At 49.0% G+C, this 115,343-nt stretch carries 108 protein-coding genes and 2 riboswitches (2 of these 110 cut by a window edge); of the genes, 37 read left to right on the forward strand and 71 right to left on the reverse strand.

The annotated features are described in order from the left end of the window. Both ASG16_RS08315 and ASG16_RS08320 read right to left on the reverse strand, forming a co-directional pair. Positions 1 to 403, reverse strand: partial view of an anti-sigma factor gene (locus ASG16_RS08315; RefSeq protein WP_056491990.1) — the 5' portion only. The gene continues 773 nt to the left of window position 1, outside the view; the window shows 403 of its 1,176 coding nt (coding positions 1–403); the start codon lies at positions 401 to 403; the stop codon falls past the left edge of the window. Further along, positions 403 to 879 carry a sigma-70 family RNA polymerase sigma factor gene (locus ASG16_RS08320; RefSeq protein ID WP_056491992.1) on the reverse strand — a complete coding sequence of 159 codons (477 nt, stop codon included), beginning with the start codon at positions 877 to 879 and terminating at the stop codon, positions 403 to 405. The genes ASG16_RS08315 and ASG16_RS08320 overlap by 1 nt, the downstream gene beginning before the upstream one ends. Before the next feature lie 172 nt (positions 880 to 1,051). Beyond that, a riboswitch (SAM riboswitch) is annotated at positions 1,052 to 1,228 on the forward strand. A gap of 81 nt (positions 1,229 to 1,309) precedes the next feature. Between ASG16_RS08320 and ASG16_RS08325 the strand changes: the two genes are divergently transcribed. Genes ASG16_RS08325 through mtnD form a run of 4 tightly spaced genes read left to right on the forward strand, consistent with a single transcriptional unit; the run spans position 1,310 to position 4,375 of the window. Beyond that, on the forward strand, positions 1,310 to 2,524 hold the full coding sequence (locus ASG16_RS08325; protein ID WP_056491994.1) for a 2,3-diketo-5-methylthiopentyl-1-phosphate enolase: 1,215 nt from the start codon (positions 1,310 to 1,312) through the stop codon (positions 2,522 to 2,524). After that, positions 2,521 to 3,189, forward strand: a complete 669-nt coding sequence (locus ASG16_RS08330; protein WP_056491997.1) for a 2-hydroxy-3-keto-5-methylthiopentenyl-1-phosphate phosphatase — start codon at positions 2,521 to 2,523, stop codon at positions 3,187 to 3,189. The genes ASG16_RS08325 and ASG16_RS08330 overlap by 4 nt, the downstream gene beginning before the upstream one ends. Before the next feature lie 3 nt (positions 3,190 to 3,192). After that, on the forward strand, positions 3,193 to 3,849 hold the full coding sequence (locus ASG16_RS08335; protein WP_056492000.1) for a methylthioribulose 1-phosphate dehydratase: 657 nt from the start codon (positions 3,193 to 3,195) through the stop codon (positions 3,847 to 3,849). Positions 3,850 to 3,862: 13 nt separating this feature from the next. Next, positions 3,863 to 4,375 (forward strand): acireductone dioxygenase, encoded by a 513-nt coding sequence (gene mtnD / locus ASG16_RS08340; protein ID WP_015893125.1) that lies wholly within the window; start codon positions 3,863 to 3,865, stop codon positions 4,373 to 4,375. A gap of 52 nt (positions 4,376 to 4,427) precedes the next feature. Here mtnD and ASG16_RS08345 read toward each other — a convergent pair whose 3' ends face one another. From ASG16_RS08345 to ASG16_RS08355, 3 genes are read right to left on the reverse strand one after another with little or no spacing between them, the layout of a single operon-like run. Beyond that, positions 4,428 to 5,546 (reverse strand): Ger(x)C family spore germination protein, encoded by a 1,119-nt coding sequence (locus tag ASG16_RS08345; protein ID WP_056492003.1) that lies wholly within the window; start codon positions 5,544 to 5,546, stop codon positions 4,428 to 4,430. Then, positions 5,543 to 6,643 carry a GerAB/ArcD/ProY family transporter gene (locus ASG16_RS08350; RefSeq protein ID WP_056492006.1) on the reverse strand — a complete coding sequence of 367 codons (1,101 nt, stop codon included), beginning with the start codon at positions 6,641 to 6,643 and terminating at the stop codon, positions 5,543 to 5,545. The genes ASG16_RS08345 and ASG16_RS08350 overlap by 4 nt, the downstream gene beginning before the upstream one ends. Beyond that, the gene (locus ASG16_RS08355; protein WP_056492009.1) at positions 6,643 to 8,187 is read right to left on the reverse strand and encodes a spore germination protein; all 1,545 of its coding nucleotides are present in this window, start codon (positions 8,185 to 8,187) and stop codon (positions 6,643 to 6,645) included. The genes ASG16_RS08350 and ASG16_RS08355 overlap by 1 nt, the downstream gene beginning before the upstream one ends. Before the next feature lie 65 nt (positions 8,188 to 8,252). On the opposite strand from ASG16_RS08355, the gene ASG16_RS08360 reads away from it, so the two are divergent. Genes ASG16_RS08360 through ASG16_RS08370 form a run of 3 tightly spaced genes read left to right on the forward strand, consistent with a single transcriptional unit; the run spans position 8,253 to position 12,085 of the window. After that, positions 8,253 to 9,437: an endospore germination permease gene (locus ASG16_RS08360; protein ID WP_082517263.1), complete on the forward strand. Its 1,185-nt coding sequence runs from the start codon at positions 8,253 to 8,255 to the stop codon at positions 9,435 to 9,437. Then, complete coding sequence (locus ASG16_RS08365; protein ID WP_056492012.1) at positions 9,424 to 10,932, forward strand: spore germination protein; 1,509 nt, start codon at positions 9,424 to 9,426, stop codon at positions 10,930 to 10,932. Before ASG16_RS08360 ends, ASG16_RS08365 begins: the two co-directional genes overlap by 14 nt. Position 10,933: 1 nt before the next feature. After that, positions 10,934 to 12,085 carry a Ger(x)C family spore germination protein gene (locus tag ASG16_RS08370; RefSeq protein WP_056492015.1) on the forward strand — a complete coding sequence of 384 codons (1,152 nt, stop codon included), beginning with the start codon at positions 10,934 to 10,936 and terminating at the stop codon, positions 12,083 to 12,085. 55 nt (positions 12,086 to 12,140) lie between these two features. On the opposite strand, the gene ASG16_RS08375 is transcribed toward ASG16_RS08370, so the two are convergent. The 5 genes from ASG16_RS08375 to ASG16_RS08400 form a co-directional block, all read right to left on the reverse strand. Beyond that, the gene (locus ASG16_RS08375) at positions 12,141 to 13,919 is read right to left on the reverse strand and encodes an acyl-CoA dehydrogenase FadE (RefSeq protein WP_056492018.1); all 1,779 of its coding nucleotides are present in this window, start codon (positions 13,917 to 13,919) and stop codon (positions 12,141 to 12,143) included. Positions 13,920 to 13,944: 25 nt separating this feature from the next. Beyond that, positions 13,945 to 15,123: an acetyl-CoA C-acetyltransferase gene (locus ASG16_RS08380; protein ID WP_048034625.1), complete on the reverse strand. Its 1,179-nt coding sequence runs from the start codon at positions 15,121 to 15,123 to the stop codon at positions 13,945 to 13,947. Positions 15,124 to 15,141: 18 nt separating this feature from the next. Continuing rightward, complete coding sequence (locus ASG16_RS08385) at positions 15,142 to 17,550, reverse strand: 3-hydroxyacyl-CoA dehydrogenase/enoyl-CoA hydratase family protein (protein WP_056492021.1); 2,409 nt, start codon at positions 17,548 to 17,550, stop codon at positions 15,142 to 15,144. Positions 17,551 to 17,909: 359 nt separating this feature from the next. Beyond that, entirely contained in the window at positions 17,910 to 19,031 is a 1,122-nt protein-coding gene (locus ASG16_RS08390) for an S-layer homology domain-containing protein (protein ID WP_056492024.1), read from the reverse strand. 454 nt (positions 19,032 to 19,485) lie between these two features. Continuing rightward, positions 19,486 to 19,902: a hypothetical protein gene (locus ASG16_RS08400; protein WP_056492027.1), complete on the reverse strand. Its 417-nt coding sequence runs from the start codon at positions 19,900 to 19,902 to the stop codon at positions 19,486 to 19,488. A 152-nt stretch (positions 19,903 to 20,054) separates the two neighbouring features. Here ASG16_RS08400 and ASG16_RS08405 point away from each other — a divergent pair, with 152 nt between their 5' ends. The 7 genes from ASG16_RS08405 to ASG16_RS08435 all read left to right on the forward strand — a co-directional run bounded on the left by ASG16_RS08405 (position 20,055) and on the right by ASG16_RS08435 (position 25,951). Next, positions 20,055 to 20,672 carry a hypothetical protein gene (locus ASG16_RS08405; protein WP_056492030.1) on the forward strand — a complete coding sequence of 206 codons (618 nt, stop codon included), beginning with the start codon at positions 20,055 to 20,057 and terminating at the stop codon, positions 20,670 to 20,672. Positions 20,673 to 21,023: 351 nt separating this feature from the next. Next, a complete protein-coding gene (gene proB, locus ASG16_RS08410; RefSeq protein ID WP_056492033.1) occupies positions 21,024 to 22,124 on the forward strand; it encodes a glutamate 5-kinase in 1,101 nt (366 codons plus the stop codon). Positions 22,125 to 22,163: 39 nt separating this feature from the next. Beyond that, a complete protein-coding gene (locus ASG16_RS08415) occupies positions 22,164 to 23,432 on the forward strand; it encodes a glutamate-5-semialdehyde dehydrogenase (protein ID WP_056492036.1) in 1,269 nt (422 codons plus the stop codon). 20 nt (positions 23,433 to 23,452) lie between these two features. Beyond that, positions 23,453 to 24,295: a pyrroline-5-carboxylate reductase gene (proC, locus tag ASG16_RS08420; protein ID WP_056492039.1), complete on the forward strand. Its 843-nt coding sequence runs from the start codon at positions 23,453 to 23,455 to the stop codon at positions 24,293 to 24,295. Positions 24,296 to 24,372: 77 nt separating this feature from the next. After that, complete coding sequence (locus ASG16_RS08425) at positions 24,373 to 25,179, forward strand: hypothetical protein (RefSeq protein ID WP_056492041.1); 807 nt, start codon at positions 24,373 to 24,375, stop codon at positions 25,177 to 25,179. 102 nt (positions 25,180 to 25,281) lie between these two features. Next, on the forward strand, positions 25,282 to 25,605 hold the full coding sequence (locus ASG16_RS08430; protein ID WP_056492042.1) for a ferritin-like domain-containing protein: 324 nt from the start codon (positions 25,282 to 25,284) through the stop codon (positions 25,603 to 25,605). A gap of 13 nt (positions 25,606 to 25,618) precedes the next feature. After that, entirely contained in the window at positions 25,619 to 25,951 is a 333-nt protein-coding gene (locus ASG16_RS08435) for a spore coat protein (protein WP_056492045.1), read from the forward strand. 42 nt (positions 25,952 to 25,993) lie between these two features. On the opposite strand, the gene ASG16_RS08440 is transcribed toward ASG16_RS08435, so the two are convergent. Beyond that, positions 25,994 to 27,442: an aminotransferase-like domain-containing protein gene (locus tag ASG16_RS08440; protein ID WP_056492047.1), complete on the reverse strand. Its 1,449-nt coding sequence runs from the start codon at positions 27,440 to 27,442 to the stop codon at positions 25,994 to 25,996. Positions 27,443 to 27,589: 147 nt separating this feature from the next. On the opposite strand from ASG16_RS08440, the gene ASG16_RS08445 reads away from it, so the two are divergent. The 3 genes from ASG16_RS08445 (at position 27,590) to ASG16_RS08455 (ending at position 29,930) form a co-directional block, all read left to right on the forward strand. After that, the gene (locus tag ASG16_RS08445) at positions 27,590 to 28,204 is read left to right on the forward strand and encodes a LysE/ArgO family amino acid transporter (RefSeq protein ID WP_056492050.1); all 615 of its coding nucleotides are present in this window, start codon (positions 27,590 to 27,592) and stop codon (positions 28,202 to 28,204) included. An 81-nt stretch (positions 28,205 to 28,285) separates the two neighbouring features. Further along, on the forward strand, positions 28,286 to 28,903 hold the full coding sequence (locus ASG16_RS08450) for a DUF47 domain-containing protein (RefSeq protein ID WP_056492054.1): 618 nt from the start codon (positions 28,286 to 28,288) through the stop codon (positions 28,901 to 28,903). Positions 28,904 to 28,922: 19 nt separating this feature from the next. Continuing rightward, positions 28,923 to 29,930, forward strand: a complete 1,008-nt coding sequence (locus ASG16_RS08455) for an inorganic phosphate transporter (protein ID WP_056492057.1) — start codon at positions 28,923 to 28,925, stop codon at positions 29,928 to 29,930. Positions 29,931 to 29,967: 37 nt separating this feature from the next. On the opposite strand, the gene ASG16_RS08460 is transcribed toward ASG16_RS08455, so the two are convergent. From ASG16_RS08460 to ASG16_RS08495, 8 genes are all read right to left on the reverse strand, one after another. After that, complete coding sequence (locus tag ASG16_RS08460) at positions 29,968 to 30,747, reverse strand: phosphotransferase enzyme family protein (protein ID WP_056492061.1); 780 nt, start codon at positions 30,745 to 30,747, stop codon at positions 29,968 to 29,970. A 38-nt stretch (positions 30,748 to 30,785) separates the two neighbouring features. Beyond that, positions 30,786 to 31,283, reverse strand: a complete 498-nt coding sequence (locus ASG16_RS08465; RefSeq protein ID WP_241970719.1) for a DUF4825 domain-containing protein — start codon at positions 31,281 to 31,283, stop codon at positions 30,786 to 30,788. Between the two features lie 40 nt (positions 31,284 to 31,323). Then, complete coding sequence (locus ASG16_RS08470) at positions 31,324 to 32,013, reverse strand: permease prefix domain 1-containing protein (protein ID WP_056492067.1); 690 nt, start codon at positions 32,011 to 32,013, stop codon at positions 31,324 to 31,326. After that, entirely contained in the window at positions 32,013 to 32,360 is a 348-nt protein-coding gene (locus tag ASG16_RS08475) for a PadR family transcriptional regulator (protein ID WP_017251491.1), read from the reverse strand. The genes ASG16_RS08470 and ASG16_RS08475 overlap by 1 nt, the downstream gene beginning before the upstream one ends. Before the next feature lie 139 nt (positions 32,361 to 32,499). After that, positions 32,500 to 33,957 (reverse strand): hypothetical protein, encoded by a 1,458-nt coding sequence (locus ASG16_RS08480; RefSeq protein WP_056492070.1) that lies wholly within the window; start codon positions 33,955 to 33,957, stop codon positions 32,500 to 32,502. Continuing rightward, positions 33,938 to 34,480, reverse strand: a complete 543-nt coding sequence (locus tag ASG16_RS08485) for an RNA polymerase sigma factor (protein WP_015893149.1) — start codon at positions 34,478 to 34,480, stop codon at positions 33,938 to 33,940. The genes ASG16_RS08480 and ASG16_RS08485 overlap by 20 nt, the downstream gene beginning before the upstream one ends. A gap of 26 nt (positions 34,481 to 34,506) precedes the next feature. Next, the gene (locus ASG16_RS08490; RefSeq protein WP_056492073.1) at positions 34,507 to 36,135 is read right to left on the reverse strand and encodes a YcdB/YcdC domain-containing protein; all 1,629 of its coding nucleotides are present in this window, start codon (positions 36,133 to 36,135) and stop codon (positions 34,507 to 34,509) included. A 120-nt stretch (positions 36,136 to 36,255) separates the two neighbouring features. Further along, on the reverse strand, positions 36,256 to 36,771 hold the full coding sequence (locus tag ASG16_RS08495) for a DUF3574 domain-containing protein (protein ID WP_241970720.1): 516 nt from the start codon (positions 36,769 to 36,771) through the stop codon (positions 36,256 to 36,258). Positions 36,772 to 37,032: 261 nt separating this feature from the next. Here ASG16_RS08495 and ASG16_RS08500 point away from each other — a divergent pair, with 261 nt between their 5' ends. Continuing rightward, complete coding sequence (locus ASG16_RS08500; RefSeq protein ID WP_048034644.1) at positions 37,033 to 37,422, forward strand: cupredoxin domain-containing protein; 390 nt, start codon at positions 37,033 to 37,035, stop codon at positions 37,420 to 37,422. Here ASG16_RS08500 and ASG16_RS08505 read toward each other — a convergent pair. The 3 genes from ASG16_RS08505 to ASG16_RS08515 form a co-directional block, all read right to left on the reverse strand. Beyond that, the gene (locus tag ASG16_RS08505) at positions 37,412 to 38,632 is read right to left on the reverse strand and encodes an MFS transporter (RefSeq protein ID WP_056492077.1); all 1,221 of its coding nucleotides are present in this window, start codon (positions 38,630 to 38,632) and stop codon (positions 37,412 to 37,414) included. The genes ASG16_RS08500 and ASG16_RS08505 overlap by 11 nt on opposite strands. Positions 38,633 to 38,700: 68 nt before the next feature. After that, positions 38,701 to 39,636 carry a 4-hydroxy-3-methylbut-2-enyl diphosphate reductase gene (locus tag ASG16_RS08510; RefSeq protein ID WP_048034646.1) on the reverse strand — a complete coding sequence of 312 codons (936 nt, stop codon included), beginning with the start codon at positions 39,634 to 39,636 and terminating at the stop codon, positions 38,701 to 38,703. A gap of 60 nt (positions 39,637 to 39,696) precedes the next feature. Then, entirely contained in the window at positions 39,697 to 40,626 is a 930-nt protein-coding gene (locus ASG16_RS08515; protein WP_056492080.1) for a ketopantoate reductase family protein, read from the reverse strand. Positions 40,627 to 40,851: 225 nt separating this feature from the next. Here ASG16_RS08515 and glnA point away from each other — a divergent pair, with 225 nt between their 5' ends. Then, positions 40,852 to 42,270: a type I glutamate--ammonia ligase gene (glnA, locus tag ASG16_RS08520; protein WP_056492418.1), complete on the forward strand. Its 1,419-nt coding sequence runs from the start codon at positions 40,852 to 40,854 to the stop codon at positions 42,268 to 42,270. A 121-nt stretch (positions 42,271 to 42,391) separates the two neighbouring features. Further along, on the forward strand, positions 42,392 to 43,105 hold the full coding sequence (locus ASG16_RS08525) for a L,D-transpeptidase family protein (protein ID WP_056492083.1): 714 nt from the start codon (positions 42,392 to 42,394) through the stop codon (positions 43,103 to 43,105). 23 nt (positions 43,106 to 43,128) lie between these two features. On the opposite strand, the gene ASG16_RS08530 is transcribed toward ASG16_RS08525, so the two are convergent. The 11 genes from ASG16_RS08530 to ASG16_RS08575 form a co-directional block, all read right to left on the reverse strand. Further along, positions 43,129 to 43,413, reverse strand: coding sequence for a hypothetical protein (locus ASG16_RS08530; RefSeq protein ID WP_056492086.1), 285 nt, complete (start codon positions 43,411 to 43,413; stop codon positions 43,129 to 43,131). 83 nt (positions 43,414 to 43,496) lie between these two features. Further along, positions 43,497 to 43,676, reverse strand: a complete 180-nt coding sequence (yjcZ, locus tag ASG16_RS31610; RefSeq protein ID WP_082195998.1) for a sporulation protein YjcZ — start codon at positions 43,674 to 43,676, stop codon at positions 43,497 to 43,499. 21 nt (positions 43,677 to 43,697) lie between these two features. Continuing rightward, complete coding sequence (locus ASG16_RS08540) at positions 43,698 to 44,126, reverse strand: hypothetical protein (RefSeq protein ID WP_241970723.1); 429 nt, start codon at positions 44,124 to 44,126, stop codon at positions 43,698 to 43,700. A gap of 167 nt (positions 44,127 to 44,293) precedes the next feature. Next, on the reverse strand, positions 44,294 to 44,848 hold the full coding sequence (locus tag ASG16_RS08545; protein ID WP_048034650.1) for a hypothetical protein: 555 nt from the start codon (positions 44,846 to 44,848) through the stop codon (positions 44,294 to 44,296). A 218-nt stretch (positions 44,849 to 45,066) separates the two neighbouring features. After that, a complete protein-coding gene (locus ASG16_RS08550) occupies positions 45,067 to 45,561 on the reverse strand; it encodes a hypothetical protein (protein WP_048034651.1) in 495 nt (164 codons plus the stop codon). Between the two features lie 187 nt (positions 45,562 to 45,748). Further along, positions 45,749 to 45,913: a hypothetical protein gene (locus ASG16_RS30850; RefSeq protein WP_198674198.1), complete on the reverse strand. Its 165-nt coding sequence runs from the start codon at positions 45,911 to 45,913 to the stop codon at positions 45,749 to 45,751. A gap of 55 nt (positions 45,914 to 45,968) precedes the next feature. Continuing rightward, positions 45,969 to 46,817 (reverse strand): energy-coupling factor ABC transporter ATP-binding protein, encoded by an 849-nt coding sequence (locus ASG16_RS08555; RefSeq protein ID WP_056492091.1) that lies wholly within the window; start codon positions 46,815 to 46,817, stop codon positions 45,969 to 45,971. Continuing rightward, positions 46,814 to 47,611 (reverse strand): cobalt ECF transporter T component CbiQ, encoded by a 798-nt coding sequence (cbiQ, locus tag ASG16_RS08560; protein WP_056492095.1) that lies wholly within the window; start codon positions 47,609 to 47,611, stop codon positions 46,814 to 46,816. Before cbiQ ends, ASG16_RS08555 begins: the two co-directional genes overlap by 4 nt. After that, positions 47,608 to 47,892, reverse strand: coding sequence for an energy-coupling factor ABC transporter substrate-binding protein (locus tag ASG16_RS08565; RefSeq protein WP_007718520.1), 285 nt, complete (start codon positions 47,890 to 47,892; stop codon positions 47,608 to 47,610). The genes cbiQ and ASG16_RS08565 overlap by 4 nt, the downstream gene beginning before the upstream one ends. After that, positions 47,889 to 48,653 (reverse strand): energy-coupling factor ABC transporter permease, encoded by a 765-nt coding sequence (locus tag ASG16_RS08570; RefSeq protein WP_056492098.1) that lies wholly within the window; start codon positions 48,651 to 48,653, stop codon positions 47,889 to 47,891. Before ASG16_RS08570 ends, ASG16_RS08565 begins: the two co-directional genes overlap by 4 nt. A gap of 143 nt (positions 48,654 to 48,796) precedes the next feature. Further along, positions 48,797 to 48,990: riboswitch (cobalamin riboswitch) on the reverse strand. Positions 48,991 to 49,123: 133 nt separating this feature from the next. Continuing rightward, on the reverse strand, positions 49,124 to 50,215 hold the full coding sequence (locus tag ASG16_RS08575; protein WP_048034656.1) for a quinone-dependent dihydroorotate dehydrogenase: 1,092 nt from the start codon (positions 50,213 to 50,215) through the stop codon (positions 49,124 to 49,126). Positions 50,216 to 50,366: 151 nt separating this feature from the next. Here ASG16_RS08575 and ASG16_RS08580 point away from each other — a divergent pair, with 151 nt between their 5' ends. From ASG16_RS08580 to ASG16_RS08590, 3 genes are read left to right on the forward strand one after another with little or no spacing between them, the layout of a single operon-like run. Beyond that, positions 50,367 to 51,467, forward strand: a complete 1,101-nt coding sequence (locus tag ASG16_RS08580) for a GerAB/ArcD/ProY family transporter (protein WP_056492104.1) — start codon at positions 50,367 to 50,369, stop codon at positions 51,465 to 51,467. Continuing rightward, complete coding sequence (locus tag ASG16_RS08585) at positions 51,457 to 52,839, forward strand: spore germination protein (protein WP_056492107.1); 1,383 nt, start codon at positions 51,457 to 51,459, stop codon at positions 52,837 to 52,839. Before ASG16_RS08580 ends, ASG16_RS08585 begins: the two co-directional genes overlap by 11 nt. After that, the gene (locus ASG16_RS08590; protein ID WP_056492110.1) at positions 52,836 to 54,014 is read left to right on the forward strand and encodes a Ger(x)C family spore germination protein; all 1,179 of its coding nucleotides are present in this window, start codon (positions 52,836 to 52,838) and stop codon (positions 54,012 to 54,014) included. The genes ASG16_RS08585 and ASG16_RS08590 overlap by 4 nt, the downstream gene beginning before the upstream one ends. A gap of 57 nt (positions 54,015 to 54,071) precedes the next feature. Here ASG16_RS08590 and ald read toward each other — a convergent pair whose 3' ends face one another. The 3 genes from ald to ASG16_RS08605 all read right to left on the reverse strand — a co-directional run bounded on the left by ald (position 54,072) and on the right by ASG16_RS08605 (position 57,217). Beyond that, positions 54,072 to 55,196 carry an alanine dehydrogenase gene (gene ald, locus ASG16_RS08595; RefSeq protein ID WP_047073211.1) on the reverse strand — a complete coding sequence of 375 codons (1,125 nt, stop codon included), beginning with the start codon at positions 55,194 to 55,196 and terminating at the stop codon, positions 54,072 to 54,074. A 131-nt stretch (positions 55,197 to 55,327) separates the two neighbouring features. Next, the gene (locus ASG16_RS08600; protein WP_056492113.1) at positions 55,328 to 56,566 is read right to left on the reverse strand and encodes a PucR family transcriptional regulator; all 1,239 of its coding nucleotides are present in this window, start codon (positions 56,564 to 56,566) and stop codon (positions 55,328 to 55,330) included. Positions 56,567 to 56,647: 81 nt separating this feature from the next. Beyond that, complete coding sequence (locus tag ASG16_RS08605) at positions 56,648 to 57,217, reverse strand: helix-turn-helix domain-containing protein (RefSeq protein WP_056492116.1); 570 nt, start codon at positions 57,215 to 57,217, stop codon at positions 56,648 to 56,650. A gap of 225 nt (positions 57,218 to 57,442) precedes the next feature. Between ASG16_RS08605 and ASG16_RS08610 the strand changes: the two genes are divergently transcribed. After that, positions 57,443 to 58,738, forward strand: coding sequence for an MFS transporter (locus ASG16_RS08610; RefSeq protein ID WP_056492118.1), 1,296 nt, complete (start codon positions 57,443 to 57,445; stop codon positions 58,736 to 58,738). 17 nt (positions 58,739 to 58,755) lie between these two features. After that, the gene (locus ASG16_RS08615; RefSeq protein WP_056492122.1) at positions 58,756 to 59,742 is read left to right on the forward strand and encodes an ornithine cyclodeaminase family protein; all 987 of its coding nucleotides are present in this window, start codon (positions 58,756 to 58,758) and stop codon (positions 59,740 to 59,742) included. A 66-nt stretch (positions 59,743 to 59,808) separates the two neighbouring features. Here ASG16_RS08615 and ASG16_RS08620 read toward each other — a convergent pair whose 3' ends face one another. Together ASG16_RS08620 and ASG16_RS08625 are read right to left on the reverse strand one after the other, a co-directional pair. Continuing rightward, entirely contained in the window at positions 59,809 to 60,162 is a 354-nt protein-coding gene (locus tag ASG16_RS08620) for a response regulator (RefSeq protein ID WP_048034664.1), read from the reverse strand. Between the two features lie 119 nt (positions 60,163 to 60,281). After that, entirely contained in the window at positions 60,282 to 60,473 is a 192-nt protein-coding gene (locus ASG16_RS08625) for a hypothetical protein (protein WP_056492125.1), read from the reverse strand. Between the two features lie 167 nt (positions 60,474 to 60,640). Here ASG16_RS08625 and ASG16_RS08630 point away from each other — a divergent pair, with 167 nt between their 5' ends. Both ASG16_RS08630 and ASG16_RS08635 read left to right on the forward strand, forming a co-directional pair. After that, entirely contained in the window at positions 60,641 to 61,651 is a 1,011-nt protein-coding gene (locus ASG16_RS08630; RefSeq protein ID WP_056492128.1) for a BMP family ABC transporter substrate-binding protein, read from the forward strand. Positions 61,652 to 61,656: 5 nt separating this feature from the next. Then, a complete protein-coding gene (locus ASG16_RS08635; protein ID WP_056492131.1) occupies positions 61,657 to 63,477 on the forward strand; it encodes a sensor histidine kinase in 1,821 nt (606 codons plus the stop codon). Here the strand turns inward: ASG16_RS08635 and ASG16_RS08640 are convergent. Then, complete coding sequence (locus tag ASG16_RS08640) at positions 63,474 to 64,274, reverse strand: alpha/beta hydrolase family protein (protein ID WP_056492133.1); 801 nt, start codon at positions 64,272 to 64,274, stop codon at positions 63,474 to 63,476. The genes ASG16_RS08635 and ASG16_RS08640 overlap by 4 nt on opposite strands. A 5-nt stretch (positions 64,275 to 64,279) precedes the next feature. Further along, positions 64,280 to 65,167, reverse strand: a complete 888-nt coding sequence (locus tag ASG16_RS08645; RefSeq protein WP_056492135.1) for a LysR family transcriptional regulator — start codon at positions 65,165 to 65,167, stop codon at positions 64,280 to 64,282. 119 nt (positions 65,168 to 65,286) lie between these two features. On the opposite strand from ASG16_RS08645, the gene ASG16_RS08650 reads away from it, so the two are divergent. Beyond that, positions 65,287 to 65,673 (forward strand): rhodanese-like domain-containing protein, encoded by a 387-nt coding sequence (locus tag ASG16_RS08650; RefSeq protein ID WP_056492138.1) that lies wholly within the window; start codon positions 65,287 to 65,289, stop codon positions 65,671 to 65,673. Positions 65,674 to 65,727: 54 nt separating this feature from the next. On the opposite strand, the gene ASG16_RS08655 is transcribed toward ASG16_RS08650, so the two are convergent. The 5 genes from ASG16_RS08655 to ASG16_RS08675 form a co-directional block, all read right to left on the reverse strand. Continuing rightward, the gene (locus ASG16_RS08655) at positions 65,728 to 66,141 is read right to left on the reverse strand and encodes a S1 RNA-binding domain-containing protein (protein WP_048034671.1); all 414 of its coding nucleotides are present in this window, start codon (positions 66,139 to 66,141) and stop codon (positions 65,728 to 65,730) included. A 127-nt stretch (positions 66,142 to 66,268) separates the two neighbouring features. Then, a complete protein-coding gene (locus ASG16_RS08660; RefSeq protein WP_056492141.1) occupies positions 66,269 to 67,387 on the reverse strand; it encodes an acetate/propionate family kinase in 1,119 nt (372 codons plus the stop codon). Positions 67,388 to 67,450: 63 nt separating this feature from the next. Continuing rightward, positions 67,451 to 67,954, reverse strand: coding sequence for a VanZ family protein (locus tag ASG16_RS08665; protein WP_048034673.1), 504 nt, complete (start codon positions 67,952 to 67,954; stop codon positions 67,451 to 67,453). A gap of 110 nt (positions 67,955 to 68,064) precedes the next feature. Next, a complete protein-coding gene (locus tag ASG16_RS08670; RefSeq protein WP_056492144.1) occupies positions 68,065 to 71,313 on the reverse strand; it encodes an efflux RND transporter permease subunit in 3,249 nt (1,082 codons plus the stop codon). After that, positions 71,306 to 72,553 carry an efflux RND transporter periplasmic adaptor subunit gene (locus ASG16_RS08675; protein ID WP_056492147.1) on the reverse strand — a complete coding sequence of 416 codons (1,248 nt, stop codon included), beginning with the start codon at positions 72,551 to 72,553 and terminating at the stop codon, positions 71,306 to 71,308. The genes ASG16_RS08670 and ASG16_RS08675 overlap by 8 nt, the downstream gene beginning before the upstream one ends. A 267-nt stretch (positions 72,554 to 72,820) precedes the next feature. Here ASG16_RS08675 and ASG16_RS08680 point away from each other — a divergent pair, with 267 nt between their 5' ends. From ASG16_RS08680 to ASG16_RS08690, 3 genes are all read left to right on the forward strand, one after another. Next, positions 72,821 to 73,513: a CoA transferase subunit A gene (locus ASG16_RS08680; protein WP_015893185.1), complete on the forward strand. Its 693-nt coding sequence runs from the start codon at positions 72,821 to 72,823 to the stop codon at positions 73,511 to 73,513. A 46-nt stretch (positions 73,514 to 73,559) separates the two neighbouring features. Continuing rightward, complete coding sequence (locus tag ASG16_RS08685) at positions 73,560 to 74,216, forward strand: CoA transferase subunit B (protein WP_056492150.1); 657 nt, start codon at positions 73,560 to 73,562, stop codon at positions 74,214 to 74,216. A 100-nt stretch (positions 74,217 to 74,316) separates the two neighbouring features. Beyond that, positions 74,317 to 75,081 carry an alpha/beta hydrolase gene (locus ASG16_RS08690; protein WP_082517264.1) on the forward strand — a complete coding sequence of 255 codons (765 nt, stop codon included), beginning with the start codon at positions 74,317 to 74,319 and terminating at the stop codon, positions 75,079 to 75,081. Here ASG16_RS08690 and ASG16_RS08695 read toward each other — a convergent pair. Beyond that, complete coding sequence (locus tag ASG16_RS08695) at positions 75,059 to 76,273, reverse strand: MFS transporter (protein ID WP_056492158.1); 1,215 nt, start codon at positions 76,271 to 76,273, stop codon at positions 75,059 to 75,061. The genes ASG16_RS08690 and ASG16_RS08695 overlap by 23 nt on opposite strands. 125 nt (positions 76,274 to 76,398) lie before the next feature. On the opposite strand from ASG16_RS08695, the gene ASG16_RS08700 reads away from it, so the two are divergent. Next, the gene (locus tag ASG16_RS08700; protein ID WP_056492161.1) at positions 76,399 to 77,292 is read left to right on the forward strand and encodes a LysR family transcriptional regulator; all 894 of its coding nucleotides are present in this window, start codon (positions 76,399 to 76,401) and stop codon (positions 77,290 to 77,292) included. 70 nt (positions 77,293 to 77,362) lie between these two features. Here ASG16_RS08700 and purU read toward each other — a convergent pair whose 3' ends face one another. From purU to ASG16_RS08725, 5 genes are all read right to left on the reverse strand, one after another. Beyond that, positions 77,363 to 78,259, reverse strand: a complete 897-nt coding sequence (gene purU / locus ASG16_RS08705; RefSeq protein ID WP_056492164.1) for a formyltetrahydrofolate deformylase — start codon at positions 78,257 to 78,259, stop codon at positions 77,363 to 77,365. Positions 78,260 to 78,375: 116 nt separating this feature from the next. Next, positions 78,376 to 79,056 carry a TetR/AcrR family transcriptional regulator gene (locus tag ASG16_RS08710; RefSeq protein WP_056492167.1) on the reverse strand — a complete coding sequence of 227 codons (681 nt, stop codon included), beginning with the start codon at positions 79,054 to 79,056 and terminating at the stop codon, positions 78,376 to 78,378. Positions 79,057 to 79,073: 17 nt separating this feature from the next. After that, positions 79,074 to 80,213: an ABC transporter permease gene (locus ASG16_RS08715; protein ID WP_056492170.1), complete on the reverse strand. Its 1,140-nt coding sequence runs from the start codon at positions 80,211 to 80,213 to the stop codon at positions 79,074 to 79,076. Further along, a complete protein-coding gene (locus tag ASG16_RS08720; protein WP_056492174.1) occupies positions 80,210 to 80,968 on the reverse strand; it encodes an ABC transporter ATP-binding protein in 759 nt (252 codons plus the stop codon). Before ASG16_RS08720 ends, ASG16_RS08715 begins: the two co-directional genes overlap by 4 nt. Continuing rightward, positions 80,965 to 82,155: an HlyD family secretion protein gene (locus tag ASG16_RS08725; RefSeq protein WP_056492177.1), complete on the reverse strand. Its 1,191-nt coding sequence runs from the start codon at positions 82,153 to 82,155 to the stop codon at positions 80,965 to 80,967. The genes ASG16_RS08720 and ASG16_RS08725 overlap by 4 nt, the downstream gene beginning before the upstream one ends. A gap of 326 nt (positions 82,156 to 82,481) precedes the next feature. Here ASG16_RS08725 and ASG16_RS08730 point away from each other — a divergent pair, with 326 nt between their 5' ends. Further along, on the forward strand, positions 82,482 to 82,859 hold the full coding sequence (locus ASG16_RS08730) for a VOC family protein (protein ID WP_173629214.1): 378 nt from the start codon (positions 82,482 to 82,484) through the stop codon (positions 82,857 to 82,859). A 52-nt stretch (positions 82,860 to 82,911) separates the two neighbouring features. Here ASG16_RS08730 and ASG16_RS08735 read toward each other — a convergent pair whose 3' ends face one another. Beyond that, positions 82,912 to 85,110, reverse strand: coding sequence for a DNA topoisomerase III (locus ASG16_RS08735; protein WP_056492179.1), 2,199 nt, complete (start codon positions 85,108 to 85,110; stop codon positions 82,912 to 82,914). 240 nt (positions 85,111 to 85,350) lie between these two features. Here ASG16_RS08735 and ASG16_RS08740 point away from each other — a divergent pair, with 240 nt between their 5' ends. From ASG16_RS08740 to ASG16_RS08750, 3 genes are read left to right on the forward strand one after another with little or no spacing between them, the layout of a single operon-like run. After that, positions 85,351 to 85,860: a MerR family transcriptional regulator gene (locus ASG16_RS08740; protein WP_056492182.1), complete on the forward strand. Its 510-nt coding sequence runs from the start codon at positions 85,351 to 85,353 to the stop codon at positions 85,858 to 85,860. Continuing rightward, positions 85,853 to 86,293 carry an SRPBCC family protein gene (locus tag ASG16_RS08745; protein ID WP_056492185.1) on the forward strand — a complete coding sequence of 147 codons (441 nt, stop codon included), beginning with the start codon at positions 85,853 to 85,855 and terminating at the stop codon, positions 86,291 to 86,293. Before ASG16_RS08740 ends, ASG16_RS08745 begins: the two co-directional genes overlap by 8 nt. Continuing rightward, positions 86,290 to 87,837 (forward strand): MFS transporter, encoded by a 1,548-nt coding sequence (locus ASG16_RS08750; RefSeq protein WP_056492188.1) that lies wholly within the window; start codon positions 86,290 to 86,292, stop codon positions 87,835 to 87,837. Before ASG16_RS08745 ends, ASG16_RS08750 begins: the two co-directional genes overlap by 4 nt. A 255-nt stretch (positions 87,838 to 88,092) precedes the next feature. Here ASG16_RS08750 and ASG16_RS08755 read toward each other — a convergent pair whose 3' ends face one another. The 8 genes from ASG16_RS08755 to ASG16_RS08790 form a co-directional block, all read right to left on the reverse strand. Next, positions 88,093 to 88,995 carry an Ig-like domain-containing domain gene (locus ASG16_RS08755; RefSeq protein ID WP_056492191.1) on the reverse strand — a complete coding sequence of 301 codons (903 nt, stop codon included), beginning with the start codon at positions 88,993 to 88,995 and terminating at the stop codon, positions 88,093 to 88,095. 198 nt (positions 88,996 to 89,193) lie between these two features. Further along, complete coding sequence (locus ASG16_RS08760) at positions 89,194 to 89,712, reverse strand: ribonuclease FAU-1 family protein (RefSeq protein WP_056492194.1); 519 nt, start codon at positions 89,710 to 89,712, stop codon at positions 89,194 to 89,196. A 118-nt stretch (positions 89,713 to 89,830) separates the two neighbouring features. Then, positions 89,831 to 91,252: a branched-chain amino acid transporter BcaP gene (gene bcaP, locus ASG16_RS08765; RefSeq protein WP_056492196.1), complete on the reverse strand. Its 1,422-nt coding sequence runs from the start codon at positions 91,250 to 91,252 to the stop codon at positions 89,831 to 89,833. A gap of 117 nt (positions 91,253 to 91,369) precedes the next feature. Next, positions 91,370 to 91,837 carry a DinB family protein gene (locus ASG16_RS08770; protein WP_056492199.1) on the reverse strand — a complete coding sequence of 156 codons (468 nt, stop codon included), beginning with the start codon at positions 91,835 to 91,837 and terminating at the stop codon, positions 91,370 to 91,372. A 357-nt stretch (positions 91,838 to 92,194) separates the two neighbouring features. Further along, on the reverse strand, positions 92,195 to 96,022 hold the full coding sequence (gene addA, locus ASG16_RS08775) for a helicase-exonuclease AddAB subunit AddA (RefSeq protein WP_056492202.1): 3,828 nt from the start codon (positions 96,020 to 96,022) through the stop codon (positions 92,195 to 92,197). Further along, positions 95,991 to 99,488 carry a helicase-exonuclease AddAB subunit AddB gene (addB, locus tag ASG16_RS08780; RefSeq protein WP_056492205.1) on the reverse strand — a complete coding sequence of 1,166 codons (3,498 nt, stop codon included), beginning with the start codon at positions 99,486 to 99,488 and terminating at the stop codon, positions 95,991 to 95,993. The genes addA and addB overlap by 32 nt, the downstream gene beginning before the upstream one ends. 15 nt (positions 99,489 to 99,503) lie before the next feature. Further along, positions 99,504 to 103,154 carry an AAA family ATPase gene (locus ASG16_RS08785; RefSeq protein ID WP_056492208.1) on the reverse strand — a complete coding sequence of 1,217 codons (3,651 nt, stop codon included), beginning with the start codon at positions 103,152 to 103,154 and terminating at the stop codon, positions 99,504 to 99,506. After that, positions 103,151 to 104,392 (reverse strand): exonuclease SbcCD subunit D, encoded by a 1,242-nt coding sequence (locus tag ASG16_RS08790; RefSeq protein ID WP_056492211.1) that lies wholly within the window; start codon positions 104,390 to 104,392, stop codon positions 103,151 to 103,153. The genes ASG16_RS08785 and ASG16_RS08790 overlap by 4 nt, the downstream gene beginning before the upstream one ends. Positions 104,393 to 104,565: 173 nt before the next feature. On the opposite strand from ASG16_RS08790, the gene ASG16_RS08795 reads away from it, so the two are divergent. Then, positions 104,566 to 105,315: a hypothetical protein gene (locus tag ASG16_RS08795; RefSeq protein WP_056492214.1), complete on the forward strand. Its 750-nt coding sequence runs from the start codon at positions 104,566 to 104,568 to the stop codon at positions 105,313 to 105,315. Between the two features lie 497 nt (positions 105,316 to 105,812). Here the strand turns inward: ASG16_RS08795 and ASG16_RS08800 are convergent, their stop codons facing one another. From ASG16_RS08800 to ASG16_RS08855, 11 genes are all read right to left on the reverse strand, one after another. Next, positions 105,813 to 106,727, reverse strand: a complete 915-nt coding sequence (locus ASG16_RS08800; protein WP_056492217.1) for a COX15/CtaA family protein — start codon at positions 106,725 to 106,727, stop codon at positions 105,813 to 105,815. A gap of 122 nt (positions 106,728 to 106,849) precedes the next feature. Further along, positions 106,850 to 107,785 carry a heme o synthase gene (cyoE, locus tag ASG16_RS08805; protein ID WP_056492220.1) on the reverse strand — a complete coding sequence of 312 codons (936 nt, stop codon included), beginning with the start codon at positions 107,783 to 107,785 and terminating at the stop codon, positions 106,850 to 106,852. Between the two features lie 96 nt (positions 107,786 to 107,881). Continuing rightward, on the reverse strand, positions 107,882 to 108,340 hold the full coding sequence (locus ASG16_RS08810; RefSeq protein WP_048034700.1) for a DUF420 domain-containing protein: 459 nt from the start codon (positions 108,338 to 108,340) through the stop codon (positions 107,882 to 107,884). A 43-nt stretch (positions 108,341 to 108,383) separates the two neighbouring features. Beyond that, positions 108,384 to 109,256: a cytochrome c oxidase assembly protein gene (locus tag ASG16_RS08815; RefSeq protein ID WP_056492223.1), complete on the reverse strand. Its 873-nt coding sequence runs from the start codon at positions 109,254 to 109,256 to the stop codon at positions 108,384 to 108,386. Between the two features lie 561 nt (positions 109,257 to 109,817). Next, positions 109,818 to 111,260 carry an NAD-dependent succinate-semialdehyde dehydrogenase gene (locus ASG16_RS08825; RefSeq protein WP_056492229.1) on the reverse strand — a complete coding sequence of 481 codons (1,443 nt, stop codon included), beginning with the start codon at positions 111,258 to 111,260 and terminating at the stop codon, positions 109,818 to 109,820. Between the two features lie 24 nt (positions 111,261 to 111,284). Then, complete coding sequence (paaD, locus tag ASG16_RS08830; protein ID WP_056492232.1) at positions 111,285 to 111,788, reverse strand: 1,2-phenylacetyl-CoA epoxidase subunit PaaD; 504 nt, start codon at positions 111,786 to 111,788, stop codon at positions 111,285 to 111,287. Positions 111,789 to 111,805: 17 nt separating this feature from the next. Continuing rightward, positions 111,806 to 112,639 carry a 1,2-phenylacetyl-CoA epoxidase subunit PaaC gene (gene paaC / locus ASG16_RS08835; protein WP_056492235.1) on the reverse strand — a complete coding sequence of 278 codons (834 nt, stop codon included), beginning with the start codon at positions 112,637 to 112,639 and terminating at the stop codon, positions 111,806 to 111,808. Positions 112,640 to 112,656: 17 nt separating this feature from the next. Continuing rightward, positions 112,657 to 112,989 carry a 1,2-phenylacetyl-CoA epoxidase subunit PaaB gene (gene paaB / locus ASG16_RS08840; protein ID WP_015893218.1) on the reverse strand — a complete coding sequence of 111 codons (333 nt, stop codon included), beginning with the start codon at positions 112,987 to 112,989 and terminating at the stop codon, positions 112,657 to 112,659. Between the two features lie 10 nt (positions 112,990 to 112,999). Then, the gene (paaA, locus tag ASG16_RS08845; protein ID WP_056492238.1) at positions 113,000 to 113,968 is read right to left on the reverse strand and encodes a 1,2-phenylacetyl-CoA epoxidase subunit PaaA; all 969 of its coding nucleotides are present in this window, start codon (positions 113,966 to 113,968) and stop codon (positions 113,000 to 113,002) included. 115 nt (positions 113,969 to 114,083) lie between these two features. After that, the gene (locus ASG16_RS08850; RefSeq protein WP_056492241.1) at positions 114,084 to 114,911 is read right to left on the reverse strand and encodes a methyl-accepting chemotaxis protein; all 828 of its coding nucleotides are present in this window, start codon (positions 114,909 to 114,911) and stop codon (positions 114,084 to 114,086) included. Positions 114,912 to 114,995: 84 nt separating this feature from the next. Beyond that, positions 114,996 to 115,343, reverse strand: the end of a protein-coding gene (locus ASG16_RS08855) for an ABC transporter substrate-binding protein (RefSeq protein ID WP_056492244.1). 840 nt of this gene lie beyond the right edge of the window; the window shows 348 of its 1,188 coding nt (coding positions 841–1,188); the start codon falls outside the window, past its right edge — the gene reads right to left on this strand; it ends in the stop codon at positions 114,996 to 114,998.

A 115,343-nucleotide genomic window follows, 5' to 3' on the forward strand; every position in this document is an offset into this window, starting at 1 on the left:
GTGAACCACTACTCCCCACTCTCACACCTGGTTGAGTAAAATTGACCATCGACTTCGCAACGCGGAACAGATCTTCATGCATCAGTGACCCAACCCAGCCATTCAGAATCAGCAACACAACTCCGGCCAAAAAGGGAAGCCCTATGGTGAATCCTGCGTTGGACAACCGATTTTTCCATTTCCCCCGTCGAACAATCGCACGCTGTTTTTCAGCCGACAGTGTTTCAGGCTGTTTTGTTTTCACGTTGTCCTCTCTCGTTTCTTCCCCCAACAAAAGCCTCTCCAACCGCTGTGCGTATTCCTCGTCAGCGGCTATTTCCTCCTCGAATTGTTTTGAATCTTCTCCCGCCATTTCCCCACGCAAATAAGCAAGCAGTCTTTGCTCGCGATCATCCTTGTTCATCACCGGTTTTCCTCCCTCCACAACTGCCGCATCTTTTGTCGCCCCCGAAACAAGGAACGCTTGACGTCTGCCAGCTCGATTCCGAGTACCTCTGCCATTTCCGCGTAGGAAAACTGCATGGCAAACAACAAAATGACCTGTCTCTGCTTTTCCGGAAGTTGCTCCAAATAGTCATGGGCCACTTCCCACAGCTCTTTGTTCACGACATGCTCTGCCGGATCAACCACCGAATGATCACGTCGCTCTGGCAAGGCTTCCACAAAGGCGAATCGTTGTTTCGTCTTCTTGCGATAACCGTCCACGAAAGCGTGATAGGCCACCTTGAACAGCCAGGGCCGTACTTTTTCCCCACGGTAGTCGTCCAAGGAAGAGAAGGCGCGACAAAAGGTTTCCTGTGTCAAATCCTCTGCCAGTCTCTCATCTCGTGTCAGCCGGAAAAGATAGCGGTAAATATCGTTTACATGCAGCTGGTACACATCCTCCAGACCTACTTTCCCAAGCCGTTCACACCCCTTCCTCCCTTACCACGAAAGAATTGCCAAAAAGTTTCACCTTCGTCTTATTTTTCTAATAATCCGCTGCACATTCTCTGCAAAAACAAAGATTGACTCCTGACAATGAACGTCATATCATGGGGGAAACGAATAACTCTTATCGCGAGCTGGCTGAGGGACTGGCCCTATGATGCCCGGCAACCGGCGCTATACCATGAATCGTACGCTGATGATGCGTACCTTGGATAGCGAAACGGTGCTAATTCCAACGGATAAGAGTCGAGATCGAGCTTTTTTGGCTCCTCTCGGCTACTGACCCGAGAGATGAGACGAGACGCTTTCCTAGTCGACAACCGCCTCCCCGCTCAATGGGGAGGCTTTTTTAATTTATACAAGGAGGATTAGACGTACCATGAGTGAACAACGTATCCTCGTCACCTATCTCACACAAGCAAAAGACTTGAACAAGAAAGCGCAGGCCATTGCTGTCGGCATGACAGTCGGTTCCTGGACGGACCTGCCGCTTGCCAAGCAAGCTGAGTTAGCGCCGTATCTTGGTGAAGCCGTGAGCGCGACACCACTTGAGACACTGGAAAACGGAGAAACACGCGGTTTGATTACCGTCAGCTATCCGACTCGTAATTTTACAGCAGACATTCCATCCTTGTTGACCGGAATATTCGGCAAACTATCGATGGACGGCAAGATCAAGCTCGTCGACATCGCTTTTCCTGACTCGTTCCTTCAGGCTTTTCCTGGACCGAAGTTCGGCATTGACGGTCTGCGCGAACGTTTAGCAGCACATAACCGACCGCTCTTGATGAGCATTTTCAAATCGTGCCTGGGCCTTCCTTTCGACGACCTGAAAACGCAATTCCGGGCACAAGCCTTGGGCGGAGTCGATCTGGTGAAAGATGACGAAATCTTCTTTGCAGATGACCGTGCTCCTTTTATCGAAAGGATCAAAGCGTTCAAGCAGATCGCTCAGGAGACCGAAGCCGAAACAGGCAAGCCCGTCCTCTATGCAGCCAACCTGACTGGACCTGTACATGAGCTGAACGAAAAAGCGAAACGTGCGGTAGATGCGGGTGCTGACTGCCTCTTGTTCAATGTGCTGGCCTTTGGCTTCGATGCCCTGCACCGTTTGGCAGCCGATCCTGATGTACACGTACCGATCATGGCGCATCCAGCATTGGCAGGCGCTTACTATCCATCACCCGACTACGGTATCGCCACCCCGCTTCTGCTCGGAACGTTGATGCGTGTAGCTGGGGCAGATTTGGTGCTCTTCCCATCTCCATATGGCAATGTCGCCTTGGACAAAACAGAAGCGTTGCAGCTCGCCAAGCATTTGACTGACCCGCTGAATGGTGTACGCCGTTCCTTCCCGGTTCCATCTGCCGGTATTCATCCGGGACTGGTTCCACAGCTTTATAAAGACTTCGGTCTGGATCAAATCGTCAATGCAGGAGGCGGAATCCACGGTCATCCCGGTGGAGCAACCGCAGGAGCAAAAGCATTCGTTGCTGCGATTGAGGCAGTCACCGCTAACCGAACACTGGAAGAAGCCGCCGCTGATTCACAAGAACTGGCGATCGCCCTAGAAAAGTGGGGTGGCGCACGATGAGCAAGAAGCTCGTCCTGTTCTGCGATTTCGACGGAACGATTACCGAAAAAGACAACATTGTAGCGATTGTCCGCAAGTTTGCTCCCCCTGAGTGGGAAGCCTTGACGGAGCAAATCCTTTCGCAAAAAATAAGCGTTCAGGAAGGAGTTGGCAAGCTGTTCCAACTCTTGCCCTCTTCCTTGCGCCAGGACATTATCGATTTTATTGTCCATGAAGCGACGATTCGCCTGGGATTTGCTGAATTCGTGAGCTATTGTCGCGAAGAAGGCATCGAGCTGTTGATCACGAGTGGCGGCATCGACTTTTTCCTGGAGCCTATCCTGGCACCTTTTGATCTCTCCGATGTACCGATTTACTGCAATGGAAGTGATTTCAGCGGAGAGCGCATCACCATTACGTGGCCAAACGCTTGCGATGAACATTGCACGAACGGCTGCGGCATGTGCAAGACGACAATCATCCGCCGTTACGATCCAGCAACCCATTTCCGCATCGTCATCGGCGACTCTATCACGGATTTGGCTGGAGCCAAAATCGCTGACTATGTGATTGCCCGTTCCTTCCTCGCTGAAAAGGCGGAAGAGCTGCAATTGCCGCATAGCAAGTTTGCCACATTCCACGACGTGATTCGCATTTTACAGCAAGTCCAACAGGAGGTTGTCTAATTCATGACCGCAACACTCGAACAACGTCTGGATGCCTTTCGCCGTCTGGATGACGCCAAGCTGACATTTGCCCGCCGGGACTGGTTTCCCGGCACCAGTGGCAATCTCTCGATTAAGATACAAAACGATCCCTTGCAATTTGCCGTAACGGCAAGCGGTAAAGACAAAACCAAGCTGTCCCCTGAAGATTATCTGGTCGTGGATCAAGACTCGCGTCCGGTGGATGAAACTACGCTCAAGCCTTCCGCGGAAACGCTCATCCACGCCGTCGTCTACAAATCGTTCCCGAAGGCCGGTGCTTGCTTCCACGTCCATACCGTATGGAACAACCTCATTTCCGAGCTGTACTTTGGACAACGCGCTTTCTCCATTCAAGGACAAGAGCTGATCAAGGGACTCGGAATCTGGGAAGAAAACGCACGCATTACTGTTCCGATTGTTGAGAACTTTGCCGATATTCCGACCTTATCCGCCGAAATTGAAAAAGTGATCACACCAGAGGTTCCCGGCGTACTCATCCGTAACCACGGTATCTACACATGGGGCGGCAATGACTTCGAGGCCAAGCGCCACCTGGAGGCTTTTGAATTCCTATTCGAGTATCACGCCCGCTGGCTGCAATTGCGCCAAGCAGTCGTGTCCACTACAACCACCAATTAAGGAGGAATAAACGATGGCACAAATTCGTTTTCACGACAACAATGAGTACATCTCAGCACCCGAGGAAGTTGTCTCCTTCCTGGACACTCAAGAGATCATTTACGAAAAATGGGGCGTGGATCGCCTTGATCCGAAGCACCGTGATAACTACAGCCCGACTGACGAGGAAAAACAAGAGATTCTCGACACCTTCAAGCCGGAAATCGATGCGATCAGCCAACGTCGCGGTTATTTGACAGCGGACATTATCGTCCTCTCTGACAAAACGCCTAACCTCGACGAGCTGCTGGTGAAATTCAAGGGCGAGCATCACCACACCGACGATGAGTGCCGCTTTTGCGTTGATGGTCACGGCATTTTCGCCATCAAAGGCAAAGATGGTCGCTACTTCGACGTCGAGCTGGAGCCAGGCGATCTGATCTCCGTACCACCGAACTACCGCCACTACTTCACTCTGATGGACGACCGCAAAATCAAGGCGATTCGCCTGTTCGTCACTCCTGCAGGCTGGGAAGCGATCTATTAATAACGAACCCCTTGGCATTTACTGATTGCCAGGGGGTTTTGTCTTTCTGCCTTCACTTTACGACACCATTTCCCTTAATCGATACATCAGACTTGATTTCAAATGTGGCATTGGAAAAAGCCTTCGTCCAATCATCCTCTACCTTTTTGTATTCCTTATATTCATAAGCACGCGCATAGAGACCAAACCCAAACGGGTCTGTACCGGTTTCCTGGCATTTCTTGATTAACTTCATGTAATCCTTCTGCAACTCGTCACTGATCATTCGCTCCATCTTTTTGTAGTCCTTTTCCATGTCGTACGGAAACATGCGCTCCGATATGGAAATTCGCAACCTGAAATGAACGTCAAAATGAAACCGACCGTTTTGATAGGATGTTTTTACTTTTTTTTGAACCCCCTTGATAAAAAAGCTGATCCTGTCTTTCGTAATTTGTTTTTGATCGTTCGGCTCTTTAATCGGGATGGTGATAGACAATTCCCCTTGTTTTTCATGGATCAGCGTTTGCAAAAGAATCGTATCCCGCGGTTCTATCGAGCCTACATACGTTCCATTTTTTTTTAACAAAGCTGTCCCCACTACCTTGACCGCCCGCTTTTCTTTCTTCAACTCAGTCAAGCTAGGTGTCATCCCTTTTTCATACATTTGTCGATGGAGCTCCTGGGCCCTCGTCTTTACTGTCAGATTTCTTTTATTGGCTGTGTCAATCAGCGTTGTTACATGAATGGCTAGACGAGGCTTGTCCTTTGGTTTAAAATCAAACAACTCATGCAACGGACCATCAAGCATAGCCACGCGGGCGTTGACACTGAATTTTGCATCCCGAAAAACGACATCCAGCAGCCGAAACCAGTCCGGGTGAGCCAGCAGCTTTTTCCCCATCACAAGCACCTGAATTTTGCCTGCTTGGGTCAAGCCTGTCACTCGCTCATCAAAACCCATTCTCGACTCTCTAATGGTAGATGACCGGATACCGTATTCCTCAGATTTTTCCTTCGCCTCCCGATTGAACACCGGGCTTGAGATATAAAAGAGAAGCTCATTTTTTTCGTTCAAATCAATTCCGACCATCAGTGATAAAGTGGTATCCTCCAAATTGATCTGATCCCTGCAACCTGTCAACATCGTTACCAGCAAGCTCAATAACAGAATCTGAGCAAATGCCCTCATGCTTTTTCCCCCCTTTCTGCTCGTTTCGATAGCCTGATCGGCCCCCAAGCCAGTAGAGGAAGCGCATAAGCAAAGCCTAAGCCTGCATAGCTCCAAATTTGTATCGATTTCTTCAGATCAATAAAGGATGGCGTATAAAACAATAGCACCACTGGAACCAGAAGAAGGAACAGGCGCAAATGCTTGCGGTGATCCTTCATGCCGAATAACTGACTGGATGAAAAGACACAGAAATAGATGTACGGCAATGCAGTCGTTGACAATATAAACATATAAGTAGAGAGAAAAAGAATATCGACACGTTCTAAAAAGCGGAACTCAATGGCTTTCCATAAATTGAGCGTAGGCCATGTATACTGCGTGATTTCATCGGGGCTAAAGTATGCAAAGCAAACGACAACGACAGACAGATACACGAACAACGTCAATGTATTCGCAATGACAATGCCAAGAGGCGCATATTGCTTTTTTTGAAGAAAAGGGTAGGCAAAATAACCAAACTCAAATCCAAGAAAGGAGAGTACGGTGGATTTGCTCGCTTCCCATATCGGGTGCCAGCCCTCCTTGATCACTGGCAGCAAGTTTAACCAATGAACCTCTCGATAAGCCGTCGTGAGAACAAAAGGTATCCAAAGCGTAAGATAGAATACGAGCTCGGCGTACCTTCCTATGGCGCGAACCCCTCCCTGGAGAACAAAATAAGTCGGCAGCGTAAAAAGGAACACGACGACATAGGCGGGTGTTTGAGACAGGAGCCAAACATTAATGATTCCCGTGGCATTTATCAGCAAAACGAACGCTGCAACCCCGCAATAAATGAACATGAAAACAATAGCGATACGACCGAGCCACTTGCCCAGGATCAATGGGAAGATATCGATGATCGTCTTCTCCGGGTACTGCTTCATCATGTTCGTGATGACGAGACTGACTAGCGTTGCCGCAAGCCATCCGATCAAAAGCGATATCCAACCATCGGTACTCGCCTTCTCCGCCAATTCTCTGGGGATCGTCAATACGCCGATCCCTACTTGTGCCCCATGAATGAGGAGAATGTACTGGAGGATGCTCAATTGGTTGTACGTATACTTTTTCATCACCCGTCCTCCCTTGGCCGATTATCGCCTTGTCTTTCCTCTTCAATCGTATGGGCTGACAGGGGACGCTCTTTCATTTTCCATAGTGGCAGGCGGATAAACAAATCTTTCCAATCACCGAAGCGCACAGGAGCAAGAGGGCCTCCATAAGGAACGCCTAATGATTCCAGCGTAATCAAATGGCCAATCAGTGCCATTAATCCCACAATAATTCCAACGAACCCAAACATCGCAGCGAGGATCATCATTAAAAAACGAATAAGCCTGACTGCCGAGGCCATATCGTAGTTCGGAATAATAAAGGATGAGATCGCTGTAAATGCAACGACGATCACCATAATATTGCTCACAATCCCTGCTTGCACAACCGCTTGACCAATCACGATACCTCCCACGATACCCACAGTTTGTCCAATAGGAGCCGGCAAGCGAATACCCGATTCCCGGAGCATTTCCAGTGTGAGCTCCATAATAAATGCCTCTAACAAGGGTGGGAATGGAACCCTTTCGCGGGACTCTCCGACTGACAAAATCAAATCGAGTGGGATCACCTCATAATTGAAAGAAATCAACGCAATATAAATCGCAGGTAAAAAAGTAGCAATCAAAAAAGCTAAATATCGAAGCAAGCGAATAAACGTGGCGACAGGCCAGCGAGTACCATAATCATCCACACTTTGAAAAAAGGAAGCGAAAGTAGCCGGTCCGATTAATACGCTTGGAGAGCGATCGACAACGACAGCAATCTTCCCTTGCAAGATGTGAGAGGCAACTGTGTCGGGCCGCTCTGAGGTCAAAAACTGCGGAAACAGCGAGTAAGGATTATCCTCGATATACTCCTCCAGTTCAGACGCATTGAGAATCGAGTCAACCTTGATCATCTTGAGCCGATCTTCCATCTCCTGTAATACTTCCGGATTCGCCACATCAGCCAAGTACATGATTGATAGCTTTGTAAGGCCTCGTTCTCCCAACCACATTTCTTTTATTTTTAATTCACGGTTGGGGATATAGCGGCGAATGAGGGCAATGTTCTGCGCGTCCGTTTCGACAAAACCTTGGTGTCCTCCCTTAAGCGCAGCCTCCAACTGCGGATCTTCTATCGCCCGTTGCGGCCATCCATTCGTTTCGATCACAAGAACTTCTTTTCGACCCTCGATAAATAAAAGACTGCTCCCAAGCAAAATCTCGGTTTCTACTTTCCGAAAGTCGTAGGCAACGGATACCTTCCCGACAGATAACAGGTCAAAAAGAGTCGATTTCTCACCCTCTGGGTGTGACAAAAGTGGACGAAGCACATTATTATTAATCGAATTTTTGTCAACCAAGCCATTCAAGTAGACGAGTGTAACCATGCCCTCTATATGCTGGCACGCAAACGTTCGAATGACCAAATCGGGAGTCAGCGTAAAAATCGCATTCAGCTCCGCAAGGTTATCACTTAATCGCTCACTGATTTCCCGGACACGGATAGGCTCACTCGAGTAGCTCATCCTGTCTTTGACAGATGTCTTTTTTCTTCTCAGCCACCCTCTCATCGCCATCTCCTACAGCTCCCGCCCTTTTACGAAGTATGTTTCCATTAGCGTTCGTGAGAGCTTCCCAAAATATGCATGCGACTTGGCACATTCTGCCGCTGAATCGAATAAATCCCAACACCCTGCAAATACTGTTGGGAGTACGAGATTACTTTGGCGGGGAAATCATGAAAAACGGATTATCTTTTACACAAATCGTCGTCATGCTGCTTTTAACCAACGGATTGATGAACCATGTCATCGTCATTCCGATGATGCTAGATTCGGCCAAAAGAGACTCCTGGATCTCGGTTTTGTTAGCTGGGCTGCTTTACTTGTTGTGGACTGGTTTACTCTATTCGGTCTATAAAAAAACAGAGAATGAGCATCTGTTCCAGTGGATGAAACAGACTTATGGCTTCCCTCTGTATTTTGTTTTGGCACTACTGACATGTATCTACTGCTTCGCAATCGCCACCATGACGATGACCGATACAATTACCTGGATCAATTTATCGTTTGCTCCAGAAACACCTCTGGGGGTAAATACGATTTTGTTTGCAGTCCTGTGTCTCGTAAATGCCCTGTTTGGAATCCGCTCTATCGCCATTACCTCATCTGTCCTTTTGCCATTCGTCGTGCTTTTAGGATTTTTCGTCATGTCTACCAACTTTCCAAACAAGGATTACAGTCTTCTCCTCCCCATCATGGAAAATGGGATGCCCCCTGTTTTAAAAGGAATGATGTATGCGGGCACTGGCTTTGTCGAGCTGCTCCTCTTTTTATTTTTGAAACACCATCTACAATCCAAAGTGCCGTACTATCAACTATTCATCCTGGCGTTTGTCATGATTGGCCTTACATTCGGGCCAACCCTAGGGGCAATCGTAGAATTCGGTCCTGATAAAGCCGGAAAATTGCGCTATCCTGCCTATGAAGAATGGCGACTCGCCAATATCGGCCTGTATATCGAGCATCTCGATTTCCTGAGTATATACCAATGGTTTAGCGGTGCCTTTACGCGAATTTCTCTATCGCTTTTGCTCATTGTAGAGATCCTGATGATTCCTTATGGCAAGAAACGGATTTGGTGGTTGATCGGGCTCTTTTTCTTCTCTTCTGCCCTCTCCCTCTATCCGATGAGTGCGATTCAATATTACAGCCTTTTATCGAAACAGATTATGCCTAGTCTTTTGGTATTGGCCCTGTCTCTTTCCGTCGTTTTCGCTCTCTTGACAGCCTTCGCCCCTAGGAGGAAACAACATGAAGAATCGTAGGTTTGCCAAGGTCAAAGGGTATACGCCAGCATCAGATGTTAAAGAATTGCCCTCGATTTCTGTACAGGCGTTTCAAGATTTGTTTGAAGACTGTAATGACGTATGCATAGATACACACACGCTGGTCCCAGGACGCTCTCCCACTCGTGTGCATTTTATCTACGCCGACTGCATTTGCGATTTAGATCACATCAGTGAGTACTTGATGCCGCAGCTCATTCAGCTTTTTGTCAACGAAGACATTCTCCATGCAGAAGAGTTATTTGAGAAACGGCTCTTTTTCATGAATGAGCTGGCGCAGCCGACGAATGTCGATTGGATATGCAGGCACGTTTTTTCCGGAAATTTATTGCTGGTGTTTGAAGACTTTCAAGCAGTCTATTATGTGGAGACTGGCAATCCTCCCAGGCGCGAACCCGAGGAAACGAATACGGACGCCTCGATTAGCGGCCCCCGAGATGGCTTTACAGAAGAAATAAATACGAATCTGGGACTCATCCGCAAAAGGCTGCGGACGCATCAATTGAAATTCGTCCCGTATATCATCGGCAGCCACACGCATACGCGTGTTGGTTTGTTATATTTGCAGGACCAAATCGATCCGCCGTTGTTGAAAGAAATTCAAGACAGAATGAACGCTCTTGATAGCAAAGGCATCATTAGCGGTATGCAAGTAGAAGAAAGATTATCTCGATCACCCTTTACTCTTTTGCCTGAGTTTCAATACACGGGAAGACCCGATTATGTGGTGAATGCCCTGTTAAAGGGACGATTTGCTGTTTTGGTCGATGGCTCTCCCATTTCGCTTATTGGTCCTGTAAACTTTTTCATGCTGCTAAACGCTGCTGAAGATAACAGCTCCTCTGTTTTTTCCGTCGTATTTGTTCGGATTCTACGACTCGCCTGTGTCATCATCGCCCTTTTTTTACCCGGCTTTTGGGTAGGACTCATTACATATCATCAGGAACAGCTTCCCTATACACTCATTGCTACCATCGTCAAATCAAGACAAGGTGTTCCATTGCCGGCTGCCTTGGAGGTTTTGCTCATGGTGCTCTTGTTTGATCTATTCAAAGAGGCTGGTTTGCGCCTTCCTCTGTCCATCGGTCAAACACTATCTGTTGTAGGAGGCCTGATCGTCGGACAGGCAGCGATATCGGCTGGATTAACCTCCACAGGGAGTCTTGTCATTGTCGCGCTTTCCGTAATGGCTACCTTTACGTTATCCAATCAGCATATCGTCTCGTCGGTCACACTGTTTCGGTTCGGGATATTGCTCTTATGCTCGCTTCTTGGGATGTTTGGCTTCATGATGTCGCTTCTCGCAATGGTTCTGTTCTTTTCCAACATGCGCTCTTTTGGCGTGTACTATTTGTCTCCACTTGCCCCGACCTCTTGGCCTGACTTGTATAAAACGCTGTTCCGCACACCATGGCGTAAAGTGGAGAAAAGTCCTGAGTTTCTGCATAATCATAAAAAAAGGAAGGGCTCCTGACATGGCTCACATCCGCGCAATAGCTGTCCTCCTCCTCCTTCCGCTCCTGCTAAGTGGCTGCTGGAACGCGCGTGAAATTGAGAATCTGCTTTATGTCAATGCACTTGGGGTCGATTATGTGGACAATAAGTTCGAGGTATATGCCCAAATATTGAGCTTCTCTACCATCGCCAAACAAGAAGCGGGAGGAGAGCGGTCTGCCAGTGGGGTCGCCATTGCAAAAGGAAGCGGCGATTCTTTTGTGAGCGCCCTCTTTAGTCTCTATCCCACAAATCAGGAGCAAATGACTTGGAGTCATATTCGCTCTCTGGTTCTCAGTGAACAAGTACTGAAACACCAGCATCTCGATCAGGTCATCGATGAGCTTGATCGGTTTTACGAATTTCGTTACACAATCTGGACGTATGCGACCAAAGATCCACTGATGGATATTCTTACGCCCAAGCAAGTATTCAACCAGCCTGTCATTTACTCGCAATTGTCCAATCCACAGGATCTTCACAAGCAAAACTCCGTGATATACCCGATGAAGCTGTTTCAATTTGTCAGTAAAAGAGATGAGCCCAACAAGGTCGTCTATTTGCCAATGCTCTCTATCAACAGAAAGACCTGGACAGAGGACAACAAACCTTTACCCCAGCTTAAAACAACGGGTGCCTGCATGCTGCAAAACAAGGAGGTCAAGGGATGCTGGCCGCGCTCTGAACTGCTCGGATTGCGCTGGTTAGACGAACATACCAACCGATCGTTACTGACCGTAAAAAAAGGCAAGCAACCTCTCGCAAACCTCGTCCTGCAAAAACCAAAAGTAAAGATACAGCCGCTGTTGCGAGACAATCAAGTCACGTTTCAGATTGATGTGGAGCTGCTAGGTTTCATGCCACAATACCAGCACATAAGCCCCGTTCGGGAAATCGAAAAAGAAGCCGCGAAAAAAATTGAAGAGGAGATTCGAGGGCTGTACGAAAAAGGTCGGGAGCAGCAGATGGACACGCTTCAGCTCGGTCACACCCTTTATCGGAAATATCCGCAAGAATGGAAACGAATGCAGCAAAATGGAGCACTACCGCTTCAGCATTCTTCTCTGGGAGCGGTGAACGTCAAAGTGACAATTCACGATGGCGGGATTTCGAAGGTGAAGCAAGTGCGTTAAATACGAAAGGAGCAAAGCGTTGAGCTTTGCTCCTTTTTCCGTTTACTATTTCGAACTACACCACATACGCTCCCGCTTCGATTACGCGGTCTGCAATTGAACGTTTCAGTGCTACCGTGTTGATCGGCGTGCGGCGGGTCAGCTTTTTCAGGATCGAGAGGCGCAGACGAAGCTCGTCGCCCTCTTCCATTGCCGCCAATGCTTCTTTTGCCCAGCCTTCGATACGGTCGAATGCCTCATGCACATAGACAGCGGTCATTTCCAGCTTTTGCTGCTCGGCTTCGAGGCCATTTGCCGCCATTGCTTTCTCTGTCCGCTTCACGATGCTGTCCATTGCATACAGCTCGATTAGCATGTCAGCCGCGAATGCCAAGAGTTCCTGTTCTTTTGACATCGCTTGTTGGTATTTCATCATCGCAGAACCAGCCACCATCAAAATGATTTTGCGCGTGATGTTGATCAGATGCTTCTCCATAGCCAAAGGTGCATCTTCAATTTCTTCTGGATAATAGCTCATCAACTCTGCTTGCAGGCTGCTTGCTGCTTGCAGGAGCGGCAGTTCGCCTTTCATCGCCTTTTTCACGAGCGTATCCGGGATGAGCATGCGGTTGATTTCGTTCGTTCCTTCGAAAATGCGGTTAATCCGCGAGTCACGGTACATGTTTTCGATCTCATACTCGGACATAAAGCCATATCCACCATGGATTTGCACGCCTTCGTCCACGCAGTAATCCAGAACCTCAGTGGCAAATACTTTATTGATCGAGCATTCGATTGCATAATCAGCAATCGCTTTCGCAACTTCCGCGCCATCGTCTGCTTTTTCACCCAAGCGAGTCAGCGCTGTATCGAACAGACCCACTGTCCGATAGACGGAGCTTTCAGCCGCATACGTTTTCACTGCCATGTTCGCCAGTTTGTTTTTGATTAACGTAAAGTTGGCAATTGGCGTTTTGAACTGCTTACGCTCTTTTGCGTAGTTCGTCGCGATTTCCACCGCTTTTTTCGAGGAGCCGACTGCGCCTACCGCGAGCTTGTAACGACCTACGTTCAAGATGTTGAACGCGATCACGTGACCTCTTCCAGGCTCACCGAGCAAATTGTCTACCGGCACAGGTACATCTTGCAAAATGACCGTGCGTGTCGAGGAGCATTTGATCCCCATCTTCTTCTCTTCCGGTCCAAACGAAACACCTGGGAATGTGCGCTCGACGATAAAGGCAGTAAATTTCTCGCCATCAATTTTCGCGTATACGATAAATACATCAGCAAAGCCAGCGTTAGTGATCCATTGCTTCTCTCCGTTGAGAATATAGTGCGTGCCATCTGCGGAGAGAGTCGCTGTCGTTTTCGCACCCAGCGCATCCGAGCCAGAGCCTGGCTCTGTCAGGCAGTAGGCAGCGATTCGTTTTCCAGACGCCAGATCAGGCAGGTAGCGCTGTTTTTGCTCCTCGTTTCCAAAGTACACAATCGGCAGTGAACCGATACCGACATGGGCGCCGTAGCTGAGCGCAAAGCCACGAGCCAGCGAGAACTTCTCTGTTACGAGTGCCGTGCTGACTTTATCCAGCCCCAGCCCCTCGTATTTCTCCGGAACGTCTCCAGCCAACAGACCGAGCTCCCCTGCTTCCTTCAGCAGACGAACTGAAATATCAAATTGGTGGCTTTCAAGCTCTTCCAGATGAGGACGAACTTCATTGTTGACGAAATCCTCCGTCGTTTTGGCAATCATCTTTTGCTCTTCCGTGTATTCTTCTGGCACGAATACATCATCAACTGAACCTGCATCGATCAAAAAGCTTCCACCGCGGATCAAATCTTTTGTTTCTGCCATTACTATCCCTCTCCTTATATGAAAATTAGATCATTTCAAAAACGCCAGCGGCTCCCATTCCACCACCGATACACATCGTAACGACTCCGTATTTGCCGCCTCTGCGCTTCATTTCATTCAAAAGCTGGACGGTCAGCTTGGCACCACTGCAACCGAGTGGATGCCCTAATGCGATTGCCCCACCATTTACATTGACCTTTTCAGGATCGAGTCCCAGCTCGCGAATGACAGCAATCGATTGAGACGCGAACGCTTCGTTTAACTCAAACAGATCGACATCCTCCAAGCTGATTCCCGCTAGCTTCAATGCTTTTGGAATCGCGACAACCGGACCAATCCCCATGACATCAGGGTCTACGCCGCCAACCGTAAAGGAACGGAACTTGGCAATCGGCTCGACACCCAGCTCGGCTGCTTTTTCGGCAGACATCACGAGAACTGCTGCCGCGCCATCGCTCGTTTGTGAGGAGTTTCCTGCTGTTACGCTACCTTGCACATGAAAGACCGGCCTGAGCTTGGCGAGTGCCTCCATCGTCGTGTCCGAGCGCGCTCCTTCATCCTTATCGAAAACACGTTCCTGAACGTGAACCTTGCCAGCTTCATCGACAAAATGCTGCTTGACTGTCAATGGTACGATTTCATCCTGGAATTTCCCTGAAGCAATCGCAGCCGTCGCACGCTGATGGCTTTGCAGGGCAAAAGCATCCTGATCCTCACGAGAAATGTTGTACCTCTTCGCTACCTCTTCAGCCGTATGGCCCATGCTCATGTACGCTTCCGGCTTCGTTTCTACCAGAGTCGGATTGAGTGCGATTTTGTGACCAAGCATTGGTACCAGACTCATGCTCTCCACCCCGCCAGCAACAACCACATCGGAGCTGCCGACCATGATCTGCTGAGCAGCGTAAGCAATCGTCTGCAAACCGGAGGAGCAAAAGCGATTGATCGTGATTCCCGATACATTTGTTGGCAATCCGGCACGCAGTCCGATCAGGCGAGCCATATTCATTCCTTGCTCAGCTTCCGGTACAGCCGTCCCCATGATGATATCCTCGATATCAGCCGGATCGAGCTGTGGCACGCGGCGCAACAGGTCGCTGACAACTGCGGCTCCCATATCGACTGGGTGAAAATCCTTGAGACTTCCTTTTTTCGATTTACCGATAGCGGTGCGGGCGCCCGCGACAATAACTGCTTCTCTCATCGTTATCCCTCCCTCTCCCTAGTTACGCAAAGGCTTGTTTTTGGTCAGCATGTGCTGCATCCGTTGCTGGCTTTTCGGCGTCTTGATGAGTTCGAGGAACGCTTGCTTTTCCAGCTCCAGAATGTAGCTTTCTGTCACTTCTGTACCCGCTGGCACGTTACCACCGGACATGACATAGGCAACTTTGCTTGCGATCAGCTCATCATGCTCGGAAATATATCCACTCTTCTTCATAGCGTAAATATTTTGGCGCAGGTTCGCATAACCCGTTTCTCCGATGACGCGAATTTTGCGTGGCGCTGGCGGCGTGTAGCCCTCTTTATCCATCGTGAGCACCAGTTGCTTCGCATCGTTCAACAAATGATCAGCATTCACGCTGATGCGGTCGGTCGGTCGCAGGTACCCCAGATTGATGGCTTCCTGACCGCTCGTAGATACCTTTGCCATGGCAATGGCTTCAAACGCCTTCGCAACAAATGGGAACGGATCAACTGGCATGCTGCCTCCCTCTGGAACGTTTTCCATTGCTCGGAACAGCATCTCCTTCGTTCCTCCGCCACCTGGCAGAAGTCCTACTCCCACCTCAACCAGTCCAAGGTACGTCTCTGCCGAAACCTGTACGCGATCCGCGAGATAGACCACCTCGACACCGCCGCCCAACGTCATGCCGAACGGTGCTGCGACGACTGGACGATGCATGTAGCGCAGTGCCCGTGCTGTTTTGTGGAAGTTCGTGACGAGCATGTCGAGCTCCAGCCAATTCTCATCCTGTGCTTCCATCAACGCCATTGCGAGATTCATCCCGACGCAGAAGTTTTTGCCTTGATTACCGATAACCAGCCCGGCGAAATTCTTCTGCACTTCCTCTGCGGCCTGATTTGCCATCTGCAAGACATCCATCCCAAGTGCATTGTGCGGGGAGGTAAATTCCAGACATGCAACTCCATCGCCCAAATCGATCAAGGCGGCACCCGCATTTTTCTTGATCAGCTTGCCTTGTTCCTTAAGCGCAGCCAAGTTGATGTTTTCCTTGCTCTCTTCGACGTCCTTGTAGGTACCTCCGATGGAAAACACGCTGCGCTTCCCTTGCTCTTTTTGATAAAAGGAGGTTTTCCCACTCGCGAGCAGTTCCTCGACAAGTGCCGGAATCTTCTCGTTTTCCTCACGCATTTTTGCCACTGACTTTTCGAGACCGATGGCATCCCATGTTTCGAACGGCCCCATCTCCCAGCCGAAGCCCCACTTCATGGCCTGATCAACAGAGACGATATCGTCTGCGATCTCATGAGCTTTTTCAGCAGAGTACAGCAGTACCTTTTTGAAGACACTCCAGACAAACTCACTGCCCTTGTCCTTGCCGTATGCGAGCGTTCTCAACTTCTCAGGCAATGTCTTTGCTGTTTTGGCTGTTTCGAGGGAAGCGAACTTCGGCCTCACACTTGGACGATATTCTAGCGTGTCAACCGACAGTGCCATAATCTCTTTGCCTTTCTCTGTCTTCACCTGCTTGAAAAAGCCTTGACCAGCCTTTTGCCCGATCCATCTTTTCTCCACCATTTGCAGAACGAACTCCGGTACTTCGAAAACCGAGCGCTCCTGCTCATCCGTGCTTTTGTTCCTGACGTTACCGGCCACATGCACGTACGTATCCAGTCCGACGACATCGAGTGTGCGGAACGTAGCGCTTTTCGGACGGCCGATGACCGGACCTGTCAACGCATCTACCTCATCTACCCCAAGCCCCAGTCGCACCATTTCGTGGATCGAAACCTGCAATCCATATGTACCGATGCGATTGGCAATGAAGTTAGGTGTATCCTTGCAAACAACCATTCCTTTTCCGAGCACATGCTCACCAAAATGCTTCATGAAAGAAATGACTTGTGTGTCTGTATCTAGACCTGGGATTAGCTCCAACAGCTTCAAGTAGCGCGGTGGGTTAAAAAAGTGTGTGCCGAGGAAATGCTTGCGGAAGTCATCAGAGCGTCCCTCTGCCATTTCGTTGATGGAAACCCCAGACGTATTGGAAGACACGATTGTCCCTGGCTTGCGATGAGCTTCTACCATAGCGAAGACGCTTTTCTTCACCTCGATGTTCTCGACAACGACCTCAATAATCCAATCGACCTCGCTCAAGCAAGAGAGATGGTCTTCGAAGTTACCAACTGTAATCAGGTCGATGTTCTTTTTATCGTAGAGCGGCGCCGGCTTCTCCTTCAAAAGTCGGTCACGGCCCGCTTGTGCGATCCGGTTTTTCACCACGCTATCAGATAAAGAAAGCCCTTTTGCACTCTCATCTGCTGTCAATTCACGCGGCACGATGTCCAGTAAATAAGTGGGAATACCGACGTTGGCTAAATGTGCTGCGATCCCGGCGCCCATAACGCCTGAACCGAGAACTGCCGCCTTGCGAATTTTGCGTTCCATCTCCAAATCCTCCTTTTAAAAAACCTAGTCATGGCTTATTCATGGTCAAAAGAATGGCCTCGCAACAGTGAATACCTAATTTTCAGACTAGAAGATCATTTTTAAAACTTCTACTTTCTCTATAGATATTCCTGTGTACATCAGCACATGTCTTAAGTTGAATGAATGCTCATTCAGTATGTGGGTTAAAAAATGACATCCCACGTTTTGGCTGTCTTACATGCCCTGGAGATGTTACGCTCCCACCAACTGAATCACCGTTCAGTTTTTATTGTAATCGAAAATTCTGTCAGTTGCAATCGTCACTTCGCGAAAGAAAAGAAAAGGGGCAGCAATGGTCCAGTGCCCCTTTTTCTGTGCTATTTTTGCAAGTAAATCAGCGTGGTGATCTTGCGCCCATAAGCGTTGGATGCGTCTTCTTCCAATCGGTATTCAATCTGGAAGTCTCCGTTTTTCGGGTCTACATAATGAGCAATCACCCAGAGGGTTTTCGAATTGTTTTCGTCAGCCTTGACTGATACTTTTACCGGTCCGTTGTACGTGGGCACTTGCTCCAGCTTTGCCATACTTTTGAGCGCATCGTCTGTAAAGAGCGCAGACAACTGCTTTTGATTTTTGGTTTCGTACGCCAAATTCGCTGCTCGTAAAAACACCTGCGCGATGTGCTGCTGATTCGCAGATGAACCACGGAACTGTGAAGCTACATCCATCCGGTAATAATCAATCAGTCGATCCATCACAACGACGTATTCTGCACGCGTCAGAATTTTGTTCGGAGAAAAGGTCTTGTCCGTGAGAAACAGATTGAATTCCCGGATCGCCAGTGGGTACGGTGAATATGTATCCCGATAGAAGCGGTCGCGCTTCCATTCGTAATGGCTGTTAAAGAAAGAGACTGTATCTTGTGGTTTAATATTAGCTGTACGGTATTTTTGTGGTGCCAGCATATGGAATAGCATCAAGCTGGCTTCTTCTCTCGTCAATGGCCACTGCATCCCGGCACTAGACATCCACCAGTCCGGATTTTCCTTCTCTTGCTTTTTCATCAGGTGCCCGGTTTCAGCCAAATATAGATAGTACAGCATCCGGTCTCCCGGATCAAACTTACCCAAATCGTCCGTTTCGATTTTCATCATGGTCTTTAGATTGCTTAGCAGTTGATCTACTTCCCCCCGGAGTAGATAGCGGTGATCCAGGTTTGGCTTGCGTTCTGGCTTTTCAATCGGTCCGTATATCGTCTCAAAAACGCGATTCAGCATAGCCAAAGCTTCGCCTCGAGTAACTGGCTTGTTTGGGTAAAAAGGCTGATATCCCTTCCTCTTTACGATGCCCAGATCCGCCATTTCGTTGATTTGCTCACGCGCCCAATGTCCCTGTATGTCTGTATACATGCCAGGTGCAGCCGCATTCGCACTCCCTGAAAAAACGCTTTGCACCACTAGCAGTGCCAAGAGAAAAACGATAGCAAAACGCTTTACCATGACTTACGATAACTCCTTTCTTTCCATGATCGTTGCCTTACTCCCTTTTTTTTGGAATTCGTCCCCAGTAGCATCCATTCCTGCCATATTGGTCTATTTTCCTGGGTCTGATCTCTCTCTTTCTTGTATCGGGATGAAAACGGAACTTTGTTATACTTTTTCAAAACAAATGAAAAAGAACCGCACTTTGTATGAGCGGCCCAATTATATCCTTTTTCTCTATACGCTGACTATCCTTCAATCTGCTCTAACCAGCCTGCTCCCTTGGTCACAAGCAGCCGATATAAGAAAATGTTGATGAGAGTGAACAGGACGAAAATCCCAAGAGCGGTTCTTAATACGGATATACTAGCGAAAAACTGGCGAGGACGACTAAGCCTCCTGCCATAAGACCTATGTCCAACGGGAAAAGAAAAAGAGCCGTCGGTTATCCCAACGGCCCTCGTTATTAATCTTAGTCTTGTGGTACAAAGCTACCATCACGCAGCATAGTCAATTCGCCCATGAGGAACGCTAAATCTTCGTTTTCGCCGAACTTTCCACTCTCTTCCAAAGCTTCCAAACGACGCAGAAGCATGTTGGCAAAATCTTGAATCTGTATCGGATGTGCCTCCATATCCGCCTCATCCAAAATTTCAAAACCAGTCAAGGCTTCCAAGTGGGTCACGATACGGAAACCGCCGATTTCCCCTAGGAACTCTTGCTTGTTCATTTTTGATTTCTCCAATTTTTGCAGCATGGACAAAATATCATTCGCTACCACACTCGGAAAAGCAACCTGATAAAAGTTGCGGTTTTTCGCTTCATCGGTTTTGATAATCAAAACATCAATACCGTCCGGCTTTTTTGCTTTTTTGCCAAACCCAAACATATATTCCACCTCAATCGTTCGATCTGTCCAACTCTCTCCATGATAGACATAATCCGAGAGTCAGACAACCCCTATCCATATATTAACTGGGCTATTTGTCTTTTTTCACACACACGCTAACGTAAAACGACTGCTCCCAAGTGAGGTGCACCATGAAAGTCAATTGGAAAAACTGGATGTTTATTCTCGTTCTCTCTTTGCTCGTTACAGGATGCCTGACGCAAGTAAAGCAGGAGCAGCCAAAAACTAAGGCCAAAACACAGAGTAAGCCTGCCAAGCAGTCTGCCATCCAAAAGCTTGGCGATAACAAAATGGACGTCGTCCTCTTTTTGAAGCAAGCCGAGCATCAGCTAGAAAATGTATATTACGCTGCTGCGGACAATGCGAAGGGCAAATCTGTGATTGAGGATGGTCTCGTCTTTCGTGAGTTGCCTAAGCGCTTCGACAGTAAAGACAAGATAACGGGGTACTTCGGGCGTTTTTGGAGCCGTCCACTGGCAGAAGCCATGTACGACAACATGACAACCAAGCTGGTGAAGGAAAAAGTATACGTAGCAATCCCCCGTGTCGACTATCCGACTTTGATCTCGGTACGAAACACGACTGTCCAAAAAAACAATGGAGAACTCAGTGTGACTGTGGAAGATGTAACTGATTCTTCTTTTGCTTCTGACCGCACGCTGCGCTACCGACTCGTGCGCGATCAAAAGACCAAGCGCTTCGAAATCAAATCACGGCTGGGCGCTTATGGGAATGAACAATTTCAATAAGCCTCTTGACATTTCTTACGGATCAAGCGAATAATAGTGAATTAATAAGCACATAGTGAGCGGCAATGACGGGGAATAGTAAAACCGCCCTTCAGGTCCAGAGAGCGAAATCCACCGGCTGAGAGGTTTCGTCCTTGAATCGGTTTGAACCCACCCCAGAGCATCCAGGGAAGACCTGGACAGGTTTCTTTCACCTGTTATCAAAGAAAGAGAGCCGGGCGTTTCTTGGTTGAAGTATGCCTTCAGTCCAAAACGTCAAATAAGGTGGTACCGCGTGAGGTTATCAAGCCCTTTCGTCCTTATCAAAGAGACGAGAGGGCTTTTTTGTATGCAAGAAGGGGGTTTTTACGCATGAAAAAGGGTAAGTTGCGTTTGGTAGTAAAGGTGGGGAGCAGTTCAATTGCAGCAGCTACTGGCGGTGTTGATCCGGCGAAAATGTCGCTGCTCGTCTCGGCTATCAGCCAATTGCGGGAAGCGGGGCATCAGGTTGTCTTAGTCTCCTCGGGAGCTGTCGCCAGCGGCTATCAAAGTCTCGGCTATCAGCAGCGACCGCGATCCTTGGCAGCCAAGCAAGCAGCCGCGGCTATTGGGCAAAGCTTGTTGATGCAAACCTATACGCAGATGTTCGGCGCCCATAACTTCAGCGTGGCGCAAATCTTACTGACACGCGGTGACTTTTCTCACAAGGAACGGTATCAGCACGCATTTTCCACGTTGTCACTGCTTTTGGATAAAAACATTTTGCCAATCATCAATGAAAATGACACGGTATCCGTAGCGGAATTGACCTTCGGAGACAATGATATGCTTGGTGCTCTCGTCGCTGGTCTCATCCATGCCGATTTGTACATGATCCTGACTGATACGAATGGCTTGTACGACAAAGACCCACGTTATCATGCTGATGCCAAACACATGGGCTGGCTCGAATGTGTGACAGACGAAATCGAGGCACTTGCAGGCGGAGCTTCCCAACTAGGTACTGGAGGTATGCGCTCCAAGCTGATTGCAGCAAAAACCGCCCAATCATTAGGAATTCCCGGCTTTATCGGAAAATTGACGAATCCCACTGATTTGCTGGATGTCCTTACTGGCAACGGGAATGGCACCTACGTCAACTATCATCCAGAAGCGCCTGCAACGAACGGCGTTCCTACACGCAAGCAATGGATTGCGCTTCACTCCCCTACCCGCGGTAAAATCACGGTTGATAGCGGTGCAGCGGAAGCGATTTTGGAAAACAGCAAAAGCTTGCTCTTGGCAGGTGTCCGCGATGTATCCGGCATGTTCGAGCAAGGTGAAGTTATCGAGGTTTACTGTGAAGGTACGCTGATCGGTCGCGGTATCAGCAGATTTACTGCAACACAGTTAAGTGATTTTCTTTCCCCTGATAACGTAACGCGACACAGCGGTACTGTTATACATCGGGATGAATGGACGCCTGTCATTTAAACGAATCCATGTAAATAGAAAGAAGGAGTTGGAGAAACCATGGAAAGCTTGAAAGAAAAAGTGCATACACAAGTAAGCCTGGCCAAACAGGCTTCACGAAAAATGGCCATACTCTCTCGCAAAGAAAAAGACCAGGTGCTCGTCGCAATCGGCAACCAGCTACTGGCAGATGAGGCTGTCATTCTCTCAGAAAACGCCAAGGACATCGCCCTCGCGGAAGCAGACGGTCAGCCTCCTTCCTATCTGGATCGTCTCTTGCTGACGCCAGAGCGAATTGCCCAGCTCGTGGATAGCCTGGCGCAGTTGGTATCCCTCGATGATCCGGTCGGGGAACGAATCGACTCGTGGACACGACCAAACGGACTTTTGATCGAACAAATCCGCGTCCCACTCGGTGTTATTGGAATGGTGTACGAAGCCAGACCGAACGTCACCGTTGACGCTGCAGCTATCGCCATCAAAACGGGCAATGCAATCGTCTTGCGCGGCAGCCACAGCGCTGTTCACAGCAACCTCGCGTTGGTGACTAGCATTCGTCAAGCGCTCACTGCAACCGGACTTGACGCAGAAGCGGTACAGTACTTGCCTTTTGCCGAACATGCCTCTGTCGATTACTTGTGCACCGCCAATGGTCTCGTCGATGTCATCATCCCTCGGGGTGGCGCAGGACTGATCCAGCGGGTTCTGCAAATCGCAAGCGTTCCTGTACTCGAAACAGGCGTCGGCAATTGCCACATTTATGTAGATGAAGCCGCTCAGTATGACATGGCTGTAAGCATCGTGATTAATGCCAAAACAAGTCGACCTGCCGTTTGCAATGCTGCCGAAACACTGCTCATGCATCGCAATTGGCCACAAGAAAATCAACGAGCCTTGCTCCAAAAGCTACTGGCGAAGGGTGTCGAGCTCCGTGCTTGTGAGCGTACGATAAAGCTGCATTCCGACCTCGCCGCTCAACTGCACCATGCAACAGCAGAAGACTGGGATACGGAATACTCTGCGCTGATTCTGGCGGTTCGTACTGTCGATAGCCTAGGCGAGGCCATTGACCATATTACAGCACATACTTCCGGCCATTCCGAGGCAATCGTAACGGAAGATGAAGTCGCTGCCCGTCAGTTTTTGACTGCAATCGATGCTACCGCGGTTTATCATAATGCCTCTACCCGGTTTACAGATGGTGGAGAATTCGGCTTCGGTGCCGAGATCGGCATCAGCACGCAAAAGCTCCACGCTCGTGGGCCAATGGGCTTGCCAGCGCTCACTTCTTACAAGTATGTCGTACGCGGAAACGGCCAAATCCGATAGTCCAAAGGGAGGGAATCACCATGAGTAACCAAGCAACAGCGATTACAGAAGGGCGGATCGGTTTTCTCGGTGCAGGCTCGATTGTGGAGGCCATGCTTTCCGGTATCGTAAAGAAAGGCTTACTCCCTTCTGAGCGTATTTCCGTCACGAACCGCAACAATATGGAGCGCTTGGAAGAGTTGGCAAATGACTACGGGGTAACTGCTACTCAGGACAAATTTGAGGTTGTCCGTTCTTCCGATATTTTGATTTTGGCCATCAAGCCGAAGGATGCCGCAGAGGCTTTGCAGGATTTGCGTGGGGTCGTTCGTTCCGACCAATTAATCATTTCGGTGATTGCTGGCGTCTCTACCAGCCTGATCGGAGAGTGGCTCGGTGCAGAATGCCCGATCATCCGCACGATGCCCAATACTTCGTCTGCCGTTGGTTTGTCTGCTACAGGACTGTGCGCGAATCCTTTTGTCCAGGAAGAGCACCGCGAACTGGCTACCAAACTTTTCGAAGCAATTGGCACCGTATATGAAGTCGCCGAAGAAGAGCTGGACATCATTACTGGATTGTCTGGAAGTGGTCCTGCTTATATTTACTATTTGGTAGAAGCCATGATGGGGGCAGGTGCCACCGCGGGGCTGGATCGGGAAATGGCACGCCAACTAACACTGCAAACCGTAATCGGCGCAGCACATATGCTGCTCGACACACGCGAAGAGCCTTCGATTCTCCGCCAAAAAGTAACGAGTCCGGGTGGAACGACACAGGCTGGACTGGAAGTATTGGAAGCCTATCAATTCCAGGAGGCCGTCACTGCAGCCATTCTGCGTGCTGCGGAAAGATCGCGGGAGATGGGGGCACAATACCAGTAAAGTCGTTTTGTCCCCCCTCCTTGTCATGTATAATAAAAAAGATCAAGCATAGTCGAGAAAAATGACGAGGAGGTCCCATGGAAATTTACGCCTTGTACGGCACCAGTGGAACAGGAAAAAGCACCAGTGCATTAGAACTTGCTCACCGAATGAATATCGACGCCATTATTGATGATGGCATCCTGATTTACCAGGGACGCAAGGTGGCCGGAACCTCTGCCAAATATGAGAAGACAAAAATTCAGGCGGTAAAACGAGCTATTTTTCATTATAAGGAGCATGCGGAAGAAGTACGGCGCAGTCTTGGCGAGATTCAACCAAACCGACTACTCGTGTTAGGAACTTCGCAGCGGATGATTGGTCGTATCGTCGAAGCGCTGCATTTGCCTTTTCAAGTGGACTTCATCCCGATTGAATCCATCAAGCCGCCGCAAGAAATCGAGGCTGCCCGCTACGTGCGGGAGACAATGGGCAAGCACACGATACCGATTCCGCGTGTGGAGGTAGAAAAAGATTTCCTCCAGCGCCTCATCTCCTCTGCCCAACAAATTTTCAGCTCAAAAAAAGAAGTCATCGGGGAAACAACCGTGGTTCATCCTCCGTTTTCCGGTGGACGCATCATGATTCATCCTCAGGTGTTGCGAAAAATCGTGGAAGCGACCTGCGACCAGTTTGACGAGGTCCATCATGTGGTCAAAATCGTCTCCAGCTTTGAGGATTTGCCTCGTTTCCAGGTTTCGATTGCTCTTCAACTGCCTTACATGACAAATATTCCAGCACTTATCCATGCACTTCAAACTACGTTGTACAAAGAAGCTCAATATTGTCTCAATATCGCTCCCGCCAGCATCGACATCGTCGTTTCTTCGCTGGAGCTAACCTGATCCGGTCCTTTGTGACCGGATTTTTTTGGTTGTAATCCTCAGGGGTTACATCCTGGCTTGTTGCTCATCCTATACATGATTCCATCTGAAAGGAGCAACCCGATGCCATCCATCCTGTCTTCCAAGCCCTTTACACAAGCTCCGATTCCCGAACCGCCCAAGGTCATTACGACAAAGGATTTGAGCTATCTCAAGGATGCTTTGTCATGGGAACTGATCGCTTTCAAAAAGCTGCATGCTTTCGCACAGCAAGCAACTGATCCCCAGGTCAAGCAATGTCTGGAACAGCAAGGACAAATGCACCAGCGTCACTACCAAAAACTGCTGAGTCACCTGCAAAACAACAACACCGCAGTGATGGCGACCATTCCGCAGACACAGTCCCAGCAACAACAGCAATCCCAACCACAACATCAAATGCAATAAGGGAGGAATCGGGATGCCAAACCAAAACCAGATCGCCAATCCGCAATCCGGTCAGATGCCACAAGTAAAAGGTCCGCAAATGAACGATCGTGACTACCTCAACGACTGTCTGGCTACGTGCAAGTATTTAACGGATAACTTTAACATCGCCGTTCGTGAAGCCAGCCACCAGCAGCTTTATGATGACATGGTACAAATTTTGAACGAAACCCATCAGTCAGCACGCGATGCTTTCAATCTCATGTTCCAAAAGGGATGGTACAAGCTGGAAGCTGCCGAACAGCAACAACTACAGCAAGCTTATCAGCAGTTTAGCGGGTACTCCACGCAGTTCCCTTATCATTGATATAGCAGAAGACACCTGAGCCAAGCAGGTGTCTTCTTTCCATTACCCTCTGCCACGCAGGAGCTGCGATAAGATAAATAACGCCTTTTCCATGTCGGCTTCCTCTGCGTACACGTAGGACAAGCGAAGATGATGACTATCCGTCTGATCATATACAAAGCCGGGATTTAACAGTACACCTTTTGCCAATGCTTCCGTAAAAAGCTTGCGCATAGAAACAGCCTGATGCAGACGCAGCCAAATATAAAAACCGCCATGTGGCATACGCCAATCTGCCAGATCGTCAAACCAGCGACTTAGCCATTCACACATCCTGTCCCTTCGGTGTCGCAGTGCCGCTCTTAGCTGATCCAAATGCCGGGAATATCTCTCGCTTGTGAGCCATTCTGTCGCCACCCATTGGGAAATAGCACTCGCTCCGTAGTCCGTCTGCATTTTCACATCTGCGAGGCGTTCAATGACAGGCTCAGGCCCTACAATCCAGCCAATACGCAGTCCCGGACTAAGGGTTTTGGACAAGCTGCCCAAATACAAGACCAGCCCGCTCTGATCCCTCGCCTTCAACGGTAATGGCCCCGGTTCGTCTAACCACAATTCTCCATAAACATCGTCCTCCAACACAGGCAGTCTCTCCCGCTCGCATGCAGCCAGCACTTGCTCCCTTCGATTCTCTGATAGGCTAATCCCCGTCGGATTGTGGTAAGCCGAAATCGTATAGAGTAGTGCCGCGTTATGCGCCTGTTTTTGTCTCGTTAGCACTTGGGGAGAAATTCCTTCTGCATCCATCGGTACACCAACCAGACGCATTCCCGATGATTGAAACAAAGGCAGCGAGAATAAATACGAAGGCTGTTCGAGCAAGATGGCAGATCCACGGTGAAGGATGCCAATCGATATCAACTGCAAGGCTTGAAGGGCCCCCGAAACGACCAAAATAGACGCCGGAGAAGCTTCGATACCCCTGCCCCGCAAATGATTGCTGATCGCCTGACGCAAAGGCAATAACCCTTTTGGCTCCGAATATCCGAGATGAGTCATTTTGCCCTGCAAGCTAGCCATGACTTCTTCCATCTCTGCAACAGGAATCAAGCCAGGCGACAGCTCACCTGTCCCCAAACGAATGTACCTCGGGTCTGGCTCATAACGATTGATATCCTGAATCGTTGGCGAGTTAGGGAGATGCGCTCCTGCCTGAACGTAACCCAGCCAATTGGGTGGAGGTGTGGTCGTCAGCAAGGACCACGTGTTGTTGCTAACGACGGAGCCACTGCCTACAGTTGCTTCAATGAAGCCATCCGCTTTTAGCTCTTCCAGCGCCGTCACCACCGTGCTGCGGTTTACATCAAAGGCTTGCGCCAACGCTCTTTGTGTAGGCAATTTACTATTGATCGGCCACTCTCCGCCCGCAATTTTCCCCTTTATATAAGCCACGATCTGTGCGTAGATCGGTATGTCAGATGATTTGTCAGGCTTCCAGTCTATGGTCAGCACAGGCACATTCCTCCTCGTCTTATCATTGTACAAATTGGTTGGTTTGGATGTAAACCAATTGGCTGGAGACAACAGGTACTCAAGCGTGAATAATGACAGTAATGCAAGTAGCCTTTGCATCCAGAGAGAAACGGGGAGGAAATGATCATGCTGGAAGCGATTTTGCACGGTTTTGTGCTTGCTTTTGGACTTATTTTACCGCTCGGCGCACAAAATGTTTTCGTTTTTAATCAAGGGGCTCTACAACCTACATTACTTCGCGCCATGCCCGTCGTACTGACTGCGGCACTCTGCGATACCCTGCTCATTTTATTGGCGGTATTCGGAGTCTCTTTGGTCGTATTGACAGTCACATGGCTGAAAACAGTTCTGTATGTCGTCGGCTTCTTCTTTTTGGTGTATATGGGATATTTAACGTGGCGTAGCCGTCCCAATACGGAGGATGGAGAGAAAGAACGCTTTTCGGCCAAAAAACAAATCATGTTTGCTGCCTCTGTCTCTTTGTTGAACCCGCATGCGATTCTCGATACGATCGGCGTGATCGGCACCAGCTCACTCAGCTATGCCGGAACAGAGAAATGGGGCTTTACGATAGCCAGCATCCTCGTATCCTGCCTCTGGTTTTTTGGCCTTTCTGTAGCTGGTCGTACGGCAGGACGATTGGATCGGTCTGGAAAATTGCAGCGTGGCCTGAATATGGTTTCAGCGGTGATTATGTGGGGAGTGGCCGTCTATATGGCAGCCCAATTACTCACGACGTAAAGAGTTAGTGATAAAGTGCATAATCCCTACCTCCTCCACTCAAAATACTTCTATTCGGGTTTTTGAAGTGGAGGTTTGTTTATGCTTTTTACCAAATCGGACGCACTCTTGGATGACTTGTATGAGATTGCGAAAAATGTGCATCAAACAGCGATCTATTTTAATGAATACAAGATTACTTCATTGGAGACTGTCAAAACCTTTTCTACAGAAATGAAAGAGTACGAAACAAAAGGCGACAAGCTCATCCATGAAATCATCGTGCAAATCAACAAGACATTTATTACCGCCATCGAGCGAGAAGACGTCCTGGACCTTGCCGTCAAGCTGGATGATGTGCTCGACGGATTGGAGTTTTGCGCTTCGAGGCTCTATATGTATGACATTATGGAACCAGATGAAACGATGGTGCGATTCGGACAACTCATTGAAGACGCTACCAAGCAAATTCTTCTCGCCATCGAGCTGCTCCAAAAGCAAAAGCTGTCCGATATGAAGGAGTACATCATCCGCATTAACGATTTGGAAAGCGAAGGGGATGAATTAGTCAGGGGGAGCATCCGGCAATTGTTCAAAACCTCGAGCGATCCGATTCACATTATGCAGCTCAAAGAGATTTACGAAGTGCTCGAAGATGTCATGGATCATTGCGAGGATGTCGCCGATGCGATGGAATCTGTGATCATGGGCAACTCTTAAACCAAGGAGACCTACTTTCATGTATACGAGCCTTCCTCTTGTTATTGCAGTAATCATCCTGGCTGTTTCCTTTGACTTTATCAACGGATTTCATGATACAGCCAATGCTATCGCAACCACCGTATCCACCAAAGCTCTCCCGCCAAAGATTGCCATTGGCCTGGCGGCTATCATGAATTTTATCGGTGCCCTGACGTTTACCGGGGTCGCCAAAACAATCGGTGGAGATATCGCCGATCCAGCCAAGCTGGAATTCGGAGTGCTTGTGGTCATGGCTGCTCTCTTGTCTGCGATCCTTTGGAATTTGATTACGTGGTGGTACGGTATCCCGAGCAGTTCGTCTCACGCCCTCATCGGCTCACTCGTAGGTGCAGTCCTCGCTTCCGCCGGGAGCGCGCAAATCAACTGGGCTGGTTTTTTGAAAATCTTCCAGGCGCTTATTGTGTCACCGGTTATCGCACTGGTTGCCGCTTACCTCATGATGAATCTGGTTTATTTCATTTTCAGTCGGATCATGATTCCCCCTACCAAGGTCAATCGGGGATTTCGCCTCTTTCAGATTTTCACGGCGGCCCTGCAATCCTTTACACATGGAACGAATGACGCACAAAAAGCGATGGGCATTATCGTGTTCGCTCTCGTAGCCGCAGACCTGCATGCAGATACGAGTACGATTCCTTTCTGGGTGCAGTTTATTTGTGCGCTCGCGATGGGCTTGGGAACCTCTGTCGGAGGCTGGAAAATCATCAAGACGGTCGGGGGCAAAATCACCAAGATTGAACCAATCAATGGAGCCACGGCCGACCTCACCTCGTCTTCAATCATTTTTACCTTTACGCAGCTAGGATTGCCTGTCAGCTCTACCCATGTCATCTCTTCCGGGATCATGGGGGTAGGTGCTGCCAAACGGCTGAAGAGTGTCAATTGGGGCGTCGCCAAACGAATCGTGATCACCTGGTTTATTACGCTGCCGATTTCTGCCTTGCTCGCTGCTGCTACGTATTTGTTGCTACATGTATTTATCTAAAAGAAAAAGGGACGAGTAACAGGCTCGCCCCTTTTTTCTATGATCTTAATTGAAAGCCTAAGTAAGACTCTCCATTCTGTAAAGATAATCGCATATCGTCCAAATACTTGTGCTGTTGGTCCGTTAATTGGCTCATGTCTGCATGAACACTGTGATAGGCATAGGAAAAGAGATGGCGGTAATCTATGAAGAAATCGATCTGGGACAGAGACACCGTAGAGGGATTACCACGTGAATAGCCTTCCATAAACGATTGGAAAAAGGAGTGGACAAACTCTTTCCTCGCTGGTCCCTTTAGTACTGTCTGGGCTGTATGATAGACGGCAATCGCTATATCATAAGCAAACCAATGGTATTCGCTGTCTCCAAAATCGAGAAGGGTCAACGCTGTGGCCGCTGATGAACAGGTTGAAACGTTTTGGCGAGGGTGTGCATCTTGCCCCATCGTCTCTCCCCATCGCTCGAACAAATCGTGGTTCCACACGTCCTTGTCTTGCGGACTGACGTGAGCCCCCTCAACCTTTTCATAGACAACAAAAAAGCATCCCTCTGAAATTCGGTTAAGATAGGTATCCGCGGCAATCTGTAATGGTCTTATCACACCCAGCCCGTGTTCATGCGTATAAGACAACCATTCACATTCAGATAAGACATCTTGCTCGGAGGCTGCTGAGCCCTCTTCTATTTTGACCACAAGCTTTTCGCCACCACGGTTCACCTCAAATACGTGCTGGTTATAACCTCCAAGGAGTTTGGCTTCCGATGACTGACAACCGAGTTGGGTAAATACCTGGCTTTTCACACTCTCTGTTATCATCGCTCATTTCCCCTCTTCTGCTTTGCATGGCTATTCTCTTACTTTTTAATTAGCTTTTTCATACCCTCTTCAACAAATTGGTCATCCCGCAACTTGTCCTGCACACCTGTCCGCCACTTTTCTTTTATCAACAGCGCTCCCAAATCCTCACCGAAGAGACCTTGAATAACAACTCGTGTGGCAACAATCGTAGTATCCGAAAAACGATATTCGATTGTTTGCAAATTGTCTACCAGCGCAAAGGCTGCCACGGAGTTATATAGCATTGCTTGTTTAAATAATTTCGCCTCGACATCGGTCGTCTTATCCTCGTAATGGATCTCAATCGTAAACTTCTCCGGACGAAGCTGAAAGGTTCGCTTGAGCTGATCCAGCGGCAGATGATTGAACATGACCAGATTCGAAGTAGCGCCCATATACTTGTTTTTGTATGGCAAAATGGATTCCAAATCGTGAGTCAGCGGGCTTTGCTGAGCCAATTGATATTGCTCGGATTGCGCTTCGTTCTCCGGAAGAATCACGATCTGAATGACCATGAACAGGACAACCCCTATGAGAACCAAAGCAAGTATGATTTTATTTCGCAATGACGTCACCTTCCCCTGCATCGTATTTCAAAATAAGCCGCGGAATGGCGTGGAGCCACAATGGTATAAGGATAGAGAGAACAGGTAGCGCATATGATACGGCAACGTTAGCGAATTGATACGGTCCTGTAAGATTCACCGGCCTTGAAAACCATAGATTGCTGCCAAAGTGAAGCGCAGTCGTAAAAACGAGTGTCCCGACAATATAAAGCGCCCACAGCATCCAGCCTGTTTTTCGCAGCATAAAAGCAGACCGTACATTCATGCTGGTCAAATGATGTGAGGAACCCGGTCGGTTGATCCCTAACAAGATCAAATAGACGATTCCGATAAGGATGCTAATCGCAAACATACTATAATTCAAAAAGATACCCATACCCCATATTCGCAGAGGCATTGTCACAATCCAGGCCATAAGTCCGTACAGCAATCCGAGCTGCAACAATTCTTGGAGGAGTGGACGTATGTAGACTTTGCGGTGTTCCCCGACAATCGAGTCAATCGAAGGGAGATTGGCCTTTGCTTTTTTCACGGCTTCATCCAGTGATAGCCCATCTCCAACCAGGTCGGCCACCTTTGCCTCCAAATTGCTCAATACTTCCCATTTGAGCTCCTCGATTTGTTTACTTCCTCTATATTTTTGAAACAATTGATCGACATAGTGCTGCAAACTCTCCATCACACTTCCTCCCGCCTTTCGATGAGCTGGTCAATCAATTCTTTGGCGACCTTCCAAGATGCCAGCGCTTTTTCGTACGCCTCTCTCCCTGCTTCTGTCACCTGATAATATTTGCGTCTGCCCCCCTGGCTCTCATCTCCCCAGTACGAAGCGATCAGCTTGTGTGACTCTAATCTTTTCAGACTGGTATACAAGGAAGGCTCTTTCAGTTCGTAACGCCCGCCGCTATTTTTGAAAATGGCTTTAATGATTTCATATCCATAGTTATCGCCGTCACACAGGACACGGAGAATAATCGTATCGATATGACCGCGGATAATGTCACTGCTGATACTGCTGTCACTCATCTCGTTCACCTCGCAACTATAACATAACACACATTACTATGTATGACAAAGTAATATGTATTAAATTGCATCTACACACAAAAAACAAGACCACTCAAAAAGTTGAGATGGTCTTGAACAAATAGGCAACCCGGTGGTTTTATTGTTTCACCTGGTACACCAGATAGGGTGCTGGCGTCCGTTTTCCGTTTAATTCCGGCCAAACATAAAGCAGTTCCAGTGAGGGACTATTCCCCTTGTTAGACTCTGTAGATGACTCGCCTATCTCTGAAAAATTCCCTTCCATGCCTACTACCTGTCTGCTGGTGCTATCCACCCAAACCTTATACTTGTGACTCTCCGCTCTTGCTCCTTGTGTAATGGCAATGAAGTCTAGCCTGATTGCTGAGTCTTCCACCGCCGCGCCCTCCATTGCAAGCTGTGTGATTTGTCTTGGCAAATAGTACGCCAGTTTTTTTGCACCGATTTGGGCTGCTTCTGCTTGGGACAGCTCAGGGGAAGTATGTGACTCCGTATTTGTTTTCATCCGATACGCCAGCAGTTGACCAGATTTCTTGGCAAACCTCGCAGTGAGATAAGTAGCATCTGTCATTTTCCACGTATATTCCATGTACGATTCGTGTTCTTCTGTTGATAATGGACGGTTATCGCCTCCGATACGTACACCGAACTCTTTCTGGATCAGAGTGGCTATCTCCTCATCTGAGTTGGCCATGAGCAGCTTACCTTGTGCCTGAATCGGGATGAGGCTATAGCTACCAGTTGCTGCCACGCTCTGAAAACGATGATCGAGGACTTCCCCGTTCAATGCGTTGATATAGCCTGCAAAAGTCGCTACTTCTTCTTGCTTCAAACTGGCTGTCAGCCTTTGTACTGCTTCCTCTTTGGAAATTGCTTTTTCTGGATTGGGAAATAGCGAGAGATCCGCTTCTGCATCGAGATTCTCTTCCATGACCATACCCGCTGGTGTTCCATCTGACTCCAAGTGAACCTTCACGACACTGTCGGCGAACGGTATACCGTTAATGACGCGTTGAAAAACAGCCGTATCTTTTTCCAGATGGTTAGAAGCGAGTTGATATTGCTTACTCTTATCGCCTAATTTCTGCTTCATATATTGCTCGACAGACAGCGTTGGCGTATTGCTTGCCGTGGTTGCCGTTTTTGGCAGTGCTTGGCTTTTTGGGAGCGATTGTGGTTGCGTAATGACACTCTGTTCTTTCTGTTTGGGCTGTTCTTTCACCTGGCTTATTTTCCGCTGCTCGGCAACAGGAGGAATTTTCCTTTGCTCCGGTATGTCCTTCTCTTTTGCCAGTGAAGGCGCATTCTCTGCACGCTGCTCTATACGTACACTACTGGTCCCATCTTGTGCTTCTTTTCCGTCAGGCACAGCTACCAAGAGAGCCAGTACGAAAGTTGCAGCTGCACCTCCTGCCATCGACAAGATACGGCCCACTTTTTTCCTCTGCTTCATCTGCCTTGCCTGTTTAACCAGCGTCTGATCCAAATAGGTGACAAATTCCTGACGAGGGGGTGGGTCTTTCCTTCTTAACCCTCGTAGTTGGACCGTCAGCTTCTCATCCTCTAGCCCACTCATTTAGAAAGCCCCCTTCCTCCGTATCATCCATCATTTCTTTGACCAGCTTTAATGCCCGATGGGTGTTTACTTTCACCTTGGATTCCGATACACCCAGGATTTCTGCCGTCTCCTTGACGCTGTATTCCTCGATGCAGCGCAAAATCAGAACCAGACGATAATGGGGCGCTAGCTTTTGGATCGCTTGCTTCAGCTCACGAACGTTTTCCCTCTTGGTCAGGACGTTTTCCGGACTCCCTTCCTTGGTCGCCAGCTTCATCAGCCAGTTTTCTGAGAAAAAGGACTTGACCTTCTGCTTCCGATGCTGGTCGATCGCCGCATGCTTGGCAATGGAGAAGAGCCATGTTTTCAGAGTGACTCTGCCATCAAATCCGGCGAGCCCTTTTAACACTCTCGTAAAAACCTCTTGCGTCAAATCCTCGGCATCATTCTGGTTGCCGGTAAAATGGAGCAGAAAGTAGTAAACGTCCTGATAGTGAGCATGATAGATCGCGCTGATCCTCTGCTCGATATCCTCCTGCACGGGTTAGCCTCCTGTCTTAGTACGGATTAATGAAATTCACCTGTAGTAGTAAATTTGCCGGTTAGGGCATCAATTTCTCGGTGGTCTAGGGATATGGCTGTTCTGTACGCCAGAATGGGTTGATAACTTGGGTTATCCGACAAAATATCGGCTTCCGGTGTGAGATATTGCAGCTCCAGTGGACGCACTTTCAAGTATTCCTTTAGCGCCTGCTCATGTGATACAGCCTTTTTGGGGTCAGGCAGAATGAGTGGTTCCCAAGATACATCCGTCATACGCAGACTTATCACCTCTCCCGTGATACGGTCTATTCTGATATAAATCTCATCATCCAGAACGGGAATCCCTTCGTGCACATTTACAAACCTGAAGCCCTGCTCAGCGCCTCTCTGTCGAAACTCTGCTGTCCCAATCGGCATCACTTCTTTTAAATGCTTTGGTCCGTACTTTTCCAGCGCAGCAATAGCTAGTTTCATCGATTCTTCTGGCGTTATCCATTTATTTCCATTCGGATCTTCTTCAGGGTATTCTCTTTCTTTCTTTTTCTTGTCAACCTTACCGTAGCTCATAAATCGTCCTGTTTCTTCCTCCGTTATAATGATAGCCTCAAAGTCTTTATTGATTTCATGTGTATATTCCTTACCTTTCGTATCTTCAGAAATGCCTTCTTTTATTTTTTCAGCTTTGCTCTCGATTCCAAAAGCAGCGAACAAAGCTGCTGCTTCCTCTGTCGTCTTTACGGTTACTTCCTTACCGACAGGATTCACTCTGACAATGGGGTTATATGCACTCCCCGAACCTTCATAAGCACTCCCCGAACCTTCATCATCAGGAACTTCCATGCCTGTTTTGGCATCGATAAATTCCGAGAATTCCGATTTGTAGCGTAAGGTAGGAGAGCCATACAAGTATTCCTTCGTTTTCTCGTTCCATCCCTCTACTGGCTGTTTCAAATAAAAGAGCTTCAGGTGTTTGGCGAAGGCTTTTTCAGCCTGATCCTTGGATATGGCTTCCTTAGGATCAGCAAACTTCAAATCTTCGAGGGCTGGTGCATCATCGCCCCCGAGATCATATAAGCCTGACCCTTTCGATATGACTTCCCCCTTGCTGTTTACGGTTAGATTAACATTCACATTCAAATATGGAAGACCGTTTACCTGTTTCGTAAACAAAGCATTATTTTTATTCGAATAATTAGGGTTATATTTGAAGCCACCCATATCTGCTCCGTACCATTGCTTCATAAAATCTGTTGCTTTGCTGACTACCTTATCATGCTCAATCTTCGGCCTTCCTTCTTCGGGAAATTCTTCGTCGTAGCTAAACCAATCGGGATTCCCTTGTTTATCCAAACCGAATTCAAAAGACGGTTTCTTCTTCTCCTTGGACGTTTGCAAGATGATGGTTATACGATTCGTTCCATCCTTTTTTTCTAAAATCTCTAGCGTACTGTAAGAAAAATCGGCTAAATATGGTAGCCTTTCCTTTACCTTTTGGATTGCAAGCTCTACCTTCACTTTCCATTCAGGTGTAAGCTCCTTTGCCTTGCTCTCCTCCGCCAGCACTTGACCATTATTCGTCAGATAGATTGGCGTAGTAGCAAGTAGAGTTGCAGTTGTTACCGAAAAAATCACTTTATTCAGCTTTTTCATCATGTACATCCTCCCGTATTTTTTTCAACGTTAATTAATCGTAAGAAATAGCAAAAGGTTACAAAAAATGCAAAATAAAAAAGACTGTTGAATCAATCATCAACAGTCTTTCAGCATGTAGCCTTATTCTATGAAATACATTTTGCCGTCCACTTCAAGAGAAATAGCGGATTGCGTCATGTCCTTCTTCAATTGCTTGGCGTAGGCTACGACTTCATCCAGTGCCTTGTTGTCGAGTTTTTCGGCAAAGCTGTAAACGATCGTGACTTTTTCCTTGATCAGCTTCTTGTCATCGTCCACCCACGCCCCCGTTCCACTAATGGCAGTTGCTCCACCAAATAGATTTGAAAATTCAGTCAACGATTGATCTACGTATTTTGCATGAATCTCATCTGTAACCGGCGTGCTTCCATTCATTGTGGACGGCACATAGATTTTGACCACGTGACCCAGATGGAATTGGCTTTGCAAGGCGCTTTCGGTATTTTTCGGGGCTCCCTCTGTAGTTGTTGCTGCATTCGTAGTCGTTACGGCATTCGTTGAGGCAAAAGCTTGTGACGGATTTGTTGTGGATTGCAGGGAAAGTACAAGAAGTGCGGCCATACAGATACTGATCATACTCGAAACAATTTTTTTCATACGTTTTTCCATCCCTTCTTCAAATTGGATATAAAAACCAACTCCCATTGTAATTTAGCGCAACTATGAAAGGAATCCATCAATAGACATGGGCCTGCTCATCGGGATTAGTAAGGTAGCCCTACACAAGTCGTTCCTCTTGCAAGTAGGTCGCGTGATTGACTTCAATCGAGTAGGGAAAAAGGTGTTTATCCCCCTCACTCCGGGGACAGGATAATAGTAACTTCCCATGCTATGGTCCTCAAAGGAGTTGAAAGCACAATGTCTCGTCACTGGTATCGGCAGCTTCGTTATCCAATCATCGCTCTGGCTGTGACATTAACGCTACTTTGGACACATCATCACCATCGCCTGCCCGCTTCGTACGCTGTTGCGACGCGGACACATACCGTTACGATTTCTAGCGCTGGCTTTTTGCCCAATCAATTGACTGCACACGAAGGAGAGCGAGTCTCGTTGATGATCGTCAACACCGATACGCGCCCTCACAATTTATCCATTCGTGATCTAAACCTTACATCCACAGAGCTGAAGCCGACCCAATCGACATTTTTACAGTTTTCAGCAGCCAAACGCGGTCGGTATCATTTCGTATCAGACGCACCTGGCTATCCAGAAACAGGCTTCCAAGGCATGCTCGTCATTGACTAGCTTGCACTTCTTCATCTGGTGAGATTTGCTTCCACCGTCCGAATTTTATCATGAGCAGAGGAATGATCCCGATCGTGGTGATGATTCCAAAAAACAAATAAATGGCTAGCACCGAAAACGAATCTTTGATCCACCCTGCTACCAAATTGCAAAACATTGCACCAAGCCCGCCTCCCACTGAAAAGAAGATGGCCAACGCCGTCACCTGAAGGGATGCGGGCGTATTTTCGCGCACAAATTGGGCTGCTGTTGCCAAATAAAAGCCTACTGAGACCCCCTGCACAAAGAACATGGCAATTACCGCAGTGGTACTCGGAGCAGAGCTATACCAGAACCAGCGCATCGCGCAAAAAATCGCCGACAACAACAACGTCAGCTCCAGTCCCCACCTGCGGACAATATAACCCGCTAGCTTCATAAAAGGAGCCTCGCTGCCTGCAAACAACAAGAAGGCAAGGCCGATTCCGGCAACGGTCCCTCCGATATTCTGATAAAACAGGGAAAACCAAATATTATTGGCGTTTACAGAGCCCATCATGCAGAACGATGAAATCAAAAACAGCGCAAATCGCGGAATCCGCGCCAAATCCCTGATCCCTGCAAGCATACTGACACGAAACCGCGAAGCCTCTGTCACCTCTTCCGGAACCTTCTGAAGAAACAGAATGGCAATCAGAAACGCCAAGCAAAACGAGTAAAAAAGTACATGTGGCCCCCACTGCTCGACGAGAAGACCTGTGATGAATGCCGCTAGTGCAAAGCCGATCGCTCCCCACAAGCGAATATCGCCGAACTGCATGCCATGCCCCTTGGCATAACCAAGAGCCAAGCTATCTGAGATGGGAACGACGGCACTTTGAAAAAATGAAAGGAGTATGTAGAGCAAAAATACGTAAACAAAGGTGGAGACACCCGTAAAGAGAAGTCCGACTAAGCCGGTGACGATCAATGTCAGAATCAGCACAGTTTTGCGAATTTGATAACGATCACAAATCATACCCCACATCGGCTGCGCCACAATGGAAACAATCGGCGCAACTGCACTGATGAGACCGATTTGAGTCCCCGTTAAATGAATGGATTCGTAATATTGCGTAATGAGCGGGGCAAAAGCACCAAACCCGTAGTAAATAAAAAGATAAAGGGCGCAAAGACTTACGTATCTGCCTTTTGCGCCCCCCAGCCCTAAACCGGAAAGTGATTCTGGCATAGTACTCTCCTATTTTTGAGGTTCATTAACCGTGTAAGAAAACATAACGCAGAGCATGCCTTCCTTATTTATTTTACCGTTGGCAATATTTTCGCCATGTTGACGGTGCGTTTTTTCTCCCATGTAGCCGGGTTGAACTCATCGAACTGCTCCAGGAAGGAAATAACTTCCTTCGTCAATGGTGTCGGCGTCGAAGCACCAGAAGTAACCGCCACATTTTTCTTTCCTCGCAGCCATTCAATGTCCAGCTCAGACAAATCAGCGATTCGATACGATGGTACATTCGCGATTTCTTCTGAGACTTGCGCCAAACGATTGGAGTTGTTGCTACGCGGATCGCCTACGACGAGGCACAAATCTGCCTCTCCAACTTGCTCCGCTACAGCTTCCTGACGAACCTGTGTAGCGAGACAAATTTCATTATGCACTTCCACGCCTGGAAAACGCTGAAGAATGGCGTCCATCAGATGTTTGACATCCCATTGGCTCATGGTCGTCTGGTTCGTTACGATCAGCTTGTCTGTCGGCAGATCGAGCGCGTCCAGCTCCTCCAGCTTTTGAACCAGATGCACGTGATCCGGCGCGATCCCCATCGCACCCTCTGGCTCTGGATGTCCTTTTTTGCCGATGTAGAGCACATGGTAGCCTTCTGCGACTTTTTCACGGATCAAATCATGTGTCTTTGTTACATCCGGGCAAGTCGCATCGACGACGGTCAAGCCTTTATCGCGCGCTTTTTTGCGCACCTCAGGAGACACGCCATGGGCAGTGAAGATTACCGTTCCTTCGTGGACCTGATCCAAAAGAGCCAGTCGATCCTCTCCATCCAATGTTTTTATCCCTTGTTTTTCAAACGCCTCGACGACGTGAGCATTGTGTACGATCATGCCCAAGATATGAATTGGGCGGGGCAAGTCAAAGTTTTGCGCTGTTCGCAGTGCCAACACCATGGCATCCACTACACCGTAACAATATCCACGGGGGGAAATCTTGATGACTTCCATCTTTACCCCTCCTACTTTTTATAATGCGTGAGCAAAAGACATTTCACCCCGTATTATACCTTATTTGTCTCCTGCACGCTTCTGTTCGTAAACCTTCAGATTATTGTAGACAACTTTTAAAAGGGGAGTAGACAAGCCTTTTTGTTCCGCTCTCTCCAAAAGATAGCCTTGAAGATGATCCGCTTCCACCGGAAGACCTTTTTCCATATCACGCAGCATCGAAGATTTCGTTTGAGGACGCTGATTTTGGAAAGTCTCCATCTGCTTGTCGACGATATCCGGCTTGATTGGCGCCTCCAAGGCGATCATGACAGATGCGATTTCTTCTGCGAGCTGACGTGTCAGCTCTACGCCCCAAGCCGAATCCCGGATTGGACCAACAGCGGAATTCATCAGCGTGGTAATACCGGAAAACGTCGCAATAAACAAGTATTTGTGCCAGGCTTCCCGTTGAATATTTGCACTTGCACGCATCGTTCCCTTTATCTTGGAAAAGGCTTGCTCGATTCGCTCTACTCGCTCGCTTTTTCCGCCATCCCACTCACCGAAAACGGTATCATGGATCGGACTTGTCTGCACGACATCTCCGTCAGCATTCAGCGTCGTCTCAATGAAACAAAGACCTCCGAGCACGCGCTCCCGACCAAACCGATCCCACAGCAATTCCATATGTGCAATTCCGTTCAACAGCGGAATGACGACCGTGTTCTCGCCTACGTACGGAACGATGGCATCGACGCTATCTTCCAGCGTGTAAGCTTTGTTGGACAAAAGCACAGCATCAAAAGGTCCTGCTTCCTCCCCTGCTTGAATCAGTTGCGGCTGTTCCAAAAGCAAATCCCCATGAATGCTCTGTATGCGCAAGCCTCGCTCCTGCAACTGTTTGTATCTACGTGCGCGCACAAGAAACGTTACATCTACCCCCGATTCAACCAGCCTGCCACCAAAATAACCGCCAATGCCCCCCGCTCCCAGTACGAGAACCTTCATCTATACCGCCTCCGCGTTTATAAGTCATGGTTTGTCTTCATTTTATTAAAAAGTAACCATTTTCTAAACCCCACAATATAATGTTAGAAATTCTAACATTCAACGTAAGAAAACCTCTTGACGAACAATAATAATTGTCGATATAATTCGGAATATAGAAATCAAGTAAAAACCGAACGTTGATAATGAATTCATAACTTTAATTCGTGAATGGAGTGAATCATGTTGGATATGAAAACAGTCTTGTCCACAATTGACGCAGAAAAAGTGGAATATGTCGATTTTCGCATCGTTGACCTCCTCGGCCGCCAACACCATGTCACAGTTCCTGCCTACGCGGTAGATGAAGGAACATTCCGGAATGGCGTTGCATTTGACGGCTCCAGTCTAATCGGGTACAAGTCCATTGAAGAAAGCGACATGGTAGCTATGCCCGATCCGGCAACTGCCTTCATCGATCCATTCGTAGAAGCCAAAACCATGAATATCATCTGCAACATCGTCAATCCAGACAACACCGTCTATACACGCGACCCCCGCGGCATTGCCCTCAAGGCCGAAGCCTATTTGCAACAATCCGGCCTCGCTACCGCTGCATACTTTGGTCCAGAATCCGAGTTCTTCCTCTTTGACAGCGTGCGCTATGCCTCCGGTCCGTCTGGCTCCTTCTTCCACATCGATTCAGAAGAAGCTTTCTGGAACACAGGAAAAGAAGGACAAAACCTCGGCTACAAAGTACGCAACAAGGGCGGATACTTCCCTGTTCAACCAACCGACTCCCAAATGGATATCCGCAATGAAATGTGCACGTTGATGACGAAATGCGGCATGCATGTAGAGCGTCATCACCATGAGGTGGCGACAGCCGGTCAAGGTGAGATTAATTTCCGCTTCGATACACTGACTCGTACAGCAGACAATTTATTGCTGTTCAAATACATCGTGCGCAATGTAGCTGCCAAACACGGCAAAACGGCTACCTTCATGCCAAAACCAATCGTTGGAGACAACGGATCTGGCATGCACGTTCACCAAAGCTTGTTTAACGGCGATACCCCGTTGTTCTATGAGCAAGGTGGTTACGCAAATCTAAGTGAAACTGCGCTGCACTACATTGGCGGTATTTTGCAACACGCCCCTGCACTGATCGCCTTGACGAACCCAAGCACCAACTCGTTCAAGCGTCTGGTTCCCGGCTACGAAGCACCCGTGAATTTGGTCTTCTCCAAAGGCAATCGCTCTGCTGCCGTTCGGATTCCGATTGCTGCCGTTACCCCAAAAGCGTCCCGCATTGAGTTCCGCACCCCGGACTCTACTGCTAACCCGTACTTGGCTTTTGCTGCCATGCTGATGGCTGGCCTCGATGGCATCAAGCGCAAGCTCGACCCGCGTGAACTCGGCTTCGGCCCAATGGATAAAAACATCTACGACTTGTCCGATGCGGAAAAACATGAAATCAAGAGCGCTCCCGCCTCTCTCGCAGAAGCACTTGTCGCACTTGAACAAGACCATGACTTCTTGCTCGAAGGGGATGTCTTCACAAAAGAAGTAATTGAAGGCTGGATTGCACAAAAACGCGGTGAGATCGAGCAAGTTGAGCGGACTGTGAATCCGAAAGAATATGAGCTGTATTACGACCTATAAGCAAAGAAACAGCCCTTCTCTGATGAGTAGGGCTTTCACTTGCTCCCGAATAAAATGCTGTTTCCATTCACAAATTAAAATTGTACTGCGAAAAAAACAGATGATCGGATGAACATTTACAATGGTGAATCGAACGATATCTCGCTTGCTCATTTGTTTTGCTGCAATCCTTCTCCTAACCGTAAGCTTTCCTGTAGAAATCAAAATCGGTCAAAAAACCGTTTACGCCGAGCATTCGTTACCAATCATAAGCGACCAAGGGATTATTACGATTGAGGTTTATCCCAGAAAACACAAGTTAATTGTCAAAAAGCATGGAAAAACAATAAAAACTTATCCGGTCGCAGTTGGTAATCCTTCTACACCTACACCAGTTGGAGAATACAAAATCATATCCAAAGGAAAAGATTGGGGACCCTCATTCGGTCCACGATGGTTAGGTTTAAACGTCCCTTGGGGAATTTATGGCATCCACGGCACAAACAAGCCACACTCCATCGGACAGCATTTGAGCCATGGTTGTATCCGTATGCGAAACAACGATGTCATCGAACTGTTCAAGATGATTCCACTCGGAACAAAAGTAACGATTTATGGTCATGTATTGGGGGACCCGAGCCACGATCCTAGAGATTTAGCCGAAGGCGATGTTGGTGGAGATGTACAGCTCATCCAATCTCGATTGAAGAGCGCTGGTTATTATCATGGGGTATGCGATGGCAAGTTTCGATCCTCGACTACTGCAGCTCTAAAGAAATTTCAACATGATCGAAAATTAATACCAAACGGTGTCGTGTCCAAGAAGGTATACGAAGAGCTGGGATTGCTGGAATAACGCCCAACAAGATTCGTGATCCACTACATGAACCTTCTAAACATGCTTCCTATCCCATTTGTTCCTTGGAACGTTCTGAACACCTCGTTTGCTATGCGTACACCATTTAAAATGGTATCCATATCAAGGTTTAAATTGGAAACCCTTGGCGCTCGAGGCTCTTTTCTCGTCCTACGGCTTGTTTTTGCCCACTCTTGATAATACTGACCAAGGGATTCAGGATTTTTTTGCAACTTTCTGACCGAGACCTTATTCGACTTGAGCCAGTCAGAAAACTCAGGGGTAAAACCATGGATTTTTCTAGCCACTTTTCACCCTCCCCTCCATTCATAAATGAATAATGCAAAGGGATTGTATGTCCCTTTGCATTACTCTTTGCTAAACCCGTTTCCTAATCACAATCACATCCGACAATGACAAGCAAAACAAACAGAACCAGGATCAGAGCAAAGTCATCAAAGCCATTAAAGAAACCCATTCTGCCTCCTCCTTTCCTTAGACACAGTACTGTATGCGTTTCGCGGAAGTTTTGCCTGTACCATGACCTACTAAGCAAAAAGGACGCAAGCATTTGCCTGCGCCCTTTTTCATCCTATTGCAGTCCGATTTGCGATTTTACTTGCAGAATCCCGCCTCGGAAAGAAAAATTTGCATTTGCTCCAATCGTCCCTTCTCCCTCATACATGTAGACGATCGTGTGTCCTTCCTCTCCTGCTTTACCAACCTCAGCGAGCAGTTCGCCTTCCCCGCCCACTATTTTTTTTACTTCCTCAAAGCTCATCCCATTTTCAATCTGTTCAAATTCACTCTTCGTGATCGTCGCTTTTTCTGTCGCCGCAGGAGCAGTCGCTTCAGGTGTTGATGTAGCTGGGGTAGTTGCTGCTGGTGTTGCTGGCGCGGTTGCCTCAGGTGTTGGAGCCTTGCCAGTTGGCGTTGTTGGCACAGGTGCTGGCGTATCCGTTGATTGCCCAGAGCTACATCCAGCCAACATTATAACGAGAGCCACTATGAAAAAAGCCATTTTTTTCAAGGGAAATACCTCCTCTATTGAAGTGAATCTCTCCTACCATAATCCAAAATATGACTGCCAACAAGAATAACAACCTGACAATTCTCGACAAAGATGTATGATAACTCGGGCAGAAGAATGCAAAAAGAGCCTCATACAAGGCTCCCTTTGCGTTGCAATTACTCTTTTACATAAAGCTGATACATCTCAGTTTCTTCATCCGTTGCTTTTGCGATTCGAAAAGCTTCTTCCACGCTTTTCTTGTTTTGAATTACCTCGTAGAAAAAGCGCAGTGCGAACATCAACGCAGAATTTCCATCCGGGTAATCATCTGGCCCGATATACGTGTGGCAACCACTGTCCAGAAAGGCCTTCGCTAATTCGGGATCACCAAGCGAGCATCCGTTACCTAACACGATTTTTCCATCCAGCTTGGCAAACCGTCTAACCTCGTCAGGACCAAAATCACCCTTTGGTTCTCCTTCCTCGTAAACGTCCTCGCCCAGTTCTGGCATGATGAGGCTTCCCTCATCGCCATGGAAATTCAGAACAATCATGTCGGTATTTGGGTAAAGGTCGGTGCCATTCAATACATCAATTAAATCGCTTGGTCGACCAATCCAGTACGTAAAGACTCGGGCTCCAAAATACTCAAGTGTATTTCGGATTGCTTGGCTATCCAGGTCCGTATCCGGACCAACTACTAGGGCAACATTCATTTCAGGTTTACTCATCGTGATATTCCTCCATTTTGTTGTAAGTGGATTTTATTTGTGGGTAAACAAAACCATTTACATGGAGGGGGGCGGGCCAACTGGTGAATGGCAAGACGTTACTTCTTGGTCATCATGAATAGGTAAACTCCTCTTCAATTGGAATTTTTTAAAATTTAAAGCAGTATATCACTCAAAATCCGGAATGTAAAGCTTTTCCACCTCTCGTTTTGCAGTAATTACGCAAACCCTTTTTTGATTTTGGACTTCATGTCACGATACAGCTCTCCGTATGTAATCGCATGTTCGATATGCGAATAGGAAAGCACGGAATCGCCATCCTTGCTCTCACAGCACGCAAAGAACAAGCTTTCCATCAGATTGTGATTTTCGATGGAATTGGTAATATGGACGCAATCCTCAATCGAATCATGAGCGTCATGCTTGTACAAAAGAAATGTCCCTTCTTTGAACGCCCCTTTTTTGTTGGCATCTTTCCAAATGAGCATGCCCAAGGTAATAAAGTACCCTTCCTGGAAGCGGATGACGCCTGTAATGACAGAATTAATCGTGGTCGGAATGATCGCAATCGAGTCATTGAGCTGATTGACGTATTCATACAACGCTTTATTGGATTCTCGAAGATCAGCGATTGGTACATGAAGAAGCTGCTTGTCTCTTAATTTTTCTACGAGTTGCTGAACGCATAGCGTCTTATTCAAAGTTGAAATCACAACCTCATCACTTCTCCCATTGTAAGTAAGTGCCTTCTTTACGTTATTCGTGATGAATGGACATATCCCTACAAAATTCGCACAAATCTTCTTACCTTTTCAGCGAGAATCAAATCCCTCGCTTACCTAAGACGCCAAAAAAGCCCTTCACGCCTTTATGTGGCGAGAAGGGCTTTTTGGCGCAAATTTACGCCTTTCCTTTTAAATAATCATCTTTTAGCTTTTTTTCCTGCTCGACGGTAGTCATATCTTTCTCCAAAACTTGATACAACAGTTCATCCTTCACGTGGCGAGAGATTCCTTTTTCCTGATGATTCGGGACAGATGAACTCACGACAGAGTCTTGTTCCATACTGCGTACCTCCATGGCTTTTTGGGGTTAGCTTGCCCGAAAGCGGCCACCCCATTCACCACACTTGCTGAACACTGAGCATTTTTCGCAGCTCGTCGACCGAACGTGGAATATTTCCGCCAAGTTCCCGCTTCCACTGCTCAGGGAGTGCCTCCCACACATCAACGAGCAACGGCATACCCAGATGAAGACTCTCCAGCATCGTTCTATTTTCCAATGCCTCCTGCGGATCTCCCGCAAACACAAGCCTGCCTTCATCCATGATGCAAATCCACTCTGCCCATTCAAACGCAATATCCATATCATGTGTCGCCATCAAAACAGTCGTTCCTTGCCGATGAATGGCATCGAGCTCGCGTAGCAAATTTTTTGTCTGATAGCGATCCAGATACGCAGTAGGCTCGTCCAACAGCAATAGCTCGGGCTCCATGACCATGACCCCTGCGAGTGCGAGACGCCTTTTTTGTCCCAGGCTCAAATGATGAATCGGAGCTTCTGCCAGCTCTCTCAACCCGAATGCATCCAGCACCTTTTCTACCTTCTCCCGGATTACGTCCAGAGGCAGCTTTTGATTGCATAAACCGTAGGATATATCTTCCGCGACCGTGCTTGCGATTAGCTGATGCTCGGGATCTTGAAAGACCAAGCCTACCTTTTGCGTCATTTCTTGCAGGGCGGCTCGTTTGTAGACCAGCGGTTTCCCCCTCCACAGCACCTGTCCCTGCTGTGGCTCGATGATCCCGTTTCCATGCAAGAACAAGGTCGATTTCCCACAGCCATTTCGTCCCAAAAGGACACATTTCTTCCCCTCTGGAATCCATAAGGACAACCCAGACAGGACGGGTCCCCGCCCTCCCGGATACGTGTACTGCAAATCGATGAACTCCAACAACCGTGATGTCATAACCGCCAACCTCCTGTCCACCACTCAAGCAGTACCAGCAGCATACAGCCTGCGATTGACTCCCACTCATAGCGTCGCGAACGAGCGTGGGTATGAAACGCGAGCACCTGCATGCTCTCCCCGAAGCCTCTAGCCGCCATCCCTTTGTGCAAGGCTTCATATTTGCGCATCGCTCTGACAAACAATTGCGCAACGAGAACTCCTGCATCTCGAAGCGTCGCGCGGAAGCCGCGATGACCTCCACGAGAACGTTGGGCAATCCAGAGCTGGTGAGAAATCGTTATCAACACAAAAATAAACCGATACATGATCATTAATAAGTCAGTCACAATGACAGGCATACGAAGCCGGCGAAGCACCTGCAAGATTTCAGCAAACGGCACAGTAAACAAAATGAAGGCAAAGCAAGATAAGCTCGCCATGGTACGCCAAAATAAGATCCAAACTTTACTGAAGGAGGACATCGGTACATAGAGCACATACGAACCCAGTTCCCATACTGCCGCGACCTGGACCTGTACTTCACCTGCCCTCGCTCCTTCTACCAATAGGGCAGGGAGCCCCGCCATGAAAAACGAGAGCGACACGATCATAAAGGCACAGTAGATACGTACAGGAATACGGGCATACACCACTATCCATACCGACATCCAGACAACGACAGCCATCTGCATCCATACATGTCCCACCAGGACGAGCAGTAACAATGCACTCGCCAGCAATAGCTTATGTGCTGTAGGCAGACGTTTCAGCCTGTTTTGATAAGAGAGAGAATCAAGTTGGAGCCCGTTCATTTTTTCCGCTTATCCAACCGACCTTTGTACAAGCCCACAGCGTAGCCAACCACTCCCGCTCCCAACGCCGCCTGCACCGCAAACAATAGACTCTCCGTCTCTCCTCCTGGCGGTTCTATCAGCGGCTGGAACCACGGTTCGTAGTTCGGGGCAATTTCCTTGATCGCTTCCTCCGCCACGCCGTCTGCGCCGCCAAATTCCGAATCCTGCACCAGCAACAACGGGACAATCGCCAGTACGATTACCCCCAAGAGTAATAGCCAGTTCCATCCTTTTTTCACAGCGATTCCTCCCGTTTGAGCAAACGAAGCTGTGTAAGCTCTTTTGCGTTGTAAGATAACAACCAGTTCCAAACAAGAACGGTCAACAGACCTTCACTGATTGCGAGCGGTACTTGCGTGAATGCAAAAATTCCTGCAAATTTGGCAAACGAGGCCAACACTCCACCAGATTCAGCCGGGAATGCGAGCGCCAGTTGAATGGAAGTCACCACATACGTAGCGAGGTCAGCCAAAGCAGCCGCCGCAAAAACAGCCAGACGCTGGCTTCCGCCCACTTTCATGATCATCTGATAGATTCCGTATGCCACCAGTGGTCCTACTACAGCCATGGATACAGCATTTGCACCTAGCGTAGTCAAGCCTCCATGTGCCAAAAGCAAGGCTTGAAACAAGAGCACCATGCTCCCTAATACAGACATCGCAAAAGGCCCAAACATAATGGCGCCAAGGCCCGTTCCAGTCGGGTGAGAGCTGCTGCCTGTAACCGAAGGGATTTTCAGTGCAGATAAAACAAACGTAAACGCTCCAGCAACGCCAATAAGGAGCTTCATTTCGGGATGTTCTTTTACAATTTTGTTAATCGAGCGAATTCCAAGGATAAAAAACGGCAAGAAGACAGCCCACCAAAATAAGGCCCAGGATAATGGCAAATACCCCTCCATGATGTGCATTGCATGTCCTGTCTCTGGTTCATTGAGCAAAAAATACAGGACAAAGCCCGCGATCATCAGACCAGTAGATACCAGACGAGATCGATTCATGTTCATTCCTCCTTCACTGACTTTCGTTCTATTCCTACAAACAAAAAAATCCCATCCATCACTGGACGAGATGTGCACACAAAACAACAGACTGACTATACAGCCTCATTGCCCGTATTCACCGCTCCTTTCCGCGAAGGTTCTGTGGGTGTGGCTTATAGGTAGGTCTCCTGGCTTCCAGATCCATGCGCTCTTTGTCCTTCCCCATACGAAAATGAGTGGTTTCCTTCTCAAAGAGAGCTCCCTGGTTACAGTGGCGGGACCGCTCGGGACTTTCACCCGATTCCCTGTTACCCTTTATGCTTCACATAAAGGCACCTAACGCCGACAATATACAATTGACAGATAATTCATGTTTGTCCCACATCATTATACCGGATCACTACATAAATCGGAAGAATATAAGCGAAAACGCATAAGCCGATGACCCACTACAAACGGAGCCATCGACCTATGCGCACTTGTTCTCTCTATTCTTTTGCGTCTACGCCAATTACTTCACTAATATGTTTAAAACCATCCCGCTGCATGAGCTTGAGCAGCTTTTTGTTGATTTGCTTGGCAATACCTGGGCCCTGATAAATCATCCCTGTATACACCTGAATGAGACTGGCTCCTGCTCGGATTTTCGCGTAGGCATCTTCGCCGTTATAAATGCCCCCGACACCGATGATTGGTACCTTGTCTCCTACTTCTTGATAAATCTCCTTCACCCAAGCAGTGGAACGCTCCGTAAGAGGCCTTCCGCTCAAGCCGCCTGCTTCCTCGGCAAATCGATGTCCGGAAACCGCCTCGCGTGACAAGGTCGTATTGGTAGCGATAATTCCGGAAATGCCTTCTTCAACAGCAGCGTGAACAACATCACGCATGTGCTCATCCGACATGTCTGGTGCTACTTTCAGCAATATCGGTTTTTTCTTGATGGAACGTGCTTCCATTTCGGATGCCTTTTCCCTTACTGCACGCACCAAATGACGCAAGCTCTCTGTTTCCTGCAAGTCACGCAGATTCGGGGTATTCGGAGAGCTGATGTTAATGACGAAGTAGTGACCGTATGCATAGAGCATGTCCATACATTTGCTATAGTCGATGGCCGCCTCTTCATTCGGCGTTACTTTGTTTTTTCCGATGTTAATCCCAATCGGAACATCTGAGTATGCGTAATCGACCAAATGCTGGGAGGCCAAATACGCACCGTGATTGTTGAAGCCCATCCGGTTAATGACAGCTTGATGTTCCGGCAATCGGAACAAACGCGGCTTCGGATTGCCTGGCTGCCCCTGCGGCGTCAACGTCCCGATTTCCACAAACCCAAAACCAAGAGCACCTAACGCATGATAGACTTCTGCATTTTTATCAAAACCGGCTGCAAGTCCGACTGGATTCGGAAACGTCATTCCCCACAGCTTATTCTCCAACCGCTGGTCTTTTACCTGATAGATCATCTTCAGGATGCTTTTGCCTGGAGCAGAATCCTCCACCAGCCTTAAGGCACCAATTGTCTTTTCATGAATCTCTTCCGCATCTTGCTGGAACAGATATTTTCTTATGAGCTGATACATCGGCTGCACTCCTTACTCCGTTTCTACCTTTTTACCTCATAGTAGAATACCATACTTTTTCGGACGGATGTAACCTTTATACGTGATACATATTTCCAAGCAAGCAGGCAAATCCTAACAGCACCACCACGCACAGGGGGATAAGTCTTTCATGAAAGTGGACGGAAAAATCGGGATTGGTCAAGCCATTATGGTGATGATGCTGACGATCGGCATTACGAACCACGTAACCGTCATCCCCCTCTTATTGAGTAAAGCCGGAAGAGATGCTTGGTTGAGCGTGTTGCTTGCTGGTATCCCTTTTTCCTTCTGGGCGTACTTGCTGTTTGTGGTTAATCGAAGTTTGAATCAAAAGTCTTTGTATGAATGGATTTCACAACGGTCAGGAAAAATCGTCAGCAATCTCTTGCTCGTTCCAATCATGATCTGCTTGTACCTAATGGCGCTGACGAATCTGATCGATACGCAAACTTGGACAACCGTAAACTACTTGCCTCGTACACCCGAGTGGGTGACCGCTTTAGCCTTGGTCGGGCTATGTGTACTCGCTTCTATTGGAGGTATGACCTCCGTTGGAATCACAGCAGGCGTCTTGCTCCCCGTAGTCGTGTTGCTCGGATTTTTCGTTGCTTTTGGCAATATTCCCAAAAAGGATTATAGTTTTTTGCTCCCGCTTTTCCAAAACGGTTTTCGTCCGCTGCTACATGGGATGCTTTACGTTGGCGGCGGTTTCACCGAGCTGTTTCTGCTCCTTTTGCTCCAGCATCACGTACGAAAGCCGTTTCGACTCGTACACTTTTTTGTCATGCTCGGTATCACGCTGCTGTTGACACTCAGCCCACTGACAGGAGCAATTGCAGAATTTGGACCTGTGGAGTCCGCTCGTCAACGTTTTCCTGCATTTGAACAATGGCGGCTGCTCACGATCGGAAAAGACATCGAGAACATGGAGTTTTTCTCGATTTTTCAATGGCTTTCTGGTGCTTTTATTCGAATAACGCTTTGCCTGATTCTTTTAGGAGATTTGATCACGATACGAACCCGAAAGCAACGCAAATTCATGATGCTGTTTTTCGGCGGAAGCATGATCGCCTTCACCGGCCTCCCTTACAGCGACATGCAATTCGTAGCCTTCTTATCGCGTGTATACTACCCACTTTACTTCGTCACCATGATTGTTGTCTCACTCGCGCTCATCCTGCTATCCCTGCGCAAATCATCCAGACAGGAGGGGGCCCCTTATGACCCTTGAAGAGGAACTGCGGGAAAAACTCGCGCATTGTGCGGACGTCGTTTTTTTGCGCACGGTCACATCCGAGGACCAGCCTGTATTGATGCTTTATTGCGAAGGACTTGCGGACGTTCGTCAATTACAAGATACGGCGTTGCCTCAATTGGAGCGATTCCTGGCTATTGGTGATTTGCGCTCCCTGCCTCTTTTCCCACTCTTCACGAACCCAGAGTTGTGGGTGGAGCGACTGTTTGCAGGAGATTTGCTGATTTTCATTGGAGACTCCCCGCCATTCGCTTGGGACATCTCCAATCGGCCGGAGCGTGGCCCTGAGGAAGCCAATACAGAGATATCGATCAAAGGTCCTCGCGACGGCTTCGTCGAGGATCTCTCCACAAACGTGGCTCTCATCCGCAAGCGTATGAGAACAATTACCTTGGCCTACGAGCCTTTTATTCTCGGAACGCGCTCGCGTACAAGAGTTGCGATGATGTATATCACAGATGGGGTATCTTCGGATCTCGTGGAGATGATGCGCGAGAGGCTCCTCAATTGTAGGTCCAAAAAAATCTTGAATAGCGCTATCCTGGAAAAATTACTCAGCGACAATACTCGTTCGCTGTTTCCGTTAGTTGATTATACAGGACGTCCTGACTTTGCGATTTACATGCTCCTGCAAGGTAAAGTGATCGTGTTGATAGACGGCTCACCCTTGGCAATCGTGGCACCTGTTACCTTGCTCGAACTAATTAAATCTCCCGAAGATGATCAGTATCCTGTTACTTATGTATGGCTGGAACGCATGCTGCGCCTGGGTGGATTTTGGATCGCGATCTTTCTGCCTGGCTTTTGGATTGCCCTGTCCGCCTATAATGTAGAGCAATATCCTTTTCAATTACTCGCTACCGTTACACAAGGCCGAAAAGGACTGCCGTTTTCCGCGCCGATGGAGCTATTTATTATCTTGTTTATCTTTGAATTTCTACGCGAGGCAGGTGCCCGTTTGCCCAAAAACGTCGGGCAGACACTAGCATTAGTCGGCGCACTGATTATCGGGGATGCTTCTATTCGCGCAGGACTGACATCGCCCTCCATGCTGTTTATCGGCTCGCTTACAGTCGTTGCCTCCTTTACACTGGTCAACCAGGCATTAAGCGGAGCCGTTACCGTGGCTCGTTTTGCTGTTTTCTTCCTTTCCGCAACCATCGGCATGTACGGCTTTATCCTCGGGAATATTGCCATCGTATACTATTTGTCTACCTTGACCTCCTTTGGCAGATCGTATATTTTGATGGGTTCATCCAACTCCTTGTCCACACTGCTCATCGTCTTGTTCAAATCCATGACCAGTTTTTTACGGACGAGATCGGCTAAGGGTGGCGATCAGAAATGAAGGGCATGCGGATTGCTTCTGCTATGCTGCTGTTAGCAACGACTCTTCTTAGCGGCTGCTGGGACCAGAAATCGATTCAGGACCTTCGCTATTTATCTGCAATTGGCATTGATTACGTCAACAATGAATATGTTTTATACGCCCAATCCACCGATCTGTCTACCGTCGCCAAGCAGGAGTCATCAACCACCCTTCAAGCACCACCAGCGACCATATCGATCGGAAAAGGGAAAACGCTTCAGTCTGCCTTTGATAACCTGCAAAAAAATGCGCAGGTTCCCGTATTTCTAGGCTTTGTATCCTCCCTCGTATTTCATGAGCGCATCTTGCAAAAGGGAGTGATCTCCACCCACGATATTATGAATCGATACGGTCTGATTCGTTACACCAAATGGGTATTCGGAACGCGGGAGCCGATTGACAGAGTATTAAGCTCTCATTCTTTGGTCGGATTTTCTCCATTGGACTCTCTCTTGCATCAGCCAAAGGATGTTTACGAGCAGCGGTCGTTTATCGAGCCGATCCAATTTTATCGGTTTATCTCGAACTTTTGGGAGCCGTCAAATACCGTGTTATTACCAAACATCACACTGTACGAGCGTTCCTGGAAAGAAAATAACCGTTTCATTTCTCGTCTCTCCATCGATGGCATCCACGCCATTCATCGTGGAAATTGGCAGGGGTATTTCCCCAATCGTGATTTAATGGGGATTCGGTGGATGAATAGTAACACGAAATTTGCTGGGCTCATTGTGAGACAAAACAACACTCCCAAAGCAACAATGCGCATTGAGCACGTCCAATTGGACATCACTCCGATTACCACCGGAGAGCATCCTCGTTATCAGGTCAATGTCCGACTTAATGGGTTCGTTCGCGAAATGATGAGTCCTGTTACGCCTGCTTTCGTACGGAAAAACTCCGAAGAACAGATAGCCGAGCAAATTCGCGGGACGTTTCTAAAAGGAGTCAAAGCAGGGGTTGATCTGTATAGCTTGGAGGAAAGTTTGTTTAAAAAAGACTACCAAGCATGGCGAAAATACGAAATTCGCAAGCACAATAAGCTCACACCTGATTCCCTGACCCAAATTCAAGTCCACATGTTCTTAAGTGATTCTGGAAAAATGAAGATGGATTCGGTCAAATACCCTGACCCGCTTGGGCCGAATAAATAAAAAAACTGCTTGCCGAAGCTCGGACAAGCAGTTTCTTCTTTCTATTTACCGTTGAAGCTAGTTTTTCACCAGCAAAACTTCTTCGATAGAAGCATACGGCAGGTTATGCGCATCAGCGACAGCTTTGTAAGCGACTTTGCCGTCGATGACGTTTACGCCTTTTGCCAATGCTTTGTTGTCGCGAATTGCTTGTGCGTAGCCTTTGTTCGCCAATTGTACCGCATAAGGAACGGTTACGTTGGTCAGGGCCAATGTAGATGTACGAGCGACTGCGCCAGGCATGTTGGCTACAGCGTAGTGAATCACACCGTGCTTCTCATAGGTTGGCTTGTCATGAGTAGTGATGCGGTCAACGGTTTCAATCGATCCACCTTGGTCAATCGCAACGTCTACGATCACAGAACCAGGTGACATCTCTTTTACCATGTCTTCTGTTACCAGACGTGGAGCACGAGCACCTGGAATGAGTACAGCGCCTACCAGCAAATCTGCTTTTTTCACAGCGTTTGCGATGTTGAAGGAATTGGACATCAGCGTCTGAACGCGGCCTTGGAACAAGTCATCCAGTTGGCGCAGACGGTCTGCGTTTACATCGATGATCGTCACATTTGCACCCAGTCCGAGCGCCATTTTCGCTGCGTTCGTCCCTACGATCCCGCCGCCGATTACGACTACCTCGCCTTTTGGTACGCCTGGTACGCCACCAAGCAGAACACCTTTTCCACCGTATTGCTTTTCCAAGAATTGTGCGCCGATTTGAACGGACATGCGGCCTGCTACTTCAGACATCGGCATCAACAGAGGCAGAGCGCCATTGTCGAGCTGAATGGTTTCGTAAGCGATTGCAATCACTTTTTTATCGATCAATTCACGAGTCAATTCAGGCTCTGGTGCGAGATGCAAATACGTGAACAGAATCAGACCCTCGCGGAAATATCCGTATTCAGCAGGGAGCGGTTCTTTTACTTTCATTACCATGTCAGACGCCCATGCCTCTGCTGCTGTTTCGACGATCTCAGCGCCTACTGCCTTGTAATCTTCATTCGTAAAACCACTGCCTTGCCCTGCACTTGTTTCTACACGAACGGAATGTCCGTTTTGTACCAGAGCAGCTACACCTGCTGGGGTAATGGCTACGCGGTTCTCATTATTTTTAATTTCTTTTGGAATTCCAACGATCATGATAAGTATGTCCTCCTTGGAAACGCCAATTTCTTTGCGGTTACTATTATTGTACAGCGTATCTTCGGGCATACTCCTTGGAGATTCCTTTAATTTTAGCGTCTTTTCATTTGTGAAAATTCACAAACAAACTACTGTTCCCCATCTAATTTGGCTATTTTCAACTCTAAATATAAGGCAGCCCGCTGGTTCATATTGTCGAGATCGACACGCATGATCTCCTCAATTCGTCTCAGTCGGTAGCTCAACGTATTAATGTGGATATGCAGGCGCTCTGCTGTCTTGTTGACCTTGCCAGCGGCATCCAAAAAAGTCTCTAATGTCGTCAAGAGCGTGGTCTGGTTGTCGCGATCGTACTGTCTGAGCTTTTCCAGCCGTTCATTCTGGTAGCCCTGCTCCTCTTCCCACTGCTTCAGTTGTAGTAGATATCGATAAATCCCTAGCTCGTGGTACCCGTGAATCCCCTCATTTTCCTGCGGAAACAGCTTTTTGATCTTGAGCGCATGCAGCGCTTCCCTGTAGCTTTTCACAATATCCGTATAAGACTTGTAATCTCTCCCGTACCCGGCAATTACCTGGCGTCCTTCCGTGACATGTGCTTCGAGCTTGCCGAGCGAGTCGGAGAGGAACTGTTCCACCTTGCGAATGAGCACGTCACTCTTGTCTTTTTTCGCATCGGACAAACCGATCAATAAGATAATTTGCGAGCCGTCGACAACCCAGAGCAGCTTGTCACGCATTAACAACGGATACAAGTACTGGTCCAAACGGGCTCCTGCCGCTTCAATAATACAAATTAAATAAGAGGTCGGAAGCTGCATCTGCAAGGTGTCCGCTTTTTGGCGAATAGCAGCCTCACTACTGTGATTCCCCAGCAACAGCTCCCACAGAAATTCCTTGCGTCGCTGCTCCTCCGCCTTGCGTTTTCCCTGCCGTTGGATGAGACGCGAGACGGCTACGCGTGCTGCCTGACGAAGAATTTCATCATCGTCCCGGGTAATCGGTCGATTCACCTCTTGTGCCCAAATGTAACCGAGCACGTCGCTCCCTCTGCGAATGGCTATCGCCACACGCTTACCCAAACCGATTTCGTCCTTGGCCGGGATGTGTACGGGGTCGTCTTGCGTTAACAGCTCCTGAAATACGCCGTCCTTCCAAAGGCGCGTCAGCACTTTTTCCGGTACCCGTCGCCCCATGATGGTAGACCAGCGCGCTTCATCTGTGCTTTCTCCGTGTGAGCTGTAAGCAATCAGTTTATGATCGGCATCTTCAACCGTTATCGGATTTTGCAAAAGTTCTCCAATGACATCAGCTAATTCTTCGATATCAGCATGCTGATACTGTTGAAAATAGTTAGGCTCTACGGGCACACTTTCACCTCTTTACCGCTCTTTTCTACGCGTTCCTCTATTATAGTAGAAAACATGACTTCGCTAAATGCTCTCGGTCAATTAATAAGAAGCGGTCGGAATCATGTCGCTGTCATGCGAATTAACACAAAGGAATCTGGTGACCTCTCCTGTACGGTTCACCCAGTTGTGCGGAACGGATGAATCCATGTGAATGCTGTCGCCAGGGAACAAATCATGCTCCTCTTCCCCCAGCAAAAGAGTCAGCACACCTTCAAGGACGTAAATAAACTCTTGCCCCTTATGTACAAAAGGCGTGCCTTTTTCTCCATGTGGTGAAAGCGTGACAAGAATCGGTACGAGCGACGGATTCTCCAATTCACCGGACAGGTCCTCATACACAAAAGGCGCATGCAAAAGCCCAGACCGCTCTTTGCTCGCTCTGCGTACCTGCCCATTCCCTCCACTCGACTCACCCGAAAAGAAATAGCCTGGGCTCACTCCCAAGGCTTCCGAAATTTTTTTCAATGACTCTAGCGTAATGGAAGACTTCCCACGCTCTACTTGGGACAAAAAGCTGATCGACAACTGTGTTTTTTCCGCAATTTGTTTGAGTGTCTTCTTTTTGCCGACACGAAGCGATTTGATTAATACACCAATGGTAGGTTCCATTTGCATACCTCGCCGTAAAAAGGATAGGTCTATCATACTCTTTCCCGAAAAAAGTTGTAAAGTTAGCATAAGTATCAATTTTTACTATTGCTACAAATTGTGTTGCATTTTATAATCTTTATTATTATCAGATTTGTAATCGTTTTATTTGCAAAAATTGAAGTGATACTTCACTCTAAAATTGAAGTGATACTTCAATATCTACTGACAAAGGAGGAATACCCGATGGCATTACAAACACAAGCCGGCGTTTCCAAAAAGGTTCAAAACAAAGCGTTGGTCGCGAGCCTGATTGGCAGCTCCATTGAATGGTTTGACTTTTTTCTGTATGGAACCATGGCATCGCTCGTATTCAACAAGCTATTTTTTCCTTCTTCTGATCCAACTGTAGGCTTACTGCTCTCTTATCTCTCATTTGGTCTTCCCTTTTTCATCCGGCCTTTGGGTGGCGTGATCTTCAGTCATATCGGGGACAAAATCGGTCGTAAAAAGACGCTGGTCTTGACGTTGTCGCTGATGGGAGGCGCTACCGTCTTGATCGGCTTGCTGCCTGATTACAATGCTATTGGCATCTGGGCTCCGATTCTTCTCGTCCTGATGCGTTTGATTCAGGGCTTGGGGATTGGCGGCGAATGGGGAGGCGCATTGCTTCTCGCCGTAGAGTACTCCGGCAAAGGCAGACGCGGCTTTTTTGGGAGTATCCCGCAAATGGGTGTAACGATTGGTATGCTGCTCGGTACGTTAGCCATTTCTTTAATGAGTGCGCTTCCCGATGATCAATTCATGTCTTGGGGCTGGCGAATTCCGTTTCTATTGAGTGCAGCACTTGTCTTTTTAGGACTCTGGATTCGCAATGGCATCGATGAAACGCCAGCTTTTCAAGAAGCAAAAAAGACGGGGAACATTGCGAAAGTTCCCATCGTAGATACATTTCGCTATCACTGGAAAGCTGTTCTGATTGCCGTCGGAGCCAAAGTGGTAGAAACAGCACCGTTCTATATTTTCTCGACGTTTATTATTGCCTATGCGACGAACTACTTGGGCTACGACCGAATAACGGTACTCAATGCCGTGACGATCGCCACATTAGTGACAACCATCGCGATTCCGTACATGGGCATGCTGTCAGATAAAGTAGGAAGAAAGCCTTTGTATATCGTGGGAACGATAGCGATGATGCTGTTTGCATTTCCTTACTTTTATATGCTGTCATTGAAATCAGCCCTCTGGCTTACCGTCGCTACAGTCATCGGACTCGGGATTCTCTGGGCTCCGGTCACAGCAGTATTGGGTACGATGTTCTCGGAGATTTTCAGTACAAATGTACGCTATACTGGGGTAACGGTTGGCTACCAGCTCGGTGCTGCTTTGGCAGGCGGTACTGCTCCACTGATCGCTACTGCCTTGTTAAGCTCCTTTAACTCGTGGGTGCCAATCGCTTTGTACATTGTCATTTCCGGGGTTATTTCTCTCATTGCGGTTTCTGCTACGAAGGAAACAAAGGATTTGGACGAATCCTGATGGAAAGGAAGAATGAGATGCTAGTATTAAGCCGTGAAAACATTGAACAAATCTATACGATGAAAGATTGCTTGGAAGATGTGGAACACGTCTTCCGTGAGCATATGCTCGGAAACGTTACCACCCCTGTTCGTACTGCCATTGACCATCCGAAATACGGAGCAACCAGTCTATACATGCCGTCCTATTTGGAAACGGACGATTACGTAGCGGTAAAAATCATCAGCATTTTCCCGGAGAATCACAAGCACGATATCAAAGCACTCCAAAGTGTAATCGTGTTGACCGAAGCTAAAACGGGACAGCATGTGGCGATGATGGACGCGAGCCTGTTGACGATTATGCGCACAGGTGCAAGCAGTGGCGTTGCAACCAAATACTTGGCAAAAGAACATGCGCAAAGCTGCGCTGTATTGGGATGCGGGGCTCAATCGATCGGACAGATTCAAGCCGTCATGGAAGTCCGTCCGCTGACAACCATTTATCTCTATAACCGCACACGCGAGAAAGCGGACGAAATGAAGCAAACACTGCTCTCGCTCTACCCCGAGTGGCATGGCGAAATCACGGTTATGGATGATGCCAATGAAGCGGTTGCCAATGCCGAAATTGTGATCTGCAGCACCAAGGCTACCAGCCCGTTGTTTGATGGAACACGCTTGCGTCCTGGTACGCATATCAATGCCATCGGTGCTTTTCTTCCTCATATGCAGGAGGTCGACTTGACTACTGTACAAAACAGCAAAGTCGTGGTCGATACACTCGAGGGAGCCCAGCACGAAGCCGGCGATCTGCTTATTCCGATTGAACGCGGTGAATGGAGCTTTGAACAAATGCACGCTGAGCTGGGAGACATTCTGATTGGGAAAAAGCCTGGCCGAGAAAACGATGAAGAAATCACGCTGTACAAATCCGTGGGTGTTGCCTATTTGGACACAGCCGTTGCCAAAACGGTCTATGAACGGGCGAAAGCAAACGGCATTGGAACAGAAATCAGCTTGTAAATCCTGGCTTTTAAAAAAACAGCCGCCTTCCCACCCGGGATTTGGCGGCTGTTTGCTTTTTCCGGTTTACAAAAGTCGTGCGATGGCATCAAGTATCTGCTCTTTTTGAAAAGGCTTCACGACGAAATCACTCGCTCCTGTTTTCATCGCTTCCAGCACCTTCTGCCGGTGCCCGACTGCCGAGCAGATCAAAATTTTGGCATCACGGTCAAAATCCAAGATGTGACGCATGGCTTCAATCCCGTGCATGTGCGGCATGGTAATATCCATGGTGACAATATCTGGCTTGAGCTCCTTGTACTTTTCAATTGCCTCCAAACCATTGCTCGCTTCTCCACAAACTTCATGTTGTTCGCCTAGCATATCCGTCAGCACCCTTCTCGTGAAGGCTGCGTCATCTACTATCAGCAATCGGGCCATGCAGTCTTATCCCCTCGCATCTCGCTTGCTATTCTACTTCCTACTTTTGCAGAAATCGCAAGCCTTGTCCACGAGAGAAAATGACTTCTTTTGTCGAATGGCGCGAACTCCGATCGGTATTATGAAATAAAGCCGATTCGCTCGCTGCTCTCTTTCGAATCGCTGTCACTGACGGTTTCAGCTATCCCGCTCGACGCCAGAGGGCTGTCTGGTTTCGGGTGTGGAGTGGTCTCTCCAATTTCTGGTCGATCGACCTGTGTGACCTCATCCGGAATATGAATCTGGGGGATTTCCACCATATCGTTTTCCATCGCGTGTACGCCTCCCTTCTGTTCCCGCTTCGCAGGATGTTCTCCATACGATTAGCCTGTCCGTATCCCTTTTTTCCATGCACAACCTTCAGAGAACCGATATAATAGGCATGACGTGTATTTATATTTTCAAGTGGATTATGCTTTTTTTCATGGAGGAATCCCGCATGCCAAAGCTGCTGCCATTTCCCGTCTTATTTACCGGATTGGTAGTCGGGCTGCTTCTGCTCATTACCAGTCAGTTCGTTACAAGCATGAAGCATCTTGATAAAGTCATAAATAAAAGCAGCCATTCTTCTGAAAAAGTGCGTGTCGCCCTGTTGCTGGAGGGCCCCACTTATGATCAGGGCTGGAACAGCAGTGCACTGGAGAGTATGACAGAACTGCAAAAAAGATTTAACTTTTCACTCGAAATCGCCAATAATATAAAACCGGAGCAGATCACGAAGGTGGCTGAGAAATATGCAGCCAACGACTATGATCTCGTACTCGGTCATGGCCTCATCTTCTCTGATCCTTTTACAGACGTGGCGCTTCGGTATCCGAAAACACACTTTGTTTCCTTTAACGGAGAGGCTCCGCATCCGAATCAGACCACGATTCGTTACGATATGAAGCCTGCCGGCAAGCTCGTGGGTATCCTAGCCGCCAAAATGACAAAATCGGATAAAGTCGGGTACATCATGGTAGACAAGCCCACAGAACTCCATCAAGTAGAAGGCTTTATCGATGGCGTGAAAAAGGCGTCGCCCAAAACCACTATCGTCGTGGGAAAGGTTCCTGATTTCAATGATATTGAGGGGGCCGTTCGTGCAACTCGCGACATGATTGCACAAGGTGTGGATGTCATCTACACCACAGGCGACAGCTTCAATCTCGAAGTGATTACAGAAGCACAGCGCGCAGGAGTATTCACAATCGGATATATTGCCGATCAGCGCTACATCGCTCCTGACTTCGTGCTGGCCTCCATGATGCAGGATGTTCGTCAGTGCTACCGCATCATCATGGAACAGTTTATTCAAGGGGATCTCCCCAATGGAAAAGTCATGTACGGACTTGCCGAAGGAGTCAACCATCTTAGTCAATTCGGACACATGGTGCCAGCAAATGTACGTGAAGATTTAGAACGGGAACTGCAAAATCTCATTCCTTCCCGTGGCTCGTATGGAGGTTAATCAGCATGCCCCTTTTCAGCAATCTCGGGTTTCAGAAAAAAATCATGCTCAGCTATCTCGTAATGATGCTTCTCATCGGTTGCGTAACGACCCTGTTCAGCTATCAAATGACCAAGGTCACCTCTGATGAAGTGTATTTGACGCAAAACCTCTTACCGCAAACGAGCGCCTTATTGGAAGTCAAAAACCAGATTTACACCAAGACATATGCATTGAACATGTATACATTGACGCGCAACGAGTCTTACCTGGATCAGTACTACACAAATCTGATCGATACGGCTCGTTTTTCCTCGCTTCCCAAAACGGAGGCGAACAGTGGCTTGTTTACGATTATTGAATCGATATCAAAACTGGACTTTATTTTTTTGAACAAAATCAATCCGTTGCTGCAAGCAGGGAATGTTCCCGCCGTCAGCTATGTCCTTACCAATGAAGTACAGCCATTGCTCGACCGGTTGGAACGAGATCTGTCCTTTTCACTCAATCAGCTCGAGTATCAGACGAACAAAGAGTTTCAGAATTCGAATGAGAGCATCAAAGTCTCGTTGATCCTGACGTATTCCGTTTCTGTAGCCTCTATCTTGTTTGGGCTGTTCTGTACGTTTTACTTCCGCAATGAGCTGTTGCGCCCGATCCAGTCTCTGATGCAGCAAGCGCGTGAAGTATCGAAAGGAACATTCGGCCAACAAATCGTCTATACCCATCAAGACGAATTCCTTGAGTTGGCGCAGGAGTTCAACAAAATGTCGAGTAGCATCGCCAATCTATTCGCACAAGATGAAAGGCAACGGCAAATTCTGACCGAAGAAAAAAACATCCGGGAGCAAATCTTAAACTCTCTGCCTGTTGGGATTATAACTCACTCCCATGCGACAGTCGGTCTTCATGTAAACCAGTTGGCACAGCATTTGGTCAAGCTCGACGATCACGGTTACCCCGTGTCCAAAGTTTCCTTTGAAGCACCCACATGCAACGAGCCGACTCCCTGGTTCGTCAATCGCAAAATGACCTTGTACAAAAAAGACGACACGCCATTCATTGCCCTGGTCTCCTACATCCCTTTGCACAATCATCACCACGATCAGGAAACCGGGTGGATGGTCGCCTTCCTGGACATTACGGAGCAGGAGCAAATTCAAGAGTACTTGAATCAATCTGAGAAGCTGGCGATGGTCGGTCAGTTGGCAGCGGGAGCCGCTCATGAAATTCGTAATCCGCTAACGGTCATCTACGGCTTTATTCAACTATTGGAACAGCGTTTATCGAATCAAGAGCGTGATTTGTACTACTTGCCCTTAATTTTGCAGGAAATTGAACGGGTCAACCGCATTGTGACGGAGTTGTTGATGCTCTCCAAACCGTCCAAGCCCGATTATCGCGAGGTTGCGCTAACCGGTGTCGTTCATTCGATTCTTCCCTTGATGAATGCCGAGGCTATGCTGCATGGGATTGAAATCGTAGATCGCTGTGATCCGAGCATTCGCATTCACGTCGATGTCGAGCAATTAAAGCAAATCCTGTTAAATTTAATGAAAAACAGCATTGAAGCCATGAAAGACGGCGGCGTTCTCTCCATTGAAAGCCGCCTGGACGATCAGGCTGTCCATATTCATGTCAAAGACACGGGAGAAGGCATTTCTCAAGAGTATCTGGTGCGTATATTCGATCCGTTCTTCTCCTTAAAAGAGGATGGGACAGGACTGGGGCTGCCGATTTCCCGACGAATGGTCGAAAACCACGGTGGGGAGCTGTACGTGAACAGTAAGCTGGGAAAAGGAACGGAAATCATCATCACGCTTCCGCTTACACCAAAAGAAGATTAGGCTTGCGCATCCAGCCAAGCGAACATCTTGCGCGTATACATCTCCATTTCTTCCCCGACAAACAGATGGCTGGCCCCTTGCGCCAGCCATTTTTCATACGGTTTGCCTGCCCGTGTCAGCGCATCTGCCAATTTATGAGCATGCTCCACTCCCACATTCTCATCTTCTGTTCCATGTATGATCAGCACAGGGCAAGAAATCTCGTCCATCCGATACAAAGGCGTCCGATCGCGGTAGGCATCTTCCTGCTTGCGCGGATGACCGATGATTCTGCGCAGCATCCTTCTCAGATCAACCCGCTCCTCATAAGTCAAAAACATGTCGCTGACACCACTCCATACGACGCAAGACAATACGCCCTTGCACTCCATTGCAGCAAACAAGGCCATGATGCCACCGCGTGAAAAGCCGTAGACACTGATTCGCCCCTTGTCCACCTTCTCCAGATTGCGGAGCAATTCAAATGCAGCAAACACATCATGCCTGTCTGCCCCACCGAATTCATCGCGGCCCTCTCCGCCTTCGTTGCCACGGTAATGAGGGGCGAGGACCACGTAGCCAAAGGCGGCCATTTGGCTGATTCTCTCAGGTCGGACCCGTCCTACTCCTTTTATCCCGCCTCGGCAATACAGGAGAGCTGGCAAACATGCTCCCTCCTGAAAATAGGCCTCTGGTACAGCCAAGGCGGCTTTTACCAGCAAGTCTTGACTGTAGTAGCTGACGGTATAGAGCCGCACTCCCGGATGGACTGTCTCCTCGGGTATACATGCGACAAATGGTGAAGTATCTAGCTGCATCCTGCTCACGATTCCTCTCTCTGTGATCTCGTAATCGTATCCACAAGCGTCACCATCGAAGGTGATAGCCATTTCTTTTTATGATAAACAAGCTGAATGGAAAAAGGCGGCTTATCTGACTGAAACGGGATGGCTGTGAGCACCCCTTCTGCAAGCTCTCTCTTGACCGCCATGAGCGGCAGCAAAGCTACACCCAGGCCACAGCGCACACACTGCTTGATCGCTTCCGGATTGCTAAACTGGCAGGCGATTCGCTGACTCATCCCAGCCTCTCCCAATGCCTCCAGCAGCATGCCCCGATACGTACAGCCTTCTTCGGTCAATACAAGCGGTTCCCCACCCAAATCATGGACCGTGAGTGCTGTTGCTGTCGTAAATCGATGGGTGGGTGGCATGATGATCACCAATTCTTCCTCGCGAATAACGTGGGTGACTAACTCAGGGTCTGTACAAGGGCGATCGAAAATGATCCCGAAATCGAGATAGCCATCCTTGATCTGTTGTACAATTTCTGCTTCTCCAGCCGTCTGCAATACTAAGTCAACCTGAGGATATTGCTGACAAAAAGCCTGTAAATACGGCGGCAGAAAGAACGCCGCCAATGTATCAATCGTTCCAATGGCAATCGGGCCTGTTGTCTGTTGCTTAATCACTTCTTTAGATTCCCCATACAGACGAATCAATTCCCGTGCGTACGGCAGCAAGGCTTCCCCTGCTTGCGTCAGTCGCAGCTTGCGTCCGTATCTTTCAAATAGCGGAGCTCCATACGACTGCTCCAGCTTTTGCATTTGTGCCGTTACCGTCGGTTGAGCATAGCCCAGTTCTTCTGCTGCCCGTGTAAAGCTCCCATACCGGGCTACTTCGCGAAAAGTATGTAAATAGACCAGCTCCATCCCGCTTCCTCCCATAGAAATCAGTAATGATCCTTATTAAATAGTATAGATAACTGTGATGGTTGGTTCAATGCTATGCTTTGTACATAACCATCACACGTAACGAGGAGGATTTTGATATGTCTCTTGTTTTGCAAACACCCGCCGCGTCATCTGAAGTAGCCCGTACTCATTTTCTCAACAAGCTTTCTCTCGAGACAGATGTCGCTGATGTATGGAATGACATCCAAAACCGAGTGGAAGGCTTCTACATCCTGGATGCTCGCAGCGAGAAAGCGTATCGGGATGGTCACGTTCCCGGAGCTCTGAATCTCCCCCATTCGCTTATTTCTGCTGAAACGACGGCTGCTCTGGACCCGACCAAGCTCATGGTCGTCTACTGCTGGGGTCCTAACTGCAACGGTGCAGCTAAGGCCTGCGCAAAACTGGCCGCTCTCGGTTTTCAAGTGAAAGAGATGCTCGGAGGGATTGAATACTGGGAAAAAGAGGGGAATCCTCTCGAATAGGAAACGCAAAAAAGGACGGGAGCTTGGTCCCGTCCTTCTTAGTTATCGCAAGGCTTAGTAGCCGCGTTTTGCGTTCTTTTTGTTGATTGTCGCAAGGTTCTCTTCGCTGTGCTTCATCCATTTTTTCATCTTGTCTTCGAAAGAAGCTCCGCTATCTCGTTTTGCATTCCCTCCGCGGTCGCCTCCACGATATCCACCACCACGGCGCTCTTCACGTTCCGGACGCTCAGGCGCTGGGAGTGCTGCGCGAACCGAAAGCGAGATTTTACCTGCATCATCAATGGAGAGTACTTTTACCTTTACTTGTGCCCCCACGGTAAAGTGATCATTGATATCCTTAACAAAACCGTTTGCTACTTGGGAAATGTGGACCAGCCCCTGCTCGGTTTCGCTGACTGCTACGAACATCCCAAACGGTTTAATCGCTGTCACTTTTCCTTCGATGATGCTTCCCACTTGTACTGCCATCCAGTTTGCACTCCTTTTATTTTTTCAGAAAAATGGTGAGAACCTCAAACCAGAAGCCTCATTCTCTTAGTATAGCAGAGAAATTCCAATACTGAAAAGCCTATTCTTTCTAGGCACACACTCTAAGCTAGTTATGCCCCAGTTCGAATGCATCCATTGCCATGACAAGTTCTTCATTTGTCGGGATGACCATGACTTTTACCGGAGAGTATTTCGTGCTGATGAATGTCTCACCTTTGCTGGTGCGGTTTACCTCACGATCCAGGTTTACCCCGGCAAATTCCAGACCAGAGCACACCAAATCCCGCACGGCAGCACTATTCTCTCCGACACCCGCCGTAAAGATAATGCCGTCGACTCCATTCAGTCGAGCAAGGTACAGTCCCACATGCTTATGCAGAATAGTAGTAAACAATTCCAGCGCGAGCTTGCTGCGGAGATGTCCCTCTTCTGCTTTTTTCATAACGTCACGCAAATCATTGGATACACCCGATACGCCCATGAGACCGCTATTGTTATTCAGAATCTTAATAGCGCCAGCCGTGTCAGTCTTTTCAATTTCCTCAATATACGGGATGATACCTGGGTCAATGTTTCCGCTGCGCGTACCCATGGACAAACCAGCCAACGGCGTCATACCCATCGACGTATCATACGATTCACCATTTCGGATCGCCGTGATACTTACCCCGCTTCCGATGTGGCAACTGATCAGACGTAGCTGCTCTTTCGGGCGACCCATCATTTCTGCTGCCCGGCCCATTACATAGCGATGGGACGTTCCATGGAAACCGTATTTGCGAATACCGTATTGCTCGTAGTATTCATAAGGCAGTGCGTACAAATAAGAGGATGGTGGCATGGTTTGGTGGAACGCTGTATCAAAAACAGCTACGTGAATCAAATCAGGAAACAGACTCTGTGCAACTTCAATCCCGGTCAGGTTAATGGGGTTATGAAGCGGGGCGAAACGGGACAGGCTACGAATTTCGTCTTTTACTTGGTCATTAATAATAACGGACTGCTTAAATGCTTCTCCGCCGTGGACAACACGATGGGAAACGATATCTATCGAATATTGTTTGAGGGATTCAAACACTCCCCGAATAGCATCTTCATATTGGTCACGCTGGATTTGCTCCAAATAATCATGCGCAATCAATGTTTTGGAAGGCATTTCATACAGCTTGTACTTCACCGAAGAACTTCCGCAGTTCAGTACAAGAACATTCTTTTTTCCTACCACGATCTAATCCACTCTCCAATCATTCAATCGCAGCCTTCTCTCCTCATAGGATGGATAGGCTCCCTACATTTTATAACGATATGCTCTTCGTGAATACAGGTAATTGAGAGCAATTATCAACAACATCGTGACAGATCCAGATGCATCGAGCAAAACATCCTGCACCATTCCGGTTCGGTCCGGTGTAAACGTCTGATGCCATTCATCCAAAACAGCCGTCATCACACTGCAAAAAGCGCTCCAGGGCAGTGCTTGCCCAAACGAGAGATGATGCGAAAACACGCGATACCAGCTAAAAGCCAAGAGAGCAAAAACAGTAAAGTGTGTCCCTTTCCGTATCAAGAACTCGATAAAACCAGCGGCTCCCTTTTCTTCCAGGCTGACATCCTTGCCTCCGTAAGGAATGGATATGTCGCCTAAACGGTCCTGTAAGCTCTGTTCATCCACTAGCTTGTCTATCGTCCCTCGCATGTCTTGCTTGGCGTATGGCTGTGAAGAAGAAATGAACAAACCGAGTAGAATGGCCATCAAAAGCAAGTAATCCCATACTTTTCGATATCGACGCACGTGTTTGTTACCCCCTGCTTTCGATTCTCTTTCCTATCTTACCATGACGCATACCTGGTTAGTCGGTTACAGCTACGTGAACGATTGAAAAAGAAAAACGCCAACCTATTTTAGCGGTTGGCGTCATGTGTAGAAGAAGAAAGAGGCAGGAAGTCCTCTTGTACAGGCACATACTCTCGGGAATCGTGGTTTGAGACTTCGGCTTGCCCTGTTTTTTGTGAGCGGGCCTGTTCGCGTTTTCTTTCCTTGAAATCGCTACGACGTACTTGATTGTTTTCCCACCAAATCCGCAAATGACGAGCGAGGATCGGCAAAGACATCTCAGAATGGGCAGCCTGTCTTTGCACAGCCGCATGTTGCATACCAGGAAGAAGTACGATTGTGGCAAAAGCCCCCATTAGAATGCCAAACAACAATACGCTGGCAAAGGACGCAAACGAATCATTCCCAGTACCCAAGCCCCCAGCTAGCGGAAGACTGGCTAACGCGATCGCCAAATATATCCCCGCTTGATTGACCATAGTGCGTTTGGCCCCCAGCTTGATACCGTCCCAAACTCGCTCCTGTTCGGCTTGGGCCTTGTACAGCTCATCCATCGCAAGAAGTGCCTGCAAAACGATGACGGCAATGGCAGCCACTATACCGTAGAAGCTCATAACGTTCATGGGTCGATCCAACCACAGCAATCCCAGCGCAAAGCCTCCAGACAAGACTGGCAAGAGAACGAGGGCAAATAATCCATCGCGTGTTCTGCGTTGCAAAAGCAAGCTCATGATAAGTACGAGGGCAACCAGACTGCCAATCGTCAAGAACCGGCTGCTCCAATCGACCTTGTTGAGCTTTTTCTCCTCCAATTTCTTCAGCTCATCGTCGTTATATACCGTGTAGCCTTCGGGTATCGTCACCTTTTCTTGCATGGTATATGGAATGATGTAAGACCACAGCTCAATTCGACTTGGATCTGTGACGGCACTGCTTACCTTGAAGACATACAGTCCGTCTTCCCGTTGATAAATAGGCGGTTCGCTGCCGATCGACCAATCTACCAACTCAGATAACCGCACCGTACCTTGTGAGGTTCGAATTAAAATCTGTTTCACTTGATCCGGATAGTCCATCCACCCGTCAGGGAATCGTACATGGATAGGTACCTGACGCTCATTCCAATAGACACTGCCTGCTGTTTTTTCTCCCAAATAGCTCTCCAGTTGTCTCTTGATCTCCTCTTGCGTAATCCGGTAGCGTGCCAGCATCTCTTGTTTTGGACGAATGTCGATAAAGGTCCCCACTGCACCTGGACCGATTCGTTCATCTGTCACAAGTTCTCGCCCCTCTTTATCCTTCGCACTCTGCTTTTCCATGAATGCCAATACTTCATTAGCAATGTTCTGCGTCGTTTGCAAGGATGGCCCCATGATCGTCAAGACAAGGCGAGTTGCCTTATCTTTATTAATGACCAGCGCAAACGGATCTGTCTGAGGAATATCTCGCAGCTCTTTGTCCAGTACTTTTTCCAGATCTGAGACTGATTGCGTCCAATCGTATTTGTCCACGAGCTTTAGTTGAAAGCTCAGATTTTCTTCGGAGGCAATCGTGTAGACATCTCGGACTTCGTTAATGGCGAGCAAGCGCTCCTCAGCTATTTGTGCTGCCCGCATGGCCTCATCGATGCTGCTTCCCTGCACCATTGGCAATGAAAGCGACTTGTCGCCATAATCAAGCTTGGCGTACGGATCTACGAGAATAAATGACTTGAGCAAAAAGACAAAGGCAAGTGAGGCAACCAGTGTGATTCCATAAGGCAAATACCCTTGTTCCACCAGTCGTTCCCAGCGAGCTTGAAAATACCTTGTCACTTTACCAGAAGCCCGTGGAGTTTCCTCCTCTACTCGTTCGGAAGCTTCCAGCCACGTTCCTGTCAGTACCGGCGTGATAAATCCATAGATAAGAATAAGAGCAAACGTCCCCAGCAAAAGAACGGGCCAAGCATCGTATAAGACAACCTTGTCTTCTGCCTTGAGGAAATCCGTGAAAACGACACCTGTCCAACAGACTGCCACTACGACAATCGTAAGCAAAAACGGCTTCATCAACCCCCACGCCACTTGCAAACAACGAACAAACGAGTACGAGGGCAATCGTGAAAACTGATGAAACAACGCAGAGCCTGCTCCTGTGAACAATAGCGAAAATAACACGAGTGGTCCAAGCGTGGAGAGCGTCAATGGGATTCCCCAAAGCCACATGCCTCCAAGAACACTGCCGACCGCTAGAACGTTTGCCAAAAGCGCGAGTACAGCCCCTGCCCATTGTTTTCGGGTCAGGTACAAAAAGAGCGAACAGATGACAGCCGTTAGAACAGCCAGTGCCCCAAGCTGTCTCAATGCAGCAGTGATTGTCTGGGCGTCGTCACGAAACAAATCGAGGCGGTACTTGCCGCCTGAAGCCTGATTCAACTCGCCAACCGCTTCCTTTACTTGCCTGCTGATGACAGGCAATTGCCCGACATCTGCTGCGTACACCGTGATTCCTAAGGCAGGCGAGCCACGATACATCCCGATTTGTTCGCCTTTGCTCCCGCGTCGATCACGAATGTCAGCCAACGTGTTTAGTGGCACGTATCCTTTATCGGTAGAGATCAAGTGCTTACCCAGATCTTGCAGCCCTTCCGATTTACTCGTCCATTGAATCATGGTTCGATCCTTATCAGCTCCAACAGAGCCTACCTCTTCTCCAACCACATCTGTCGGCAGTTGCGACAGAACATCAGCAGGTGTGAGCCCGTAGGCGAGTAGCATGGACGGTCGGAAAATGATATCTACCTGCTCTTTTACGGCTTGCTTGTCCATTTCGATGCGAGCGATCCCTGGCAGATTGATCAATTTGTCATAGACAGTATTTTGGGCAACGTCAGACAAGGTCTGCAAGTCCGTGCCGTACAGGACATAAAAGCCAATCTTGCTATCGGCCAGATTGCTTTGACTGACGCTCCACTCCTGCACGGGTAGCTGCTTCGTGATTTCTCCCAGCTTCTTTTCCAACCGTTCCTTATAATCCGAACCGATTTGTTCCGATGTTTTTACAGTAATAACTGCCGACCCCATCCGAGATTCGGAAGCAATCGTAAGCACACTGCCCAATGAACGTACCGATTCCTCTACTTTTCTCGCAACCGATTCGTCTACTTCCGCAGAGGAAAGTTTGGGTGCCAAGAGACTGATTGTATATTCAGGCACAGACCGATCCGGGAACGTCTTGATATCCAGCCCGAACCAAGCTCCTACCGCAAGTAGACAGCAAATGACCGCCAGGATGCGGGCGAAGGAGGGGATAATCGATAAAAATGTCTTGTTATTCATCCGCCACCTTCACCGCCTCACCATCCACTACATACGACAAGCCTGAAGCAACAATCTGGTCACCAGGCACGAGACCTTCCACTACCTCATAGAAGGTTCCTTGCAATGCCCCCACTTTGACAAACGTCTTTTCCACTGAATGTTCATTGATTTTCATGACGTAATATTCTTCATCAGAGACGCCGATGCTGCTAACAGGAACGAGCGCAACATTTGACGCCGGCAGCGGATACATACAAGTGACAGTCATGCCACCCTTCCACGCTACATTCTTGCCGTCTACGGTCACCTCGACTGGATAAGACCCCAAGCTGGTATCCATAACAGGTGAAACAAACGTCACTTTTCCTTCTGCTTCACTGCCGTCCGGGGCTTTCACCTTTACCACTTTACCTGCCTGCCAATGGGCGATTTGCTCCCTTTCTACTTGCAGTTTAACAAGCCAGGAGCTCGTATCGACCATTCGAATGACCTCTGTCCCAGGTCCAGCTTGCTCCGACGCTGTCTTGGAGATCGCTGCAACCACGCCTGTAAACGGAGCTATGATCACCGCATCAGCCGCTTCCTGCTTCGCGCGGCTCAATTGAACATTGGCCTGCTGGATGCTTGCATTCGCTTCTTCGATGTCCAGTGGATCGGCACCCTTCAGCAGATTGTTGTACGCCACTTGTTCTTCTTCCAGACTCAGCTCGGCTTGTCGCAGTGCAGAGGACAGCTTGTCTTTTTCATCCTTCGAGATGGCTCCATTCGCATACAAAATCTCCGCTTTGGTGAGTTCGTCGCGAGCTTTTTGCATTTGTTCTCTCGCTTTTTCTACCTGTAGCTTCTTGGTCTGCACCTCATGACTCTCCGGTCCCTTGGCGGCCTTTTCCCGCTTGATTGCAGCACTTGCTACTTGTCCTTGGGCTGCGTGAATTCCTTGCTGCAAGGCCGTTCCATCTAATGTCGCCAACGTCTGCCCTGCCTTGACAGTAGCTCCTTTTTCTACGAGAATGCCTGAAATTTTGCCTGAGGCACCAAACGATAAAGCCAGCTCCTGACGCGGTGCCACTACACCTGCTACTTCCATCAGTCGCTCATCCTTGCCATTCTCCACCGTATAGGCACTTACCGTTTTCACCTTGATGACCGTTTCTTCTTTCGTTCGTTTCAGACTTGAAACTCCCTCATTTAGCTTTTCGCACCCTACGAGCAGCAGGACCACAACCGTAAGACTTATCCATTTATTCGTATTTTTCATTCCTGCAACCCCACATTTCCCCCTGAATCTTCCTAATACTGACCAAAAAAAACGACGAATATTGACAAAATATATTTTACAGAAAAAAATGGTATAGTTGTACTACTTTTCTGTCATTTTACATTATTTTTTATAATCCAAATGTCTCGTCACTTGTTTGTAACTCGTATCTAGTATGATAGAAGGGCAGGAAAACAGGGCAACTGCATCGCCCTATTGTTAGCGCTTACAAAAATCCTTTACTTTTTCATGGTGGGAGTGATCGTCATGGCCAAAATCTATACTTCTTACACGGACATCGTGGCTGATATTCACGATGGTGCCACTTTATTAGTGGGCGGCTTCGGACTTGTAGGAATTCCGGAGAATCTGATTATTGCCCTGCGAGACAAAGCAGTGAAAAACTTGACAGTCGTCTCAAATAACTGCGGGGTAGATGATTGGGGACTCGGTCTCCTTTTACGCGAAAAGCAAATCAAAAAAATGGTCTCCTCTTATGTGGGTGAAAATAAGGAGTTCGAACGTCAATTTTTGTCCGGTGAGCTCGAAGTCGAGTTGACGCCACAAGGGACGCTGGCGGAGAGAATTCGCGCTGGCGGAGCTGGAATTCCGGCATTCTATACGCCAGCAGGAGTCGGCACACCTATCGCTGAAGGACGGGAAACGCGCGATTTCGCAGGGAAAGAGTACCTGCTTGAGTATGGCATCACGGGTGATTTCGCACTGATCAAGGCGTGGAAGGCTGACAAGATGGGCAATCTCGTCTTCCGCAAAACAGCCCAAAACTTCAATCCAATGATGGCAGCAGCCGGAAAAATCACGATCGTCGAAGTGGAAGAAATCGTAGAGACAGGTGAACTGGACCCTGAGCATATTCACACACCAAGTGTCTATGTGCAACGTGTGATACAGGCACCTTCGTTTGAAAAACGCATCGAACGACGCACTGTCCGCTCGTAAGCAGCAAAAGAGAGTACCGGATTACATTCAAGGGAGGAAAACACAGATGTCGCTTACACGTGAGCAAATCGCCACTCGTGCCGCCGGGGAAATAGAAGATGGCTTTTACGTAAACTTGGGGATTGGAATGCCCACGCTCGTCGCCAACTACATCCCCGAAGGAAAAACAGTTGTTCTGCAATCGGAAAACGGCTTGCTCGGAATTGGTCCATACCCGACAGAGGAAAACCTCGATCCTGATCTCATCAACGCCGGAAAAGAAACCGTTACGGCTATTCCAGGTGCGGCCTACTTCTCCAGTGCAGAATCGTTTGCGATGATTCGCGGCGGCCATATCGACCTCGCTATTTTGGGAGCGATGGAGGTTTCTGCTGCGGGTGATCTCGCAAACTGGATGATTCCTGGCAAAATGGTCAAGGGCATGGGAGGTGCCATGGATCTCGTCCACGGCGCGAAAAAAATCGTCGTCATCATGGATCATGTCAACAAGCATGGTGAGACAAAAATCTTGAATGAATGCGCCCTGCCACTTACCGGCAAGAAGGTTGTCAACCGTATCATTACGGACAGAGCTGTCATGGACGTGACACCAGACGGGCTCGTCCTCGTCGAGATAGCAGAAGGTTATACAGCGGAAGACATCCAGGCCTGCACGCAACCTACGCTACTTATCTCTCCAGAACTGAAAACAATTGGGCTGTAACCTATTTTTCAGGTACAGAACCCCCGTGAGTAAATCGCCGACTTCATCGCATCTGCGTGGAGTCGCTTTTTCTTTCCTTTTTTGCTCGGTGATAGCACACTTGCGCGGTCGCCTCTTTCTCACCTTTTCGTATATAATATGGATGATCCATCAAATTTCCCAGTATCTGAGAGGAAGAGATTCCATGTCAGGAACAGTCGGTTGCTTACTCATCCATGGATTTGCCGGAGACATCAACGATATACTCCCACTCGCCAAAAAGCTCCGCGAGGCTGGCTATCAGGTGGAATGCCCTACCTTGGAGGGACATGGGACTACTCGTCGACACATGGCAAAAAGCACCCGCCACGACTGGCTCCGCTCGGCAGAAGAAGGCTACAAGCGACTGTCCATGCGCGCTGACACTATCGTGGTCATCGGATTTTCCATGGGGGGACTGCTAGCCTTTCACTTGACGACAAAATACCCTGTCGCCCTGCTGTTTACGATCAACACCCCTTATAAATATTGGGACGTCAAAGAGGCAATGCACTATTTGCGTGAGGATTTCTCTACCCACTCCAAACGCTATATACACGGCATCGGCAGAATCCCTTTTAGCAGCATGCTGCAATTTCGCAGGCTGTTGGCAGAAACGAAGCCGCTTTTGCCTCAAATTACGACCCCTTACGTTCTGCTGCAAGCAAGGCGAGACGATACTGTACACGCCGTGAGCGCACAAATACTCGCAACCAGTGTAGACGAATCTGCCTCCCCGCAAATCACCTGGTACGAGCATTCGAACCATATGCTGCTCCACGGTCCTGACAAGGAGGCAGCCATTGCTCACGTCATGACAACCATCAAGAAGCGCTTTCCATCTTGACCAGCTTCGGTCGCCACAGCCATACAAGACCAACCAGAAGCAAGATGATCGCTATTCCGGTGTACATGGGACCCAGACCTACGTGTTCATCTAGCCAGAAAGCAAGGAGCGGCCCCAACGCCGCGCCCAGATCACTCACGACTGAATACTGTGTCATTACTGCTTGGCTGTTGGCCTGTCTCGCGGCTTCATCAGCCGCAAGGGTATCTATCACGGTCGTGATAATCGTCGCGGTCAACTGGATGCCGAATAAAATTGCAAACCATAGCAAAAGCGAAGATGCTGCTTGCAACGAGGCAAACAGAATGGAGGCGACTAGCAACGTCCCGATGAATAGATTCGTCCGGCCATGCCTGTCCGACAATTTGCCTACCAATGGGGCCGCCCACGGCTCCCACCCCCAGCGGATTCCTTGGATCACACTTGCAATTACTGCTGCCCCCAGCACGACTCCGCCCATCATGATAAACGGTTCACGTACTTCGACCACTCTGCTTAACGTGGAGGTAAACACCCCCTGGTACACCATCGTGACAAGCAATGCCGTCGTCAGTGTCAACAGTACCTGCACCTGACTCCACAAGCGTTTTCCTGCATCCATCGGCTTCACGTCTGCCAGATGCTGATTGGTAAAGGAAGGGCGTATATAGCGAAAAACAAGAATGAACGCGAACAAGGAAGGCACCGCAAGTACAATAGCAGCAACAGAAAGCCCGTACCAAGAGGCCAGTAGTGCTCCGACCAGCATGCCGCCAAGACTGCCCAAGCGATACAATCCGTTGTACAAGCCCATGAGTTGCCCGCGATTATGCCCTTCAGAAACGGTCACGATCAACGAAAATGCACCTAGCCTTAAAAAGGTCCAAGCTACTCCCCACAAGCATCGCATCAGAAGCCACAGCCAAAAGCCTTCCAAGCTGTACGAAAGCGTCGTCAGAAAAGCCAACACCACTGCCACAATCAAACCCGTGCGTCCTCCTGAGCGCTCATACCATTTTCCAACAAGAGGGCCGAGTGGTACGCGGATGAAGCGGTTCACCGCAAGCAATACCCCCACTTCCCACAGCGATGTTAATCCAGCCTCCTTCCAGAAAAGAGGAAGCACCACATACAGCATCGAATCCCCTATCATGCACAATGCTGTCACCAGTGCGACTGCCACGACTTGTGTCTTTCCACTGACTTCTCTCATCTCCTGATCCTTCTCTCTACTCGTTTTTACGTCTTTCTGAGCTATACCTTACGCGCAATCACTCATCATTTCTAATACATCTTTATCTATTACTCATAAACAAAAGTTATGAATCGAGGTACAGGATGAACTTACATGCACTCCGCATTTTTGTAGAAGTAGCGTCACGAGGCAGTGTCACCGAAGCAGCAATCGCACTCTCGATCAGCCAGCCTGCCGTAAGTGCCCAAATCCGCAAGCTCGAAAATGAATGGCGCATGACCTTGCTCATCCCGGATGGTCGCGGTATTGCTCTCACCTATGAGGGGCGCTTTCTTTTTGAAAAAGCACGCCGCATTTACGACTGGGAACGGGAAATCGAATCACAGCTAACAGAAATCAAACAAGGGAAGAAAGGACGACTACGGATTGCTTCTACCTATCTCCCCTCGCATTATCTCGTGCCACAATGGCTGGCTCAGTACAAGCGCAATTATGAAGGAGTCGATGTAGAAATTCGCACGCGTAATTCCATGCAATCCATCGAGCTGCTTCTTAGCTGCGAGGTCGATGTGGCCGTTATTCTCAAAGAATCGTGGGATGAGCTGCCTATCAATCGGCATCACTTGATGGATGTACCCTATTGGTTTATTTTGCCCGCCCATCATCCGCTTGCAGGAAAAGAAATCCGTATGGAGCAGCTCGTGGAGGAACCATTTTTGTTGCGGGAGCAAGGCAGTTCGACCCGCGATTGGCTTTTTGCCCTCTGTCGCGAGCATGGTGTGAAACGTCCACAGGTCGGTATTCAGTATCACGGTCTGGTTGAATCCATCCACTCCGTTCGTGCGGGATATGGGACGATGTTGGCTCCTGCTCTGGCCGTCAGGGAAATGGTAGAGCAGGGTGAGGTCGGTCGTGTAACCGTATCAGGGGTAGAGATCAAGCGTCCGTTGTATGTCTGCACGCGTGACGATGAGACAGAACAGCGGCCTGTTGTTACTCAGTTTCTGGAGTTGGTAAAGCGTGAGAAACTGATTTGAAAATAAGACGAATCAAAACGAAAAAAGAGGCTTTTCCTCAAAGGAATAGCCTCTTCTTTATACGCAACGCTTATGGGAACACAATCGTCTTGTTACCGTACACCAGCACCCGATCCTCCAGATGCCAACGAACCGCACGTGCAAGCACCGTACGCTCTACCTGACGTCCCAACTGCTTCAGTGCCTCGACGTCTTCCTGGTGCGATACACGTTGAACGTCTTGCTCGATAATCGGTCCTGCGTCCAGCTCTTCCGTGACGTAATGCGCAGTCGCTCCGATCAGCTTCACGCCGCGACGGTACGCCTGCTCGTAAGGCTTCGCTCCGACAAAAGCAGGGAGGAAGGAATGGTGGATATTGATAATCCGCATCGCATAGTCCTCCAAAAAGCGCGGGGACAAAATCTGCATGTAGCGAGCCAGAACGATCAGATCAACACCCTCCGCCGCTGCAATCTGCTCCTCTTCTGCCTGCGGCTTGTTATCCTTCGTGACTGGAATGCAGCGATACGGAATGCCGAAGGACTCGACTGTCTCCTGCATGTCAGGATGGTTGCTGACGACAACCGCGATATCCGCGAACAGCTCCCCGGACTTCCAGCGCCACAAGAGCTCCAAAAGACAGTGATCTTCTTTGGAAACAAACAACGCGACCTTCTTGCGCTTGTTCGCTTCCACCAGCGACCATTCCATGCCAAAGCTCTCGGCAACAGGGCTGAATGCTTGCTTGATCTCTTCACAGCGCTCGTCCAGATTGATGAGATCGAATTCAATGCGCATGAAGAATCGGCCTGTTTCCGGATCGGTCGTGTACTGGTCAGACTGAACGATGTTGGCTCCCTGTTGGAACAAGAAGTTCGACACCGCCGCGACGATACCCGCGCGGTCCGGGCAAGAAATCAGCATGCGCGCACGATCTTTGTTTTTCTCTCGATACGCGAGCCATTCTCTCTCTGATAACAATTGCATGGTTTACTCTCCTCCATAATCAAAAACAGCAAAAAGTTGTTTGCAATTATACCATTCCCAGAAGGGATTTCTATACCCAAATAGAGAGAAAAATGTTCACTTATCGATAAAAATTTTTAGATAGAGTGATTTCCAATCCCGTTAAGCAAAATATCTACGGTCAGAGCGATTTGCTCATCATCGCTGAACTGTGTAAATTCATCGGTATCCAAAACTTGCCGGAACAGAACGAGCCCGATCATCGAGGACAGGATCGCCCGGAAGACAGCCTGTGTCGGGAGCGGACGCAATTCGCCTACCTCGCCCTTTGCCTCGATCAGCTTATTTGCCATCTCCTTCACACCCGTGAAAACGGTAGCGATGAGTGCTTCCCTGATTTCGTCATGGAAAAAGGCTTCTTGCAGCAAAATGCGAATATGCTTTTCATTCGCCAGCACCAGGTCGATCCGGTTTCGGTACAGCTCTGTCACGATTTGGGAGAATGTCTTTTTATTCTGCTCTTTGAAGATCTCACGGACATCCTTCAAGATAAACGGCGCCGCGAACTTGACCAATACTGGTGCAACGACGGCAAGTAAAATATCCTTTTTCGATTTGTAGTGGCGAAAAATCGTTCCCTCTGCCACTCCTGCTTCTTTGGCAATTTCAGAGGTGGAGCTGGCATGAAAGCCCTTTTCGGCGAACAGCTTCACCGATGCACGCAAAATATTACGCTGCTTCTCCGTCATCTCACTCTCATCTTTCAACTCTTCTACATATTGCAACAGGCCCTCTACAAATGTTGGCGGCTTGTTCATCACCCATTACGCTCCTCTTATTCGATCTTCTTGCGGAATCGCAGGATAGCGACTGTCAGGATCAAGAGACAAAAACCGCTCATTCCGACGACATCCTTCCAGAGCGCATCGATGTCCACGCCCTTTAAGAAAATTCCTCGCAAGATTTCCAGAAAATAGGTCAACGGGACGAGCCCGCCTAACCATTGTATCACGAGCGGCATCGAATCGCGCGGGAACATAAAGCCGGAGAGAAGCACACTAGGCAGAATAAAAGCGAATGCCATTTGCATCGCTTGAAGCTGAGTCTTTGCCACCGTAGAAATGAAAATGCCCAAGAGAAGCGTCGTCACCAAAAACAAGATAGACAAAGTCACCAGAAGCGAAATGCTGCCTTTGACCGGGACCCCGAACCAATACGTTCCAACCAAGAGCACTAGACAAAACGAAAAGAGACCTACACCTACATAGGGGGTAATTTTGCCGAGCATCAGCTCCAATGGGCGGATCGGAGTCACGATTAACTGCTCCATCGTTCCTCGCTCCTTTTCACGTACGAGGGAAAACGCCGTCAGAATCATCGTGACGTTTTGCATTATCAAGCCGATCAAGCCAGGAATATTGAAGACGATACTCTCCATATTGGGGTTAAACAGCACGCGTGTATCCAAGCCGAGTGGCTGTTCCAGCTCCCCCAATCCTTGTTTTTGCAGCTTTATTTCCTGCAATGTGATCGCTTGATGTTGGACGATCAACTGGGCTTGAGAAGTGGCAGTCCGGGCGATATTCGGATCGGAACCATTAATCAGCATCTGCACATCTACCGACTCGTTTCGATCACGCTTGCGGGTGTAGTCCGGCCCGATAATAAGCGCAACATTTACGGAGCCATCGTCCAGCATGGCTTCGATCTCCCTGTAGCTACTTACATGGGCTGCCACCTCGAATACGCGTGTATGGACGAACTGATCCACCAGCTCTCGACTGGCAGCAGAAGGGCTTTGATTCCAGACGGCCATCTGGATGTCATTGACGTCTGTATTCACCGCATATCCGAACAAAAACAACAGCATCAGCGGCATGACCAGTGCAATCGCCAGACTGGGACGATCCCGCTTGATTTGGATGACTTCCTTCTTCACGACAGACCAGTAACGCTCCCAGACAAAATGCCTCATCTGGCTCCCTCCTCCGCCGCCTGTCTGGCTTCCTCCTGCCTAACCAGATCGATGAAGACATCCTCCAGATTGCCTACTCCCATACGATCGATCAACGCTTGTGGAGTGCCTTCCGCCAGCAGATTGCCGAAAAAGATAAAGCCGATCCAATCGCATGTCTGCGCCTCATCCATATAGTGTGTGGTCACCAGCACGGTGATCCCCTGTCTCGCCAGTTCATGAATGACGTCCCAAAAAATCCGACGAGAAACAGGATCGACTCCTGCTGTCGGTTCGTCCAAAATCAACAGCTCCGGCTTGTGCAAAAGAGCGCAGGAGAGCGCGAGGCGTTGCTTCCATCCCCCTGACAGCGATCCCGCAAGCTGCTTTTCCCTGCCTGTCAGGCCTGCCATCTCAATCAGTTCCGCTTTCCGCTCCTTGCGTTCTGCTGCACGTAATCGATAAACCCCGGCATAAAAATCGAGATTCTCTTCCACTGTCAAATCTTCATACAGGCTGAACTTTTGTGACATATAGCCGATCCTTTGCTTGATTTCCTCGCTCTGTGTCATGACATCGAAGCCAAGAACCGTCCCCTTTCCCGTCGTCGGGGTCAACAAGCCACAAAGCATCCGGATTGTGGTCGATTTCCCTGAACCATTCGGACCCAAAAAACCGTAAATCGAACCTCGCGGAACCGTCAGTGTCAGGCTGTTCACAGCTACTCGATCACCGAAACGCTTCGTCAACTGCTCGCATTGGATAGCGGCGCTCATTGACCTCCCTCCTCGTCTGCCAGCAGCACATCGGCAGGCATACCTGGTTTGATTTTGTCGAGTCCATCTGAGATATGGATCGTAACAGCGAACACAAGCTTGGTGCGTTCATCCGGTGTCTGTACATTTTTCGGCGTAAACTCTGCCTTTTCAGAGATGCGACTGATCGTTCCCGTAAACGTCTCTTGCGGATAGGCATCCACCTTGATGCCAACCTTTTGTCCTTTTTTCACCTGATTCAATTGTGCTTCCGGGATGTACACGACGAGCTCGAGCTGATCTGGCTTCATCATCGTAAACAAGGTGGCACCTGTTTTGGCTACTTCCCCCTGTTCGATAGAGGAGCGCAAGAGTGTACCATCATCTGTTGCTGTAATCTTGGACTTTTCCAACTGCAATAAGGCTTGATCCAGTTTCGCTTTCGCCTGCTGCTGTGCGGCGAGCAGTGCCCGAATCGCGTAATCGGTACTCCCTTCCTTCACCTGGTCGAGATCCGCCTGCGCTCCGGCTTGCGCGGCTTGGGCTGTACCGATTTGGGCCGCAGCAGCAGCGATGTCTTCTTGTGCAGAATGGTACTGTGCCTGTGTCTGCGCTACTTGTGCCGCCCATTGATCTGTCTGTGTTTTTGCCTGATTCACTGCTTCTTTTTGTGTGTCGAGGTCTTTGACAGAGATCGCTCCTTTTTCGAAAAGCGCTGTTGCTTCCTCGAGCCTTTTTTGTTGATACAACAGGGTCTGCTGCGCCCCCTGCCATTGCGATTCTGCCTGCGTCATCTGCTCAGCAGCACGTGCTTTTCCTGCTTCCGCCTGATTTTTTCTCGCTTGTGCCAGTTGAATATTCGCATTTGCTTGCTGGACGTTGGCTATACTTCTTTGGATCGTCGTGTCCCGTGAACCCGCTCTCGCCTCTTCCAGTCTGGCTGTCGCTTGGTCCAGTGCCGCCTGTGCTTCTGCCACAGTCATTTGGTAGCTTCGTTTATCGATTTGGGCCAGCACTTGTCCTTTTTTTACTGCATCTCCCTCTTCTGCCGTAACGTTTGTCACCAATCCGCCTACTTCAGCTACGATCGGCAGCTCGATGGCCTCGATTGTGCCAGACAGAGACGGATGATTGTCGGATGTCCAATTGCAGCCCGACAATGCCAGTAACAGTCCCCCGATACAAATAGAGCGAACAACTGGTTTCATAACCGCTTCCCCCTACCTACATAATAGAGTGAGTAATCACTTTCATTTTTGTGTGAAAAAACAAGCCACAGAACTAGGCTTGAGATAAGTTTTTTAGATAAGCGAGTGATTACTCACTTTTACTTGTGAGTATATGCTCCTCTTTTACGAAATGCAATTCCTTTTTCGAAAATGCGCAATTGAAAAGAAATCCTGTCTGATTCTTCATGCTATGATGAAGACAAGCTAGACAAGCCCGTTGGCATCGGGTATCAATACCGTCGGGATGGAAAGAATTAGGAGCATCGGGTTTTTAACTACCATGTAGGGAGTGAACAATGTCTATGATGATTAGCAAAGTCGGTCAAATCATGCTGTATGTCAATAACCAGGATCAAGCAGTGAACTTTTGGACGGAAAAGCTAGGGTTCCGTGTTGTTTCAGAAGAGAAGAACGGTGAAATGAGATGGATTGAAATTGCTCCCGCTCAAGGCGCTGAAACAAGCATCGTTCTGCACAATAAGGAATTCGTTGCGAAAATGTCGCCCGGAATGAATCTTGGCACTCCTTCACTCCTGCTCTTTTCAGAAAATATCGAGGAATTGCGTAACGACCTCATGAATAAAAATGTGAAGGTTGGAGACATTGTTACGATGCCTTCTGGCCGCGTCTTTAACTTCGCAGACGATGAAGACAATTACTTTGCTGTGCTGGAGAAAAAGTAAACAGAAGGAGGCGGCTGACTGGAATGGTCGGCCGCCTTTTGTTTCACGCTTTTTAGTCGAACTTTAATTTGGACAGTGCGTCTTTCAACGCTGAGTTGATTCCTTCATCCTGCTCCTTGTCTTGCCCCTTCAAATACTTGGCTACTTCTTTCTTCGAAACCTTGCTGCCCTTTTCCTTATCCCGACGCTCCTGGAAGGTCTTCAGTTTTTCCTTGTGTCCACACGCGCAGACAAAGGTTTGTCCTTCCCCTTCTCCGCGCAGCTCCAATCTTTTGTGGCATTTTGGACATCTGGCATTGGTCTGCTTGGCAATGCTTTTGCGATAACCGCATTCCCGATCCTGGCACACCTGCATTTTGCCGCGCTTTCCGTTTACCTCGAGCAAAAACTTATTGCACTCCGGGCACCTGCTTCTGGTCAGGTTGTCGTGCCGGAAAGTCTGATCGCTATTCTTGATCTGCTGGACGACTTCTTTGGCGTACGATTTCATCTCTTCGATAAACGCTCGCTTGTTCAAGCTGCCCTTGGCGATGGCACCGAGCTTTTGCTCCCATTGGGCGGTCAAGGTCGGCGACTGCATTTCATCTGGGACGAGCTCTAGCAACTGCTTGGCTTTTGCGGTAACAAAAATATGCTTGCCGCGCTTCTCTAGCAAAAAGCTGTTGAACAGCTTCTCGATGACATCCGCGCGGGTTGCTACTGTACCCATTCCGCCTGTTTCCCCTATCGTTTTGATCAAATCCTTGCTCTCGTTCGCCATGTATTTCGCCGGGTTTTCCATCGCAGACAGCAGGCTCGCTTCTGTAAATGGCTCTGGCGGCTTCGTCTCGCCCTTGGTCTGGGATATCGACTGGATTTGCAGGCGATCTCCTTTCGCAAGAGAAGGCAAAATCTGTTCCTTTACGCCGTCCTTCGCATCGTCGTCTTCTACATCGTGGTCATACGCCTCTCTCCAGCCTTGGGAGAGCACGGTTTTTCCTTTTGCCAGGAACGTTTCATTCCCGATTTTCGCCTGAATGGTTGTTTGCTCGTATTCGAAGGCAGGCAACAACACGGCCAGGAAGCGCTTCACGATGAGGTCAAAAATTTTGCGTTCCTTATCGCTCAAATCACCGAGAAAAACAGCTTGCTCCGTCGGGATAATCGCATGGTGGTCCGATACTTTGCTGTCATCCACGAACGATTTGTTCGCTTTGATCGGTGCACGCAGGATTCTGGCGGCGAGGGGCGCATATGGCTTCATTTGGACAGCCTTGATTCGATCCGGCAGCGTCTCGACGATATCAGCAGAGAGATAGCGAGAGTCCGTTCGTGGGTACGTCACTGCCTTGTGATGCTCATATAGCCCTTGCATGATGGACAGCGTCTGCTTTGGTGAGTAGCCAAACATCCGGTTGGCATCTCGTTGCAGCTCCGTCAAATCGTACAGTTGAGGAGCATACGTCTTTTTGTGCGCACGAGTAATCTCGATGACTTCTGCGTTTTTCTCCTGTTTGAGAGCGGCTATTAGCTGATCCGCTTTCTCCTTGGAAAATGTTTTGAAATCCTTCGTTTGCTGATCTTGCCATTGGAGCTGAATCGGACCTTGGGCCAACGCGGACAGGCCGTAAAATGGCTTGGGCGTAAAGCGACGAATCTCTTCTTCTCTCGTTGCCACAATGGCGAGTGTTGGCGTCTGGACACGACCGCAAGAGAGCTGGGCGTTATGCTTGCAGGTCAAGGCGCGGGTGGCATTGATTCCTACGAGCCAGTCTGCTTCTGCACGAGCAGCGGCGGAGGCAAACAAGTTTTCATAGTTTTTGCCATCCTTCAAATTGCGGAAGCCTTCGCGGATCGCCTTATCTGTCACCGAGGAAATCCACAGACGCTTGATTGGTTTATTCACGTGAACCAGCTCGAGAATCCACCGGGCGACGAGCTCTCCTTCACGCCCTGCATCCGTCGCAATGACGATCTGCCCGACATCGTTGCGTCTCATTTGTTGTTTGACGACCTGGAATTGCTTGTTGCTTTCCCTGATCACGACCAAGCGCAATGGGGACGGCATAATCGGCAAATCCTCGATTCGCCACGAGCTGAATTGCTGCCCGTACGCTTCTGGATCAGCGAGGGTGACCAAATGCCCGAGCGCCCATGTCACAATATATTTATCTCCTTCAAAAAAGCCGTTTCCTTTTTTGTGACATTGCAATACTTTGGCAATGTCGCGTCCAACCGAAGGCTTTTCTGCCAGTACAACTGTTTTACTCATGTACGACATCCTTTCAAACCAATTCAACAATCTGTATCCATTGTAAACAAAAAAGCAGGAAGAAGGGGCTTAGAAATATTTCGAGAAAATAAAGTTTTAAACTTAGGGTTATGAAACGCTAACGGGAAAGTTCACTTTCGCATTGGAAAAAACTTCAAAAGGCTCCTTGACCATTACGTAACGTAACGGTTTATAGTGAAATTACCGGTGAAACGCTAGCGATCAAGAAAGGGGCTGATCATGAAACAACATTGGAAAGTCGGAGAACTTGCGAAAATGGCGGGAATTACGATACGAACTTTACGTTTTTACGATCAGATAGGCTTGTTTTCACCATCCGGCTATTCGCCATCCGGATACAGACTCTACACCGAAAAGGACATTTCACGCCTACAGCAAATTTTGTCCTTAAAGGAGTTGGGGCTATCGCTGGAGCAGATTAAAGCCGTTATGACCGGAGACCAACTCAGCCTGTCAGACATCGTTACCATTCAAATAGACAGCCTGAAAGAAAGTATCCGCATGCAGCAGAAACTCTTGCATGAGCTTGAGAATGTATCGAGTCGGATGCAAAGGAACGAGCCGTTTACCGTTGAGCATTTCATGAACATCATACGGACGATGAGAATGAACCATGAGAAATTTTTCGCCGAGAGAAAATCGAGTATGGATCGCCACCTCGACCGACTTGGTGAATATTTAGATGAGCATCCGGAAGAACCCGGACAAGGAGGTTTCGACTGTGAGTGAAAGATCTGCCAAACATTCCACATTTGTCATCGAACGAAACTATAAGCATTCCCCTGCCCGTGTATTCGCTGCATGGGCGGGTCAAGCAGCCAAAGCCGGTTGGTTTCCTAAAGCTGAAGAGTTCGACTTCCGCGTCGGCGGCCACGAATTCAATCGCGGTGGTCCTCCTGGGGGACCCGTTTACACATTCGATGCCTGCTATCAGGAAATCGTTCAGAATAGGCGAATTGTATACTCATACACGCTGGACATGGAAGACAAGCGGATGTCTGTTTCCGTGACGACGGTGGAATTCGATTCCGTGGACGGCGGCACGCGCTTGATCTATACCGAGCAGGGCGTTTTTCTGGACGGTCTCGATACGCCTGAACAACGTGAGCACGGAACAAAGGTGATGTTGGATAAGCTCGGAAAGGTTCTGGACGGCCAATGAAAGATGCTGCGCTTGAATCGAGTAACCGGGCCGGTTTGAACGAATGGATTGGACTTGCCGTGCTTTCATTGCCTGCACTGCTCGTTTCGATAGACTTGTCCGTCATGATTCTCGCACTTCCTCACATAAGCGTCTCTATCGGCGCTGACAGTACAGAACAGCTCTGGATCATGGACATATACGGCTTCATGCTCTCGGGGTTTCTGATCACGATGGGCTCGCTCGGGGATCGGCTCGGCCGCCGTAAACTGCTGATGATCGGCGCAGCAGCATTCGGTTCGGCTTCGGTGTTGGCCGCTTATTCCAGCACCTCAGGAATGCTGATTGCAGCACGGGCGCTGCTCGGCATAGCCGGGGCGACGGTATCGCCTTCGTCCCTGGCTTTAATCAGCAATATGTTCCGTGATCATAAGCAACGTGCCCTCGCCATAGGCATATGGTTCATGTGCTCCATGGGAGGCATGGCGCTTGGCCCAGTAGTCGGCGGAATGATGCTGGAGCAGTTTTCATGGGGTTCGATTTTTCTACTCGGTGTTCCAGTCATGGCGCTGCTATTGTTGACTGCGCCCCATCTTCTGCCCGAATATCGGGATCCCGCACCTGGTCATTTGGATATGACTAGCGTCATGCTGTCGATGTGTACCATTCTACCAGCAATATTCGGGCTAAAGGAAATCGCTAAGCAAGGTCTACAGACTTTGCCGCTCATTGCCATCGCGGCTGGAGTTGTTTTCGGGATGTTATTTGTAAGACGGCAGCAACGTTTGGACAGTCCGCTAATGGACTTGCGCCTATTTGAAAACCCCGCCTTCAGCACGGCACTGGGCGGCTTGTTCGGCATCACTTTGACAGGCGCTTCCATGCTCTTCATCGCACAGCATCTTCAATTTGTGGAAGGACTATCTCCGCTTGCAGCAGCGATGTGCATGCTTCCGGGAGTGGTTGCGTCGATGGCGGGTATGTTGTTGTCGCCGATCATCGCTCGGCGAGTTCGACCGTCGCACCTTATCGGGGCAGGCCTTGCCGTCTCGGCGACTGGTTGTATTTTACTATCCCAGGTAGAGATGGGGTCTGGGCTCTCTACCCTGATTGTCGGTTATATCTTTTTTAATGTGGGAGTAGCCCCGTTTGCGAGCTTGTCCAGCGATCTAATTATCGGCTCGGCCCCGCCAGCGAAAGCGGGTTCGGCAGCGTCCTTGCTGCAAACGAGCGGTGAATTCGCATTCGCACTTGGTATCGCTGTATTAGGCAGTATCGGAACATACGTGTACCGCACTCAAATTGCTGGCTTCATACCGAAAGGGGTTACGACGTTAACATCCGGAGCCTCCCACGAAAGTCTGGCTGGGGCAGTCTCGGCGGCTAAAGCTTTACCCGAACCTATTGGTTCAACACTTCTTCATGGCGCCCAGATTGCATTTACCGACGGCATGCATGCTGTTGTGGTCGTTAGCGGCGGGCTCATGATCACTATCGCCATACTCACCGTGATCAAGCTTCGGCATATCCCCCCTATCGGGCAGAAAACGCCAGGTGAGATGTAATGGCCCGCGGCAGTCTGGGACTTTATTTTCTCGTCCCAGACTGCCGCTTTCTCATGTATGCGAGACATCCTTTCAAACTCAAACATCCCTGTAACGATTGTAAACAAAGAAGTCGTAGGAGGGATTCAGGAATGAATGAAAAAAGGGCCGTCTCTGGAATAGAGACAACCCTTCTATCTTTAACATTTCACCCTATACACTTGTTGCCCTTTCCAGTAACAGTCGCAACAGAGGTGTCAGAAGAAGATGCTTTTTCTACTCAACCTCTGTTGAAAGGTCACCAAATTCTAGATCATCCCATCCACCAGATGGGGTGCCTGTTGAAAACAAGGAAAAATATTTATAGCTTTCATTCCCTGATGTATCCTTTACTGCTCCTTGGGCTACATCTATGTAGTACTCTACATTATTTTTTAAAGGCGCTTTCGGTTGGATCGTTACAGTGTCATTACTGACAGTAAAAGTTGCAGGAACCTTCGCACCATTGTCATTCATTAATAGGAATTTCTTTGTTCCACTTATCACTTTGCGATCATACTTAATTGTAATAACCGCATCTACATCCACTTTTGTTTCCTCTCCATACGGCTTTACATCGATTACTATAGGCGCTTCGTTGTTGCTGGTCACAAACTGTAATAAATACTTATCGATCGATTTAGTAGAATCAATGGTGCTTACAATTGCTCCTTTGTCAATTTCGATCGCATATTTCGTATTGGATTCCAAAGTCTTGTCAGGACGAATATAGAGTGTGTTATTTCTAATCTCCAATTTTCCGCTGACTGGTGATTTTCCTTCAACCTTATAGAGCGATACTACTGTTGACGGATCATTGTCAAAAGTAATTGGCACCGGGAATGTTAGCGCAGGTCGAATGTTTGTAGGAACATCTGTCTGCGCAATAATAGGATTAGAAACTGATACGAACACATCCCCAGGCTTTGGAAAACTGATTAGGTCGTCGGAAATATACGTGCTATCAAGTTGGTATTCACTTTTGAATTTCGCGTCATTTTCCTCTAGCTGCTCATCATCAAGGAACTGATTCGGTACACCAAGCTCTTCTTTCTCCGATTTTGCTGATACGCTGTTGCTGTTTAGCGTTAAACTGAACATGAGTGTTACTGCGAGTAAGGATTGAACTAATCTCTTCATACTTCTCCTCCTACATGGGTTGTTTGTTCATAAAAATCGTATTTCATTTTTTAGGCGTAACATACAGTTTTTTACACGAAATAAAAATATGGTTATTTTGGACTAGGACAAGCTCCGAGCCTCCGACTCCACTCCAAAATGCGGTACGTCGACCAAAAAAAGAACGAAAGCGACAACCGCCTTCGTTCTTCCATACGTTTATGCAAAGAAATTCGGAAAGTCAAAGGCATCGCGTTTCCCCGCTAAAATATCGTGTAGCATGCCATCAGCCGTCTCTGTGGCAAACTGATGATCCTCTTTCGTGATAGTTCCTTTTATCAGCGCCTCATCGAGTTCATCCTGATCAAGCAGGTATACTTCTCCTGTCGGCAGTACCACGATGTCGAGGTACAAATCGTCATACCAGATATGCCCGTTCTCATCCTTGCCATGTCCCCGGCAAATATCGATATACCATTGCACGGTATTCCCTAACTCATCCATCATTTTCGTAACGGCATAAGCTTGACCATGGGGAAAATACTGCAAGTACACATATCCTCTATCGCCCACACACAGAGTTTTGTCCCCGACAGGCATGTAGGCAGGCTCACTTACTTCATCCAGAGTCAGGCGGACAGTGTACCCTGAGAAAGATAAAGATTCTACCCATTTTTGCTGGTAGCCCAATCGCTTGACACGTCTCCAACCAGGTCGATCTGCTCTTTTTCGCTTCATAGCCTGCCCTCCCTCGTCATTTTGGTTGCTATTACTCTACCATGAATGGGATCGCTTTGTCAGATAGCAAACAAAGACATGCTCACGTAGAACATGCCTAAACGGATGAACCTGTCATTTAAGTTGGGGAGGAGTCGTCTTTTGTTGCCAATCGACTGTGTTTGCGCCCGTATAGGAAATAAACAATCGCTCCGACCGACAGCCAACCGAGAAAACCGAACTTGGTAAGCAGCGGCAGGTTAAAAACGAGATATCCGCAAAAGAGAACCGAGAGCAAGGGAACAAACGGAACAAATGGGACGCGAAAAGCCCGCGGTAATTGCGGATGAGTACGGCGTAATACAACTAGCCCAATCGAGACCAAAATAAAAGCAAACAGCGTTCCAATATTGGTGAGCTGGGCCAAGCTGGAGAGGGGTAATAATCCACCGAAGGTTGCTACTAATGCTGCTACGACGAGCGTGCTCTTTTGTGGTACCTGTGTGCGGGGATGTACGTGCGAGAAGACCTCGGGGAGCAAGCCATCTCGACTCATCGCAAAAAACATCCGGGCTTGTCCATACATCATGACTAACAAAACGGTCGTGATTCCGACAATGGCTCCCAACGAAATGAAGCCTGCTACCCAGTCCTGATTGACATAACTGAGTGCAAACGCGACCGGGTTTTTGACATTCAACAATTTGTACGGAACAATCCCTGTCAATGTCAGTGAGACGGCAATGTACAAAATCGTGCACACGAGTAAGGAAGAGATGATCCCGATCGGCATGTCGCGCTGGGGATTGCGCACTTCTTCGGCCGCAGAAGACACCGCATCAAACCCGATAAAAGCAAAAAACACCGTGGCGGCACCAGTCGCTACTCCCGCAAAACCAAACGGCATGAATGGACTCCAGTTTTCCGGCTTGACATACATGACCCCAACGACGAGGAACAGGACAACTACCGTTAGTTTTATCAACACCATGATGGTATTCAAGCTCGCTGACTCTCTCGTTCCCTTCATCAACAAAGCTGTAATGATGACAATGATGAGGACCGCAGGTAGATCGGTGATCGTTCCTTTCGATGCATCAAACGCACTTGTGAGCGCATGCGGCAAGTGGATGTTAAACCCGGCTAGCAATCCCTGGGCATACCCCGACCATCCGCTTGCCACCGCTGCACAAGCCACTCCGTATTCGAGAATCAAGTCCCACCCAATCATCCAGGCGACAAACTCGCCAAATGCCGCATAGCTGTATGTATAAGCGCTTCCCGACACCGGAACAGTCGACGCAAATTCTGCATAGCAGAGTGCGGCAAACACACAGGCAAGTGCCGCAATAACAAATGACAAAACAAGTGCTGGTCCAGCGTGCAAGGCTGCGGCAACTCCCGTTAACACAAAAATCCCTGTTCCCATGATCGCGCCGATCCCGAGCATTGTCAGGTCAAAAGCACCTAATGACTTTTTGAGAGAGCTTTCATTTTTATCCACATGTTCCAGCATTTGCGTAACCGACTTTTTCCTCAGCAACTGATTTTTCCATGACATCATGTGCGACCTCCCAAGCGGGTCATTCACTTCCAATCGTGTTTGAAAACAGTTGGAGTATGGTCCGTTAAGAGGAAAATTATGCACTGGCGCAGCTCGGATCGAGGTTTGTCATGGCTACCTGTGTGCTAATCCGCGCCCAATGACATTAGCGGAAACAGGTGCAATCCCAAGCTCTCTCGCCCAAATGGACAATTGCCCCATGTGATGAATCTCGTGGGCGATGACATGGCGAAGCAGCTCGCCCTTTGTGTGAATCTCATTATCCCACTCCACCTTTACAGGTTCGTTCTCCATCTCATCTGACCAATTCTCGATAAAATCTCGTAATTCCATGCGCCATGTATCTGACAGTACTTTTACCTTTTCCAGTGACCTGTAATCTTCGTACGATACCTGAATATCAGGCTTCCCCTGTACACCCCGAAGCCAGCTATACTCGACGTCAGCAATGTGAAACAAGGTGTACAAAATCGTGCCAGCCCCACCTGTACGCTCGTGCAGCAATTCTTCTGGTGGAAGCTGCTTACACCATTCCATCCACTCGTCCCGTACCTGCCAGTTATACTGGAAAAACATCTTCATGGAGTTCACCCTTTGTTTGATGATTAGGTAGATTAGGAAAATTTTAACTGATTATAGCGCATATGTTCGCATTTTGTAAAATTCTCAGTTGCACTCTAACGGTAGCGGTCGGGTGAAGCCCTGCCACATGTTTTCCAGTCGCCTGTATCCTCTCTTCGTTCGGGCAGTCTCCTTCCAAACATGTGACAGGACTTTCGTACAACTTTGATCTCTTACCGCTTTAGATCATAATGGGGGCATTTCAAAGCAGCTTCCTTGAATCTATTTTCAAGCAGTTAGCCAAAAGCTTCTTCCCCCACCACAGCAGCTCTAATAAACAAAAAGACCGCCAGAGCTATAACCCTGCGGTCCAACAAACTAATCCATGCTTTCATCCGAAAACGAAAGTGAGAATCCACCTGAGAGTAAATAAAGATAACTAGACACGTTCCCTTTTGGCTTGATGATCTGCTTGATCGCCCGGACGTATAGCCTGATCTGGCCTTCGTATCTTCTTTTCATCTCTTCGATGGCTGCGGCAGTTGCCTCTTTTGCCATCCAATCTGTCTTGAAATCGATCAGGACGAGGCTGCCATCCTGCTCCTCCAACAGGCAATCAATGACTCCTTGTACGACAACCTGCTCGTCGCTTTCTTTACCTAACTCCGCTTCTACTTCATATGCAGGCAGCACGAGGGTAAATGGCAATTCACGATACACGACCGCCGCTGACTTCATTCGCTGCCCCAAAGGATCAGCGAAGAATCGGGCGATCTGGGGAACATCTACTGCTTGTACCTGCTCGTCAGTCAAAAAGCGGCGTGCCGCCAGTGCCGTCACTTGCTCCCGAATATCTGCTTCATCCAGCGGACGCTTCAAATCGAGATGCTGGAACACTAAGTGTGTGATTGTCCCTTTTTCTGCTGCTGTCAGTCGACTGGATTTTTGCTCAGACAAAAACTTTGGCTTTTCCGTAATGGACGGAAGTGTGAAGGATTGACCGCCTTTGCTGACTTTGGCATGTCGCTTGAGTTCGCTGACACTCCATTTTGCAGCTACGCGTGGCGCAATTGGATGTGGGTCCTGCCATCCTAATCTCTTGTCGACAATCTCTCGCAAAGTGTCATCAGACGGTCGTTCCACGATCGCCTCTCGTCTGGTCATGCGCTCCCACAGAGACACCTCGTCGTTGGTTGACTCTCCTTGGGCACGGAGCTCATCTGCCTGATAGAAGTGAAACGACCAAACCGAATCATCCGGCACACTTCTGACTCTCACGACTTCTCCTGAGCCTTGTTGCTCCGGATATGCCCGTAGCAATCCCGCACCAGGATGTCGCAGCATCGCACGCCCCACCCAGTCCAGATATCCCTTTGCCTGAATCAAGTCTTCGTCACTGAGCCGCTCGCTGTCATCCTGTCTGCCCCAATCTGTCACACTTTTTGCGAGATCCTTGGATGAACCGACAAGAATGAGCTTCTCGCGTGCACGCGTCAAAGCCACATAAAGCACACGCATTTCCTCTGCCAGCATATCCCGGCGCAGCTTTTGCCGGATACCCAGCGCAGCCAGACTCGGATAGCGTAGCTGCATAGAGGGCTCAACAGCCAGCGGTCCAAAGCCCAGATCTTTATGCAGCAAAAACTGACTTTTCAAATCCATCGTATTAAACTGCTTGCCCATACCCGCCACAAAAACTACAGGGAACTCCAGCCCCTTACTTTTGTGGATCGTCATGATGCGTACAACGTCCTCGTTTTCCCCGATGGTTCTTGCTTCGCCCATATCATTGCCCGCTTCTTGCAAACGGTCGACAAAGCGCAAAAAGCGGAACAAGCCACGATAGGAGCCAGCTTCGTATTGTCTCGCACGATCATAGAGCGCACGCAAGTTGGCCTGTCGCTGCTGACCGTTTTCCAGAGCCGCCACATAATCGAGATAGCCTGTCTCCCGATACAGCATCGTTAGCAGCTCTGATAAAGCACCTCTGCGAGCCTCTGTCCGCCATAGCTCCAATCGGACAAAAAACTGTCGCAGCCTTTTCTTCCAAGGCTCTTGGGCCGGGCGTTCCTCTGCATATTGGAGTACCGCTTGGTGAAACGGCCCTGTTGCGTAGTGAATGCGGATTTGAGCAAGTTGCTCCTCCCGCAAGCCGACGATAGGAGACCGCAATACAGCTGCTAATGGAATGTCTTGAAGCGGGTTGTCAATGACACGCAGCAAGGAGAGCATCGTTTCTACCTCAGTCGCCGCGAAATAACCCGCAGTCTGCTCCGCATACACAGGAATTCCTGCTGCGTGCAGCTCCTCTTGCATCGTCTGCCCCCAGCCTGAGGTCGCACGAAGCAAAATAACGATATCGTGATAGGCCAGCGGGCGCATTCCTCCAGCCTTTTTATCGAAAACGAGCAGTGGCTCTTCTCCCTCGCCTGGCTCCATCCAACGACGAATGCGGCTGGCAATTAGTCGTGCTTCCAGTTGAGCAACACTCGCTTCCTCTCCCGACTCTCCCTCGGGAATACCTGCTTCGCTCTCATCTGACGCCTCTGCAACTACCGCCTGACCTTCTTCTGCTATCGCTGTATTCCGGTCAATCAGATGCATCTCTGCCTGCAAACGGTTCGGTTGTGCTTCAGGATAAGACGCACGGTTGATCAGCTCCGCCGAAGGATCATAACCGATCTCACCTACCCCGTGAGACATGATCTGGCGAAACAAAAAGTTAACGGCATCTACGACTTCCCTTCTACTGCGGAAGTTCGCCGCCAGATCGATGCGCCGACCGATGCAAGCTTCGTCAGCATCACCATCTTTTTGATAGGTCACATATTTTTCGAGAAACAGCTTCGGCTCTGCCAAGCGGAACCGATAAATACTCTGCTTCACATCCCCCACCATGAAACGATTCGCTGGCTGACCATCCGCTCCATCTCGGGAAACCATTTGCAAGATGGTCTCCTGCACGAGGTTGATATCCTGATATTCGTCTACCAGTACTTCAGCGAACTGTTCACGCAATTGGGTCGAGATAGCCGAAGGAACAGTCTCCCCAGACTCATTCGATTCGGTTAGAACACGCAGAGCCAGATGCTCCAAGTCGCCAAAGTCAACCAAGCCACGCGAGCGCTTCTCCAATTGAAAAGCGTCCGAAAATGCTGTAACCAGCCTAGCCAATGTCTGCATGTGAGGAGCAATCCGCTGCAAATCCGCGACGTACTGCTCGGCTGTCGTAGAAAAGTATTGCTCGATTTGCTCGGCCAGTTCCTTTTTCACACTGTTTCGCAGGTCTTGCACCTGCTCCTTCACGAGCGGATCTGTGCCTTTCACAAGAGGCAGCTTGGCAAATACAACTCCTCGAACAGCCTCAACGGTCGCTTCCCAGCCATCTTTGCAAGCCGCTGCTGCACGATGCAGGGCAGCCGCTTCCGCCTCAAGCAAAGGCAAATAGCCAGCAGGCCCTTCCGGTGAGCCAGCCAGTAGAACTGCCCTGCGCATCTTAGCTGTCATTCCACCGAGTGCCAGCTCCACAGAACGCAGCACGCTTTTGGTCCACACGAGTCCGTCCAGACCGTTTTTATCGTGAACCGCAAACATTCCTGCCGCTTCCCCGAGCCATTGTTCTGGTGCCGGATGACTGCGCGAAAACTCATAGAGCCGGAGTAGTAGTACGGTAAGGGCATGATCGTCCTGGCCGTCCAGCATCACATCAGCTAATGCATGAAAATCCGCGTCATTCTCATACCAGCTCTCGAGCTGTTCCTCCAAGACATCCTGCCGCAAAAGCTCCCCTTCCATCTGATCGGCAATGCGAAAATCAGGATCGAGTTCAATCAGATAGTAATACTGGCGCAAAATCCCCAAGCAAAACGAGTGAAGTGTCGTAATCGTCGCCCGCTGGAGCAATGCCAGTTGTCGACGCAGGTGGGAAGAGTGCGGGGCATCTTTCAATGCTTTTCGCAAGGCATCGCCAATCCGGTGACGCATCTCAGCGGCTGCCGCATTGGTAAAGGTCACCACCAATAGCTGATCGACTCCAACCGGGTCCTTCTCGTCCATGATACGTCGGATAATCCGCTCAACCAGGACTGAGGTTTTCCCAGAGCCTGCTGCCGCTGCCACCAGGAGATTATTCCCGCGCTGGATAATCGCTTGCCATTGCTCGTCCGTCCATTGTTCAGGCTTGGCCTGCAATTGTTGATCCACCATCGGTCATTCCTCCTTCTCCTGCCATCTGCTGCTCTGCCAGCATGCTCCATATTTGCTTGTTGTTCCACTTGGCAAGCTGTCGGTGCTCATTCCCGCCCGCATCTCCGTCAAATTTGCATACTGGCTTGTACGAACAGAAATCACAAGCGGTCATTGTTCCGTTCGTGTACGGTTCGATCTGGATTTCCCCGTTGGTCATGCGCGTACTGATTTGCTTCACGGTATCGCGAACAAAGGAGGTCAAGGCTTGGAACTGCTCCGCTGTTGCCACGGATGATCGCGACGAAAGCGTTCCGTCCTTTTTGATTTCAAATGGCACCAGCTCTGACGCCCCTTGCTCTACATAGCCATCCATCATTCGAGCCAGCTCTGGGTCTGCAAGCATCAAGCCTTTCATGCGCAATCGCTTTGCCCGCTCCTTTGCCGCCTCGTCAGCCGTCAGCAAGCGTTTTGCCGTCACAAAAGGATCGGCTACCTGATAGTAGAAAACGCCTCCCATTTCGGCTTTTTTCCCTAACCATTCCTCGGCATTAGCCACGACGACATCGAGATAGACGAGCAGTTGCAAGTTCAGGCCATTCCAAACGTCGGAGAGAGACAACTGCTTGGGACTGGACTTGTAGTCAATCACGCGCAAATACGGGACCTCACTATCCAGTGATTGGTCAACGCGGTCAATCCGTCCGATTAACTGAAGCTCCACGCCATTTTCAAGGGTTAAAGCCAATCCCGGCAAATCTGAATTCGGCCCAAACGAAACCTCTAGTCCTACTGGGGCAAAACGGCTGCGCTTCGCATGCTCCCCGAGTACGTAAATCGCCCGGCCAACTGCTCGCTTCAGCTTGCCAGACAAATAACGATACCGGGCTGTCCGCGTCAAAATGCTACTGCGAGTCGCAGGAACCAGTTCTTCTACCACTACGTTTGCAAGCTGCATGCTATTGTCTTCCGTCAGCTTGCTCCACTCCAGATTGTCTTCGTTCATTTTTTCAACGGCTCGCTTGAGTGAGGCATGGAACAGCTCCCCCACATCGAAACGCTCCAGCTTGTACATCGTTCTCTCCGACAATCTGAGACCATGGGAAGAGAAATGCGAGAACGGACATGACTGGAACCGCTCCAGACGGGACACGCTCATTTTTAGTTGTTTTCCGTACAGGGTCGTGCTCGTTTCCAAGTCCAGCTCCTGCGGTCGATTGAAGTAGCGCAAGCCGGACAACAGCCACTGCTCCCGTTTGACCTCGGAAGAAGCACGAATATACCAGTCGTATACCTCCCACCAGAAATCTGGCAGCTCTCCTGTTTTCTTCATCGATCGCAATAGCGTCAATAGATGGCGGAACACACGTCTCGGATGTCCGAGCAGGAATGCATCTGTCTCGTGCTGCCCCGTCGGTTCATTGTAAAACACCTGATGCAAAATATCCGGAAGCACTTCACGGATGCGGGTAAACACAGAGGAAGGCAACAAGGCCTTTCCCTCTTCATCCGCCAACGCACAGCTCAGGATCAGCCTCTCCGACGGTCTCGTCATCGCCTGGTACAACAGGTAAGGTTCAGCCATCAGCCGTTGCTTCGCACTCGGTGCCAGAGACATCCCCATTTCAGCCAGTCGCTCACGTTCCGCCTCATCCAGAATCCCTTCTTCTTTTGGACGCAACGGAATAATGCCCTCGTTTACGCCAAGCAAAAACAGAGCTTTGACATCGGGTTGACGGGAGCGCTCCATAGCCCCGATCAGCACCTGATCTAGTGCCGGGGGAACGAGTCCCAATTCAATCGTCTCCAGACCACTGTCGAGCACGCGGGCAAATGTCGCCAGGTCCATGCTCTCGTCGCCCATGACCTCCACGACCTGATCCATCAGCTCGATCAATCCTGTCCATACTTGTCCATGCACCTGTGCTGCATCGAGATCGCCGTCATTTTCCGCCTTTCGCTGCCAATGCTCCAGCTTGTTAGGCACATCCAGCGCGATCAGAAGGTTGTACAGGGCAAGCGTCATTTCCTGTACGTTTTTGCCCGTTGCTTGCTTCATCTCTTTTTCAAAGGACAGGAGCGGCGCTGCGTATTTGCGTCTCAACTCATCGATTCTCGCGTCTTCCTCAGCACCAGCCTGCCCGCGGAAATGCCAAGCAGATTCTTCTGCCCATTGATAGCCAAAGACACCATGAGCCAGCACGTAGTTTTCCAGTCGGTCGATTTCCTTCCGGGCTGTATGCTCATCGGTGATATCCAGCAGGAGAAGGTCTGTTTTCAAACAGCGGAAAACAGCGTCGTATCGCCACCTCGTAACAATGACCTCTAATGCCGAGCGCACCAGCTCCACCAAGGGATGGTGCATGACAGAGCGCTTCTGGTCCAAGAAGTGCGGGATGCCGTATTCGGTAAACACAGCGGAAATCTCATCCGCGTACGTCCCAATTTCCCGAAGCAAAATTGCCATGTCCTTCCAGCGATACCCCTCTTCTCTCGACAGAGTCAGGAGCTTCAGCGCCACGGCCTCTACCTCTGCCCGCCTGTTCACTGCTGAGAGCATCGTCACTTCGTCCGCTCGTCCGGGCTGATCTGGGATCGGCGGGTCCCCCCATTGGAAATACACTTGTTCGACCTGACGTAGCCATGGACTGCTCTTGAATCGCTGTGCCTCGGTCAATAAAAGCGGCTTGGCGATTGATACACCCGATTCACGCGCCATCAGTGTCAAGGCTTGGTATGTTCGCAGTGTAGGATGGAACAGCCCCAGTTCATCCACAGAGGCGTCACGTTCATTCGGGTCAAGCGTCAGCGCAATCGTCACCTGCTTGGCGTGCTGCATCAACTGCTCGATCAAGCGCAGCTCTTGATTCGTAAACCCGGTAAAGCCATCGATAAATATTTCAGCCTGCTTGATGTACGTGGAATCACGCACCATCGTTGCCACTCGGTTCAGGATGTCGTCTGCATCACAATACCCCTCTGACAAGTAAGCCTCGTAGGCATTCATAATCAAGCGAAGGTCATGTATTTTTTGATTGAGATTGGCTCCTCCCCATTCCACATTCTCGGAATGGGTGAAGGATACCCCATACGATTTGCACTCGCTAATCAAGCGACCGAGCTGAGCAGCAAACCCAGGCTGTGTCGCCGAGCGCCCGAATAGGTTCAGCTCTTCCTTGTGCCGCTCCAAAAGCATACGCAAGACCATATGCTTACCCAGATCGTCAACAGGCACGGTAGTCAGATCGCCCAGCTCCTGCATGAGCCTGTGAGCCAATCGACCGAAGCTGAGCACTTGTGTCCCCATTACACCGCCTAGCTCTGGGAGTGTGGCGAGCGCATACTCTTCCTGAAAGCTGGCCTGTTCCGGCACGAGCAGAATCATAGGCGAACCCAACGGCTTTTCCCGCAGCCGGGCTTGCATCTGCCGATGAATTGATTCTGTCTTCCCCGTTCCTGCCCGTCCCAGTATAAATTGGACTGCCATGATTTTTCCCCTTCCCTACTCCATTTCCAGATGCAGCATGCTGCCTTTTCCCATCGGTTCTGCAGGTGTCACGACCAGACGACGCGGCATGCGCACACGTATTTCCGGGACGTGGCTAATGACTCCGATGGTAAAATCGTCCATGCGCAGTCGCTCAAGCGCATCCATAACGACTTCCAAAAGCTCCGGATCGAGTGTCCCAAAGCCTTCGTCCAGGAAAAAAAACTCCAGGCGCCCGCCACGCATTTGAATCTCCATCGACAGGGCAAGAGCCAGCGACAAGGAGGTCAGGAATGTTTCCCCGCCAGACAATGTGCTTACTGGACGGCGCATTCCTCCAGCTCCCTCATCCCGCAAAACAAATTCGCCCTCGTCGCCGATTTCCAGCCCGTAACGGTTGGCGGTCATCCGCTTCAGGTGATAGGAAGCGTCTCTGGCGATTGATACCAGTTTTTCCTCCGCAATGAATTGGACAAACGCCTTGGCTTCGAATAATTTTTTCAACTCTTCCAAGCGGCTCTGCTCATCCTGCTGCTGGACCATCTCTTTATGAAGCTCTTGCCATTTGTCATGGTTTTTTCCCATGCGATCCACGTGCTCTTTGGCGACAGCGACTTGCTTTTGCGCTTCCTGGAAGGCTTGCTCCCATTGTTCCCACGCCTCTTTAGCGGTGGTGAGCTCTTCCTGCGTAAACGAACGGCCTGCTACTGCTTGCTGCAACCTTTCTTCCTCATAACGAAGCTGCCCTGCGATTCGCGTGTAAGCCTCGACTTGTTCCCGTGCCTGCGGCAATTGCTCACGCTCTGCGTACCTTTCCCGAACATACTCGACAGTACCGAGACCTGTTTCCTGCAAGCCCTGGTACAATGTCTCGTGAGCTTCCGTGCGTTGCCGTGTAAGGATGGCCAGCGTCTCTGAATACTTGACCAGATTGTTTTGCACCGTTTCTCGCGCCTCGGCGGTTTCTTTTCGCTTAGTCTCTGCCAGCGTGACTGCTTGACGCAAACCGAGGAGAGAATCCTCTACCCGCATCAAACACTCCTGCGCAGTAAGTCCTCCCGTGCGCTCCAGCCATTGGGCATGCTTTTGTTCCCACATGCGCTTTCTATCTTCCAGCTTTTCCTTCAGCGCCGCTTCCCGTGATTTGCCCTCTACCTTGCGCGACTTGGCGGCTTCTACTTGCATCGTCAGCTTTCCGCGTAGCGTTTCTTTCTCTGATCGTACCTGCTGAAGTTCTGCCAAACGGCGATCTGATTTTCCGATTTCTTCGTACCGCTGTTCGATTTCCTCGATGGGAAGCTCATTGCGCTTCACGTCCAGCTCTTCTCTGGATTGCTTTTCTTGCGTGAAAGCAGCGTCCATGCGCGCTTTAATCTCATCGATTGCCTTCTGTGCCTGCTCGAGCAACAGCGTGCTCCGCTCCATCAAGCGTTTCTTTTCCGCTTCTTCCTCACGCAAGGCCTCCAACTGCTGCTGCAATTGCTCACGCTCTGCTTTTAGTCGCTCTCTTTCCACTTGCTTGGCGATCAGTTCTTTTTCCTCGCGCTGATAGACGGCGAGTAGCTCTTCAAAAGAATCTACGACCCAAGGCTGTCCGTACCCGCGGCACTCTTCCTTGATCGCTTCCAAGCGCGCTTCCAACTGTTCCTGTTCAGCCTTTACACTCGCTAGGCGCTCATCAAAAGCAGCAAGCGCTCCCTTTGCTGCCAACCAAGCTTCCTTGTTCTTGCCTGCTTCTTGTTCAGCCGTACGCAAAGCCTCTTCTGACGCTTTGATCCGGGCACGAAGCGCGTCACCCTCCGTCCCTGCTTCAGACGCTTTTGTATGGTTCTGGTGGCCGTGTGGGTGGTTTTCGGAACCACATACCGGACACTCCTTGCCTTCCTCTAAACGTTCGCGCAAAAATCGCGCCATATTCTCCTGCTGCCAGCGTTCCCATTCCTGGCGCAGCTCATCTCGTTGGGCCAGTTGACTCTTCACAAGTGCTTCGCTTGCCTCTACTGCCCGAGTCAGCTCTTGATTGCGCTCATCCAATTGCTTACGCTCCTGGACGATGTGCTGCGACTTCTCCTGCCATGATGAGAAAGCCTGTAATACCTCCCGCCACTGGCGACCTATCTGCTTCATATCTGCCAGTACATTCCTTGCTTTCTCCCATTCTGCTTCGCTCATCAATGCCGAGTCGGCTGGTGCTGCCAGTGCTTCTCTTTTTTGTGCCAAGCGATTCGCGCACGCTTCCCAGTTGCGCTTGTGCTCATCGGCAGTATGCGTTGCCGCCTGAATGTGCTCCTGTGCTGCGAGTTGTTCTTTTTCCAGCTCACGTACCTTGGCATGGTCCCGCTCCCACTGCTGCTTCGCTTCTCTGGCTGTCGCTATTTGTGCTCGCCATTCAGGAGAGATCGTGACTTGCTTCATCTGTTCTTGCAGATCCGCCCACGCAAGCTCCCAGTTTTTTAAGTCTGCTTCATCCTTTTCCAACTGTTGTTCTATGTTGGTCAAGGCGACTGACACTTCATTCCACTCTCGCTCCAGACCTGTCCACTCTTCCCGGATCGCCTTTAGCTCCTCTTCCCACTCCTGCGCCTGTACCAGTCTGCCCTTTTGCTGAATCAGTAACGGCTCCTGTACAGCCAACTCGGCATGGACCTTCTGATACGCTTGCTCTGCCTCATCTACGGCCAAACGAGCACTCTCCTGTTGTTCGCGGCTGCGTTCCAATGCCGTACCGGTCTCATGCCATTCCTGATCCAAACGCTCATATTGCTGGAGTAATGGCCACAGTCGAATACTCGACTCCCATTCGCGAATCTTCGCCGTTAGGGCTGTCATTTCCGCTTCATTTGCTTCCTGCTGCTGTAGTTGCGCCTGAACTTGCACGAGCTCCTGATGCCACTGGTTAAGCTGCTCCAGCTCCTTGAGCTTCCCTGCCAGCTCCTGTTTTTGCTGGGTGAATTCCTGCTCTTTTTGCGCAGCTTCCTCCCACGTTTGTCTCGCCAGCTCCAAGGCTTCCGGACCTGCTTCACCCAGAGCTGCACTCTCCAGTTGCAAGCGATGCATCTGTTCCTTAACCTGCTCCAAAGCGTGCCGTACGCGCTCACTCAGCTTTTCCCCATAAATATGTAGGCGGAACATCCGTTGCAGCATTTCATTGCGCTCACTGCCCTTCAGCGTCAAGAAGCGGGAAAATTGACCCTGTGGCAAAACGACCGCCCGGGTAAAGTCCTGCAAAGTGAGACCAATCAGTGCCTCAATCGCGGCTGTCGCGGACGTAGCTTTGGACTCCAATACAACATCCGGCTCTCCGGTCAAGGCTCCCGACTGAATCAGCCTCACTTCCGGCTGTCGCTTGTTCCCCTTTTTATCTAAGCCAAATTCCCGTTCCACTGTATATTGCTTGCGCTCATCGCCAGTTCCCAGCTCAAAGGTAAAGGAAACGAATACGCGCTGCTCCAGTTGGTTCAGCACTTCTTTCGGGTGATTACCTCCGCCCAGCCGGACAACCTGCCCGTACAACGCAAGCGTGATCGCGTCCAAGATCGTCGATTTCCCGCTTCCAGTCGGGCCGAATATCCCAAATAGTCCCGCCTGACACAGCATTTCGAAATCGACCTCTTGCATTTCTCGATAGCTGTGCATCCCTGCCAGCTTCAATCGTATCGGTCTCACTCTTCTTCCCCCTCTCCTCCTGTTTCTGCCAATAGACGCTGGAACAAGGCCACCAGTTGCTCATCCGGCTCTGCTCCCCGCCTCCGTTCATAAAAGCGTTTGAACAATTGATCGGACGAAAGCTCTGTCAGCTCAACCCGCTGTTCCTCTTCCTCCTCACGCTCTTCCCTCACGACAACACGCTGTATTTTCAAGAAATCATCCGAAAGCTTGCGAACACGCTGAAATTCTGCCGGGTCGATCACGCCAGACACATGAAGCTCCAAGTCAATCCACGCCCCTGCATCGCGTCCCTCTTCCAACCAGCGCTCGACTTGCTCGATTCCCTCCGTCGCCCTCCAACGTGCCAATGGCCGTGCGCTCGTCAAATAAATGATCTCCTCACGTACTTCTTGCCCTGGCTCCACCTCAACCAGTACGACTGCCTTGCTCTGTCCTGCTTCGGAAAAGCTGTACGAAATCGGTGAGCCGCTGTAACGCACCAACGGCTTGTCACTGAGCTTTTGCAGTCGATGGAGATGACCGAGCGCCACATAATCAGCGTTCTTCGGAAAAGCCTGCGGCGATACAGTCAGTGCTCCCCCAATTTGAATCGGACGCTCAGAATCTGTTTCCTTACCGCCCATGACAAACAAGTGGCTCGTGACCAGGTTGACCGTATCCTCACGAAAATGAACAGACAGATCAGCAAGCAGTTGTGCAATGCGCTCGGAAAAAGCAAGCTGCATCTGCTCCTGGGTAAAGCTTTCGCTCAACAGCTCTTTTAATCGCGATTCAGAAGGATAAGGCAAGGCCAAAACTACCGCATTCGCAGCGCAGCCGGGAATCTTCATCTCCAGCCAAGATGGGCCTCCCTGCACAATTTGCACGCGATCAGACGATACTTCTTGTGTCAGCAATGGTGCTTCCTTTGGCAAGCCCAACAAAACGATCCCATGCTTTGTAGCAAGCGGCGCTGCTGCTCGCACCCGCTCAGGCTGGTCATGGTTCCCCGCAATCACGACAACTCCTCGCCTGCCTTCCGAAGACAAGCGCTCCAATGCATCATAAAAAAGCTCTTCCGCCCAAGCCGGCGGATTGACCGAATCGTACACATCCCCGGCAATGAGCACCAAATCCACTTCCCGCTCATCAGCGATGTGACAGAGCTCGTCCACAAACGCCGCTTGCTCAATCCGGCGGTCCCGCCCTTCCAGTTGCCGCCCGAAATGCCAGTCGGCTGTATGTAATATCCGCATAATTACTATCACTCTCCACGATCATGTGTTTGCTTTTCATTGTAACAAAAGACAGCGCTGTTCGCGGTTGAAATTTACTCCACTTTTCTCGTAACTTTTGCTCCTGACTGCTCGTCTTCCAACTGAACAGATCGCGATTGATCGATCTCAACCCGGAAAGGAGCTTGTTACCGTTGCGTAATTCCCGCCTGTTGCTCACCCTGACAGTAGGACTTGCCGTCTCCAGTCTCGTCCTCACTGCCCCCTCTTCCCTTGCCTCCAGAGAGCCCACCAAGACCCAAGTAATGGATTGGATTAACAAGCAAGCCAAAAATCCAGTTGTTTCCGACTACTTTGATTTTCAACTCGTCAATCTGGATGATGATCCGGAACTAGAAATTGTCGCCAAGCATAATGGCAGCGTACATATCGGGAATTTTTACGTTTTGGATCAAAAGCCTGATCGTACGTATGCCCTCATCGCGGAAGAGGAATGGAATCCACCACGCCTGCAATTGGATCATTGGGACTATACGCGTGAAGTGAATCACTCCGAGATCGACAAAGACGACGACGCTGAACTGCGTTTGCTTGCAGAAAAACGAGTCTTTGAAACCGTCCATCATACTGGCGGATCAGGCATATGTATCTACGAGGTGAATCTATGGTATCTGGACAAAGGGCGTCTGGTCAAAGCATGGGAAGGGCTGCTGCGGGAAACGGTTTCCATACCAGGTGGTCAACTTTTCCGGACTGTTGGCAGTTATCAAATCCTTCATGACGACACTGAAAAACCTTTGCTCTACCACTGGCAAACACAGCAGGAGCTAAACCCGGATACAGGTGAACCACTTCCGGGCAAACTTGATACTTCTTTGCAAATGTATCGTTGGGAAAATGGTGTTTTTGTACCTTTGAATGTTGAAAAACCGTCTGGGCAATAGCCTGACGGTCTGTTTATTCGCTGTCCTCTATCGGTTGTGGTGGGGTCGAAGCCCTGCCACATGTTCTCTAGTCGCCTTTTTCCCCTCTGCGTTCGAGCGGTCTCCTTCCGAACATGTGACAGGACTTCCCAACGGCTGTGTATCTGAGCCGATGCTTTTACATCATTGTGAAAGTATGACAAGAAGCTTCTTGAATTTACTCACAAGATGTTTAATTAAAAGTCGCGTAGGAAGAAGTGCATTTCCAGTCCAAGCGCCTCTGGAGCCCTCCCCAGCTAAGAAATAAATGGCGGGGAATTTCAGCTTCACTTATGAGATCCTTCCTCGAAACTTCAACGTTTGAAGCGCTCCCGCCATTTATTTCTTAGCGGACAGTGAATCCCCCCTTGTGGGGCGTAGGCCGAAGCGCAGACTGGAAATGCACTTCTTCCCCCCACCACAGCCACATCAAATAAAACAAAGCTGCTCTCCACGAATCAGGAGCGCAGCTTTTCCTTTTATCTTCTCAGCTTTTCATTTGTCGGTGACTTCAATGTCTGCAAACACATGTAGCAAATGATCCCGAACAAAATCGTGATAATCATCGAGTGAGTCAGCGTAGCGTACAGGTGAAGCTTGTAAATAATCACGAAGCCGCCGCTGAACACCTGCGCGATGCAAAGAATAAAGCTCAGGATACTTGCACCGTACAAGTCACGCCGTTTTTCCTTGAAATGACGTATGCAGTAAATCATTGTCCCCAACAACAAGAATCCCAACACCAACGCAGCGATTCTGTGGGCAAAATGAATACCGGTCTGTCCGTACAACTCTGGGATGACCTGTCCTTGACACAGTGGCCAGTCACTGCATGCCATACTCGAACCCGTATGTCTGACATACGCTCCGAGATAAACAACAGCGTACGTATAAGTAGCGACGAACCACATCCAGTTGCGGAAGCCTTTTGAGACGGTCGTTTTCACCAAGCTTTGCGTTTTTTCCCGCTGATAAACGAATACACTCAACAAGAATACGCCTGAATAAGCAAGTAAGGAGAATCCGAAGTGCAGAGCCAAAACAGATGAGGACTGTGGCCAAATAACGGCAGAAGCACCGAGAATGGATTCCACTACGATGAAAAACAAACCAAAAATAGCGAGATTGCGAACTTCTTGGTTGCCTTTGTAATAGCGCCAGCAAAGTACAGAGAAAATCACGACAACAATACCGGCAACACCTGTAATCAGGCGATGAGAATATTCAATAATGGATGCCAATGTATATTCCGGAACCCATTTACCGTTGCACAGCGGCCAGTCATTTCCACAGCCGAGTGCTGAATCTGTCTTTGTAACAAGCGAACCGGCTACCATCACGATAAACATAATCAAGGTAGCAAGAAAAGCTAACGGCTTCAGCCATTTTTCCATAGTAATTCACCCTGTTTCTTGTGAGGATCAAACAACACCTCGTTCTATGTCCTCTTTTACGATAATGAAACATCCCCTGCTAAGCAAGGGATGTTCCGTGAACATTTAGTGAGTGTTTCGTGTCAATAATAGTTGACCATGGTACTAATGACGATCGCTGCACAAAACACGGTTAAATAAAGGATGGAAAAACCGAACAGTTTGCGTGCCCACGTGAGATCATCCTTGGTTTTGAACCCTTGGAAAAGCAGAATCATGTACACAATCCCCATCACGCCCATGATGAGTAAATACACATAGCCTAGGCTAGCATGGACAAACAGCAGCAAAGAAGCCGGGAACAACACTGAACCCCACAGCATCATTTGTCGCTTGGTCTCGGCAAAGCCTTTTACTACCGGTAGCATCGGCAGATTTCCTGCACGGTATTCTTCTGTTTTCAGCATGGCCAACGCCAAAAAATGGGGAGGCTGCCACAAGAACAAAACCAGGAACAACAGCCAAGCAGTCATGTCCATGGTGCCTGTTACCGCTACCCACCCAATCACCGGAGGAGCTGCACCTGAAATACCGCCAATCACCGTATTGAGAGTGGTCACTCGTTTCAGCGGCGTGTAAATCAGCACATAAAAAATGTGACCGATCAATCCCCAAACCGCCGCCAAGGGATTCGCATAGACAGCCAACACAGTAACCCCTGCCAACAGCAGGCCAATCCCTAAAAGGATCGCGTTACGCGCAGAAATTCTTCCGGTCGCTACCGCACGATTTTGCGTCCGCTTCATTTTTTTGTCCAGATCACGGTCGTAGAAATTGTTTAAAGCTGCACCCGACATAATGACCAAAGCGGTTCCTAGCATGGTGAATAGAGCCAGTTTCCAGTTCGGATAACCGTAGGACGCTAACCATAAAGCAGCAAAAGTGGTCATCAAGTTTGACAGGGTAATGCCAGGCTTCGTCAGTTGTACGTAATCCCGAAAGGTAGCTGGCCCTACCGGCTGTGTCTGCAAAGAAGCATCGGCATCAAGTGATTCCTGCACGGTCATTTGCTGGTCCACGTTTTGTACCTCCTGTTTCCTTCTATCTGAACATCCGAATCATGACTGGATAAACGACCTACATTGTATCCATTGCCCCAAAAACTACGAAAACGATTACTTACCAAAAATTACATCCAGCACGCCAGATGTTTCGCCCCCTGGATAAATCCAGTACAGCAGCAGATAAACCGCGGCTCCCGTAATCGAGGTGACAAACCACACAATGGAAGTCCAAGGACCGATCTTACGATGAGAAGCATAGTTTTTCGTGTAAGCGTATCTGAGTGTAATCAGACCCATCACACCGCCGACCGTTGCCAGGATGATGTGGAAGAACAAGAATGTCTGATAGATAGGCTTGATGCTGTCTGGCCCGCCAAAATGCGTGTTTCCGATAAACGCCGTTCTGGAAACATACGTGATAAAGAAGATCGTGGCACAGATCGCAGCCCATTTCATAATCTTCATATGCTTTTCTACTTGCTTTTTCGCAATGGCATACCAGCCAATCGCAACGAGAATTCCGCTAATGACAATAAAAGCCGTACTTACCGTAGGCAATATGAGCCCCATTTTTCCACCTCATTCAACAAGCGTTTCTACTGTTCGCGCGTATTTAAAAAGTCGGCTTTTCAGCACCGAAAGATTGATCCATCGGCATGTCGTCCTGCTTCTCTGCCTTGTACCAATGGTAGAAGACATAGGCCAGCACGCAACCGTAAACAAGCTCCTGAACAAGCTTCATAATGATTCCGCCAAGACGCTGATCGTTAAAAGCGTCGAGGCTCTGGAATAGCTGTGGAGCAGCTATATACGTAGCGTACAGCGGTTCCGAGGCAAAAATAATCAGCGCACAGGCTGGCGTTATCAAGACACCGTTTGCAAAAACGTACGATAGTTTTTTCAATCCGGCCAGTTGTCGCTTGTTATCAGACAACGGACTCACAATTGGCCACCACATCGCAAATGCAGCAATCACGAGAATGACATGATAAAACGTCATCCACTCATGGTTGATCGCAACGGCATCAAAAATAAACGGAACATGGTAAAACGAAAACAGTGAGTTGAACAACAGCGCTGCCACTAACGGATGTGTCAAAGAGTTCAGGATGAACGTTAGCGCTTTCGGACGAAAAATCTTGGCCAAAAGCCATTCAGGCATTGCCAGAAGCATAAGCGGCGGCAGGGCAAAGTACAAGATCGATTGTTGGAGCATGTGCAAACTAAACATGTAATGATGGCCGTAATAACTGATAGGGCTTCCTTGTGCGGCGTAAAACAACACGATTGCCAACACAAAAAGCAATCTTTGCTTGCCAGTCGCCGGTGTAGCGTTTTCAAAACGTTTATGCATAGGACCTGTTACGAGAAAGTAGACAGTCGTCACGAGCAACGACAAAAGCATCACATCTGGACTCCATAAATCCGAGAAGGTTGCTGATCCGGCAGCCGGTGACATCTCGTGCATTTGATGTTCATTTCCCATGTTTATATCCTCCCTTCCAAATGTAAAATCTTGGACGATACCTCGCTCGCTGGCGTCGTCATATGTACGTTTTGTGTCAATATGAAATACCAATTTTTATCTATTAAATGTTGCCCTTGATCCAATCTCCATTATACCGTTGATTCCCTTTTTCTTTGTAGACAAAAATGAACAAAGTGTTGAACAATACCATTCACAAAATAGACATATTAAAAGAGAAGACCTCTTTTTGTTTGAGTCAACATAGTGGAGGAGAAGAAAAAGCACAGTTCTCTTCGACTATGACACGCCCGCAAGGAGGATTCACTGGCCGTCTCCACTTCAAAAAGGGGACCGTCGAGCCAAAGCCACCCTACGGGCGGAGGTTTCTCAAGGAAGAAGTGTTCGACAAGCGTGGTCTCCTTTTTGAAGTTCCGACTGGGTAGGCGTTGTCAAGGTCTACGAGCCCTGTGCTTTTTCTTCTCACCTGCGCTATTGGTTCATCCGTTCCCTTTTAAAAGCTTTCCTATATGAAAATAAAAAGAGTCCAGATCTTGTCTGAACTCTTCCTCTCTTCTTATCTTACAGTCCAAAGGAAACGAACTTCGTCTCCAAGTACTCATCCATTCCGTAGCGGCCACCCTCACGGCCGATTCCACTTTCCTTGAAACCGCCAAACGGCGCTTGTGTCTGGGTAGGCGATCCGTCATTGATCCCAACGATTCCATATTCGAGGAGCTCAGCCATGCGGAAGCAACGCTGATTATCTCGAGTGTACACATAAGCAGCCAAGCCGTACCGCGTGTCGTTTGCCATCTGTACGACATCTGCTTCCTCTGTAAAACGCACGAGTGGAACGACAGGACCGAACGTTTCCTCAAAGGAGATTTTCATATCCGATGTAACACCAGCAAGCAAGGTCGGTTCGCAATAGAAGCCCTTCGCATAATCACCTTCAACCAGACGATTTCCGCCGTATACCACTTGCCCGCCTTTGTCCTTGGCGTCCTCGATATGCTCGAGCACCTTGTTCAGGGCACGCTCGTTCACCAGTGGACCGATCTCTGTCTCTTTCTGGCGACCATCCCCTACCTTCGCACGCTTCAGACGCTCTACCAGCTTTTCTGTGAACGCGTCTGCGACATCCTCGTGGACGTACAGACGGTTCGTGCAGATGCACATTTGACCGGAGTTACGGAACTTGCTCTCAAACAGACCTTTTACGGCTGCATCCAGATCAGCATCCGGGAATACGATGAACGGCGCGTGACCACCAAGCTCCATGCTGACGCGCTTCACTTGCTTTGCCGCGCCCTCCATCAGCAGCTTGCCGACACGAGTGGAGCCTGTAAATCCGATTTTGGAGAGCTTCGGATTGTCGATGAACTCCTTCCCAATCGATTCAGGATTTCCAATGACGAGGTTTACGACGCCTTTTGGAAAGCCAGCCTGCTCAATCAGCTCAAACATGCGAATCGCAGACAGCGGCGTGCTTTCTGCTGGCTTTAAAACCACCGTGCAACCGGCAGCCAATGCCGGAGCGATCTTACGTGCAACCATGTTCACCGGGAAGTTCCACGGGGTGATCGCCCCTACCACCCCTACAGGTTGACGCAGCACCATGATGCGCTTGTTCGCAACCGAGGATGGAATCGTTTCTCCGTTGACTCGCTTGGCTTCTTCTGCGTACCAGACAAAGTTATCAGCGGCACCCAGCACTTCGCCTTTTGCCTCGCCCAAAGGCTTACCCATCTCAGCAGAAATGATGCCCGCCAGTTCGTCCCGATTGTTTTTCACCAGCTCAGACAAGTTGTACAAATATTTGGCGCGCTCGCGAGCGGTCAGTCGAGACCAGCTTGCGAATGCCTGATGAGCAGCGTCGATAGCCTTGTTAGCATCGCGACCATCACCGAAGGTTACTGTTCCGACTGCTTCCCCTGTAGCAGGATTCGTAATCTGAATGGACTCACCGCTCTCGGCAGTTACCCATTCTCCATTAATAAACATTTGCTTGTACTCTCCCATGACATTCGCTCCTCTCAATCTCTCTCAATAGATTGGTTTTAGGGCCTCAAACGGATTCTTGCAATGCCGGCAATACAAGATACTTCGACAAGCAGCAGGGCCAAACAGATTCTCAATTTGTGTATATGGGGAATCACAGTAGGGACAGGCTACCTCCCACGTATCCCCCGGTTTGAAGTCAAGCGGTGGCGGCGCGATGCCAAAGCTTTTCAGCTTATCGCGAGCATCCAAGGCGATACGATCAGATGTCCAGGCTGGATCATAGACGAACGTTACCTGAACCTGATTGATTCCTTCTGCCTCCACCAGCTTTTCTGTGATGTTCTTCTTCATGATCTCGAGTGCCGGACAGCCGACAAAGGTAGGGAGCACCTCGACGTTTACGATGTCTGCCTCGATACGCACTTTGTGAATCATCCCCATCTCCACCATGCTGATCACCGGAATTTCGGGATCCGTTACTTGCTGCAGCAGTTCCCAGCATGTCGCTTCAAGCCCTTCATGCAGTTGCAGTTCTTCTTGCGCCATGAGAGAATCACTCCTTTTTACCAGCCTGCAGCCGGATCAATGCGATACACTTCAGACAAGGTAGCCAAAGCTTGCACCAGATCAGCAGTATGTTCACCGTGACGGCCGCGCTCTTGTGGCACTCCTGGCTCACCCGGCCAGTCGAGTCCTGCTTTTTCGAAAATGTCTTTGGTCAATGTCAGCCATTTTTGTTTCAGTTGCTCTTCTTCTGCAATCAGGCCAAATTGAACGATATCACTCTGGTTTGGTCCAAGCTGAGGCAGCTCCCCGGCATCCTTCCAAACTTCTCCAATGGCTGCCTCCAGCCTCTGACGCGCATCAGCCGTACTGTTCGCCAATTGCTTCAACCAAACTTGCCAGTGCATCAGATGATAGCGATGCTCTGTCATCATTTTGCGGCTGACCAGCGCAAGTGGTGCGTATGACGACTGCGTAAGAGCCTCCAAACGAACCTGCTTGTATAAGCCGTACACATAGCTGCGAGCAATCGCATAAGCCCAATCGTAATGAGGATGATCGTTGTAATCGCCGTCGCCGTTTTTACGCTCTACCAAGATCGCATTGGAAAACACCTTCGCCTCGCGTAGCTGTGCGAGATCGTCTGCTTTGCCTACTCCTAGTTGCTCAAGCATTTCATAGAACATCACGGCATGGCCCATCATGTCCTGAGACATTGATGAAAACGCCACATCTTCTTCAATATGCGGAGCAAGCCCCAGCCATTCCGATCCACGATAAGCCAATATAAAATCGTCATCAGCAAGCTGGAACAACAGGTCGGTCAAGGCTTTTGCAAATGACGGGTTTTGATTTGCTGCTTCTACTGTTTCTACATGTAAACGGTCGCCCATGATTGTATCCCTCCTGCTTAACTGCCGTTGCCTGCATGCTTCTGTTTTTCTTCGTACTGCTCACGATGGTGGCGCCACCTTGACTGCAAGTCGCCGTATCCTTTGGTCTCCCGATAGCTCTTGTTGTCGAGTCTTTCCAGGAAAGGACGCTCCTCTGGCGGAAGTCCAAAAATATCGTCGCGCTTGACTACCCACAAATTAAAACAAGGCTCACGGCGCAAGAAATTCTCTCTCGCCATGCTCAATGCGACTTCTTTATTAGGTGCCAACAAACTGAACTGTTGGACGAACGGAGCATTTACGCTTTTTTGGCTGAATACTTCGTATATGAAAAAGTTTTCGTTGCTCATCCACATTCACCTACCCTACTTGTCGGCCGTACGACATAATCGCATCGCGCACCCATTTGGTTTCCTCATAAGACATTACCCGAAGATTCAGACGGTGAGCGGAGCGTGGTCCGTTCCCTTTGACGATTTGCTTGAACTCTTCCCAGTCAGGCTGTTGGTAGACCCATTTGTCTTCTGCCTCGTCGAAGTAAATCGTATCGTCTGGAACTGTGCAGCCGAGGTGGAAAATACGCGGCAAGTACTTTTTCAGGAATACTTGGCGCAATTCCTCATTGGTCTGTGTACGAATCTTGTAGCGCATGTTGGCTTCCTGATTGCTCGTAATGTTGCCGTTTTCCGGCGGTCCGAAAAACATCAAGAGCGCGGGCCACCAACGTTGGATGGCATCTTGCAGCATTTGGCGCTGTTCATCAGTGCCTTCTGCCAACTCCAAGACGATGCTCTCTCCGTGCTGGGCGTGGAACTTTTCTTCCGCACAGATCCGATGCAGAGCGCGGGCGTAAGGTGCATAAGATGTATCAAGGGACATCGATTGCGTAATAATAGCCGCTCCGTCAACCAGCCAGCCAATCACACCAGCATCAGCCCAGGTAGGGGCTTCCATGTGGAATACATTGTGAAATTTCAGTCTCTTTGTAAACAAATCATTCATGATATCCTCGCGCGTCTTGCCTAATGGCTCAAGCAAGTCTTCTGCGACGCGAAGCAGCAATTGACCATGCCCCATCTCGTCCTGGACCTTGGCCATAATCGCCAGCTTTCTGCGCAGTGTCGGCGCCTTTGGTACCCATTCTTTTTCCGGTAAAGCACCCATGATCTCACTGATGCCATGCATCGAAATCAGCTTGATCAACTGGTTGCGATAGTCGTCTGGCATCCAATCGTCTGCCTCTATTTTTTCCCCGCGATCGATTCTCGCTAAAAACGCTTCCAACTTTTCGTTTTCAGTCAGATCGGCATGTTCGAGCCTCATTTGCATGGAGAACGCCCTCCTTTTATCAGATATGCATTATGATAAAATTATAATACGTTTTTATAACGCAATAATAACATATCGTCATGCGTTTTTGCAATACGCTTACATGGAGACTCTCCTATTCTCCGTGCCCAGTTATATCTGCTGCCTTTTTCAATTGCTCAGCCATATGCCGCAGCTCTTGCATGACTGCATCCAGTTCCTGTATTCGCGTCGACTGTTGTACGCTGTGATTCATCGTCTTCTCCATTTCACCAGTAACCGTTCCGACGAGTGCATTCATTTCATCCAACAGTTGGAAAATGCCCTTCGCTGAAGTAGCCGTCGTCTGGGAAAGCTGACGGATTTCCTCTGCGACCACGGAAAAGCCGCGACCAGCAGCACCTGCACGTGCCGCTTCAAGGACGGCATTCAATCCAAGGACATTCGAGCGTGTTGAGATATTGCGAATCAATTCGTTGATCTGAGTCGTCTCTGTAATTTTCAGCCCTAATTGACCGGCTGCATCACTCAGCGTGTGGCTAGCTTGTGCCAAATGGTCCGCATCCTTTGCCAGACTTTCTGTGTGCTGTGCGATATTTTCCAGCGCGTCCGTCAAATTTTGAGCCAAGCCGTGCAAGCGATCCTCTTGATCGGTCGTCACGCCTGTCGCCAAGCAACCGACTACTTGTCCGTTTTCAACAAGCGGATAACCGACTGCGATATAAGGAATGCCGTAGAGCTCTTTGGAAATCTTCTTCACTACCCGCTTGCCCTCTTTTACCGCCGTCGCATTAATACTCCCCGGGCGCAATTCGTCTCCTACTCGAATCCCCAGGTTCAAGCCTTGTGCTGGATAGTAGGCGAGAAACTTCTCTTTGTCGGTGACTCCTACCATACATTCGGACAAAAATGCCTTTTGTAAAATCGGTGCAACCATTAAGACGCTATTCAGCAATTGAGACATGCATGATCCCCCTACCCTTGTGATGAAAACAACGATTCCCCCCGCATTCTTCTTCAGTACGCGGAGGGAACTCACTTCTTTTACTTATTTAACGAGCTGGAACTTTCCATCCTTCACTTCAACCATGATCATACTGTCTTCTGTCAGACCGTTATGATCATCAGCCGTGAACTTAAATTCTCCGGTTACCCCTACGTATTTCACCTTTTCCAATACTTCGCCCAGTTTGGATGTGTCGCCGCCTGCTTGCTTCAACCCTTCCACGAGCAAATTCAAGCCGTCGTACCCGTATCCCGCGAAGCCGTCTGGCTGTGCATTGTAGGCAGCTTGATAGCCATCCACGAATTTTTTGATGATGGCAGATTGCGGATCATCCGCCGCTACTTGTTCAGGGATGAGCAGTTTTCCAGCTACCATCAAGACACCCTCGCC

It is taken from the genome of Brevibacillus sp. Leaf182, assembly GCF_001423865.2.
Classification (GTDB): domain Bacteria; phylum Bacillota; class Bacilli; order Brevibacillales; family Brevibacillaceae; genus Brevibacillus; species Brevibacillus brevis_C.

What these genes read in the sequence shown, in the direction of transcription:
- ASG16_RS08325 (WP_056491994.1), top strand. Translation starts at nt 1,310, where the DNA reads ATGAGTGAACAACGTATCCTCGTCACCTATCTCACACAAGCAAAAGAC.
- ASG16_RS08330 (WP_056491997.1), top strand. Translation starts at nt 2,521, where the DNA reads ATGAGCAAGAAGCTCGTCCTGTTCTGCGATTTCGACGGAACGATTACC.
- ASG16_RS08335 (WP_056492000.1), top strand. Translation starts at nt 3,193, where the DNA reads ATGACCGCAACACTCGAACAACGTCTGGATGCCTTTCGCCGTCTGGAT.
- mtnD (WP_015893125.1), top strand. Translation starts at nt 3,863, where the DNA reads ATGGCACAAATTCGTTTTCACGACAACAATGAGTACATCTCAGCACCC.
- ASG16_RS08345 (WP_056492003.1), bottom strand. Translation starts at nt 5,546, where the DNA reads ATGAGGGCATTTGCTCAGATTCTGTTATTGAGCTTGCTGGTAACGATG.
- ASG16_RS08350 (WP_056492006.1), bottom strand. Translation starts at nt 6,643, where the DNA reads ATGAAAAAGTATACGTACAACCAATTGAGCATCCTCCAGTACATTCTC.
- ASG16_RS08355 (WP_056492009.1), bottom strand. Translation starts at nt 8,187, where the DNA reads ATGGCGATGAGAGGGTGGCTGAGAAGAAAAAAGACATCTGTCAAAGAC.
- ASG16_RS08360 (WP_082517263.1), top strand. Translation starts at nt 8,253, where the DNA reads ATGCATGCGACTTGGCACATTCTGCCGCTGAATCGAATAAATCCCAAC.
- ASG16_RS08365 (WP_056492012.1), top strand. Translation starts at nt 9,424, where the DNA reads ATGAAGAATCGTAGGTTTGCCAAGGTCAAAGGGTATACGCCAGCATCA.
- ASG16_RS08370 (WP_056492015.1), top strand. Translation starts at nt 10,934, where the DNA reads ATGGCTCACATCCGCGCAATAGCTGTCCTCCTCCTCCTTCCGCTCCTG.
- ASG16_RS08375 (WP_056492018.1), bottom strand. Translation starts at nt 13,919, where the DNA reads ATGGCAGAAACAAAAGATTTGATCCGCGGTGGAAGCTTTTTGATCGAT.
- ASG16_RS08380 (WP_048034625.1), bottom strand. Translation starts at nt 15,123, where the DNA reads ATGAGAGAAGCAGTTATTGTCGCGGGCGCCCGCACCGCTATCGGTAAA.
- ASG16_RS08385 (WP_056492021.1), bottom strand. Translation starts at nt 17,550, where the DNA reads ATGGAACGCAAAATTCGCAAGGCGGCAGTTCTCGGTTCAGGCGTTATG.
- ASG16_RS08390 (WP_056492024.1), bottom strand. Translation starts at nt 19,031, where the DNA reads ATGGTAAAGCGTTTTGCTATCGTTTTTCTCTTGGCACTGCTAGTGGTG.
- ASG16_RS08400 (WP_056492027.1), bottom strand. Translation starts at nt 19,902, where the DNA reads ATGTTTGGGTTTGGCAAAAAAGCAAAAAAGCCGGACGGTATTGATGTT.
- ASG16_RS08405 (WP_056492030.1), top strand. Translation starts at nt 20,055, where the DNA reads ATGAAAGTCAATTGGAAAAACTGGATGTTTATTCTCGTTCTCTCTTTG.
- proB (WP_056492033.1), top strand. Translation starts at nt 21,024, where the DNA reads ATGAAAAAGGGTAAGTTGCGTTTGGTAGTAAAGGTGGGGAGCAGTTCA.
- ASG16_RS08415 (WP_056492036.1), top strand. Translation starts at nt 22,164, where the DNA reads ATGGAAAGCTTGAAAGAAAAAGTGCATACACAAGTAAGCCTGGCCAAA.
- proC (WP_056492039.1), top strand. Translation starts at nt 23,453, where the DNA reads ATGAGTAACCAAGCAACAGCGATTACAGAAGGGCGGATCGGTTTTCTC.
- ASG16_RS08425 (WP_056492041.1), top strand. Translation starts at nt 24,373, where the DNA reads ATGGAAATTTACGCCTTGTACGGCACCAGTGGAACAGGAAAAAGCACC.
- ASG16_RS08430 (WP_056492042.1), top strand. Translation starts at nt 25,282, where the DNA reads ATGCCATCCATCCTGTCTTCCAAGCCCTTTACACAAGCTCCGATTCCC.
- ASG16_RS08435 (WP_056492045.1), top strand. Translation starts at nt 25,619, where the DNA reads ATGCCAAACCAAAACCAGATCGCCAATCCGCAATCCGGTCAGATGCCA.
- ASG16_RS08445 (WP_056492050.1), top strand. Translation starts at nt 27,590, where the DNA reads ATGCTGGAAGCGATTTTGCACGGTTTTGTGCTTGCTTTTGGACTTATT.
- ASG16_RS08450 (WP_056492054.1), top strand. Translation starts at nt 28,286, where the DNA reads ATGCTTTTTACCAAATCGGACGCACTCTTGGATGACTTGTATGAGATT.
- ASG16_RS08455 (WP_056492057.1), top strand. Translation starts at nt 28,923, where the DNA reads ATGTATACGAGCCTTCCTCTTGTTATTGCAGTAATCATCCTGGCTGTT.
- ASG16_RS08460 (WP_056492061.1), bottom strand. Translation starts at nt 30,747, where the DNA reads ATGATAACAGAGAGTGTGAAAAGCCAGGTATTTACCCAACTCGGTTGT.
- ASG16_RS08465 (WP_241970719.1), bottom strand. Translation starts at nt 31,283, where the DNA reads ATGGTCATTCAGATCGTGATTCTTCCGGAGAACGAAGCGCAATCCGAG.
- ASG16_RS08470 (WP_056492067.1), bottom strand. Translation starts at nt 32,013, where the DNA reads ATGGAGAGTTTGCAGCACTATGTCGATCAATTGTTTCAAAAATATAGA.
- ASG16_RS08475 (WP_017251491.1), bottom strand. Translation starts at nt 32,360, where the DNA reads ATGAGTGACAGCAGTATCAGCAGTGACATTATCCGCGGTCATATCGAT.
- ASG16_RS08480 (WP_056492070.1), bottom strand. Translation starts at nt 33,957, where the DNA reads ATGAGTGGGCTAGAGGATGAGAAGCTGACGGTCCAACTACGAGGGTTA.
- ASG16_RS08490 (WP_056492073.1), bottom strand. Translation starts at nt 36,135, where the DNA reads ATGATGAAAAAGCTGAATAAAGTGATTTTTTCGGTAACAACTGCAACT.
- ASG16_RS08495 (WP_241970720.1), bottom strand. Translation starts at nt 36,771, where the DNA reads ATGAAAAAAATTGTTTCGAGTATGATCAGTATCTGTATGGCCGCACTT.
- ASG16_RS08500 (WP_048034644.1), top strand. Translation starts at nt 37,033, where the DNA reads ATGTCTCGTCACTGGTATCGGCAGCTTCGTTATCCAATCATCGCTCTG.
- ASG16_RS08505 (WP_056492077.1), bottom strand. Translation starts at nt 38,632, where the DNA reads ATGCCAGAATCACTTTCCGGTTTAGGGCTGGGGGGCGCAAAAGGCAGA.
- ASG16_RS08510 (WP_048034646.1), bottom strand. Translation starts at nt 39,636, where the DNA reads ATGGAAGTCATCAAGATTTCCCCCCGTGGATATTGTTACGGTGTAGTG.
- ASG16_RS08515 (WP_056492080.1), bottom strand. Translation starts at nt 40,626, where the DNA reads ATGAAGGTTCTCGTACTGGGAGCGGGGGGCATTGGCGGTTATTTTGGT.
- ASG16_RS08525 (WP_056492083.1), top strand. Translation starts at nt 42,392, where the DNA reads ATGGTGAATCGAACGATATCTCGCTTGCTCATTTGTTTTGCTGCAATC.
- yjcZ (WP_082195998.1), bottom strand. Translation starts at nt 43,676, where the DNA reads ATGCTTGCGTCCTTTTTGCTTAGTAGGTCATGGTACAGGCAAAACTTC.
- ASG16_RS08540 (WP_241970723.1), bottom strand. Translation starts at nt 44,126, where the DNA reads ATGGCTTTTTTCATAGTGGCTCTCGTTATAATGTTGGCTGGATGTAGC.
- ASG16_RS08545 (WP_048034650.1), bottom strand. Translation starts at nt 44,848, where the DNA reads ATGAGTAAACCTGAAATGAATGTTGCCCTAGTAGTTGGTCCGGATACG.
- ASG16_RS30850 (WP_198674198.1), bottom strand. Translation starts at nt 45,913, where the DNA reads ATGGAACAAGACTCTGTCGTGAGTTCATCTGTCCCGAATCATCAGGAA.
- ASG16_RS08555 (WP_056492091.1), bottom strand. Translation starts at nt 46,817, where the DNA reads ATGACATCACGGTTGTTGGAGTTCATCGATTTGCAGTACACGTATCCG.
- cbiQ (WP_056492095.1), bottom strand. Translation starts at nt 47,611, where the DNA reads ATGAACGGGCTCCAACTTGATTCTCTCTCTTATCAAAACAGGCTGAAA.
- ASG16_RS08570 (WP_056492098.1), bottom strand. Translation starts at nt 48,653, where the DNA reads ATGAATCGATCTCGTCTGGTATCTACTGGTCTGATGATCGCGGGCTTT.
- ASG16_RS08575 (WP_048034656.1), bottom strand. Translation starts at nt 50,215, where the DNA reads ATGTATCAGCTCATAAGAAAATATCTGTTCCAGCAAGATGCGGAAGAG.
- ASG16_RS08580 (WP_056492104.1), top strand. Translation starts at nt 50,367, where the DNA reads ATGAAAGTGGACGGAAAAATCGGGATTGGTCAAGCCATTATGGTGATG.
- ASG16_RS08585 (WP_056492107.1), top strand. Translation starts at nt 51,457, where the DNA reads ATGACCCTTGAAGAGGAACTGCGGGAAAAACTCGCGCATTGTGCGGAC.
- ASG16_RS08590 (WP_056492110.1), top strand. Translation starts at nt 52,836, where the DNA reads ATGAAGGGCATGCGGATTGCTTCTGCTATGCTGCTGTTAGCAACGACT.
- ald (WP_047073211.1), bottom strand. Translation starts at nt 55,196, where the DNA reads ATGATCGTTGGAATTCCAAAAGAAATTAAAAATAATGAGAACCGCGTA.
- ASG16_RS08605 (WP_056492116.1), bottom strand. Translation starts at nt 57,217, where the DNA reads ATGGAACCTACCATTGGTGTATTAATCAAATCGCTTCGTGTCGGCAAA.
- ASG16_RS08610 (WP_056492118.1), top strand. Translation starts at nt 57,443, where the DNA reads ATGGCATTACAAACACAAGCCGGCGTTTCCAAAAAGGTTCAAAACAAA.
- ASG16_RS08615 (WP_056492122.1), top strand. Translation starts at nt 58,756, where the DNA reads ATGCTAGTATTAAGCCGTGAAAACATTGAACAAATCTATACGATGAAA.
- ASG16_RS08620 (WP_048034664.1), bottom strand. Translation starts at nt 60,162, where the DNA reads ATGGCCCGATTGCTGATAGTAGATGACGCAGCCTTCACGAGAAGGGTG.
- ASG16_RS08625 (WP_056492125.1), bottom strand. Translation starts at nt 60,473, where the DNA reads ATGGAAAACGATATGGTGGAAATCCCCCAGATTCATATTCCGGATGAG.
- ASG16_RS08630 (WP_056492128.1), top strand. Translation starts at nt 60,641, where the DNA reads ATGCCAAAGCTGCTGCCATTTCCCGTCTTATTTACCGGATTGGTAGTC.
- ASG16_RS08635 (WP_056492131.1), top strand. Translation starts at nt 61,657, where the DNA reads ATGCCCCTTTTCAGCAATCTCGGGTTTCAGAAAAAAATCATGCTCAGC.
- ASG16_RS08640 (WP_056492133.1), bottom strand. Translation starts at nt 64,274, where the DNA reads ATGCAGCTAGATACTTCACCATTTGTCGCATGTATACCCGAGGAGACA.
- ASG16_RS08645 (WP_056492135.1), bottom strand. Translation starts at nt 65,167, where the DNA reads ATGGAGCTGGTCTATTTACATACTTTTCGCGAAGTAGCCCGGTATGGG.
- ASG16_RS08650 (WP_056492138.1), top strand. Translation starts at nt 65,287, where the DNA reads ATGTCTCTTGTTTTGCAAACACCCGCCGCGTCATCTGAAGTAGCCCGT.
- ASG16_RS08655 (WP_048034671.1), bottom strand. Translation starts at nt 66,141, where the DNA reads ATGGCAGTACAAGTGGGAAGCATCATCGAAGGAAAAGTGACAGCGATT.
- ASG16_RS08670 (WP_056492144.1), bottom strand. Translation starts at nt 71,313, where the DNA reads ATGAATAACAAGACATTTTTATCGATTATCCCCTCCTTCGCCCGCATC.
- ASG16_RS08675 (WP_056492147.1), bottom strand. Translation starts at nt 72,553, where the DNA reads ATGAAAAATACGAATAAATGGATAAGTCTTACGGTTGTGGTCCTGCTG.
- ASG16_RS08680 (WP_015893185.1), top strand. Translation starts at nt 72,821, where the DNA reads ATGGCCAAAATCTATACTTCTTACACGGACATCGTGGCTGATATTCAC.
- ASG16_RS08685 (WP_056492150.1), top strand. Translation starts at nt 73,560, where the DNA reads ATGTCGCTTACACGTGAGCAAATCGCCACTCGTGCCGCCGGGGAAATA.
- ASG16_RS08695 (WP_056492158.1), bottom strand. Translation starts at nt 76,273, where the DNA reads ATGAGAGAAGTCAGTGGAAAGACACAAGTCGTGGCAGTCGCACTGGTG.
- ASG16_RS08700 (WP_056492161.1), top strand. Translation starts at nt 76,399, where the DNA reads ATGAACTTACATGCACTCCGCATTTTTGTAGAAGTAGCGTCACGAGGC.
- purU (WP_056492164.1), bottom strand. Translation starts at nt 78,259, where the DNA reads ATGCAATTGTTATCAGAGAGAGAATGGCTCGCGTATCGAGAGAAAAAC.
- ASG16_RS08710 (WP_056492167.1), bottom strand. Translation starts at nt 79,056, where the DNA reads ATGAACAAGCCGCCAACATTTGTAGAGGGCCTGTTGCAATATGTAGAA.
- ASG16_RS08715 (WP_056492170.1), bottom strand. Translation starts at nt 80,213, where the DNA reads ATGAGGCATTTTGTCTGGGAGCGTTACTGGTCTGTCGTGAAGAAGGAA.
- ASG16_RS08720 (WP_056492174.1), bottom strand. Translation starts at nt 80,968, where the DNA reads ATGAGCGCCGCTATCCAATGCGAGCAGTTGACGAAGCGTTTCGGTGAT.
- ASG16_RS08725 (WP_056492177.1), bottom strand. Translation starts at nt 82,155, where the DNA reads ATGAAACCAGTTGTTCGCTCTATTTGTATCGGGGGACTGTTACTGGCA.
- ASG16_RS08730 (WP_173629214.1), top strand. Translation starts at nt 82,482, where the DNA reads ATGATTAGCAAAGTCGGTCAAATCATGCTGTATGTCAATAACCAGGAT.
- ASG16_RS08735 (WP_056492179.1), bottom strand. Translation starts at nt 85,110, where the DNA reads ATGAGTAAAACAGTTGTACTGGCAGAAAAGCCTTCGGTTGGACGCGAC.
- ASG16_RS08740 (WP_056492182.1), top strand. Translation starts at nt 85,351, where the DNA reads ATGAAACAACATTGGAAAGTCGGAGAACTTGCGAAAATGGCGGGAATT.
- ASG16_RS08750 (WP_056492188.1), top strand. Translation starts at nt 86,290, where the DNA reads ATGAAAGATGCTGCGCTTGAATCGAGTAACCGGGCCGGTTTGAACGAA.
- ASG16_RS08755 (WP_056492191.1), bottom strand. Translation starts at nt 88,995, where the DNA reads ATGAAGAGATTAGTTCAATCCTTACTCGCAGTAACACTCATGTTCAGT.
- ASG16_RS08760 (WP_056492194.1), bottom strand. Translation starts at nt 89,712, where the DNA reads ATGAAGCGAAAAAGAGCAGATCGACCTGGTTGGAGACGTGTCAAGCGA.
- bcaP (WP_056492196.1), bottom strand. Translation starts at nt 91,252, where the DNA reads ATGTCATGGAAAAATCAGTTGCTGAGGAAAAAGTCGGTTACGCAAATG.
- ASG16_RS08770 (WP_056492199.1), bottom strand. Translation starts at nt 91,837, where the DNA reads ATGAAGATGTTTTTCCAGTATAACTGGCAGGTACGGGACGAGTGGATG.
- addA (WP_056492202.1), bottom strand. Translation starts at nt 96,022, where the DNA reads ATGGTGGATCAACAATTGCAGGCCAAGCCTGAACAATGGACGGACGAG.
- addB (WP_056492205.1), bottom strand. Translation starts at nt 99,488, where the DNA reads ATGGCAGTCCAATTTATACTGGGACGGGCAGGAACGGGGAAGACAGAA.
- ASG16_RS08790 (WP_056492211.1), bottom strand. Translation starts at nt 104,392, where the DNA reads ATGCGGATATTACATACAGCCGACTGGCATTTCGGGCGGCAACTGGAA.
- ASG16_RS08800 (WP_056492217.1), bottom strand. Translation starts at nt 106,727, where the DNA reads ATGGAAAAATGGCTGAAGCCGTTAGCTTTTCTTGCTACCTTGATTATG.
- ASG16_RS08810 (WP_048034700.1), bottom strand. Translation starts at nt 108,340, where the DNA reads ATGGGGCTCATATTGCCTACGGTAAGTACGGCTTTTATTGTCATTAGC.
- ASG16_RS08815 (WP_056492223.1), bottom strand. Translation starts at nt 109,256, where the DNA reads ATGGGAAATGAACATCAAATGCACGAGATGTCACCGGCTGCCGGATCA.
- ASG16_RS08825 (WP_056492229.1), bottom strand. Translation starts at nt 111,260, where the DNA reads ATGGGAGAGTACAAGCAAATGTTTATTAATGGAGAATGGGTAACTGCC.
- paaD (WP_056492232.1), bottom strand. Translation starts at nt 111,788, where the DNA reads ATGGCGCAAGAAGAACTGCAACTGCATGAAGGGCTTGAAGCGACATGC.
- paaC (WP_056492235.1), bottom strand. Translation starts at nt 112,639, where the DNA reads ATGGGCGACCGTTTACATGTAGAAACAGTAGAAGCAGCAAATCAAAAC.
- paaB (WP_015893218.1), bottom strand. Translation starts at nt 112,989, where the DNA reads ATGAGCAACGAAAACTTTTTCATATACGAAGTATTCAGCCAAAAAAGC.
- paaA (WP_056492238.1), bottom strand. Translation starts at nt 113,968, where the DNA reads ATGCAAATGAGGCTCGAACATGCCGATCTGACTGAAAACGAAAAGTTG.
- ASG16_RS08850 (WP_056492241.1), bottom strand. Translation starts at nt 114,911, where the DNA reads ATGTCTCAATTGCTGAATAGCGTCTTAATGGTTGCACCGATTTTACAA.